At 63.2% G+C, this 114345-nt stretch carries 101 protein-coding genes and 3 tRNA genes (2 of these 104 cut by a window edge); 68 read left to right on the top strand and 36 right to left on the bottom strand.

Annotated features, from left to right (window positions below; genetic code table 11):
* From FHS03_RS09445 to FHS03_RS09425, 5 genes are all read right to left on the bottom strand, one after another.
* Positions 1-81 carry the 5' portion of a DUF2863 family protein gene (locus FHS03_RS09445; RefSeq protein ID WP_183440736.1) on the bottom strand. The gene continues 1185 nt to the left of window position 1, outside the view, so the window shows 81 of its 1266 coding nt (coding positions 1-81); it begins with the start codon at positions 79-81; its stop codon lies beyond the left edge, outside the window.
* Positions 82-223: 142 nt separating this feature from the next.
* Complete coding sequence (gene acnA, locus FHS03_RS09440) at positions 224-2932, bottom strand: aconitate hydratase AcnA (protein ID WP_183440735.1); 2709 nt, start codon at positions 2930-2932, stop codon at positions 224-226.
* Between the two features lie 88 nt (positions 2933-3020).
* Positions 3021-3548, bottom strand: coding sequence for a hypothetical protein (locus FHS03_RS09435; protein ID WP_183440733.1), 528 nt, complete (start codon positions 3546-3548; stop codon positions 3021-3023).
* Positions 3548-4555, bottom strand: coding sequence for an HpcH/HpaI aldolase/citrate lyase family protein (locus FHS03_RS09430; RefSeq protein WP_183440732.1), 1008 nt, complete (start codon positions 4553-4555; stop codon positions 3548-3550). Before FHS03_RS09430 ends, FHS03_RS09435 begins: the two co-directional genes overlap by 1 nt.
* Positions 4556-4690: 135 nt before the next feature.
* Positions 4691-5680: a malate dehydrogenase gene (locus tag FHS03_RS09425; RefSeq protein ID WP_050412196.1), complete on the bottom strand. Its 990-nt coding sequence runs from the start codon at positions 5678-5680 to the stop codon at positions 4691-4693.
* 281 nt (positions 5681-5961) lie between these two features.
* Between FHS03_RS09425 and FHS03_RS09420 the strand changes: the two genes are divergently transcribed.
* From FHS03_RS09420 to FHS03_RS09375, 10 genes are all read left to right on the top strand, one after another.
* On the top strand, positions 5962-6783 hold the full coding sequence (locus tag FHS03_RS09420; RefSeq protein ID WP_183440731.1) for a GntR family transcriptional regulator: 822 nt from the start codon (positions 5962-5964) through the stop codon (positions 6781-6783).
* 179 nt (positions 6784-6962) lie between these two features.
* Complete coding sequence (gene sdhC, locus FHS03_RS09415; protein ID WP_183440883.1) at positions 6963-7385, top strand: succinate dehydrogenase, cytochrome b556 subunit; 423 nt, start codon at positions 6963-6965, stop codon at positions 7383-7385.
* On the top strand, positions 7386-7751 hold the full coding sequence (gene sdhD, locus FHS03_RS09410) for a succinate dehydrogenase, hydrophobic membrane anchor protein (RefSeq protein WP_050412199.1): 366 nt from the start codon (positions 7386-7388) through the stop codon (positions 7749-7751).
* Between the two features lie 2 nt (positions 7752-7753).
* Positions 7754-9532 (top strand): succinate dehydrogenase flavoprotein subunit, encoded by a 1779-nt coding sequence (gene sdhA, locus FHS03_RS09405; RefSeq protein ID WP_183440729.1) that lies wholly within the window; start codon positions 7754-7756, stop codon positions 9530-9532.
* Positions 9533-9548: 16 nt separating this feature from the next.
* Positions 9549-10259 (top strand): succinate dehydrogenase iron-sulfur subunit, encoded by a 711-nt coding sequence (locus tag FHS03_RS09400; RefSeq protein WP_183440728.1) that lies wholly within the window; start codon positions 9549-9551, stop codon positions 10257-10259.
* A gap of 1 nt (position 10260) precedes the next feature.
* Positions 10261-10542: an FAD assembly factor SdhE gene (locus tag FHS03_RS09395; RefSeq protein WP_183440726.1), complete on the top strand. Its 282-nt coding sequence runs from the start codon at positions 10261-10263 to the stop codon at positions 10540-10542.
* A 66-nt stretch (positions 10543-10608) separates the two neighbouring features.
* Positions 10609-11910 carry a citrate synthase gene (gltA, locus tag FHS03_RS09390; protein ID WP_050412203.1) on the top strand — a complete coding sequence of 434 codons (1302 nt, stop codon included), beginning with the start codon at positions 10609-10611 and terminating at the stop codon, positions 11908-11910.
* A gap of 147 nt (positions 11911-12057) precedes the next feature.
* Positions 12058-12510, top strand: coding sequence for a hypothetical protein (locus FHS03_RS09385; RefSeq protein ID WP_183440725.1), 453 nt, complete (start codon positions 12058-12060; stop codon positions 12508-12510).
* A 5-nt stretch (positions 12511-12515) separates the two neighbouring features.
* On the top strand, positions 12516-13271 hold the full coding sequence (locus tag FHS03_RS09380; RefSeq protein ID WP_229426143.1) for a DUF1828 domain-containing protein: 756 nt from the start codon (positions 12516-12518) through the stop codon (positions 13269-13271).
* 81 nt (positions 13272-13352) lie between these two features.
* On the top strand, positions 13353-16682 hold the full coding sequence (locus FHS03_RS09375) for a S41 family peptidase (protein WP_221208089.1): 3330 nt from the start codon (positions 13353-13355) through the stop codon (positions 16680-16682).
* Positions 16683-16725: 43 nt separating this feature from the next.
* Here the strand turns inward: FHS03_RS09375 and FHS03_RS09370 are convergent, their stop codons facing one another.
* Positions 16726-17109, bottom strand: a complete 384-nt coding sequence (locus FHS03_RS09370; RefSeq protein WP_183440723.1) for a BlaI/MecI/CopY family transcriptional regulator — start codon at positions 17107-17109, stop codon at positions 16726-16728.
* Between the two features lie 209 nt (positions 17110-17318).
* On the bottom strand, positions 17319-18185 hold the full coding sequence (locus tag FHS03_RS09365) for an MBL fold metallo-hydrolase (protein ID WP_050412205.1): 867 nt from the start codon (positions 18183-18185) through the stop codon (positions 17319-17321).
* A 105-nt stretch (positions 18186-18290) separates the two neighbouring features.
* Here FHS03_RS09365 and FHS03_RS09360 point away from each other — a divergent pair, with 105 nt between their 5' ends.
* From FHS03_RS09360 to FHS03_RS09330, 7 genes are all read left to right on the top strand, one after another.
* Positions 18291-19196, top strand: coding sequence for a LysR family transcriptional regulator (locus FHS03_RS09360; protein ID WP_183440721.1), 906 nt, complete (start codon positions 18291-18293; stop codon positions 19194-19196).
* Positions 19197-19448: 252 nt separating this feature from the next.
* Positions 19449-22304 carry a 2-oxoglutarate dehydrogenase E1 component gene (locus FHS03_RS09355; RefSeq protein WP_183440720.1) on the top strand — a complete coding sequence of 952 codons (2856 nt, stop codon included), beginning with the start codon at positions 19449-19451 and terminating at the stop codon, positions 22302-22304.
* Positions 22305-22368: 64 nt separating this feature from the next.
* Complete coding sequence (gene odhB, locus FHS03_RS09350) at positions 22369-23625, top strand: 2-oxoglutarate dehydrogenase complex dihydrolipoyllysine-residue succinyltransferase (RefSeq protein WP_183440719.1); 1257 nt, start codon at positions 22369-22371, stop codon at positions 23623-23625.
* Positions 23626-23697: 72 nt separating this feature from the next.
* Entirely contained in the window at positions 23698-24033 is a 336-nt protein-coding gene (locus FHS03_RS09345; protein WP_183440718.1) for a PspC domain-containing protein, read from the top strand.
* 3 nt (positions 24034-24036) lie between these two features.
* The gene (gene lpdA / locus FHS03_RS09340) at positions 24037-25470 is read left to right on the top strand and encodes a dihydrolipoyl dehydrogenase (RefSeq protein WP_183440717.1); all 1434 of its coding nucleotides are present in this window, start codon (positions 24037-24039) and stop codon (positions 25468-25470) included.
* A gap of 70 nt (positions 25471-25540) precedes the next feature.
* Entirely contained in the window at positions 25541-26638 is a 1098-nt protein-coding gene (gene zapE, locus FHS03_RS09335) for a cell division protein ZapE (protein WP_183440716.1), read from the top strand.
* 29 nt (positions 26639-26667) lie between these two features.
* Positions 26668-27369 carry a hypothetical protein gene (locus tag FHS03_RS09330; protein WP_229426131.1) on the top strand — a complete coding sequence of 234 codons (702 nt, stop codon included), beginning with the start codon at positions 26668-26670 and terminating at the stop codon, positions 27367-27369.
* Positions 27370-27411: 42 nt separating this feature from the next.
* On the opposite strand, the gene FHS03_RS09325 is transcribed toward FHS03_RS09330, so the two are convergent.
* Positions 27412-28215, bottom strand: coding sequence for a PP2C family protein-serine/threonine phosphatase (locus FHS03_RS09325; protein WP_183440715.1), 804 nt, complete (start codon positions 28213-28215; stop codon positions 27412-27414).
* A 138-nt stretch (positions 28216-28353) separates the two neighbouring features.
* On the opposite strand from FHS03_RS09325, the gene FHS03_RS09320 reads away from it, so the two are divergent.
* The 9 genes from FHS03_RS09320 (at position 28354) to rlmD (ending at position 38169) form a co-directional block, all read left to right on the top strand.
* On the top strand, positions 28354-28554 hold the full coding sequence (locus tag FHS03_RS09320; RefSeq protein ID WP_050412214.1) for a YdcH family protein: 201 nt from the start codon (positions 28354-28356) through the stop codon (positions 28552-28554).
* A gap of 38 nt (positions 28555-28592) precedes the next feature.
* Positions 28593-30620: a DNA repair helicase YoaA gene (gene yoaA / locus FHS03_RS09315; RefSeq protein ID WP_183440714.1), complete on the top strand. Its 2028-nt coding sequence runs from the start codon at positions 28593-28595 to the stop codon at positions 30618-30620.
* Between the two features lie 291 nt (positions 30621-30911).
* Complete coding sequence (locus tag FHS03_RS09310; RefSeq protein ID WP_183440713.1) at positions 30912-31517, top strand: toll/interleukin-1 receptor domain-containing protein; 606 nt, start codon at positions 30912-30914, stop codon at positions 31515-31517.
* Between the two features lie 9 nt (positions 31518-31526).
* The gene (locus FHS03_RS09305) at positions 31527-33005 is read left to right on the top strand and encodes a tetratricopeptide repeat protein (protein ID WP_183440712.1); all 1479 of its coding nucleotides are present in this window, start codon (positions 31527-31529) and stop codon (positions 33003-33005) included.
* Positions 33006-33126: 121 nt separating this feature from the next.
* A complete protein-coding gene (gene surE, locus FHS03_RS09300; RefSeq protein WP_183440711.1) occupies positions 33127-33864 on the top strand; it encodes a 5'/3'-nucleotidase SurE in 738 nt (245 codons plus the stop codon).
* Positions 33861-34736 (top strand): protein-L-isoaspartate(D-aspartate) O-methyltransferase, encoded by an 876-nt coding sequence (locus FHS03_RS09295; RefSeq protein WP_183440710.1) that lies wholly within the window; start codon positions 33861-33863, stop codon positions 34734-34736. Before surE ends, FHS03_RS09295 begins: the two co-directional genes overlap by 4 nt.
* A gap of 14 nt (positions 34737-34750) precedes the next feature.
* A complete protein-coding gene (locus tag FHS03_RS09290) occupies positions 34751-35683 on the top strand; it encodes a peptidoglycan DD-metalloendopeptidase family protein (RefSeq protein WP_183440880.1) in 933 nt (310 codons plus the stop codon).
* Positions 35684-35691: 8 nt separating this feature from the next.
* Positions 35692-36702: an RNA polymerase sigma factor RpoS gene (gene rpoS / locus FHS03_RS09285; protein WP_050412220.1), complete on the top strand. Its 1011-nt coding sequence runs from the start codon at positions 35692-35694 to the stop codon at positions 36700-36702.
* Positions 36703-36825: 123 nt separating this feature from the next.
* A complete protein-coding gene (gene rlmD, locus FHS03_RS09280) occupies positions 36826-38169 on the top strand; it encodes a 23S rRNA (uracil(1939)-C(5))-methyltransferase RlmD (RefSeq protein ID WP_183440879.1) in 1344 nt (447 codons plus the stop codon).
* A 105-nt stretch (positions 38170-38274) separates the two neighbouring features.
* Here the strand turns inward: rlmD and FHS03_RS09275 are convergent, their stop codons facing one another.
* Positions 38275-38955, bottom strand: coding sequence for a Bax inhibitor-1/YccA family protein (locus FHS03_RS09275; RefSeq protein ID WP_050412222.1), 681 nt, complete (start codon positions 38953-38955; stop codon positions 38275-38277).
* A gap of 214 nt (positions 38956-39169) precedes the next feature.
* Between FHS03_RS09275 and ndk the strand changes: the two genes are divergently transcribed.
* The 16 genes from ndk to FHS03_RS09195 all read left to right on the top strand — a co-directional run bounded on the left by ndk (position 39170) and on the right by FHS03_RS09195 (position 55816).
* On the top strand, positions 39170-39595 hold the full coding sequence (ndk, locus tag FHS03_RS09270) for a nucleoside-diphosphate kinase (RefSeq protein ID WP_183440709.1): 426 nt from the start codon (positions 39170-39172) through the stop codon (positions 39593-39595).
* Positions 39596-39716: 121 nt separating this feature from the next.
* The gene (gene rlmN / locus FHS03_RS09265; RefSeq protein ID WP_183440878.1) at positions 39717-40889 is read left to right on the top strand and encodes a dual-specificity RNA methyltransferase RlmN; all 1173 of its coding nucleotides are present in this window, start codon (positions 39717-39719) and stop codon (positions 40887-40889) included.
* Positions 40889-41701: a type IV pilus biogenesis/stability protein PilW gene (gene pilW, locus FHS03_RS09260; RefSeq protein ID WP_183440708.1), complete on the top strand. Its 813-nt coding sequence runs from the start codon at positions 40889-40891 to the stop codon at positions 41699-41701. Before rlmN ends, pilW begins: the two co-directional genes overlap by 1 nt.
* 13 nt (positions 41702-41714) lie before the next feature.
* Positions 41715-42842: a helix-turn-helix domain-containing protein gene (locus FHS03_RS09255; protein ID WP_183440707.1), complete on the top strand. Its 1128-nt coding sequence runs from the start codon at positions 41715-41717 to the stop codon at positions 42840-42842.
* Between the two features lie 25 nt (positions 42843-42867).
* Positions 42868-44133, top strand: a complete 1266-nt coding sequence (ispG, locus tag FHS03_RS09250) for a flavodoxin-dependent (E)-4-hydroxy-3-methylbut-2-enyl-diphosphate synthase (RefSeq protein WP_183440706.1) — start codon at positions 42868-42870, stop codon at positions 44131-44133.
* A gap of 22 nt (positions 44134-44155) precedes the next feature.
* Positions 44156-45517 carry a histidine--tRNA ligase gene (gene hisS / locus FHS03_RS09245; RefSeq protein ID WP_183440705.1) on the top strand — a complete coding sequence of 454 codons (1362 nt, stop codon included), beginning with the start codon at positions 44156-44158 and terminating at the stop codon, positions 45515-45517.
* A 46-nt stretch (positions 45518-45563) separates the two neighbouring features.
* The gene (locus FHS03_RS09240; protein ID WP_176346949.1) at positions 45564-46214 is read left to right on the top strand and encodes a YfgM family protein; all 651 of its coding nucleotides are present in this window, start codon (positions 45564-45566) and stop codon (positions 46212-46214) included.
* Between the two features lie 54 nt (positions 46215-46268).
* Positions 46269-47411 (top strand): outer membrane protein assembly factor BamB, encoded by a 1143-nt coding sequence (gene bamB, locus FHS03_RS09235; RefSeq protein ID WP_183440704.1) that lies wholly within the window; start codon positions 46269-46271, stop codon positions 47409-47411.
* Between the two features lie 8 nt (positions 47412-47419).
* Positions 47420-48763, top strand: a complete 1344-nt coding sequence (der, locus tag FHS03_RS09230) for a ribosome biogenesis GTPase Der (protein WP_183440703.1) — start codon at positions 47420-47422, stop codon at positions 48761-48763.
* A 193-nt stretch (positions 48764-48956) separates the two neighbouring features.
* Positions 48957-49193 (top strand): RNA chaperone Hfq, encoded by a 237-nt coding sequence (gene hfq / locus FHS03_RS09225; protein WP_008450615.1) that lies wholly within the window; start codon positions 48957-48959, stop codon positions 49191-49193.
* 60 nt (positions 49194-49253) lie between these two features.
* The gene (gene hflX, locus FHS03_RS09220) at positions 49254-50399 is read left to right on the top strand and encodes a GTPase HflX (protein ID WP_183440702.1); all 1146 of its coding nucleotides are present in this window, start codon (positions 49254-49256) and stop codon (positions 50397-50399) included.
* A 3-nt stretch (positions 50400-50402) separates the two neighbouring features.
* Positions 50403-51695, top strand: a complete 1293-nt coding sequence (hflK, locus tag FHS03_RS09215; RefSeq protein WP_183440701.1) for an FtsH protease activity modulator HflK — start codon at positions 50403-50405, stop codon at positions 51693-51695.
* Positions 51695-52591 (top strand): protease modulator HflC, encoded by an 897-nt coding sequence (gene hflC / locus FHS03_RS09210; protein WP_183440700.1) that lies wholly within the window; start codon positions 51695-51697, stop codon positions 52589-52591. Before hflK ends, hflC begins: the two co-directional genes overlap by 1 nt.
* A gap of 171 nt (positions 52592-52762) precedes the next feature.
* Complete coding sequence (locus FHS03_RS09205) at positions 52763-53923, top strand: ATP phosphoribosyltransferase regulatory subunit (protein WP_183440699.1); 1161 nt, start codon at positions 52763-52765, stop codon at positions 53921-53923.
* Between the two features lie 4 nt (positions 53924-53927).
* Entirely contained in the window at positions 53928-55241 is a 1314-nt protein-coding gene (locus tag FHS03_RS09200) for an adenylosuccinate synthase (protein WP_183440698.1), read from the top strand.
* A 29-nt stretch (positions 55242-55270) separates the two neighbouring features.
* A complete protein-coding gene (locus FHS03_RS09195; protein WP_050412236.1) occupies positions 55271-55816 on the top strand; it encodes a phosphoribosyltransferase in 546 nt (181 codons plus the stop codon).
* Positions 55817-55879: 63 nt separating this feature from the next.
* Here the strand turns inward: FHS03_RS09195 and FHS03_RS09190 are convergent, their stop codons facing one another.
* From FHS03_RS09190 to czcI, 4 genes are all read right to left on the bottom strand, one after another.
* Positions 55880-59071, bottom strand: a complete 3192-nt coding sequence (locus FHS03_RS09190; RefSeq protein WP_183440697.1) for an efflux RND transporter permease subunit — start codon at positions 59069-59071, stop codon at positions 55880-55882.
* Between the two features lie 18 nt (positions 59072-59089).
* The gene (locus tag FHS03_RS09185) at positions 59090-60373 is read right to left on the bottom strand and encodes an efflux RND transporter periplasmic adaptor subunit (protein ID WP_183440696.1); all 1284 of its coding nucleotides are present in this window, start codon (positions 60371-60373) and stop codon (positions 59090-59092) included.
* A gap of 10 nt (positions 60374-60383) precedes the next feature.
* The gene (locus FHS03_RS09180) at positions 60384-61664 is read right to left on the bottom strand and encodes a TolC family protein (RefSeq protein WP_229426130.1); all 1281 of its coding nucleotides are present in this window, start codon (positions 61662-61664) and stop codon (positions 60384-60386) included.
* A 91-nt stretch (positions 61665-61755) separates the two neighbouring features.
* Positions 61756-62106 (bottom strand): cation efflux protein, CzcI family, encoded by a 351-nt coding sequence (gene czcI, locus FHS03_RS09175; RefSeq protein ID WP_183440695.1) that lies wholly within the window; start codon positions 62104-62106, stop codon positions 61756-61758.
* Positions 62107-62234: 128 nt separating this feature from the next.
* Between czcI and FHS03_RS09170 the strand changes: the two genes are divergently transcribed.
* From FHS03_RS09170 to FHS03_RS09155, 4 genes are all read left to right on the top strand, one after another.
* Positions 62235-62831, top strand: coding sequence for a MarC family protein (locus FHS03_RS09170; protein WP_050412240.1), 597 nt, complete (start codon positions 62235-62237; stop codon positions 62829-62831).
* 239 nt (positions 62832-63070) lie between these two features.
* Complete coding sequence (locus FHS03_RS09165; protein ID WP_371871638.1) at positions 63071-63685, top strand: NYN domain-containing protein; 615 nt, start codon at positions 63071-63073, stop codon at positions 63683-63685.
* An 88-nt stretch (positions 63686-63773) separates the two neighbouring features.
* Positions 63774-64061 (top strand): autorepressor SdpR family transcription factor, encoded by a 288-nt coding sequence (locus FHS03_RS09160; RefSeq protein WP_183440693.1) that lies wholly within the window; start codon positions 63774-63776, stop codon positions 64059-64061.
* Complete coding sequence (locus FHS03_RS09155) at positions 64058-64708, top strand: SdpI family protein (RefSeq protein WP_183440692.1); 651 nt, start codon at positions 64058-64060, stop codon at positions 64706-64708. Before FHS03_RS09160 ends, FHS03_RS09155 begins: the two co-directional genes overlap by 4 nt.
* A gap of 48 nt (positions 64709-64756) precedes the next feature.
* Here the strand turns inward: FHS03_RS09155 and uvrB are convergent, their stop codons facing one another.
* Positions 64757-66826: an excinuclease ABC subunit UvrB gene (gene uvrB / locus FHS03_RS09150; protein ID WP_229426129.1), complete on the bottom strand. Its 2070-nt coding sequence runs from the start codon at positions 66824-66826 to the stop codon at positions 64757-64759.
* Positions 66827-66936: 110 nt separating this feature from the next.
* On the opposite strand from uvrB, the gene FHS03_RS09145 reads away from it, so the two are divergent.
* The 4 genes from FHS03_RS09145 to FHS03_RS09130 all read left to right on the top strand — a co-directional run bounded on the left by FHS03_RS09145 (position 66937) and on the right by FHS03_RS09130 (position 69763).
* On the top strand, positions 66937-68139 hold the full coding sequence (locus tag FHS03_RS09145; RefSeq protein ID WP_183440690.1) for an amino acid aminotransferase: 1203 nt from the start codon (positions 66937-66939) through the stop codon (positions 68137-68139).
* 106 nt (positions 68140-68245) lie between these two features.
* Positions 68246-68321: transfer RNA gene (locus FHS03_RS09140), tRNA-Asn, on the top strand.
* 95 nt (positions 68322-68416) lie between these two features.
* Positions 68417-68662, top strand: a complete 246-nt coding sequence (locus tag FHS03_RS09135) for a hypothetical protein (RefSeq protein WP_183440689.1) — start codon at positions 68417-68419, stop codon at positions 68660-68662.
* 117 nt (positions 68663-68779) lie between these two features.
* A complete protein-coding gene (locus FHS03_RS09130) occupies positions 68780-69763 on the top strand; it encodes a DUF6896 domain-containing protein (RefSeq protein ID WP_183440688.1) in 984 nt (327 codons plus the stop codon).
* A gap of 155 nt (positions 69764-69918) precedes the next feature.
* On the opposite strand, the gene FHS03_RS09125 is transcribed toward FHS03_RS09130, so the two are convergent.
* On the bottom strand, positions 69919-70284 hold the full coding sequence (locus FHS03_RS09125) for a hypothetical protein (RefSeq protein WP_183440687.1): 366 nt from the start codon (positions 70282-70284) through the stop codon (positions 69919-69921).
* Between the two features lie 58 nt (positions 70285-70342).
* On the opposite strand from FHS03_RS09125, the gene FHS03_RS09120 reads away from it, so the two are divergent.
* On the top strand, positions 70343-71041 hold the full coding sequence (locus tag FHS03_RS09120; RefSeq protein WP_183440686.1) for a porin family protein: 699 nt from the start codon (positions 70343-70345) through the stop codon (positions 71039-71041).
* Between the two features lie 4 nt (positions 71042-71045).
* On the opposite strand, the gene FHS03_RS09115 is transcribed toward FHS03_RS09120, so the two are convergent.
* The 3 genes from FHS03_RS09115 to FHS03_RS09105 are packed head-to-tail and all read right to left on the bottom strand — an operon-like array spanning position 71046 to position 73688.
* Positions 71046-71768, bottom strand: coding sequence for a MipA/OmpV family protein (locus FHS03_RS09115; protein ID WP_183440685.1), 723 nt, complete (start codon positions 71766-71768; stop codon positions 71046-71048).
* Between the two features lies 1 nt (position 71769).
* On the bottom strand, positions 71770-72405 hold the full coding sequence (locus FHS03_RS09110) for a response regulator (RefSeq protein ID WP_183440684.1): 636 nt from the start codon (positions 72403-72405) through the stop codon (positions 71770-71772).
* Complete coding sequence (locus FHS03_RS09105; protein WP_183440683.1) at positions 72402-73688, bottom strand: sensor histidine kinase; 1287 nt, start codon at positions 73686-73688, stop codon at positions 72402-72404. The genes FHS03_RS09110 and FHS03_RS09105 overlap by 4 nt, the downstream gene beginning before the upstream one ends.
* A gap of 162 nt (positions 73689-73850) precedes the next feature.
* On the opposite strand from FHS03_RS09105, the gene FHS03_RS09100 reads away from it, so the two are divergent.
* Both FHS03_RS09100 and FHS03_RS09095 read left to right on the top strand, forming a co-directional pair.
* Entirely contained in the window at positions 73851-74579 is a 729-nt protein-coding gene (locus FHS03_RS09100; RefSeq protein ID WP_183440682.1) for a hypothetical protein, read from the top strand.
* A 228-nt stretch (positions 74580-74807) separates the two neighbouring features.
* Entirely contained in the window at positions 74808-75503 is a 696-nt protein-coding gene (locus FHS03_RS09095) for a DUF3334 family protein (RefSeq protein ID WP_183440681.1), read from the top strand.
* Between the two features lie 72 nt (positions 75504-75575).
* On the opposite strand, the gene FHS03_RS09090 is transcribed toward FHS03_RS09095, so the two are convergent.
* The 7 genes from FHS03_RS09090 to FHS03_RS09060 form a co-directional block, all read right to left on the bottom strand.
* On the bottom strand, positions 75576-77735 hold the full coding sequence (locus FHS03_RS09090; RefSeq protein ID WP_183440876.1) for a TonB-dependent receptor: 2160 nt from the start codon (positions 77733-77735) through the stop codon (positions 75576-75578).
* A 192-nt stretch (positions 77736-77927) separates the two neighbouring features.
* Positions 77928-78905 carry a siderophore ABC transporter substrate-binding protein gene (locus FHS03_RS09085; protein ID WP_183440680.1) on the bottom strand — a complete coding sequence of 326 codons (978 nt, stop codon included), beginning with the start codon at positions 78903-78905 and terminating at the stop codon, positions 77928-77930.
* A gap of 11 nt (positions 78906-78916) precedes the next feature.
* On the bottom strand, positions 78917-79678 hold the full coding sequence (locus FHS03_RS09080; protein ID WP_183440679.1) for an iron ABC transporter ATP-binding protein: 762 nt from the start codon (positions 79676-79678) through the stop codon (positions 78917-78919).
* The gene (locus FHS03_RS09075; RefSeq protein WP_183440678.1) at positions 79675-80625 is read right to left on the bottom strand and encodes an iron chelate uptake ABC transporter family permease subunit; all 951 of its coding nucleotides are present in this window, start codon (positions 80623-80625) and stop codon (positions 79675-79677) included. Before FHS03_RS09075 ends, FHS03_RS09080 begins: the two co-directional genes overlap by 4 nt.
* Positions 80622-81572 carry an ABC transporter permease gene (locus tag FHS03_RS09070; RefSeq protein ID WP_183440677.1) on the bottom strand — a complete coding sequence of 317 codons (951 nt, stop codon included), beginning with the start codon at positions 81570-81572 and terminating at the stop codon, positions 80622-80624. The genes FHS03_RS09075 and FHS03_RS09070 overlap by 4 nt, the downstream gene beginning before the upstream one ends.
* Entirely contained in the window at positions 81572-83440 is a 1869-nt protein-coding gene (locus FHS03_RS09065) for an ABC transporter ATP-binding protein (protein ID WP_183440676.1), read from the bottom strand. Before FHS03_RS09065 ends, FHS03_RS09070 begins: the two co-directional genes overlap by 1 nt.
* Positions 83434-85224, bottom strand: a complete 1791-nt coding sequence (locus FHS03_RS09060; protein WP_183440675.1) for an ABC transporter ATP-binding protein — start codon at positions 85222-85224, stop codon at positions 83434-83436. The genes FHS03_RS09065 and FHS03_RS09060 overlap by 7 nt, the downstream gene beginning before the upstream one ends.
* 241 nt (positions 85225-85465) lie before the next feature.
* Between FHS03_RS09060 and FHS03_RS09055 the strand changes: the two genes are divergently transcribed.
* The 5 genes from FHS03_RS09055 (at position 85466) to FHS03_RS09035 (ending at position 89894) form a co-directional block, all read left to right on the top strand.
* Positions 85466-86089, top strand: a complete 624-nt coding sequence (locus FHS03_RS09055; RefSeq protein WP_183440674.1) for a TetR/AcrR family transcriptional regulator — start codon at positions 85466-85468, stop codon at positions 86087-86089.
* A 75-nt stretch (positions 86090-86164) separates the two neighbouring features.
* The gene (locus FHS03_RS09050) at positions 86165-86539 is read left to right on the top strand and encodes a BlaI/MecI/CopY family transcriptional regulator (protein ID WP_221208087.1); all 375 of its coding nucleotides are present in this window, start codon (positions 86165-86167) and stop codon (positions 86537-86539) included.
* Positions 86536-87852 (top strand): M56 family metallopeptidase, encoded by a 1317-nt coding sequence (locus FHS03_RS09045; RefSeq protein WP_183440673.1) that lies wholly within the window; start codon positions 86536-86538, stop codon positions 87850-87852. The genes FHS03_RS09050 and FHS03_RS09045 overlap by 4 nt, the downstream gene beginning before the upstream one ends.
* A gap of 157 nt (positions 87853-88009) precedes the next feature.
* Complete coding sequence (locus FHS03_RS09040) at positions 88010-89098, top strand: sensor histidine kinase (RefSeq protein ID WP_183440672.1); 1089 nt, start codon at positions 88010-88012, stop codon at positions 89096-89098.
* Positions 89099-89108: 10 nt separating this feature from the next.
* The gene (locus tag FHS03_RS09035) at positions 89109-89894 is read left to right on the top strand and encodes a LytR/AlgR family response regulator transcription factor (protein ID WP_183440671.1); all 786 of its coding nucleotides are present in this window, start codon (positions 89109-89111) and stop codon (positions 89892-89894) included.
* Between the two features lie 17 nt (positions 89895-89911).
* Here FHS03_RS09035 and FHS03_RS09030 read toward each other — a convergent pair whose 3' ends face one another.
* From FHS03_RS09030 to FHS03_RS09010, 5 genes are read right to left on the bottom strand one after another with little or no spacing between them, the layout of a single operon-like run.
* Positions 89912-90961, bottom strand: coding sequence for a hypothetical protein (locus FHS03_RS09030; protein WP_183440670.1), 1050 nt, complete (start codon positions 90959-90961; stop codon positions 89912-89914).
* Complete coding sequence (locus FHS03_RS09025) at positions 90958-91698, bottom strand: outer membrane lipoprotein-sorting protein (RefSeq protein WP_183440669.1); 741 nt, start codon at positions 91696-91698, stop codon at positions 90958-90960. Before FHS03_RS09025 ends, FHS03_RS09030 begins: the two co-directional genes overlap by 4 nt.
* Positions 91691-92923 carry an ABC transporter permease gene (locus tag FHS03_RS09020; RefSeq protein ID WP_183440668.1) on the bottom strand — a complete coding sequence of 411 codons (1233 nt, stop codon included), beginning with the start codon at positions 92921-92923 and terminating at the stop codon, positions 91691-91693. Before FHS03_RS09020 ends, FHS03_RS09025 begins: the two co-directional genes overlap by 8 nt.
* Positions 92913-93614: an ABC transporter ATP-binding protein gene (locus FHS03_RS09015; protein ID WP_229426128.1), complete on the bottom strand. Its 702-nt coding sequence runs from the start codon at positions 93612-93614 to the stop codon at positions 92913-92915. The genes FHS03_RS09020 and FHS03_RS09015 overlap by 11 nt, the downstream gene beginning before the upstream one ends.
* Complete coding sequence (locus tag FHS03_RS09010) at positions 93611-94267, bottom strand: hypothetical protein (protein ID WP_183440667.1); 657 nt, start codon at positions 94265-94267, stop codon at positions 93611-93613. The genes FHS03_RS09015 and FHS03_RS09010 overlap by 4 nt, the downstream gene beginning before the upstream one ends.
* 198 nt (positions 94268-94465) lie before the next feature.
* Between FHS03_RS09010 and FHS03_RS09005 the strand changes: the two genes are divergently transcribed.
* A tRNA-Asn gene (locus FHS03_RS09005) sits at positions 94466-94541 on the top strand.
* A gap of 65 nt (positions 94542-94606) precedes the next feature.
* The gene (locus FHS03_RS09000; RefSeq protein WP_050406862.1) at positions 94607-94807 is read left to right on the top strand and encodes a hypothetical protein; all 201 of its coding nucleotides are present in this window, start codon (positions 94607-94609) and stop codon (positions 94805-94807) included.
* Between the two features lie 16 nt (positions 94808-94823).
* On the opposite strand, the gene FHS03_RS08995 is transcribed toward FHS03_RS09000, so the two are convergent.
* Positions 94824-95198, bottom strand: a complete 375-nt coding sequence (locus FHS03_RS08995; RefSeq protein WP_183440666.1) for a hypothetical protein — start codon at positions 95196-95198, stop codon at positions 94824-94826.
* 67 nt (positions 95199-95265) lie between these two features.
* A complete protein-coding gene (locus FHS03_RS08990) occupies positions 95266-96987 on the bottom strand; it encodes a vWA domain-containing protein (protein ID WP_183440665.1) in 1722 nt (573 codons plus the stop codon).
* 441 nt (positions 96988-97428) lie between these two features.
* Between FHS03_RS08990 and FHS03_RS08985 the strand changes: the two genes are divergently transcribed.
* The 4 genes from FHS03_RS08985 to FHS03_RS08970 all read left to right on the top strand — a co-directional run bounded on the left by FHS03_RS08985 (position 97429) and on the right by FHS03_RS08970 (position 105198).
* On the top strand, positions 97429-99621 hold the full coding sequence (locus FHS03_RS08985; protein WP_183440664.1) for a TonB-dependent receptor: 2193 nt from the start codon (positions 97429-97431) through the stop codon (positions 99619-99621).
* Positions 99622-99719: 98 nt separating this feature from the next.
* The gene (locus tag FHS03_RS08980) at positions 99720-101660 is read left to right on the top strand and encodes a DUF6351 family protein (RefSeq protein WP_183440663.1); all 1941 of its coding nucleotides are present in this window, start codon (positions 99720-99722) and stop codon (positions 101658-101660) included.
* A gap of 85 nt (positions 101661-101745) precedes the next feature.
* A tRNA-Asn gene (locus FHS03_RS08975) sits at positions 101746-101821 on the top strand.
* Between the two features lie 122 nt (positions 101822-101943).
* Positions 101944-105198 (top strand): DUF748 domain-containing protein, encoded by a 3255-nt coding sequence (locus tag FHS03_RS08970; protein WP_183440662.1) that lies wholly within the window; start codon positions 101944-101946, stop codon positions 105196-105198.
* 18 nt (positions 105199-105216) lie between these two features.
* Here the strand turns inward: FHS03_RS08970 and FHS03_RS08965 are convergent, their stop codons facing one another.
* Entirely contained in the window at positions 105217-106080 is an 864-nt protein-coding gene (locus FHS03_RS08965) for a DUF5694 domain-containing protein (RefSeq protein ID WP_183440661.1), read from the bottom strand.
* Positions 106081-106193: 113 nt separating this feature from the next.
* On the opposite strand from FHS03_RS08965, the gene FHS03_RS08960 reads away from it, so the two are divergent.
* A complete protein-coding gene (locus tag FHS03_RS08960) occupies positions 106194-106955 on the top strand; it encodes an alpha/beta fold hydrolase (protein WP_183440660.1) in 762 nt (253 codons plus the stop codon).
* On the opposite strand, the gene FHS03_RS08955 is transcribed toward FHS03_RS08960, so the two are convergent.
* Positions 106952-107251, bottom strand: a complete 300-nt coding sequence (locus FHS03_RS08955; protein ID WP_183440659.1) for a hypothetical protein — start codon at positions 107249-107251, stop codon at positions 106952-106954. The two genes, FHS03_RS08960 and FHS03_RS08955, sit on opposite strands and share 4 nt — an antisense overlap.
* 125 nt (positions 107252-107376) lie before the next feature.
* On the opposite strand from FHS03_RS08955, the gene FHS03_RS08950 reads away from it, so the two are divergent.
* The 3 genes from FHS03_RS08950 (at position 107377) to FHS03_RS08940 (ending at position 111244) form a co-directional block, all read left to right on the top strand.
* A complete protein-coding gene (locus FHS03_RS08950; protein WP_229426127.1) occupies positions 107377-108114 on the top strand; it encodes a M15 family metallopeptidase in 738 nt (245 codons plus the stop codon).
* Between the two features lie 84 nt (positions 108115-108198).
* Positions 108199-110592, top strand: a complete 2394-nt coding sequence (gene tssM, locus FHS03_RS08945) for a type VI secretion system membrane subunit TssM (protein WP_183440657.1) — start codon at positions 108199-108201, stop codon at positions 110590-110592.
* 22 nt (positions 110593-110614) lie between these two features.
* Positions 110615-111244, top strand: coding sequence for a tRNA-uridine aminocarboxypropyltransferase (locus tag FHS03_RS08940; RefSeq protein ID WP_183440656.1), 630 nt, complete (start codon positions 110615-110617; stop codon positions 111242-111244).
* A 10-nt stretch (positions 111245-111254) separates the two neighbouring features.
* Here FHS03_RS08940 and FHS03_RS08935 read toward each other — a convergent pair whose 3' ends face one another.
* Both FHS03_RS08935 and FHS03_RS08930 read right to left on the bottom strand, forming a co-directional pair.
* Complete coding sequence (locus FHS03_RS08935; protein WP_183440655.1) at positions 111255-114104, bottom strand: Hsp70 family protein; 2850 nt, start codon at positions 114102-114104, stop codon at positions 111255-111257.
* Positions 114101-114345, bottom strand: partial view of an Hsp70 family protein gene (locus FHS03_RS08930; RefSeq protein ID WP_183440654.1) — the 3' end only. 1609 nt of this gene lie beyond the right edge of the window; 245 of the gene's 1854 nt are visible here — the last part of the coding sequence; its start codon lies off the right edge, out of view; its stop codon occupies positions 114101-114103. The genes FHS03_RS08935 and FHS03_RS08930 overlap by 4 nt, the downstream gene beginning before the upstream one ends.

Raw genomic sequence — 114345 nt, 5'->3', positions numbered from 1 at the left:
GCCTACGGCCTGGGCGAGGGAGAGAAGGCGCTGGCTGTCGGCGGACAATTTATGAGGTGAATCTTTAGATGGTCGACGCATAGCGCTACAGGTTTTCTGTCAGTGTAAAAGTTCTTGTTACTCGTATTGTAGTGGATTCGGCAAGGATGGGCTGTGCAAATAAAAAACGCCGGGACCAGCCCGGCGTTTTGCGCGAAGCCGCCCATGCGGGCGGCCATGGCGATCAGGCAGCCAGCAGCTGGCGCAGCACGAACGGCAGGATGCCGCCATGCTTGTAGTAGTCGACTTCGATTGGGGTGTCGATACGCAGCAGCACAGGCACTTCCTGCTTGGAACCATCAGCGCGGTGGATCACCAGGGTGACTTTCTGCTGTGGTTTGATCTCGCCTTCCAGACCTTTCAGGTCATAGATTTCCTTGCCGGTGATGCCCAGCGAGTCGACGCTGTCGTTGCCGATGAATTGCAGCGGCAGCACGCCCATGCCCACCAGGTTGGAACGGTGGATGCGCTCGAAGGAGCGGCAGATCACGGCTTTCACGCCCAGCAGCTGGGTGCCTTTGGCCGCCCAGTCGCGCGAGGAGCCGGTGCCGTATTCTTCGCCGCCGAAGACCATGGTCGGCACGCCCGCAGCCACATACTTCATGGCGGCGTCGTAGATCGACAGCTGTTCGCCGGAAGGCTGGTGGATGGTGATGCCGCCTTCGACCGCGGAACCGTCGGCCTTGGCCGGGATCATCTTGTTCTTGATACGCACGTTGGCGAAGGTGCCGCGCATCATGATCTCGTGGTTGCCGCGGCGCGAGCCGTAGGAGTTGAAGTCGGCCTTCATCACGCCGTTCTCTTTCAGCCACTTGCCGGCTGGGCCGTCTTCCTTGATGGAACCGGCTGGGGAAATGTGGTCGGTGGTGATCGAATCGCCGAACACGCCCAGGGCGCGCGCGCCGCTGATGCCGGAAGCAGCCGCTTTCGGGGTCATGGCGAAGTCGTCGAAGAATGGCGGTTCGGCGATGTAGGTCGAATCCGGCCAGTTGTACACTTGGCCTTCGGTCGAGGACACGGCTTCCCACAGCTTGCCTGGCGCGCCTTTGACGTCGGCGTAGTTGTCCTTGAACACTTTGGAGTTCATGGCGAACTTCATCAGCTTGGCGATTTCCGCCGAGGTCGGCCAGATGTCGCCCAGGTAGACGTCCTTGCCGCCCTTGCCCTGGCCTACCGGCTCGGTCATCAGGTCGCGCGTCACATTGCCGGCGATGGCGTAGGCGACGACCAGCGGTGGCGAAGCCAGGAAGTTGGAGCGGATGTTCGGGTGGATGCGCGCTTCGAAGTTGCGGTTGCCCGACAGGACGGCGGCGGCCACGATGTCGTTGCCGGTGATGGCAGCGTTCAGTTCCGGGGTCAGGTCGCCGGCATTGCCGATGCAGGTGGTGCAGCCGTAAGCGGTCACGCCGAAGCCCAGTTTTTCCAGGTAAGGCAGCAGGCCGGCGGCGGTCAGGTACTCGGTCACGACGCGCGAGCCAGGGGCCAGCGAGGACTTGATGTGCGGAGCGACGGTCAGGCCGGCTTCCACGGCTTTCTTGGCCAGCAGGCCGGCGGCCAGCAGCACGCTCGGGTTCGAGGTGTTGGTGCAGGAGGTGATGGCGGCGATCAGCACGTCGCCGTTTTTCACGTTCACGCCATTGCTGGTGGTGTAGGTCTTGGTCAGGTCTTCAGGCTTTTTGTTGAAGCCGTTCTCGCCGGTCGGCTTGGAGAACAGTTCGGTGAAGGTCGACTTGACGTTGCCGATTTCGATGCGGTCTTGCGGACGTTTCGGGCCGGCCAGCGATGGCGCCACCGTGGACAGGTCCAGGTGCAGTTCGCGGGTGTAGTCGATTTCGCCTTTTTTCGGCACGCCGTACATGCCCTGGGCTTTGAAGTAGGAAGCGAAGGCGTCGATTTCGGCCTTGGTGCGGCCGGTGCCTTCGAAGTATTCGATGGTGGCGTCGTCGACCGGGAAGAAGCCCATGGTGGCGCCGTATTCCGGTGCCATATTGGCGATGGTGGCGCGGTCGGTCACGGTCAGGGACTCGGTGCCTTCGCCGAAGAACTCGACGAATTTGCCCACGACTTTTTCTTTACGCAGCATTTCGGTGATGGTCAGCACCAGGTCGGTCGCGGTGCAGCCTTCGCGCAGGGCGCCGGTCAGGTTCACGCCGATCACGTCCGGGGTCAGGAAGTACACGGGCTGGCCCAGCATGCCGGCTTCGGCCTCGATGCCGCCCACGCCCCAGCCGACAACGCCGATGCCGTTGATCATGGTGGTGTGGGAGTCGGTGCCCACCAGCGAGTCAGGGTAGTACACATTGGAGGCAGCGTGCACGCCGCGCGCCAGGTATTCCAGGTTGACCTGGTGGACGATGCCGAAGCCCGGAGGCACGACGCCGAAGGTGTCGAAGGCTTGCATGCCCCATTTCATGAACTGGTAGCGCTCGTTGTTGCGCGAGAATTCCAGCTTCATGTTCAGGTCCAGCGCTTTCGGTTCGCGGAAGTGGTCGATGGTCACGGAGTGGTCCACCACCAGGTCCACTGGCACCAGCGGTTCGATCTTCTTCGGGTTCACGCCCATTTTGGAGGCGACGTTACGCATCGCGGCCAGGTCGGCCAGCAGAGGAACGCCGGTGAAGTCCTGCAGCACCACGCGCGCCACCACGAACGGGATCTCGTCCGTACGCTCGGCGGTCGCGCCCCAGCTAGCCAGTTGTTTGACGTGTTCTTCCGTGACTTTCTTGCCGTCGCAGTTACGCAGGACGGATTCGAGCACTACGCGGATCGACACCGGCAGGCGGGAGACTTTGATGCCCAGGCTTTTTTCCAGTGCCGGCAGGGAGTAGAACTTACCCTTCTTGCTGCCAGAAATAGTGAAATCCTTGAGCGTATTCAGTGTGTTGCGGGACATGACCTCTCCTTCAGGTGGGTATCGTCTGTTATTAATGTTTCAGGGTATTGCAGCGCCCCCGAAGGGGCGTTTCCTCTTCCAGCTTGCCTTACGCAGCTGCGGCCGGAGTCTCCGCCGGCTTGTTCTGCTCAGGGCTCTTGCATTCGTTCGCCAGCTGGCGGCTCTGCTTCGAATCGAGCAGCATGCTCTTGGCCGGGATGCCGATCCAGACCAGGCCATACAGCTTGTTCTCGAAGCGCTGGGCGCCGGTGGTGGTGGCCACGCGCTTCAGGCGGTGCAGGCGTTTTTTCCAGCGCAGGGCGATGAAGTTCTCATCTTCGTTGTTCTGGTAGATGGTGACTTTGTTGCCCAGTTCGCAGGCGAATTCGGTGACGGCGGAACCGGTCACGCTAGGCTCGGCGGCTTCGTCCTCGCCATCGGCGGCGACAGCGGCGGTGGCGCCGGCAGCAGCGGCGGCTGCGGCCGCAGGCTTGGCGGCCTTAGCGGCCTTGCGTTTGGCGGGTTTCTTTTCCGCCTTGGCGGCCGGCTGGCCTTCGGCGTGGACGGCAGGGGCCAGGCACAGGGTGGCGGAACCGAGGGCGAGGCTGCAAGCCAGGAAGAGTTTGGAGATGGACATCAGTGTGTTTCCGTTGCTGGGTGTTCAGGGATGGCGTTCATCAGGGCGGCGACCGATTCGGGCAGCGGCAGGCCGGCCAGGCGCGCGCGCTGCAAAACCGTCCAATAATATCGGTAGCTGGCGCGGTCGTGCAAGCGGCCGTTCTGGGCAATCGGCCCCCAGGCGGCGCGCTCGGCCTCGTGCAGGATATTGGCCGCCTCGTTCACTTCGGAAGCGCGTGGCGTGAAGGCCTTGATCACGGGCTTGATCTGGTTCGGGTGGATGCTCCACATGCGCGTGTAGCCGAATTCGGCGGCGGCGCGCTGGGCGTCGGTGGCCACCACCGCGCTGTCCTTGATTTCGGTGGTCACATTATGCGAAGGCACCTTGCCGTGGGCGTGGCAGGCGGCCGCGATATCGAGCTTGGCGCGCACCACCAGCGGGTGGGCGAACTGGCCCGGCGTGCGCATGGCGTTGCCGGGAATGGCGCCGTAATGGGCCGAGACGAAATCCATGATGCCGAAGGACAGGCATTCGACCTGGGGCAGGGCGGCGATGGCGAAGACGTCGCGCAGCGCGCCGTGGGTCTCGATCAGCACGTGCACCGGCAGGTTGCTGCGGCCGGCCTTCAGGGCGTGCTTGTTGATGGTGGCGAGGGCCTTTTCCACGTCCTGCACGCCATCCGGCTTGGGCAGCACCAGGTAGGCCAGCTTGTGGGCGGCGGCGCCGACGATGATCTCCACGTCGCGCTCGAAATGCGCGCTGGCGGCGTCATGCACGCGGGCGCCGATGCGGCCGAAGCGGTTGGCCTCGTCGAGCAGCAGCTGGGCCACCAGATGGGCGTGTTCCTCTTCCTTGCCGGCGGCGGCGCCGTCCTCGCAATCGAAGGTGATGTCGAACAGGGGGCCAAGCTCTTGTTGCAGGGCCATCGACTTGCGCATCAGCTTCTCGGACCCTGCATAGTGGTCGCAGGCGGGAAGCAGCAGCGGTTGGCGTTTGCCCTGGAATAAAACCTCGGATGGGTGCATCTTGGCGTTCGTATTGGCAGAATCTGGGGTTGCAGAAAGCGCTAAGGCCGCACTGCTTTCGGCAGTGCGGCTTTTGCGGCGGATCGGTGGTTTAACCGGTTCCACTTCGTTGGGCGGATTGAACCGCTGCGCCTATTATGGCAGCAGGTGTTTCACGCCTTCGCGCTCTTCGGTCAGTTCCTTGAGCGTGATGTTGATGCGTTCTTGCGAGAAGGCGTCGATTTCCAGGCCTTGGACGATTTTGTATTCGCCGTTTTCGGTGGTCACCGGGAAGCCGAACATGGTGCCTTCAGGGATGCCGTAGGAGCCGTCCGATGGGATGCCCATGGTGGTCCACTTGCCGTTGGTGCCCAGTACCCAGTCGCGCACGTGGTCGATGGCGGCGTTGGCGGCCGAAGCGGCCGAGGACAGGCCGCGCGCTTCGATGATGGCGGCGCCGCGCTTGCCGACGGTCGGCAGGAAGGTGTCGCTGTTCCAGACCGCGTCGTTGATGGTTTCCTTGACCGACTTGCCGTCGATGGTGGCGAAACGGTAGTCAGCGTACATGGTCGGCGAGTGGTTGCCCCACACGCACAGTTTTTCGATCGAGGCGACCGGCTTGCCGACTTTGGCGGCGATTTGCGACAGGGCGCGGTTGTGGTCCAGGCGCAGCATGGCGGTGAAGTTCTTGGCCGGCAGGGAAGGGGCCGATTTCATCGCGATATAGGCGTTGGTGTTGGCTGGGTTGCCGACCACCAGTACTTTCACATTGCGCGAAGCGACGGCGTCCAGCGCCTTGCCTTGCACGGTGAAGATCTGGGCGTTGGCTTCCAGCAGGTCTTTACGCTCCATGCCTGGGCCGCGTGGGCGGGCGCCCACCAGCAGGGCCACGTCGGCGTCCTTGAAGGCGGTCATCGGATCGGCGTGGGCGGTCATGCCGGCCAGCAGCGGGAAGGCGCAGTCGTCGATTTCCATCATGACGCCCTTCAGCGCTTTCTGCGCTTTTTCGTCAGGGATTTCAAGCAGTTGCAGAATGACTGGCTGATCCTTGCCCAGCATGTCGCCGTTGGCGATGCGGAACAGCAGGGAATAGCCGATCTGGCCGGCGGCGCCGGTAACGGCAACACGCATTGGGGTTTTAGCCATGATGAATCTCCAAGTGGAATAAAAACGATCTGAAGCTGGACCTACGCTTGTAAAAATATAATGATACCAAATGCGCCGCACAAATTTGACGCACAAGGCATCAGGAACTATGCTTTTTCTGTACTGCGCAACGCCCTCGCGCGGGCAGCCGGAAACCGCATCGACGGCGAGTGTAGGCCCCGAATGCCCGTCTGTCAATCATATCTTATGTCTTATATAAGACAGATAACTTGTCGGGTTTTGCTGGACGAATAGCCCCTTTTGTGGTGAAATCTCGCCCTATGAATTCCGTCCCGCCCAACCAGACCAGTCCAGCCGCTGCCGCCAGCGCGCCGGCGACCCCGGCGCCGGGCGCGACCGCCTCATCCTCCGTTGCGCCGAGCGCTTCGCCCACCTTCTCCCCGCTGTACCAGCAGATCAAGGCCTTGATCACGCAAAGCCTGCAGTCGGGCGAATGGAAGCCGGGCGAGCTGATTCCCAGCGAAGTGGAGCTGGCCAACCGCTTCAAGGTCAGCCAGGGCACGGTGCGCAAGGCCATCGACGAACTGGCGGCCGAGAACCTGGTGGTGCGCAAGCAGGGCAAGGGCACCTTCGTCTCGACCCACCATGAAGCGCGCGCCCACTTCCGCTTCCTGCGCCTGATGCCCGACGAGGGCGTGCCGCACTACCCGGAAAGCAAATTCATCGAAGTGCGCCGCCTGCGCGCGCCGGCCGACGTGGCGCGCCTGCTCGACCTGAAGTCGGGCGACGCGGTCATCTATATCAAGCGCGTGCAATCGTTCGACGGCGTGCCCACCATCGTCGAGGAGCTGTGGCTGCCCGGCCTGCTGTTCAAGGGCTTGACGGCGGAACGGCTGAATGAATACAAGGGGCCGATGTACGGCCTGTTCGAATCCGAATTCGGCACCCGCATGATACGGGCGGCCGAGAAAATCCGCGCCGTGTGTGCCGCCGAAGCCGATGCTGCGCTGCTGCATACGGCCCCCGGCACGCCGCTGCTGTGCGCCGAACGCGTCTCGTTCACGTATGGCGACAAACCGGTGGAATTGCGCCGTGGCCTGTATCTGACGGAGCGTCATCATTATCAAAATGACCTCAATTAGATAATCTTGTTGAGTCGCTAAGAAATGGGGCGGCGCAACATAATTTTTGTTATATGTAACAATACATATTGGTGGGGAGGACGAAAATCGGCGAAAATCGCGGTCTTACCGCAGTTTTACTTTCGCTGCCTCGTCGCAGTATCGAAATAATTAGCACTAAGCCATAAGGGAGGTTAATGATGTCTGAAGCCGTAAGGGAAGCACCAAAAAAAGAACGGCCTGAGTTCCGTAATATCCACGTTACGCAACTGTCGAACTACCGCTTGCCTTTAGCCGGAGTTGTATCCATCTTGCACCGCATTAGCGGTTTCCTGATGTTTGCCCTGCTGCCTGTTGTCCTGTATCTGCTCGAGCAGAGCATCCGATCGGAACTTTCCTTTGCTTACTTCCAGGGCATCGCCTCGCACTGGTTCGTCAAGCTGGTGATCCTGGCCCTGGTCTGGGCGTATATGCAGCACTTCTGCGCCGGTGTGCGCCACCTGATCATGGACACCCACGTCGGCCTGGACAAGGATTCGGCGCGCAAGAGTGCCGCGACCGTGCTGGCCATCAGCCTGACCGTGACCGCCCTGGTGGCCCTGAAATTGTTTGGAGTGTTCTAAATGGCGAATAATAATATCGGCCCAAAACGCCTGGTCGTCGGCGCCCATTACGGCCTGAAAGACTGGCTGGCGCAGCGCGTAACCGCGATTCTGATGGTGGTGTATACCGCCGTGCTGCTGTTCTCTTTCCTTTCCGGCAGCAACTTCACCTATGAAGGCTGGGCAGGCCTGTTCGCCCAGCAGTGGTTCAAGCTGTTCAGCGCCGTGACGCTGTTCGGCCTGTTCTACCACGCCTGGGTTGGCATGCGTGACATCTGGATGGACTACGTTAAACCAGTCGGCGTCCGTCTGTTCCTGCAAATTGCCACCGTGCTGTGGTTGATCGCCTGCGCCGCATGGTCGGTGCAGATTCTGTGGAGTGTGTAATCGTGGCAGCAATCAAATCTGCAATCCCTACCCGCCGCTTTGACGCGGTGATCGTTGGCGCCGGCGGTTCCGGCATGCGCGCCTCCCTGCAACTGGCGGAAGCCGGCCTGAATGTGGCCGTGCTGTCCAAGGTCTTCCCGACCCGCTCCCACACCGTGGCGGCGCAGGGCGGCATCGGCGCCTCGCTGGGCAATATGTCGGAAGACAACTGGTTCTGGCATATGTTCGACACCGTCAAGGGCGGCGACTATCTGGGCGACCAGGACGCCATCGAATTCATGTGCCGCGAAGCGCCGAAAGTCGTGTACGAGCTGGAACACTTCGGCATGCCTTTCGACCGCAACCCGGACGGCACCATCTACCAGCGTCCGTTCGGCGGCCACACCGCCAACTTCGGCGAAAAAGCCGTGCAGCGCGCCTGCGCCGCGGCTGACCGTACCGGCCACGCCCTGCTGCACACCCTGTACCAGCGCAATGTGCGCGCCCGCACCCACTTCTTCGTCGAGTGGATGGCCCTGGACCTGATCCGCGACGCCGAAGGCGACGTGGTCGGCGTGGTGGCCCTGGAAATGGAAACCGGCGAGTGCATGATCCTGGAAGCGAAGACCACCATCTTCGCCACCGGCGGCGCCGGCCGTATCTTCGCGGCCTCGACCAACGCCTTCATCAACACCGGCGACGGCATGGGCATGGCGGCACGCGCCGGCCTGCCGCTGCAGGATATGGAGTTCTGGCAGTTCCACCCGACCGGCGTGTCCGGCGCGGGCGTGCTGATCACCGAAGGCGTGCGCGGCGAAGGCGGCATCCTGATCAACTCCAACGGCGAACGCTTCATGGAGCGCTATGCGCCGACCCTGAAGGATCTGGCGCCGCGCGACTTCGTTTCGCGCTCGATGGACCAGGAGATCAAGGAAGGCCGCGGCTGCGGTCCGAACAAGGACCACGTGCTGCTGGACCTGCGCCACATCGGCTCGGAAACCATCAAGAAGCGTCTGCCTTCGATCCTGGAAATCGGCCACAAGTTCGCCAACGTCGACGCCACCAAGGAACCGATTCCTGTGGTGCCGACCATCCACTACCAGATGGGCGGTATTCCGACCAATATCCATGGCCAAGTGGTGGCCCCGACCGCCGACGGCAGCCAGAAAGTGGTCAACGGCCTGTACGCGATCGGCGAATGCGCCTGCGTCTCGGTGCACGGCGCCAACCGCCTGGGCACCAACTCCCTGCTCGACCTGGTGGTCTTTGGTCGCGCGGCCGGCAACCACGTGGTGGCGCAGAACCTGAAGCAAAAAGAATTCAAGCCGATGCCGAAAGACGCCTCCGAGTTTGCGATGGGCCGTCTGAACAAGCTGGAAACCTCGACCGGCGGCGAGCGCGTGCAGAACGTGGCCAACGATATCCGCGCCACTATGCAGAAGTACTGCGGCGTGTTCCGTACCGACGAGCTGCTGACCCAGGGCTACGCCGAAATCATGAAGCTGGACGAGCGCCGCAAGCACGTGTCCTTCCAGGACAAGTCCAAGGTCTTCAACACCGCCCGCGTGGAAGCGCTGGAGCTGGACAATCTGATTGAAACTGCCAAGGCCACCATCACCTCGGCTGTAGCACGCAAGGAATCGCGCGGCGCCCACGCGCACAGCGATTACCCTCAGCGCGATGACGACAACTGGATGAAGCACACCCTCTGGTTCTCCGAAGGCAACCGCCTGGAATACAAGGCCGTTGTCACCAAGCCGCTGACGGTCGATACCTTCAAGCCGAAACCACGTACTTTCTAAGCAAGGGCCTTACAACATGGCACGTACTCTCAAATTCAAGATTTACCGCTACGATCCGGACAAGGATGCCAAGCCTTACATGCAAGACCTGACGGTCGAGCTGAAAGACACCGACAAGATGCTGCTCGACGCCCTGCAGCGCATCAAGTCCGACGTGGACGATTCGCTGGCCCTGCGCCGCTCCTGCCGTGAAGGCGTGTGCGGTTCGGACGCCATGAATATCAACGGCAAGAACGGTCTGGCCTGCACCACCAACCTGAACGAGTTGAGCGAGCCGATCGTGCTGCGCCCGCTGCCAGGCCTGCCGGTGATCCGCGACCTGATCGTCGACATGACCCAGTTCTTCAAGCAGTACGACTCGATCAAGCCGTTCCTGATCAACGAATCGATCCCGCCGGAGAAAGAGCGTCTGCAATCGCCGGAACAGCGCGAAGAGCTGGACGGTCTGTACGAGTGCATCCTGTGCGCCTGCTGCTCGACCTCCTGCCCGTCGTTCTGGTGGAACCCGGACAAGTTCGTCGGCCCGGCCGGCCTGCTGCAAGCCTACCGCTTCATCGCCGACAGCCGCGACGAAGCCACCGGCGCGCGTCTGGACAACCTGGAAGACCCGTACCGCCTGTTCCGCTGCCACTCGATCATGAACTGCGTGGACGTCTGCCCGAAAGGCCTGAATCCGAACAAGGCCATCGGCAAGATCAAGGAATTGATGGTCCGCCGCGCGATCTGATATGAGCGAAACGAACAAACATGCGCATCAGTCCGATCCGGCCAACCGCGCGCGCCTGCGCTGGCGCGCGCGCCGCGGTCTGCTGGAAAACGACCTGATACTGACGCGTTTTCTCGATGCGCATGAACTGGAATTGACCGACGAGGAAGTGGACGCGCTGACGCGGCTCCTCGACTTGTCGGACAATGCGCTGATGGATCTGGTGCTGGCTCGCAGCGAGCCTGAAGGCGAGATCGATCTGCCGCATGTGCGCGCACTGCTGCAACGGTTACGCCAGGCGTAGAAATACGCGGCGCCGGAAAGTTTGTGAGTTTTTTTTATTTCGCACCTCTCCAAGAAGGAAGAGTCCATGAATATCTCTGAAAATAAAGCCACCCTGTCGTTCTCGGACGGCAGCCCATCGATTGAATTTCCAATCTACAAAGGCACCGTAGGCCCGGACGTCATCGACATCCGCAAGCTGTACGGCGGCACCGGTAAATTCACCTATGACCCTGGCTTCATGTCCACCGCCTCGTGCAACTCGTCGATCACCTACATCGACGGCGACAAGGGCGAGCTGCAGTACCGCGGCTTCCCGATCGAGCAGCTGGCGGTGAATGCCGACTTCATGGAAACCTGCTACCTGCTGCTGAACGGCGAACTGCCGAACGCAGTGGACAAGAAGAAGTTCGTGGAAACCGTCACCAAGCACACCATGGTGCACGAGCAGATGCAATTCTTCTTCCGCGGCTTCCGCCGCGACGCGCACCCGATGTCCGTGCTGGTTGGCACCGTCGGCGCGCTGGCATCGTTCTACCACGACTCGCTGGACATCAATGACCCGCACCACCGCGAAGTGTCCGCGATCCGCCTGATCGCCAAGATGCCGACCCTGGTGGCGATGGCCTACAAATATTCGATCGGCCAGCCTTTCGTGTACCCGCGCAACGACCTGTCCTACAGCGCCAACTTCATGCGCATGATGTTCGGCAATCCATGCGAAGAGTACAAGGTCAACGACGTGCTGGTGCGCGCGCTGGACCGCATCCTGATCCTGCACGCGGACCACGAGCAGAACGCGTCCACCTCGACCGTGCGTCTGGCCGGCTCCTCGGGCGCCAACCCATTCGCCTGTATCGCTGCCGGCATCGCCTGCCTGTGGGGTCCTGCCCACGGCGGCGCGAACGAAGCCGCGCTGAACATGCTGAAAGAAATCGGCTCGGTCGACAAGATCCCTGAGTTCATCGCGAAAGTGAAAGACAAGAACTCCGGCGTCAAGCTGATGGGCTTCGGTCACCGCGTGTACAAGAACTTCGACCCGCGCGCCAAGCTGATGCGCGAAACCTGCCACGAAGTGCTGAACGAACTGGGCCTGCAGGACGACCCGCTGTTCAAGCTGGCCATGGAACTGGAAAAGATTGCACTGAACGACGAATACTTCGTTTCGCGCAAACTGTACCCGAACGTGGACTTCTACTCGGGCATCGTGCAGTCGGCCCTGGGCATCCCAGTCTCGCTGTTCACCGGCATCTTCGCCATGGCCCGCACCATCGGCTGGATCGCCCAGTGGAACGAGATGATCGCCGACCCGGAACAGAAGATCGGCCGTCCGCGCCAGCTGTTCGTCGGCTCCGCCGTGCGCGACGTACCGCCGCTGGCCAAGCGCTGATCCGCGCCTGCCGCCACTGAAAAGCGAGCCCTTGCGGCTCGCTTTTTTTATGACCCCAGGGTTTGGTATTACGCGGTGAGTATGCGAGAGTTTTTTGGGAATCCTTGTTTCATATACTGGTCTCTCCTGCATACCAAGGCGAAAACGATGAGAGAAATTGCCGAAGCAGAGGCCCGGGGCTTGCTCGCGCGCCGCACCGTATGCGAGTACGACGGCGGCTGGGATGTGGTGAAGGCGCAGCCCGATACCAAAGTGTTGACTGCGGGTCTGCTGGACGAGGACGGTATTGGCACACGGCTACAGCTTAAGTTATTGTTCCGGCGCAGCGTGAAGACAAAGATTCTGAAATACGTTTTCTCCGTATTCAAATGCACGCCCTATGGTGCGGAGCCGCTTTATCAGCTTGAGATAACTCAAAGTCCGAAACCCTTGAAGGATCAACATGAACGTTCGCATGAGCACTTTGGCGACGGGAGAGAATTAGGTCGTGCAGAATGGGATAAATGGGACTACGATCAAGTACTGGCGTACTTTTGCACCCAGGCCAATATCAGATTTCTTACTCCACCACCCCATCCTGAACATTTTGAGCTTAGGTGACGACGATGATCTGCTCGAAACTAGGTGAAGTGATCGGTATGTCGTGCCAGTCGCTGAACGACGACGGTAGCATCGCGATGATTGATACCCCCTTCCAATTCTGGGGTGGGGGGCAAATTCCTGTTTTTGTGGAAAGGGACGGTGCAAGCCTGCGCTTTTTTGATGACGGCGGTGTGATCCTGCATTTGCTGGGTCGAGGCATGCAGCTGGACAATCACCGCAAGACCCGATTTCTTAAAGGCTTGACCGAGCCGCATGGCGTTCTGCTGAACAAGCTGGGGGAGCTGGAAATCAAAGTGGCGGAGGATCAGGCGGCAGCGGCTTTTGCATCCTATATTTCATCCATGCTGGCAATTGTGCGATGGGAGCGGGAACAGGAGGGTGTCGCCAAGGATATTTCCCTGCTGCTGGATGAAGTTGCGCTCTGCCTGAGGGCGTGGAAGCAAAATGCCCGCTTCGAAGAGCAACCCAGTTATACCGGTATCTCCGGCCACGTCTATAAACTGGATTTCAAGCTTGACGACGATGCGGTAGTCGCCATCGCACCACATCCGACGACGCTCAACGCTGCCGCTAAAAAGCTGCTCGACATACGTGGCAGCGAAGAAAATGCCAATTTGCGCATCATCGTGGTCATTGATGACCGCCGCGATGCTGAGGCGGCCAGGCGCGAAGGGCGTATCTTTGACGCAGTGGGCAATGTGCTGATGATGTCGCGGCTGGAGCGTAACGCTGGCTTGGCGCGAGAGAAAAGCCAGTAAGCGCGGCGTAACAATTCGTGCAATTAGGTGTATATTGGGCAACGTTGAGGCTTTCCCATCTACACCTATTGCGAGGCGTACTTGAGCATTCTGTCGAAACTCTCCCTGGCGGCGGCTGCGCTGCTGCCGCTGGCTTCCCAGGCACTCCCGAATACCACCGATACCCGTTTGCTGACCGAGCCGGCAGTGTCGGTCAGCCATATCGCCTTTATCTATGCGGGCGATGTGTGGCTGGCCAATCCCGACGGCAGCGGCGTGCGGCGCCTGACTTCCGACGTCGGCGAAAAATCCAATCCCGTGTTTTCGCCGGACGGCAAGCTGCTGGCCTATAGTGCCACGCTGGATGGCAATACCGATGTCTATGTGCTGCCCGTGGGCGGCGGCGTGCCGCAGCGCCTGACCTGGCATCCGGGGCCGGATGTGGTGCAGTCCTTTACGCCGGACGGCAAGGCGGTGATGTTCACGTCGCCGCGCGCGGCCTTCAATAACCGCTACCGCAAGCTGTTCACGGTGCCCGTCACCGGCGGCGTGGAGGCGGAGCTGGAAATCCCGAACGCCGCGCGCGCAGCCTATTCGCCGGACGGCAAGTCCATCGTCTACAACCCGACCTCGCCCGCCTTCCTGCAGTGGAAGCGCTATCGCGGCGGCACCCATTCGGTGCTGTGGATCTTCAATCGCGCCAGCCAGGCGGTCGAGAAGATTCCGCAGCCGGCCTCGCGCGCCAACGACGTCGATCCGGTGTGGCTGGGCGATACCATCTACTTCCGCTCCGACCGCGACGGCGAATTCAATCTCTACGCCTACGATACCAAGACCAAGGCGGTGCGCGCGCTGACCCGCCACGCCGACTTCCCGGTGCTGAACGCCGCGGCGCAGGGCCGGCGCATCGTCTACGAGCAGGCCGGCTATCTGCATGCGCTCGATCTGGACGGCGGCGCGGCGCGCAAGCTGACCATCGGCGTGAGCAGCGATCTGGGCCTGTCGCGGCCGCGCTGGGTGCGCGGCGCAGGATATATCCGCGACGCCTCGATCTCGCCCTCGGGCGCGCGCGTCGCCTTCGAATTCCGCGGCGATATCGTCACCCTGCCGGCTGATAAGGGCGATGTGCGCCATCTGACGCAAAGCCCGGCCGTGCACGAGCGCAATCCTGCCTGGTCGCCTGACGGCCGTTCGCTGGCTTACTTCTCGGATGAATCGGGCGAGTATGCGCTGCATGTGCAGCCGCAGGACGGCAAAGGTCCGGTGCGCAAGTTCAAGCTGAACGGTGCCGGTTTCTACGAGCGCGCCAACTGGTCGCCGGACAGCAAGAAGATCGCCTTCATCGACAATGCCTGGAGCCTGTATGTGCTGGATCTGGCCAGCGGCGTGCAGAAGAAAATCGCCGCCGAGCCGATTTACGGCGTGACGAAATCGCTCAGCCCCGCCTGGGCGCCGGATTCGCGCTGGATCGCCTACACGCTGAATTCCCTGAGCTACACGCGCAGCGCCTACATCTACTCGTTGGAGCAGGATAAATCGTATGCCGTCACCGACGGCCTGTCCGACGTCGCCGATCCGGCCTTCGACCGCAGCGGGAAATACCTCTACTTCTTCGCCTCCACCAACGCCGGTCCCACCAACAACTGGTTCTCGCTGCAGAACGAGGATAACCGCGCCACCAGCAGCATCTGGCTGGCCGTGCTGCGCCAGGACCTGCCTTCGCCGCTGGTGAAGGAGAGCGACGAGGAGAAGGGCGCCGCCGCCAAGCCGAAAGACGCCAAGGACGAGGCTTCCAGTGAGAAGAAGGAGAGCGGCAAGGCGGATGAGAAGCCAGCCATCGATCCCGTCACCGGCCGCGACGATCCGAAAGTGAAGGTGGCGCCGGTGGCGCCCATGCGCATCGACTTCGACGGCATTTCCACCCGCATCATCGATTTGCCGGTGCCGGTCGCGCAACTGTCCAATCTGGAAGCGGGAACGGAAGGACAGGTCTTCTTCATGCGCGAAAACGAGGGCAAGAAATCCCTGCAGCGCTTCGACCTGAAAGACCGTAAGACGGAAACCGTGGTGGCGGAACTGGACGGCTACGGCATCAGCGCCGACGGCAAGAAAGTGATCTACCGCCAGAAGGACAACTGGGCCACCGGTTCGGCCACCGGCAAGACCCTGGCCGCCAGCGAAGGCAAGCTGCGCGTCGATGCGATCGAGGTGAAAGCCGATCCGCGCGCGGAGTGGAACCAGATCTACCGCGAAGCCTGGCGCATCAATCGCGACTACTTCTACGATCCGGGCATGCATGGCGTGAACTGGCGGCAGATGCACGATAAATACGCGCAGTTCCTGCCCGATCTGGCCACGCGCTCGGACTTGAACCGCGTGATCCAGTGGCTGCACAGCGAGCTTGGCGTCGGCCACCATCGCGGCGGCGGCGGCGACAGCTTCATCGAAAGCAAGCCGGTGCCGGGCGGGCTGCTGGGCGCCGACTACGAGGTGGCGAATGGGCATTACCGCTTCAGGAAAATCTACGGAGGCTTGAACTGGAACCCGAGCCTGCGATCGCCGCTGACCGAGCCGGGACTGAACGTGAAGGTAGGCGAATACCTGCTGGCGGTGGATGGCAAGCCGCTGGCGCCGCCCACCAATCTGTACGCACCGTTCGAGAACAGCGCCAACCGCGCCATCGACATCACGGTCGGCCCGAACGCCGACGGGAAGGACGCGCGTACCATCACCGTGGTGCCGGTCGCCAGCGAGGATGCGCTGCGCAACCGCGACTGGGTCGAAGGCAATATCCGCAAGGTGAACGCCGCCACCGGCGGACGCGTGGCCTATGTCTACGTGCCGAATACGACCACCCTGGGCCACACCTATTTCAAGCGCTACTTCTATCCGCAGTCGTATAAGGATGGCGTGATCATCGACGAGCGCTTCAACGGCGGCGGCAGCCTGGCCGACTATTACATCGAAATCCTGCAAAAGCAGGAAATCGCCTGGTGGACCATGCGCTACGGCGCCGATATGAAAACGCCGTCCGCCTCGATTCAGGGGCCGCGCGCCATGCTGATCGACGAAACGGCCGGTTCCGGCGGCGACCTGTTGCCGTGGATGTTCCGCAAGAATAAGATGGGGCCACTGATCGGCAAGCGCACCTGGGGCGGGCTGGTCGGCATCCTCGGCTTCCCTACGCTGCTCGACGGCGGCTTCATCACCGCGCCCAATCTGGCTTTCTGGACGCGCGAAAGCGGCTGGGGTGTGGAGAATGAAGGCGTGCCGCCCGATATCGAAGTCGAACAGACGCCGGCCGACGTGATTGCCGGACGCGATCCGCAGCTGGAAAAAGCGATTGAAGTGGTGAAGGCCGAGTTGGCGAAGAACCCGCCCAGCAAGCCGCCCCGTCCGCCGTTCCCGGACAAGAGCAAATTCATCCCTTGATGAACAAAGCGCGCCCAGGTGGCGCGCTTTTCATTTGCATGGGTTATTTGGGCGGATCCTCGTCCAGCAGCGCCTGGATCTCGGCGCGTTCGCGCGCGCTCACATGGCCGCCGCGCAAGGCGGCCAACACCAGCGCCTTGCCGGAGCCGGCGAAAGCCTTGTTGATCAGATCCTTGAGCAAGCCGGTCTGGATCGAATCCTGTTCCTGGACGGCGGAATAGACATGGGCGCGCTGGCTTTCATCGCGCGCCAGCAGTCCCTTCGTATGCATCACCTGCAGCAAGCGCAGCACGGTCGCGTAATTGATATCCGGCCGCGACTCCAGCGCCGCCTGATGCACCTGTTTCGCCGTCGCCGGCCCCAGCGCAAACAGCAGGCGCAGCATTTCCAGCTCGGACGGTGTGGGTTTTGGCAAAGTAGAAGACATACGAAAAGAAAAAAAGCCAAGCTCCCATCTAGAATAAAATATCTAGACAAGAAAGTCTACCGCCTTTGCGCCAAATCAAACAATGTCTAACCCTGGTGTCAGGCACCAGGGTTAGACATTACTTGAGAAATATCAAAGAATGTCCGACCTTGGTGCCTGACACCAGGGTGGGACATTTGCTGATTTAGATCAAAGGCTCAGCTGGTGGATTACCACTTGATCTCGCCTTTGGCGACTTTGGCGCTGGTTTGCAGGGCGCCGTCGAGGCCGACCGTGGGGTAGGCTTTTTTCATGGCGGCGACCAGTTCGATGGAGTTGGCGGCTTTCGGGGTCTCGGCTTCGAAGCGGCGCAGGTAGTCGGCGGTGTAGGCGATGCTGTCGGGCGTGAAGCTGCTGCCGACGGCGAAGTGGCCGGGCACGACCGTCACTGGTTTGAGGGCGGCGATGCCGTCCAGGGCGGCCAGCCATTGCTTGCGCGACTCGACCGTCTGGGTGTCGGCGGTCCAGACGTGCAGACCCTTGAACAGGACCACGCCGCCGGCCACGGCTTTCAGCGAGGGAATCCAGACATAGGTGCGGTCCGGGGTGGCGCCGTCCAGGCCTTTGATCTGCAGGGTTTCGCCTTCGAGCTTGATGGTGTCGCCTTGCAGCGCTTCCGGCATCACGATCGCTTGCGGGGCGTTGGCGCCCAGGATCGGACCCCAGTAGGCGACCTTGGCCTTGGCTTTCTTTTCCATGGCGGCGATGGTGCCGGCGGTGGCGACGATCTTCGCTTCGGGGAAGGCGGCTTTGATCACGTCCAGGCCGAAGTAGAAGTCAGGATCGCCGTGGCTGACGTAGACCGTGCTCAGCTTGCGGCCGCTGGCCTTGATCTTTTCCACCAGTTTTTGCGCTTCGCCGCGCGAGAATTGGGCGTCGATCAGCACGGCTTCCTTCTGGCCTTTGACCAGCACGGAGGCGACCGGGAAGATGGCGGCTTCGCCCGGGTTGAACACTTCCAGCTGCAGCGGGGCGGCGGCGGAGGCGGCCAGGGTTGTGGTGGCGAGAGCGGCGGCGGCCAGGGTTTGCTTGATCATGCTGTGTTTCCTTTCAAGAAGAATTTGGTATGCACGCAGTGTAGACCGGTCCATTCAAACGAAAAATGCTCTATATTGAAACGGTTTGTTGCATAAATCGATCATATGGATAAAATCGCCGCCGCCGAAGTCTTTGTCGCCATCGCCGAACGGGGCAGCATGGTGGCCGCCGCCGACGCGCTCGATATGTCGCGCGCCATGGTGACGCGCTACCTGGCCGAGATGGAGGAGTGGGCCGGCGCCCGTCTCCTGCACCGTACCACGCGCCGCCTGAGTCTGACGGCCGCCGGCGAGGTCACGCTGGCGCGCTGTCGCGATATGCTGACGCTGGCGGCCGCCATGTCCAGCTCGGCCGGCGAAGACCCCGATTCGCCCCATGGCCTGCTGCGCATGGCTTGCGCCCAGTTCCTGGCCCAGGGCGCGCTGGCTGGCGCCGTGCGCGCCTTCCTTGAGCGCTATCCGCGCACCAGCATCGACCTGCAGGTGGATAACCGCGCGGTCAACCTGGTCGAGCAGCGCATCGACCTGGCGATCCGCATCACCAATGCGCTGGAGCCGAGCATGATCGCGCGCCGCCTGGCCGATTGCGCCTCGGTGGTGTGCGCCGCGCCCTCTTATATAGAGCGGCATGGCCGGCCGCAAACGCCGTCCGAGCTGGCCACGCATAACTGCCTGACCTATAACTACTTCGGCAAAAGCCTGTGGCAATTCAGCCGGGACGGGGAGGGCGTGGCCGTGCCGGTGGGCGGCAACCTGTCCTCGAACGAGTCGATGGCCTTGCTGGCCGCCACCGCCCAGGGCGTGGGCATTTCGCTGCAGCCGCGCCAGGCCGCCGCGCCGCTGATTGCCGAGGGCCGGCTGGTATTGTTGTTGTCAGACTGGCAAGCACAAATGCTTGGCATCTATGGTATCTATACCTCGCGCCAGCATATGCCGGCCGCCTTGCGCGCCATGCTCGATTTTCTTGTTGAGTGGTTTCACCATGATCCTGAATGGCTGGACCACGCTTAATATTCAGATATCATTGGTAAAAAGGCAGGCTGACCAAATAAAAAACATCGCGTGGACGCGACTTTTTAATGTGACGGTGGTTGTTGGAATACAATTCCACGTGCTATGCTAAACGACCGTTTTTGGAAATTCTGAAAGCAACAGAGCCCTTCCCCCACAACTTGATGTGCAATCCGCTAACCGGTCAGGCCGTGTCGCGGAAGGTTAGACCAACCCGCTAATCTCGCGAAGCGCGAAGAAAGGTGAGCAATAATGATGCAACAACAGACGTCCAACTCCTACCTGTTCGGTGGGAATGCGCCTTACGTAGAGGAACTCTACGAAGCGTATCTCGCTAATCCAGGTTCCGTGCCAGATAACTGGCGCGCGTACTTCGACGCCATGCAGCACGTGCCGGCTGTCGATGGCTCCAACAAACCCGACGTCGCCCACGCTTCCGTGATCGCCTCCTTCGCCGAACGCGCGAAAGCCGGTCCGATCCGCACCGTGGTCGCCTCGGCCGACGCCGAAATGGGCCGCAAGCGCGTGGCCGCCACCCAGTTGATCGCCGCTTACCGCTACCTGGGTTCGCGCTGGGCCAATCTGGACCCGCTGCAGCGTCAGGAACGTCCATCGATCCCGGAACTGGACCCAGCCTTCTACGGCTTCACCGACGCCGATCTGGACACCGTCTTCAACATCAGCAACACCTACTTCGGTCCTGAAACCGCTTCGCTGCGCGACCTGACCAACTTCCTGCGCGACACCTATACCCGCTCCATCGGCGCGGAATATATGTACATCTCCGACCCGGCCGAAAAGCGCTGGCTGCAGGAGCGCCTGGAATCGATCCGCTCGACCCCGAACTTCACCGCCGAGAAGAAAAAGCACATCCTGGAGCGCCTGACCGCCGCTGAAGGCCTGGAGCGCTACCTCCACACCAAATACGTCGGCCAGAAACGCTTCTCGCTGGAAGGCGGCGAGACCTTCATCGCGTCGATCGACGAGATCATCCAGCGCGCCGGCGAAAAAGGCGTGCAGGAAATCGTGATCGGCATGGCCCACCGCGGCCGTCTGAACGTGCTGGTCAACACCCTGGGCAAAGCCCCGAAAGACCTGTTCGAAGAATTCGAAGGCAAGCATGGCGACGACCTGCCGGCCGGCGACGTGAAATACCACCAGGGTTTCTCGTCCGACATCTCCACCGCAGGCGGCCCGGTCCACCTGTCGCTGGCCTTCAACCCATCGCACCTGGAAATCGTCAACCCTGTGGTTGAAGGTTCGGTGAAAGCCCGCATGGACCGCCGCGGCGACGTGCATGGCGCGCAAGTGCTGCCGATCCTGGTGCACGGCGACGCCGCCTTCGCAGGCCAGGGCGTTGTGATGGAAACCCTGAATCTGGCGCAGACCCGCGGCTACGGCACGGGCGGCACGGTGCACATCGTGATCAACAACCAGATCGGTTTCACCACCTCCGACCCGCGCGACGCGCGCTCCACCATCTACTGCTCCGACGTCGTGAAGATGATCGAAGCGCCGGTGCTGCACGTGAACGCCGACGATCCTGAAGCCGTGGTGCTGGCATCGCAAATCGCGATGGACTACCGCCAGCAGTTCCAGAAGGATATCGTGGTCGATATCATCTGCTACCGCAAACTGGGCCACAACGAGCAGGACACCCCGGCGCTGACCCAGCCGCTGATGTACAAGAAGATCGCCAAGCACCCAGGCACCCGCAAGCTGTACGCGGACAAGCTGGCTGCCCAGGGCGTGATCGCTGCCGATGGCGGCGACGCCATGGTGGCCGCCTACCGCGACGCCATGGACGCCGGCAAGCACACCGTCGATCCAGTGATCTCGAACTTCAAGAACAAGTACGCCGTCGACTGGCTGCCGTTCCTGAACCGCAAATGGAGCGACGCCGCCGACACCGCCGTGCCGCTGACCGAACTGAAACGCCTGGCCGGCCGCATCACCACCGTGCCGGAAGAGTTCAAAGTCCACTCGCTGGTGGAAAAAGTGCTGGGCGACCGCGCAGCCATGGGCCGCGGCGAACTGAATCTGGACTGGGGCATGGGCGAGCACCTGGCTTACGCCTCGCTGGTATCGTCCGGCTACGCCGTGCGTCTGACCGGCCAGGATGCCGGCCGCGGCACCTTCGTGCACCGCCACGCCGTGCTGCACGACCAGAACCGCGAACGTTGGGACGCCGGCATCTACGTGCCGCTGCAGAACATCGCCGAGAACCAGGCGCCGTTCACCGTGATCGACTCCGTGCTGTCCGAAGAGGCGGTGCTGGGCTTCGAATACGGCTACTCGACCGCCGAGCCGAACACCCTGACCATCTGGGAAGCCCAGTTCGGCGACTTCGTCAACGGCGCCCAGGTGGTGATCGACCAGTTCATCAGTTCCGGCGAAGTGAAGTGGGGCCGCGCCTCCGGTCTGGTGATGATGCTGCCGCACGGTTACGAAGGCCAGGGTCCGGAGCACTCCTCCGCCCGTCCTGAGCGCTTCCTGCAGCTGTGCGCCGACAACAATATGCAAGTGGTGCAGCCGACCACCGCGTCGCAGATCTTCCACCTGCTGCGCCGCCAGATGGTGCGCCAGTTCCGCAAGCCGCTGGTCATCATGACCCCGAAATCGCTGCTGCGTAACAAGGACGCGGGTTCGCCGCTGTCCGAGCTGGCCAAGGGCGCCTTCCAGACCGTGATCGGTGAAGTCGATGAGAAGATCGACGCCAAGAAGGTCAAGCGCGTGATCGCCTGCTCCGGCAAGGTGTATTACGACCTGGCCAACGCCCGCAAGACCCGCGGCCAGACCGACACCGCCATCGTGCGTGTCGAGCAGCTGTATCCGTTCCCGCACAAGGCCTTCGCCGCCGAACTCAAAAAGTTCCCGAACCTGGCCGAAGTGGTGTGGGCGCAGGACGAGCCGCAGAACCAGGGTCCATGGTTCCAGATCCAGCACAACATCTTCGAGTCGATGGATGCGGGCCAGCGCCTGGCGTATGCCGGCCGTCCCGCTTCCGCGTCGCCTGCTGTCGGCTACTACGACAAGCACTACGCCCAGCAAAAAGACCTGCTGGAAACGGCGTTCTCGAAGCTGAAGGGCTTCATCCTCACCAAATAATAGGCAAGGCGCGCCGCGTCCATAAGACGCGGCGCCAGAAAAATACCAAGTTACGGAGTTATACATGGCACAAATCGAAGTTAAAGTTCCTCAACTGTCGGAATCCGTCGCGGAAGCGACCCTGCTGTCCTGGCACAAAAAAGTCGGCGAAGCAGTTGCGCGCGACGAAAACATGATCGACATCGAAACCGACAAGGTTGTTCTGGAACTGCCGGCCCCTAGCGCTGGCGTGGTTGTTCAGATCATCAAGAACGACGGCGCTACCGTGGTCGCTGGCGAAGTGATCGCCATCATCGATACCGAAGCCGCCGCCGGCGCCGCCCCGTCGGCTCCTGCCGCCGCCGCTGCCCCAGCTGCTGCTGCCGCACCTGCCGCCGCTGCCGCTACCGGTGGCAATAAAGGCGACGTGGCCATGCCGGCCGCCGCCAAGATCCTGTCCGAAGCCGGCCTGTCCGCTTCCGACGTTGCCGGTTCCGGCAAAGACGGCCGCGTGACCAAGGGCGACGCCCTGGCCGCCGCCGCCGCGCCGAAACCAGCCGCTCCAGCGCCGCTGGCACCAGCCGCCGCCAAACCAGCGCTGCAGAAAATCGCCGCGCCTGCCGGCAACCTGAGCCTGGGCGACCGTCCGGAAGAGCGCGTGCCGATGAGCCGTCTGCGCGCCCGTATCGCCGAGCGCCTGGTGGAATCGCAATCGACCAACGCCATCCTGACCACCTTCAACGAAGTGAATATGCAGCCAGTGATGGACCTGCGCACCAAGTACAAGGACAAGTTCGAGAAAGAACACGGCGTGAAGCTGGGCTTCATGTCCTTCTTCGTTAAAGCCGCTGTGGCCGCGCTGAAGAAATACCCGATCATCAACGCTTCGGTCGATGGCAACGATATCGTCTACCACGGCTACTTCGACATCGGTATCGCCGTCGGTTCGCCACGCGGCCTGGTGGTGCCGATCCTGCGCAACGCCGACCAGATGAGCATCGCCGACATCGAGAAGAAAATCGGCGAATTCGGCGCCAAGGCCAAGGAAGGCAAGCTGACCCTGGAAGACCTGACCGGCGGCACCTTCTCCATCTCGAACGGCGGCACCTTCGGCTCCATGCTGTCGACCCCGATCATCAACCCGCCGCAATCGGCGATCCTGGGCGTGCACGCGACCAAGGACCGCGCCGTGGTCGAAAACGGTCAGATCGTCATCCGTCCGATGAACTACCTGGCGATGTCCTACGACCACCGTATCATCGACGGCCGCGAAGCCGTGCTGGGCCTGGTGGCAATGAAAGAGGCGCTGGAAGATCCAGCCCGCCTGCTGCTGGACCTGTAATCGCGCGGTAAATCACCCCGGAGTCCGCGGCGCTTTGGCGCCGCGGCTCCTTTATTCTGGAAGAGAGGTTTCATGAGCGTCTCGGAAGAAATCAAGCGCCTGCACGAGCTGCATCAGGCTGGTGCGCTGAGCGACGAAGAATTTGCCCGCGCCAAGGAGCGCCTGTTGAACGGCGCTCCGCCGTCCAGCGCCGGTTCCGACCTGGCCGCGGAATTCAGCAATTTCCGCCGTTCGCGCGCGGACCGCTGGCTCGGTGGCGTGTGCGGCGGCTTGGGCCGCGCCTCGGGCGTCGAGTCCTGGATCTGGCGTCTGATCTTCGCGCTGTTTACCATCTCTTTTGGATTTGGCCTGGTGATTTACATCCTGTTGTGGATATTCGTCCCGGACGAAGAACTGATTGGAAAATAAGATATGAGCAATAAACAATTCGACGTAGTGGTGATCGGCGCCGGTCCTGGCGGCTATATCGCGGCCATCCGCGCAGCGCAGCTGGGCTTCTCGGTCGCCTGTATCGACGAGTGGAGCAATGCCAAGGGCGGTCCCGCCCCAGGCGGCACCTGCACCAACGTGGGCTGCATTCCATCCAAAGCCCTGCTGCAATCGTCGGAACACTACGAACACGCGGGCCACGCCTTTGCCGAACACGGCATCGACGTTGCCGGCCTGTCGCTGAACCTGGGCCAGATGATCAAGCGCAAGGACACCGTCGTGAAGCAGAACAACGACGGCATCCTGTTCCTGTTCAAGAAAAACAAGGTGACCTTCTTCCACGGCCGCGGCGCATTCGCCGGCGCCGCTGGCGCTGAAGGCTACCCGATCGCCATCTCCGCCCCAAGCAACGAAACCATCAACGCCAAGCAGGTGATCATTGCCACCGGCTCCAACGCGCGCGCCCTGCCAGGCACGCCGTTCGACGAGAAACTGATCCTGTCGAACACCGGCGCGCTGGCCATCGAATCCGTACCGGCCAACCTGGGCGTGATCGGCGCCGGCGTGATCGGCCTGGAAATGGGTTCCGTATGGCGCCGTCTGGGCTCCAAGGTGACCGTGCTGGAAGGTCTGCCGACCTTCCTCGGCGCCGTGGACGAGCAGATCGCCAAGGAAGCGCACAAGCTGTTCACCAAACAAGGCCTGTCCATCAACCTGGGCTGCAAGATCGGCGCCATCACCACCGGCGACAATAACGTCAAAGTGGAATACACCGACGCCAAAGGCGAAGCGCAAAGCGTCGTGTTCGACAAGCTGATCGTGTCGATCGGCCGCACCCCGAACACCAACGGCCTGGGCGCCGACGTGGCCGGCCTGGCGCTGGACGAGCGCGGCTTCGTTGCCGTGGACGACGACTGCAAAACCAATCTGCCAGGCGTGTGGGCGATCGGCGACGTGGTGCGCGGCCCGATGCTGGCGCACAAAGCCGAAGAAGAGGGCGTTGCCGTGGCCGAGCGCATGGCCGGCCAGCATGGCCACACCAACTTCAACACGATTCCTTGGGTGATCTACACCTCGCCGGAAATCGCCTGGGTTGGCCGCACCGAGCAGCAACTGAAAGCCGACGGCGTCGCCTACAAAGCCGGCACCTTCCCCTTCCTGGCGAACGGCCGCGCGCGCGCGCTGGGCGACACATCGGGCATGGTGAAATTCCTGGCCGACGCTGCCACCGACGAAATCCTGGGCGTGCACATCATCGGCCCAATGGCTTCCGAGCTGATTTCCGAAGCCGTGGTCGCCATGGAGTTCAAGGCATCGGCCGAAGACATCGCCCGCATCTGCCACGCCCACCCATCGCTGTCCGAAGCAACCAAGGAAGCCGCGCTGGCCGTCGATAAGCGCACCTTGAACTTCTAAGACCGCCTTATCGGCCGGAACGGGTTCACAAGACCTGTTCCGGCTTTTGTTGTTTTTGAAGCGAATCCGTATGAATGTCCTGGAGTTCTACCAGCACGCGCTGGAGCAGCGCGACTTCAAGGCCGACGAAGCGCAGCGCCGCGCCGTCGACCGCCTGCAGCAGTGCTATGACGAGTGGGTGGCCTACAAGGCGCAGCGCTCGAACAGCTTCAAGCGCCTGATCAACCGTCCCGACGTGCCGCGCGGCGTGTATATGTGGGGCGGGGTGGGGCGCGGCAAGTCCTTCCTCATGGATTCCTTCTACTCGGTGGTGCCGCTGGTGCGCAAGACGCGCCTGCACTTCCATGAGTTCATGCGCGCCGTGCACATGCAGCTCGATGAGCTGATCGGCGTGGAAGATCCGCTCAATGAAGTGGCGCGCCGCATCGCCAAGAAATACCGCCTGATCTGCTTCGACGAGTTCCATGTCTCCGACGTGGCCGACGCCATGATCCTGTATAACCTGATGAAGGCGCTGTACGACAATGGCGTCTCCTTCATCATGACGTCGAACTACCAGCCGGACACCCTGTATCCGGACGGCCTGCACCGCGACCGCATCCTGCCCACCATCGCCCTGCTCAAGGAGAAGATGGATGTGCTGAACGTGGACGCCGGCATCGACTACCGCGGCCGCGCGCTGGAACAGGTGCATGCCTACTACACCCCGCTCGGTGCCCAGACCGACGAGTCGCTGCGCGACGCCTACAGCCGCATCGCCGAGACTGCCGACGAAGACCCGCATATCCACGTGGAAGGCCGCGAGCTGCGCGCGCTGCGCCGCGCCGGCACCATCATCTGGTTCGACTTCGCCACCCTGTGCGGCGGGCCGCGTTCGCAGAACGATTACCTGGAGATCGCCAGCCGCTTCCATACCGTGATATTGTCCGGGGTGCCGATGATGTCGGCGGCCATGTCGTCGGAAGCGCGCCGCTTTACCTGGCTGATCGATGTGTTCTACGACCAGAAGGTGAAGCTGATCATGTCGGCCGAGGTCGAACCGGAGGAGCTGTACACCGCCGGCGTGCTGTCCAACGAATTCCATCGCACCGTGTCGCGCATCGTCGAGATGCAGTCGCGCGAATACATGGACAAGGAACAGCGCGGCGCCGCCGACGCGCTGGCCTGAAGTCCAAACCCAAGCGCAGGACAGAAACCATGCAAGTGAAAACACTGATACTCGCCGCCGTGCTGGCGGCGCCCGCCGCCCAGGCGCAGCAGATCGGCCAGGAGCCGCTCGGCGCGCCGGCCGTGCCGCCCACCCATTCGGTCGAGCAGGCCGACGCCAAGCTGGCCCAGGTCGCGCGCGAGCGCGCCGCGCTGGAAGCCGAATTCGCCGCCGGCGAGAAGGCGTGTTATGAGCGCTTCTTCGTCAACAACTGCCTGGACCAGGCCAAGGAAAAACGCCGCGCCGGCCTGGCCGCGCAGCGCGCCATCGAGGTCGAAGCCCAGCATTTCAAGCGCCAGCATGCCGTCGATGTGCGCGACCGCGATCTCGAAGAGCGCGCCAAGAAGGATGCGGCCGAGGAGGTGGCGCGCGCCGCCAAGCCGCCGGTCAAGCATACGGCGCCCGAAGACAAGCCGCTGCCGCGTCCCGCCGCCGTCTCGCTGGAGCAGCGCCAGGCCGCGCATGACGCCAAGCTGCAACAACTGCAAGCGCAGGATGCCGCCAAGGCCGGCGAGCGCGCCGCCAATGTGAAGCAGTACGAGAAGAAAAAGGCCGACTCCGAGAAGCGCCAGGCCGACATCGCCGCCAAGCGCGCCGAAAAGGCCGAGAAGCTGCGCAAGCGCCAGGAAGCCGAGGCCGAGAAAGCCGCCAAGGCCCAGGCCGGCGCGGCCGCTTCCCAGCCCAGGCAGTAAGTCGTAAGTCGTACGCAGCGCGCAGGGTGGCCGTGTTTCGGCTCAGACCGCCTTGCGCAGCTGTTCCACCGTATAGCCGGGCGCTTCCTTCGGCAGGGGCGCCAGCTTCAAGATCACCATCGAGCAATTATCGGCCGCGCCCTTGGCCCGTTCGCGCGCCTTATTGATCAGCATCTCGCTGGCCTCGCGCGGCGTCTTGCGCGCCAGCACCGTCGCCAATTCCACATCCGTAAAATATTGCCACAGCCCGTCCGAGCACAGCAGGAAGGCGTCGCCCGCCTGCAGGCATTCCTGCACGCCGACGGTGACGTAGGGCGGCTTCAGCCGGTTGCCCAGCAGATTGGCCAGCAGCCGCGCGCTGCGGTGGCGCCGCGCCGCTTCCAGCGGCAGCTTGTCGGCCTGCACCAGATGTTCGATATAGGCGGCGTCATTGCTGCGCCCGATGCATTGGCCGTTGGAAAAACGGTAGAGGCGGGAATCGCCCACATGCGCCCACACCGCCTGGCGCTGCGGCGTGAGCAGCAGCAGCTGCATGGTCGCCTGCGGTTCGGACTCGGCGCCCAGCGGATTGATCAGCAGAATTTCGTGGGTTTCCTGCGCAATATTGCGTAGCAGTTCAGACAGGCGCGGCAGGCTGGCCGTTTCGCCGGCGCGGTAATCGTCGAATAGATGCTTGCTGGTGTGCAGGACTTGCTCGGCGCCGAGCGCGCTGTCGCCGCCGTCGGCCAGCACCGCCAGCACATAGCCGGGCGCCTTGCTGGATGTGAAGAGGGCGCTGCGGTCATGTTGTTGCGGCCGGTTGCCGATGTGCTGGGCGGTGCCGGCCTCGATCTTGTATGCGCTCATAGCTGCCCGGAATCCTTGCCTGCTTCATTATGGGGTCCACCTGAGTTACACTATGCACCGGTAAGCAGTTTTGTTGCAAGCTAAGGTTGTTCTCCAAACGAAACTGTTGGTTAGACGAATGTTTCTAGAAGTTCAACCATGACGAACGAAGAAGAGATCCGGCGCCGGATCGTCGAACTCGATGTCGAGCACCGCGACCTGGATGCCGTTATCGAGATGCTGACCCTGGATGGCCACCATGACCAGTTGCAGTTGCGCCGCTTGAAAAAGCGCAAATTGCAGCTAAAAGACTATATCACCCTGCTGAAAATGCAATTGGTGCCCGACGTACCGGCTTGAGCGGCTCGCGCCGCGCGGCCGCTTTTCCCGCTTTTATTTTGACGCAAGAATCCCAGACGCCCGCTGCCGCGCCGGCCGCCGCCGACCCCGCCCTTGAGCCCGCGCTGCCGCCGGGCAAGCACGATGCCGAGATCGAACGCCTGTTTGGCGCCGGCGGCCCGCTTGGTCCGGCCGTGGGCGGCTTCCGGCCGCGCCGCGCCCAGACCGAGATGGCCAAGGCCATCGCCGACGCCATCGCCAAGCAGCAGACCTTGATCGCCGAGGCGGGCACGGGCACGGGCAAGACCTTCGCCTATCTGGTGCCGGCCCTGATGTGGGGCGGCAAGACCATCGTCTCGACCGGCACCAAGAACTTGCAGGACCAGCTCTTCCTGCGCGATATCCCGACCGTGCGCGCCGCCTTGCAGGCGCCCGTGTCGGTGGCCCTGCTCAAGGGGCGCGGCAATTACGTCTGCCACTACCACCTGGAACGCACGCAGCAGAACGGCCGCATGACCTCGCGCGACGATGTGGGTTACCTGCGCGAAATCTCGCGTTTCCTCAAGATGACGAGTTCGGGCGACAAGGCCGAGCTGACGCGCGTGCCGGAAAACGCCCTGATCTGGAACCTGGTCACGTCCACGCGCGAAAACTGCATGGGCGCCGAGTGCCAGTACTACCAGGATTGCTTCGTGATGAAGGCGCGCAAGGAAGCCCAGCAGGCCGACGTGGTGGTGGTCAACCACCACCTGTTCTTCGCCGACGTGGCGCTGAAAGACACCGGCGTGGCCGAACTGCTGCCCTCGGCCAACACCATCATCTTCGACGAAGCCCACCAGCTGCCCGATACCGCCACCCTGTTCTTCGGCGACACCTTCTCCACCTCGCACGTGCTGGAACTGTGCCGCGACGTGCTGGCCGAAGGCTTGTCGCATGCGCGCGACGGCGCCGACTGGGGCAAGGTGGTGACGGTGGTGGAGAAGGCCGCGCGCGATCTGCGCCTGACCTTCCCGCAAGACATCGTGCGCATGTCGCTGCCGCAGATCGCGCCATCGAGCGAATTCTTCCCGGCGCTGGAAACGCTGAAGGACGCGCTGGACGGCATGCTGGCCGTGCTCGACAAGCAGGCCGAGCGCGCCGAAACCATCGAACAATGCCGCGTGCGCGGCGTCGAGCTGGCGCAGAAGATGTCGGCCTGGAAATACGATCCCAAGGCGAAAGTCACGCCTGGCGAAGAAGCCGTGTACTGGGTGGAAGCGTTCGCCAGCTCGCTGCAGCTGCACAAGACCCCGCTGTCGATCGCGCCGATCTTCAACGGCCAGCGCGAAGGCGTGCCGCGCAGCTGGATTTTCACCTCGGCCACCTTGGCCGTGAAAAACGACTTCAAGCACTTCTCCCAGCAGATGGGGCTGGAAAACGAGGTGGCGCGCAGCTGGCCCAGCCCCTTCAATTATGCAGAGCAGGGCATCTTGTACGTGCCGAAAGATTTGCCAGATCCCAACTCCTTCGGCTACACCGATGCCGTGCTCGACTGCGCCTTGCCCATCATCGAAGCGGCTGGCGGACGCACCTTCCTGCTCTGCACCACCTTGCGCGCCGTGAAACGCGCCGCCGAGCGTCTGCGCGACGAATTCGAGCGGCGCGGCTGGAACTTCCCCCTGTTCGTGCAGGGCGACCGCGGCCGCACCGAGTTGCTCGACCAATTCCGCAAGGCCGGTAATGGCGTGCTGATCGGCAGCCAAAGCTTCTGGGAAGGCGTCGACGTGCGCGGCGAAGCCTTGAGCCTGGTCATCATCGACAAACTGCCCTTCGCCCCACCCGACGACCCGGTGTTGGCCGCCCGCATCGAGGTGATGGAAAAGCAGGGCCTGAACGGCTTCATGCACCACACCCTGCCCGAAGCCATCATCAATTTGAAGCAGGGCGCCGGCCGTCTGATCCGCGACGAAAGCGACCGTGGCGTGCTGATGCTGTGCGACCCGCGCGTCATCAGCAAGCCCTATGGTCGCCGCATCTGGCAAAGCCTGCCCCCCTTCAAGCGCACCCGCGAAGCCGCCGACGTCATCGCCTTCTTCCGCCCCGTTTGATCTTCCTCAACAAATGTCCACCCTGGTGTCAGGCACTGGGGTAGGACATTTGCTGATGTAGATCAAAGAATGTCCGCCTCTGGTGCCTCGGCGGCCCCGCCTGACACCAGGGTGGGACATTGTTTGATGCAAATCAAAAGGGGAGGGCGTGCCAGTGGATGGCGCGTTCTCGCCAGGACTTGGCGTGTTGCGGCGCGGCTGTCCTATGGCTGGGGTTTGCGCTGGCGCAAAGCGCTGGCGATGAGGCTTGTTAGAGTGGCTACGTAGAACGCCCTTTTTCAGGGGGATGCGATGACTATCCGCTACGGTTGTTTCTTCAGTTATGCGCACGGGCAGCATGCTTATATGAGCAAGTTCAAGAACGACTTGGCGGATGCGCTGCGCTGCTATCTGGAACCTCATTTCGATACCGAAAAGGAATTATTCGTCGATAGCGAGCAGCTGGGCGGCGGCGATGATCTGGACCGCAAGATCGCGCTGGCCCTGTGCGAGAGCGTGTGCATGATCGTGATCTATACGCCCAAATATGAGGCCCATCCCTACACCCGGCGCGAGTTCGCCGCCATGCAGCTGATCGAGGACGAGCGCCGCCACTGGTACCCACTGCCGAGCCACCTGATCATCCCCGTCATCATGACGCGCCACCCGCTCAGCCTGCCGCCCCAGATCAGCGAGCCGGGCATGTATGTGGATTTCTCGCGCTACACCCTGGCCACCGCCGACCTGAAAACCAATCCCGACTATCTACCCGATATCGAGAAGATCGTGCAGCGCGTGGTGGCCCATTACCACTATCTGAAGTACTGCATTCCACCGGAGCATGATTGCAGCCGTTTCGCGCTCCCCGCCATGCCCCCGGAATGGCGCGCCATTCCGCCTCCCCACTTTCCCCGCTAGAGGTCCGCCATGGAACGTTGCCGATTTTCCCTGCCGCCGTTGTCCACGCCCGGCGAGGTGAGCAGTTTTTATTCGCATCAGGAAGGCTGCGGCCGCAGCATGGCGCTGGCGAATCTGGCCGCGCTACTGGCGGGCGGCCAGCGCGCCGCCAGCCCGGTCCTGATGGTGGACTGGAACCTGGAAGCGCCGCGCCTGCACCATTATTTTCCCTTGCAGGATGACGGCCCCGGCGTGCTGGAGCTGTTCGAAGCTTGCCGCGCCGCCTTGCAGGGCCGCCAGGACGCGGGCCGCGATAGCGTCGTCGTGGCGCGCGAGGTGCTCGAGGCCGTGGGCTGGGAGCAGTATGTCTGCCGCGTCGACGAGAGCCGGCCCCTGTATCTGATGCGCGCCGGACGCCAGGACGCCAGCTATGCGCGCCGCCTGGTGGATATGCAGTGGGATGTGCTGTTCCATGCCTGTCCGGCCCTGTTCCGTTGTTTCGCCGCCAGCCTGGGCCGCCATTTCCGCCATGTGCTGGTCGACTCGTGCAGCGGCCGCGCCGATATGGCCGGGATTTGCACCACCCTGTTGCCAACCCGCCTGGTGCTGGCCTTCCCGCCCGGCCGCCAGCATCTCGATAGCCTGACGGCGCTGCTGCAGCGTGCCACCACCTACCGCCGCAGCCACGAGGATGAGCAGCGTCCGCTGCTGGTCTATCCGCTGCCGATCCGCGGCGGCAAGGACGATGCGGTCCCGCGCGCGCTGTGGCGGCGCGGCGACCCGGCGCGCGCCGTGCCGGACTACCAGCCGCTGTTCGAGCAGGCGCTGAGCGAAGCCTATGGCATTGCCGGCCTGTCGCTGGAAAGCTATTTCGACGCGGTGCAATTGCCGCCGTTGCGCGATGCGGGCGGCGCCGGGCCGGCGCTGAGCGCGGCCGGCGGCGACCATTTCTCGCTGGTGCGGGCGCTGGGCGTCTTGCGCGAGTGGCTCGGCGGCGGCCATGCGCCCTGGCAGTCGCGCGCTGAAATTCCGCTGCAGGAGGCGATCGCCGCCGCGCGTCTGAGCATGCGGGAAGGCGGGACCGCCCTGGGCCTGCCGCTGGCGCACAGCCTGGAGCGCCTGGGGGAGGTGTATTGCCAGGAAAATCGTCTATGGCAAGCTTTGCAATGTTTGCAGGAAAGCCGCACATTGCTGCTGCGTCTGCTGGGCGCGGAACATCCCGACACCCGGCGCTGCACGCGCAGCCTGGCCGCCCTGCTGCAGCGCCAGGGCCGGCCGGACGAGGCGCGCCACCTGCAGGATGCCATGGCGGCATGGTCCGCGATCCGCGATGAAAGCGTGGGCAGCGGGGGCGAGGAGGGCGAACGCCGCCATTGTGTACAGAAAGTGCAGCAGGAGCGGCGCGACTACCGTCTGAATTGCCTGGATGGCGCCGCCAGGCCGTGGGCCGGCGCCTTGCCGGACGCAGGCTTGCAGGAAGCTGCGGCCATGCACGCCAAAGTCGGCTGATTTGCGTCTGGCTTGATGCGCCCGGCGCCGGCGACCCCAGCCGGCACCGGGCGCAAATTTTATCGGTGGCGGCGCTTGCCAATTGCGCAAGCGGAGCGTTGCTTCGGGTAAAATCTGTCGTATGAGAATCCTTATCAGTAATGACGACGGCTACCTCGCTCCCGGCATCAATGCCCTGGCCGAGGCGCTGGCCCCGATTGCCGACATCGTGGTGGTGGCGCCCGAAAGCAACCGCTCCGGCGCGTCCAATTCGCTGTCGCTGGACCGTCCGCTATCGGTGCAGCAAGCCGCCAATGGTTTCTACTTCGTCAATGGCACACCGACCGATTGCGTCCACATCGCGCTGACCGGGATGGGCTTGCCGCGGCCCGACCTGGTCGTGTCCGGCATCAACAACGGCCCGAATATGGGCGACGACACCCTGTATTCCGGCACCGTGGCCGCCGCCACCGAAGGCTATCTGTTCGGCATTCCCGCCATCGCCTTCTCGCAAGGCGCCTGGGGCTGGGCGCATATCGAGGACGCCGCCCGCGTGGCGCGCGACATCGTCGAACGCCACGCTGCCACTCTGGCCGCGCCCTATCTGCTGAATGTGAACATCCCCAATTTGCCGTATGAGCAGATGGGACCGGCCACCGCCTGCCGCCTGGGGCGCCGCCACCAGGCCGAGCCGGTGATCAAGGCGCTCGATCCGCGCGGCCGCGATATTTACTGGATCGGCCCGCCCGGCGCCTGCAAGGATGCCGGCGAGGGCACCGATTTCCACGCCGTCCAGCAAGGACGCATCGCCCTGACGCCCTTGCAGATCGACCTGACCCACAAGACCCAGCTCGATGCGCTGGCAAAGGCTCTGGCATGAACGACAAGACCCGCACCTTCCCGCTGCCGCTGTCCTCCGTGGTGGATAAGTCCCAGAAGAAGCAGCCGGTCATGTCCAGTATCGCCACGCCGCAGACGGCGACCCAGAACGCCGCGCGCAGCGCCGCCCAGAATGCCGCCGCACCGGCGCCGCGTGCGCAGCCAGCGGCGCCGGCCCGGCCGCCAGGCTATGCCGCCGACCGCGCATCGGCGCCGGCCGCCGCGCCGCGCCAGAATCCGCTGGTGTCGGAAGCGGTGCGCCGCGCCATGGTGGCGCGCGTGGCCAAGCAGGGCGTCAAGGACCAGGCGGTGCTGGCCGCCATGGAAAGCGTGCCGCGCCATTTGTTCATGGATGAAGCGTTAGCGTCGCAGGCGTATATTGACGCCTCCCTGCCCATCGGCCACCACCAGACCATCTCCCAGCCCTATATCGTGGCGCGCATGATCGAGGTGATGCGCAATGGCGGCCAACTGCAGCGCGTGCTGGAAATCGGCACCGGCTGCGGTTACCAGGCGGCCGTTTTATCGTGTCTGGCGCAAGACGTGTATTCCATTGAGCGCATCAAACCGTTACATGAGCTGGCGAAGGCGAATCTGCGGCCGATGCGTGTACCAAATCTGCGCCTGCACTACGGAGATGGTATGCTTGGCCTGCCGCAAGCCGCGCCGTTTGACGGCATCATCCTCGCCGCCGCTGGTCTGGAAGTCCCTCAGGCCTTGCTGGACCAGCTCAGCATCGGCGGCCGTCTGGTCGCCCCCGTTGGCGGCCGCACCCAGCATCTGGAGCTCGTAAGCCGGATCGGCAAAGCCGAATGGCTGCGCCAGACGCTTGAGGATTGCCATTTTGTGCCCCTGCGGCCCGGTATCGTATAGAGATTTAAATGAGTATGACGAAAAATAGTTCCCTGCTGTTGTTGACCCTCTCGCTCGGTTTGCTGAGCGCCTGTACCTCGACCGTCCAGGCGCCGGTGGAAGAGCGCCTGCCGCCCCTGGCCGTAAGCAAGCCGCCCGCGCCGGAAGAAACCCCGAAAGACCGCGACGAGCGCGGCCTGTACACCGTGAAAAAAGGCGACACCCTGATCCGCATCGCCCTGGAACACGGCCAGAATTACCGCGACCTGGTGGCCTGGAACAATCTGGCCAATCCGAACGACATCAAGGTGGACCAGGTGCTGCGCGTGGCGCCGCCCGAGAACGGCGTGCAGACGTCGTCCGTGGCCATGCCGCCGGAAACCCGCACGCCACCCGCGCCGCCGCCGCCGAAGAAGAATGGCCCGAAGGGCGACAAGAAGCCGTATAGCGAATCCAGTCTGGCCGACCTGCAAAGGCCGGAGGGCGCCGAGCGCGAAGGCCGCGCCGAAAAGCCCGAGCGCGCCGAGAAGCCGGCCGAGAAACCGGTGCAACTGGCATCGACCCAGCCTTCGGCGGTCGCCCCCCTGAGCGCCGAGGATAAGGAATTGAGCTGGATGTGGCCTTCCGAAGGCCGCGTCGTCGCCCATTTCGACGAAGGCAAGAACAAAGGCATCGATATCGCGGGCCGCGCCGGCCAGCATGTGTTGGCTGCAGGCGCCGGTAAAGTGATGTATGCAGGCAGCGGCATCCGAGGTTATGGTAATCTCGTCATTGTGAAACACAGTAATAGCCTGCTATCGGCTTACGCGCACAACCGCAGCATCCTGGTTAAGGAAGGGCAGAGCGTGAACAAGGGGCAGACCATTGCTGAAATGGGGGATTCCGATACCGACACCGTCAAGCTGCACTTCGAGATAAGGCAGCAGGGCAAGCCGGTCGATCCGTCAAAGTTCCTGCCTAACCGCTAGATACGCCCATGACCCACTCGCCGCACGACCCGATGGATGAGGACTCGGCACCTGAAGAATTCAGGGACGAGCAAAGCGACGATCTCCCGATCGACGCCATCGAGGCCGAGGGCGAGCCGCCGGCCGAAGCCGGGGCCGTGCTGGAAACGGTCGACGAATTAAAGAAGGTGCTGGCGGCCGAGCTGTCGACCGACACCACCCAGCACTATCTGAACCAGATCGGCACCCGGCCGCTGCTTACCGCCCCGCAGGAAGTGCACTACGCGACCCTGGCCAAGCAGGGCGATTTCGCCGCGCGCCAGACCATGATCGAGCACAATCTGCGGCTGGTGGTGTCGATCGCCAAGCATTACATCAATCGCGGCGTGGTCCTGCTCGACATGATCGAGGAGGGCAATATCGGCTTGATGCGCGCCATCGACAAGTTCGAGCCGGAGCGCGGCTTCCGCTTTTCGACCTATGCGACGTGGTGGATACGCCAAAGCATCGAGCGCGCGATCATGAACCAGGCGCGCACGGTGCGCCTGCCGGTGCATATGGTGCGCGAGCTGAATCAGATCCTGCGCGGCAAATACCATCTGGAAGCCCAGCACCATAATGGCAAGGACGCCAGCGCCGAGGACATCGCCGACCTGGTGGGCCGGCCGGTGGAGGAGGTGCAAGATATCCTGGCCCTGTCCGAGCACGCCACCTCGCTCGACGCCCCGCTTGACAACGACCCCCAGTCCTCGTTGATGGACATGCTGCCCGGCGACGCCGAGGACAGCCCCGACGCGCGCGCCGAACACCACGAAATGACGGTGCTGGTGCGCGACTGGCTGACCAAATTGCCGGACAAGCAGCGCATCGTCATCATGCGCCGTTTCGGCCTGGATAACGACGATCCGGCCACGCTGGAAACCCTGGCCGAGGAAATGGGCGTCACGCGCGAACGCGTGCGCCAGATCCAGCAAGAGGCCCTGGTCAAACTCAAGCGCGCCATGGCCGCGCGCGGCGTGGTGCGCGACTCCCTGCTCTAAATCGGCCGCGGCCGGCCCTGGGCGGGCGGCTCTCTGCTATCATATTGCCCTTCCTGAAAGTCCCTGGCGTCTGTTCCGGCCCGGCCGGCGGCCTGCCTTATCTCCCAGTCAAATTTGAACGCTATGCAAGAGAACATCATCATCGACATCAAATCGCTCGACATGGACGCCCGCGGCGTCGGCCACATCGACAACGAAGACGGCACGCCGGGCAAGGTGGTGTTCGTGGAAGGCGCGCTGCCGGGCGAGCGCGTCAGCTATGAGGTCTTCCGCAAGAAGAAAAACTGGGAGGCGGCGCGCATGACCGTGCTGCACAAGGAATCGGCGATGCGCGTCAAGCCCAAGTGCGAGCATTTCGACTATTGCGGCGGCTGCTCGATGCAGCATCTGGAGCCGACGGCCCAGGTGGCGATCAAGCAGCGCGTGCTGGAAGATAACCTCTGGCACCTGAGCAAGGTCAAGCCCGAAACCATGATGCGCCCGATGTACGGCCCAACCTGGGGCTACCGCTACCGCGCCCGCCTGTCCTCGCGCTTCGTGGCCAAGAAGGGCACGGTGCTGGTCGGCTTCCACGAAAAGAAATCGGTCTTCGTGGCCGACATCCAGAGCTGCCAGATCCTGCCCAAGCACGTCTCGGACATGATGATGCCGCTGCGTGGCCTGATCCACTCCCTGTCCATCTTCGACAAAGTGCCGCAGATCGAATTGGCCATCGGCGAAGACCTGACCGTGCTGGTGATGCGCAATATGGAACCGCTGACGGCCGACGACGAGGCCAAGGTCAAAGCCTTCGCCGATCAATACCAGATCCAATGGTGGTTGCAGCCGAAAGGCCCGGACACCGCCCATCCCTTCTACCCGCTGGACAAGCAGCTGCACTACCTGCTGCCCGAATTCGGCGTGAAGATGCCCTTCAAGCCGGTCGACTTCACCCAGGTCAACCACCACATCAACCGCGTGCTGGTGGCCAAGGCCTTGCGCCTGCTCGAAGTGCAGCCGGAAGACCGCGTCGCCGACCTGTTCTGCGGCCTGGGCAACTTCACGCTGCCGCTGGCGACCCAGGCGCGCGAAGTGGTCGGCATTGAAGGCAGCACCGCGCTGACCGAGCGCGCCCTGTCGAACGCCAAGGCCAATGGCCTGGACGCCAAGACCACCTTCTACACGCGCAATCTGTTCGAAGTCACGAAGGACGATCTGATCGCCCTCGGCAAATTCGACCGCATGCTGATCGACCCGCCGCGCGACGGCGCGATGGCCCTGAGCCTGGCCCTGGCTGAGCTGAAAGAGAGCAACCCCGAGCTGCTGCCCAAGCGCATCGTGTATGTCTCCTGCAGCCCCTCGACCCTGGCGCGCGACGCCGGCGTGCTGGTGCACCGCGCCGGCTACGTCTTGAACAAGGCCGGCGTCGTGAATATGTTCCCCCACACCTCCCACGTCGAATCGATGGCCGTCTTCGACCTCGCCTGATACCGCAGAGCCCGTGTCCACCTTGGTGCCTGGCACCAAGGTGGACACGGGCTGGGCAATAAAAAAGCCGGCGTGGAGCCGGCTTTTTGCTTGAGGGCGGGGCGCTTAGTCGCGGCTGCCGCCCAGCCCCAGCAGGGCCAGCAGGTTGCTGAAGATGTTGTACACGTCGAGGTACAGATTAAGCGTGGCGCTGACGTAGTTGGTTTCGCCGCCGTTGACGATCTGTTGCACGTCGAACAGGATGTAGGCGGAGAAGATGGCGATCGCCAGCACGGAAATGGTGATCGACAGCGCGCCCATGCCCAGGAAGATATTGCCGATCGAGGCCAGGATCAGCACGATCACGCCGGCGAACAGCCATTTGCCCAGCATCGAGAAGTCGCGCTTGGTCACAGTGGCGTAGCTGGCCAGGGCGGCGAACACGGTGGCCGTGCCGCCGAAGGCGGTCATGATCAGCTGGGCGCCGTTGGAGTAGCCCAGGGTGCGCGTGAGCAGGGGCGTCAGCAGCAGGCCCATGAAGAAGGTGAAGCCCAACAGCAGGGCCACGCCGACGCCGCTATTCTTGTTCTTTTCGATACCATAGATGAAGCCGAAGGCCACGGCCATGAACAGGATGAAGCCCATGAAGCCGCGTGGAATCGGCACGCCGAAGGACACGCCGATCACCGCGCCCAGCACGGTCGGGATCATCGACAGGGCTAGCAGCCAGTAAGTGTTGCGCAGGACGCGGTGCTGGGCCAGTTGGCGGCTGCCAGACAGGTCATACGGTTGTTGCATTTGATTCATAAGTGCCTCCAGTGTTGGTTCACGATACTGCTTTGCCAAAAGCATAGCACGAGTGGCAAAAAATGCGAAAAATCGGCCCCGGCCCGCCTTGCCACCGAGAGTTAGCCGCCTGCCATGCCTTTTCCTCGGTATATGGGGTGTTCTATGGTAAAATCAAAGGTTGATCCAGCTATCAATTTTGTTTTAAACCTTTCTTTTTATTGGAGTTTTTTAAATGGCAATCGAACGCACCCTGTCGATCATCAAACCAGACGCAGTCGCCAAGAACGTAATCGGCCAGATCTACAGCCGTTTCGAAGGCGCCGGCCTGAAAGTGGTCGCAGCACGCATGGCCCAGCTGTCGCGCGCTGAAGCCGAAGGCTTCTACGCCGTGCACCGCGAGCGTCCATTCTTCAAGGATCTGGTCGACTTCATGATTTCCGGCCCTGTCATGATCCAGGTTCTGGAAGGCGAAGGCGCCATCCTGAAAAACCGCGACCTGATGGGCGCGACCGATCCGAAGAAAGCTGAAAAAGGCACCATCCGCGCCGATTTCGCTGACTCCATCGACGCCAACGCCGTTCACGGTTCGGACGCTGCCGAAACCGCCGCTGTGGAAATCGCTTACTACTTCCCAGCACTGAACGTGTACTCCCGTTAATTTTTGCTTCGGCAAAAATTAGCGTCGTACTGACGGTATAGAGTAGTATCTGTTTGCCTCCCGCACCGGTTCGCCCGGCACGGGAGGCAAGCGCATTTTAGAAATTGTAATGAGCAAGACTATGGAAACGACCCTCACCAATTTGCTGGACCTCGATCCCGCGCAACTGATCGCCTACTGTGCGGAGTTGGGTGAGAAGCCGTTCCGCGCCAAACAGCTGCAGCGTTGGATCCACCAGTTCGGTGCCGCCGACTTCGACAGCATGACCGACCTCGCCAAATCGCTGCGCGAGAAGCTGAAGACGCGCGCCCATATCGTGGCGCCGACCGTCATCAGCGATCACACCTCGACCGACGGCACGCGCAAGTGGCTGGTCGACGTGGGCAATGGCAATGCGGTGGAAACCGTGTTCATCCCGGAAGAAAACCGCGGCACCCTGTGCATCTCGACCCAGGCCGGCTGCGCCGTCAACTGCCGCTTCTGCTCGACCGGCAAGCAAGGCTTCAACCGCAACCTGAGCGTGGGCGAAATCATCGGCCAGCTGTGGATGGCCGAATTCGAACTGCGCAAGACCAAGGGCATCGAGCCGGGCCCGAAAGGCGAGCGCCAGATCACCAATGTGGTGATGATGGGCATGGGCGAACCGCTGCTCAATTACGAGCCGACCGCCACCGCGCTCAAGCTGATGCTGGACGATAACGCCTACGGCCTGTCGCGCCGCCGCGTGACCCTGTCCACCTCGGGCGTGGTGCCGATGATCGACAAGCTGGCGCAGGATGTGCCGGTGGCCCTGGCCGTCTCGCTGCACGCCTCGAACGACGAGCTGCGCAACGGCCTGGTGCCGCTGAATAAGAAATACCCGCTGGCCGAGCTGCTGTCGGCCTGCAAACGCTATCTGGAATTCGCGCCGCGCGACTTCATCACCTTCGAATACTGCATGCTGGACGGCTTCAACGATACCGACGAGCATGCGCGCGAGCTGGTGGCGCTGGTCAACCATCCGCAGTATGGCGTGAACTGCAAGTTCAACCTGATCCCGTTCAACCCCTTCCCGGAATCGGGCCTGACGCGCTCGAAGAATCCGCGCATCAAGGCCTTCTCCCAGATCCTGATGGACGCCGGCATCGTCACCACCATCCGCAAGACGCGCGGCGACGATATCGACGCCGCCTGCGGCCAGCTGGCCGGCGAGGTCAAGGACCGCACCCGCGTGCAGGAGCGGATGGAGAAGATGGCCGAATATCAGGAGAAATTCGGCGCCAATTTCGGCAAGATCGTGGAGATCCGTTCCTGATGACCGCCGCCGCCCCGCGCCGCTACGCCCGCCTGGCCGCCTTCGGCCTGGCCGGGCTGCTATGCGGCTGCGCGGCGGCGCCGGACAAGAATGTGAAGGCCGACCTGCCCACGGCTTCCGACCAGACTTCGGCGCAGAAGCGCGCCGAAATCCGCATGCAGCTGGCGGTCGGCTATTACGAGCAGGGCCAGTACGCGGTGGCGCTGGACGAGGTGAAGAAGGCCATCGTGGCCGCGCCGGACAGCGCCGACGCCTACGGCATGCGCGCCCTGATTTATATGGCCATGGGCGAGGTGGCCCTGGCCGGCGACAGCTTCCAGCATGCGCTCAAGCTGGCGCCGCACAATCCGGAAATCAGCAATAACTACGGCTCTTATCTGTGCCAGACCGGCCAGGTGGGCGAGTCGTTCAAGTACTTCGATGCGGCGCTGGGCAACCGCGCCTACCAGTCGCCGGCGACGGCGCTGAATAATGCGGGCGATTGCGCCCTGAAGCTGAAGGACTTTGCGCAGGCGGAGAAGTATCTGCTGCCGGCCTTGCAGCTGACGCCGGATCTGGCGATTACGAACATCAACCTGGCACGGGTGTATTACGAGCGCCGCGACTATCCGCGCGCCGGTTTTTTCATCACCCGGCTGGGCAAGGTAGCCAAGACGGACGGCCTGACGGCGGACGTATTGTGGCTGGCGATTAAAGTGCAGCATAAGCTGGGCGATACCGGCGCGGAGCAGGGCTGGGCGACGCAATTGCGCCGCCACCATTCCGCCTCGTCCGAATATGCTGCGTACCAACGTGGGGCGTTTGATGAGTGAGACAGGGGTACCAATGGATTCAGAGTGGCAGGATGAGCCGAAAGACCAGCCGAAAGACCAGCGCAATGCTCCTACGCCCGGAGCGCAACTGGCGGCACAGCGCGAGGCGCTGGGCCTGACGGTGGAACAGATCGCGGACCAGCTCAAGCTGGCGCCGCGCCAGGTGGCGGCCATCGAGAGCGGCGACTATGCCGCGCTGCCGAATATGGCCGTGACGCGCGGCTTCGTGCGCGCTTACGCCAAGGTGGTCCGGCTCGACGCCGCGCCGCTGGTGGCGATGATTGAAGTGCCGTCCGATACGGTGCATGAGCATGCGCAGCCGGTGCGGCGCGAAGCGATCGGCACGACCTTTACCGAGTCGCGTTTCCCGACGCTGACCGAGCGCCGCCAGTCGCGCATCGGCATGCTGGCCGCCGGCGGCACCGTGGTGGTGCTGGCGCTGGCCGTGGCCGGCGCCTGGAAAGCGGGCGTCATCCATCCGGCGATGTTCAGCCGTGGCGACAGCGCCGCGCCGGCCGCCGAGAGCGCATCGGCCGCCGCCAGCGCCGAGGTGCAGACGCCGCTCACCGTGACCAGCCCGAACGCCGACACCGCGCCGCTGCAATCGAATACCGTGCCGCTGGTATCGGTGCCGCCGCAAGGCGCCGCCACCACGGATGCGCCGCAAGCCGGCGTCAACGGTCCGGCCGCCGCCCCTGCCGCCAGTCCGGCGACGGTGACGCCTGTGGCCACCGTGCCAACCGCCGTTCCTGCGGCCGCCGCGGTGCCGCCAGCCGCTGCAGCCGTCAAACCGGCCGCGCAGCCGACCGCCGCCACGCCTGTCGCGACCGCGCCGGCTGCAATGCCTGCTCCTGTTGCAGCCACGCCAGCCACCGCCGCTCCAGCCACCGCCGCCGCTGCTGCGGGCGGCACCCTGGTGCTGAAGGTGAGCGTGGATTCGTGGGTGGAGATTCGCCGCCAGGGCGGTTCGCCGCTGATTTCGCGCCTGGTCAAGGCCGGCAGCACCGAGACTTTCGAGATCAAGGACCCAGCTCTGCTGATCGTCGGCAAACCGGATGGCGTGCAGGCGACCCTGCGCGGCGCGCCGCTGGAGCTGCCGCGCGTGGCCGGCGGTACAATCTCCCGCGTCAATATCAAGTAATCGTTTTTAGCCAGCAGATACAGCCATGTCTTCTATGAATACAGCCATTCCGTCGGGACCGAACGCGCGCCGCTCCAGTTGCGGCGTGCTGGTGGCGCACGGCGAGCGCAAGGTCTGGGTGGGTGGCGCCGCGCCGGTGGTGGTGCAGTCCATGACCAATACCGACACCGCCGACGCCGTGGCGACCGCGATCCAGATCAAGGAACTGGCGCGCGCCGGTTCGGAACTGGTGCGCCTGACGGTGGACCGTCCCGAGTCGGCCGCCGCCGTGCCCTATATCCGCGACCAGCTGGACAAGATGGGCGTCGACGTGCCCCTGGTCGGCGACTTCCATTACAACGGCCACACCTTGCTGACCGAATACCCGGACTGCGCCCAGGCGCTGTCCAAATACCGCATCAATCCTGGCAATGTGGGCAAGGGCGCCAAGCGCGACACCCAGTTCGCCCAGATGATCGAAGTGGCGATCAAGTACGACAAGCCGGTGCGCATCGGCGTGAACTGGGGTTCGCTGGATCAAGCCCTGCTGGCGCGCATCATGGACGAGAACGCGGCGCGCGCCAATCCCTGGACCGCCCAGGCCGTGATGTACGAAGCCCTGGTCACGTCCGCCATCGAAAACGCGGTGCGCGCCGAGGAACTGGGCATGGGCCGCGACAAGATCATCCTGTCCTGCAAGGTATCCGGCGTGCAGGATCTGATCGCCGTCTACCGCGAGCTGGCCAAGCGCTGCGACTACGCCCTGCATCTGGGCCTGACCGAGGCGGGCATGGGCAGCAAGGGCATCGTCGCCTCGACCGCCGCGCTGTCGGTGCTGCTGCAGGAAGGCATCGGCGACACCATCCGCATTTCGCTGACCCCGGAACCGGGCGGCGACCGCAGCAAGGAAGTCGTGGTGGGCCAGGAAATCCTGCAGACCATGGGCCTGCGCAAATTCACGCCGATGGTGATTGCCTGCCCGGGTTGCGGCCGCACCACCTCCACCGTGTTCCAGGAACTGGCGGACGATATCCAGACCTATCTGCGCGAGCAGATGCCGGAATGGAAAAAGACCTACCCGGGCGTGGAGGCGATGAACGTGGCCGTCATGGGCTGCATCGTCAACGGTCCCGGCGAATCGAAGCACGCCAATATCGGCATCAGCCTGCCCGGCACCGGCGAGTCGCCGGCCGCGCCGGTGTTCGTCGACGGCGAGAAGGTCGCCACCCTGCGCGGCGAGAATATCGTGCAGGAGTTCCAGACCATCGTGCTCGATTACGTGCGCAAGAATTACAGCAAACAAGCAGCTTAAAGAAACAAGCTTAGAGAATCCTATGTCCGAAAATAAAAAAGCCGAGAAAATCGTCGCCATCAAAGGCATGAATGACATTCTGCCGGCCGACGCCCATCTGTGGGAACTGTTCGAGAACACCGCCCAGTCCATCATGCAGAGCTATGGCTTCCAGCAGATCCGCACGCCGATCGTGGAAGAAACCCGCCTGTTCGCGCGCGCCATCGGCGCCGTGACCGACATCGTGGAAAAGGAGATGTACTCCTTCACCGATTCGATGAACGGCGACCAGCTCACCCTGCGTCCTGAAAACACCGCCGGCGTGGTGCGCGCCGTGCTGGAGCATAACCTCGTGTACGAAGGCCCGAAACGCTTGTGGTACAAGGGCCAGATGTTCCGCCACGAGAAGCCGCAGCGCGGCCGCTACCGCCAGTTCCACCAGTTCGGCGCCGAAGCCGTGGGCTTCACCGGCCCGGACATCGACGCGGAACTGATCATGCTGTGCCGCCGCCTGTGGGATGACCTGGGCCTGCAGAACATCCGCCTGGAGCTGAACTCCATCGGCGACGCCGAGGAGCGCGCGCGCCACCGCGTCGACCTGATCGCCTACCTGGAACAGCACGAGGAGATTCTCGACGCCGAAGCCAAGCGCCGCCTGCACAGCAATCCGCTGCGCATCCTGGACACCAAGAACCCTGCCATGCAGGACATGGTCAACCAGGCGCCCAAGCTGCTCGACTACCTGGGCGCGGAATCGCTGGCCCACTTCGAAGGCGTGCAGAAGATCCTCAAGGCGAACAACATTCCCTTCGTGATCAATACCCGCCTGGTGCGCGGCATCGACTACTACAACCGCACCGTGTTCGAATGGGTGACGGACGAACTGGGCGCGCAGGGCACGGTTTGCGCCGGCGGCCGCTACGACCCGCTGATCGAAATGTTCGGCGGCAAGCCGACGCCCGCCGTGGGCTTCGCCATGGGCATCGAGCGCCTGATCGAATTGATGAAGGCCGCCGGCGACATCGCCGAGCCTAGCCAGTGCGACGTCTACATGGTGCACCAGGGCGAGGAAGCCCAGATGCAATCGTTCGTGCTGGCCGAGCGCCTGCGCGACGCCGGGCTGGATGTGGTGCTGCACTGCGCCGCCGCCACCGGCCCTGGCAGCTTCAAATCGCAGATGAAGAAGGCCGACGCCAGCGGCGCCGCCTTCGCCGTCATCATGGGCGAGGACGAAGTGGCCAACAAGACCGCCAGCGTGAAAGCGCTGCGCGGCGAAGAGGGCGAGCAGCAGCAAGCCACCGTGCCTTTCGACGGCGTGGTGGACCATATCGTGGACCAGATCGCAGGCTGTGGAGACGACTGCGACCATGACCACGACCACGTGCATCACCACCGCTTTCACTGATCCGAGTAGCATTCCTTCAACCCGATAAAAGATAAGCAGACAGACAATGGCATACGATCTCGAAGAACAAGAACAGCTTGCTTCCCTCAAGGCTTGGTGGGCGAAGTACGGCAACCTGACGTCCTGGGTGGTGATCGCCGGCCTGGCCGCCTTCTCCGGCTGGAACGGCTGGAATTACTATCAGCGCAACCAGGCAGCGCAAGCCTCGACCCTGTACGATGAAATGCAGACGTCGGTGGGCAAGGACAACGCCAAGGTGCAGCGCGCCGCCGGCGACATCCAGAGCCGCTTCGGCGCCACCGCCTACGCGCAGATGAGCGCCCTGGTGGCCGCCAAGAGCGCCTTCGACGCCAACGATATGAAGGCTGCCAAGGCCCAGCTGCAATGGGTGATCGAGAAGGGCAATGAAGAGTACAAGGCCGTCGCCAAGCTGCGCCTGGCCGGCGTGCTGCTGGATGAAAAAGCCTATGACGAAGCGCTGAAAGTGCTGGCCGGCGACAGCTCGCCGCAGTTCAGCGGCGCCGTGGCCGACCGCAAGGGCGATATCCTGGTGGCCCAGAACAAGCTGGTGGAAGCCCGCGCCGCGTACAAGGCCGCGCTGGATGCGACCGACAAGAAAAACCCTGGCCGCCAGCTCATCGAGCTGAAGCTGGAAGCCATCGGCGGTAGCGTGCCGGAAGAGAAAGCCGCCGCCTAAGCGCCGCGCTCCCACGATCAGTACCCCATCTCCAGGATTGAGGTAGACATATTTATGCGTATCACCGGAAAAGTAATTGGCGTCAGCCTGCTGGCTCTGGCCTCGGGTTGCAGCTCCCTGAACCCTTTCGCCTCGGAAGAGAAAAACAAGCCGGCGTCGCTGGTTGAACTGAAGTCGCCGATGGCCGTGCGCACCGTCTGGAAGCATTCGGTCGGCAAGGCCGGCGCGGCGGTGTTCTCGCCCGCGCTGTCGGGCGCCAGCCTGTACCTGGCCGACGCCGACGGCGCCATCGAGCGCATCGACGTGGCCAGCGGCAAGCAGCAGTGGCGCATCAAGGCCGGCAGCGACCTGACGGCCGGCGTGGCCACCAATGGCAGCGTGGTGGTGGTGGGCGGCGTCAAGGGACAGGTGCTGGCTTTCGACGCCGACGGCAAAGCGCTGTGGAAGGCGCAAGCGAGCAGCGAAGTGCTGTCCAACCCGGTGGTGGGCGAGGATGTGGTGGTGGTGCGCACGGTGGACAACAAGATCACCGCCTATGAAGCCAAGACCGGCAAGCAGCGCTGGACGGTGCAGCGCACCACGCCGGCCCTGACCTTGCGCAATGCGCCGGGCATGGTGATCGCGGGCAGCAATGTCTACGTGGCCCAGCCGGGCGGCAAGCTGCTGGCGCTGACCCTGGCGGCCGGCCTGCCGCGCTTCGAGGTGGCCGTGGCCGAACCGCGCGGCGCCACCGAGCTGGAACGCGTGGCCGACATCGCCGGCACGCCGGTGGTGTACGAGCAGGATATCTGCGCCGTCACCTATCAGGGCCGCGTCGGTTGCTTCGACCTGAACACCGGTGTCGGCCGCTGGAACAAGGATACCTCGTCCGATGTGGGCGTGGCCGTGGACCAGCGCTTCGTCTTTGTCTCCGACGACAAGGGCGCCGTGATCGCTTACGGCCGCGAAGGCGGCCAAAGCGCATGGAAGAATGAAAAACTGGAGAACCGCCGTCTGTCCACGCCGCTGTCGTATGGCCGCGCCGTGGCGGTGGGCGATTTCCAAGGCTATGTCCACTTCCTGTCGCGGGAAGACGGGGCATTGATTGGCCGCGTCGCCACCGATGGCAGCCCGATTCGCTCGGTGCCGCTGGTGGCTGGCACGAATTTGATTTTCCAAACCCAAGCAGGAACAGTGACCGCTCTCGCGGTCGAGTAATATACAAAATGAAGCCGGTAATCGCACTCGTAGGTCGCCCGAACGTCGGGAAATCGACCTTATTCAATCGTCTGACCCGCTCGCGTGACGCGCTGGTGGCGGACTTGCCTGGTCTGACGCGTGACCGTCACTATGGCGAAGGCCGCGTCGGCGAACGTCCCTTCCTGGTCATCGATACCGGCGGTTTCGAGCCGGTCGCCAAGGATGGCATCATGTTCCAGATGGCCCTGCAGACCAAGCAGGCCGTGGCCGAAGCCGACGTGGTCATCTTCCTGGTCGATGGCCGTCAGGGCATGACCCCGCACGACAAGACCATCACCGACTTCCTGCGCAAGAGCGGCCGTCCGGTCATGCTGGTGGTGAACAAGGCCGAAGGCATGCGCTACACGGCCGTGGTCTCGGACTTCTATGAGCTGGGCCTGGGCGAACCGTACGCCATCTCGTCGGCCCATGGCGACGGCGTCAACGACCTGGTGCAGGAAGCGTTGGACATGGCCTTCGCATCGCGTCCGGCCGACGAGGAAGAGCTGCTGCCCGACGAGCGCGGCGTGAAGATTGCCCTGGTGGGCCGCCCGAACGTGGGCAAGTCCACCCTGATCAACACCCTGCTCGGCGAAGAGCGCGTGATCGCCTTCGACATGCCCGGCACCACGCGCGATTCGATCGAGATTCCGTTCGAGCGCGAAGGCAAGAACTACACCCTGATCGACACCGCCGGCATCCGCCGCCGCGGCAAGGTGTTCGAAGCGATCGAGAAGTTTTCGGTGGTGAAGACGCTGCAATCGATCTCGGAAGCGAACGTGGTGATCCTGATGCTGGACGCCCAGCAGGACATCTCCGAGCAGGACGCCCACATCGCCGGCTTCATCCTGGAATCGGGCCGCGCCCTGGTGCTGGCCGTGAACAAATGGGACGGCCTGCAAACCCACCAGCGCGACCAGGTCAAGATGGACATGGACCGCAAGCTCGATTTCCTCGGTTTCGCCAAGACCCACTTCATCTCGGCGCTAAAATCGACCGGCATCGGCCCGCTGATGAAATCCGTCGACGCGGCCTATGCGGCGGCCACCGCCAACCTGGGCACGCCGAAGCTGACCCGCGCCTTGCAGGAAGCGATCGAGAAGCAGGAGCCGAAGCGCAAGGGCGGCCTGCGTCCGAAGATGCGTTACGCCCACCAGGGCGGCATGAATCCGCCGGTCATCGTCATCCACGGCAATTCGCTGGATGCGGTGAGCGAGCCGTATAAGCGTTATCTGGAAAAGCATTTCCGCGAGACCTTCTCGCTGGTCGGCACCCCGCTGCGCATTGAGTTGCGTACTGGCAAAAATCCTTTCGATAAAAGAGAGAAATAAGCGCAAGCCATTTCCAACGTTGGAAATATTTTTGCTGAAGCGGATGTGCAATCTGCAAAAAACGGAAAAACAGGTTACAGTATCCTTGGAGCCGCCTTCTCTGCTATTTTTATTGCAGAGGAGTGGTGGGCTGGCACTTGAAATCAAGCGTTTCGCCTCCAATTCCAACACAACAACATAAAATGGAGCTGTTATGAGCAACAAAGGGCAATTATTACAAGACCCATTCCTGAACGCGCTGCGTAAAGAGCATGTTCCTGTTTCGATTTATCTGGTTAACGGCATTAAGCTGCAAGGCCATATTGAATCGTTCGACCAGTACGTCGTCCTGCTGCGCAATACCGTCACCCAAATGGTGTACAAGCACGCCATTTCGACCGTGGTGCCGGCGCGCGCCGTCAACCTGAATATCGAATCCGAGGCGGAGTAAGCGCGTTGACTTTAATGGCAACGCAGCTTCGCCTTTTAACTTCTTTTGCCTGACCGTCGTATGCGCGCAGCACTAGTCGGAGTCGATTTCGGTCAGGGCGATTTCGCCGCCAGTATCGAGGAATTGATGTTGCTCGCCCGTTCGGCGGGCGCGAACCCTGTCGCCACCGTGACGGGCAAGCGCTCCAGCCCGGACGCGGCGTATTTCGTCGGCAGCGGCAAGGCCGACGAAATCGGCCATGCCGTGCAGGATCAGAAGCTGGAAATCGTCATCTTCAACCACGCCCTGTCGCCGGCCCAGCAGCGTAATCTGGAAAAGCGCTTGAATGTGCGCGTGCTGGACCGCACCAGCCTGATTCTCGATATCTTCGCGCAGCGCGCGCAGAGCCACGAGGGCAAGCTGCAGGTCGAATTGGCCCAGCTGCAGCATTTGGCCACGCGCCTGATCCGCGGCTGGACCCACTTGGAACGGCAGAAGGGCGGTATCGGCCTGCGCGGTCCGGGCGAAACCCAGCTCGAGACCGACCGCCGGCTGATCGGCGAGCGCGTCAAAGCGCTGCGCGCCCGTCTGGCCAAGCTGCGCAAGCAGCACGAGACCCAGCGCCGCGCGCGAGGCCGCAACAATACTTTCTCGGTGTCCCTGGTCGGCTATACCAATGCCGGCAAGTCGACCCTGTTCAATGCCATGACCAAGGCCGGCGTATATGTCGCCGACCAGCTGTTCGCCACCCTGGACACGACCTCGCGCCGCGTCTATATGGGCGAGGAGGTGGGCACGGTGGTGGTGTCGGATACGGTGGGCTTCGTGCGCGAATTGCCGCACCAGCTGGTGGCGGCTTTCCGCGCCACGCTGGAGGAGACCATCCACGCCGACCTGCTGCTGCACGTGGTCGATGCCGCCAGCCCGGTGCGCATGGAACAGATCGAGCAGGTCAACCTGGTGCTCAAGGAAATCGGCGCCGATCACATCCCCCAGATCCTGGTGTGGAACAAGATCGACGCGGCCGGCCTGGAGCCTTCGGTTGAGCGTGATGAGTATGATAAGATTTCCCGCGTTTTCACCAGCGCGCGCACGGGCCAGGGCCTGGATCTGCTGCGCGGCGCGATCACCGAAGCGGCCAGGGATGCACAGGACAGGGCCGGCGCCCAAGAGGAGTATTCGGCGCCGGACAGTATTTCCACCTTCACCCATGTCGGATCACATTAAAACATGCCTCTTCCCCTCCTAAAAAGAATAGGCTTGAAGCTGTCGCTGAACGACCCTCGCTGGGGTTCGGGCGATAAGGACGGCAACAAGCATGCCCAAGAAGGCAAAAAGCCCGGTAACGAAGGCCCGCCGGATCTGGACCAGCTGTGGCGCGATTTCAATCAGCGCCTGAATGGCCTGTTCGGCCAGAAGAACCGGGGCAACGGCAGCAATGGCGGCGGCAGCGGTGGCAGCGGCGGCGAGATGAAGGGCGCCGGCGCCACCTTTGGCGCGGTCGGCGCGATCGCCGTCCTGGTCTGGCTGGCCAGCGGCGCGTTCATCGTCCAGGAGGGGCAGACCGGGGTCGTGACGACCTTCGGCAAATTCAGCCACACCACGCCGGCCGGTTTCAACTGGCGCTGGCCTTATCCCTTCCAGGCTGACGAAACGGTCAACGTATCCCAGGTGCGCACGGTGGAAGTGGGCTACCGCTCCAATGTGAAGAACAAGCAGGCGCGCGAATCGCTGATGTTGACCGATGACGAAAACATCATCGACATCCAGTTCGCCGTGCAGTTCAAGCTGAAAGACCCGGTGGCCTGGCTGTACAACAACCGCGACCCGGAAGACACGGTGCGCCAGGTGGCCGAGACCTCAATCCGCGAAATCGTCGGCAAGAGCAAGATGGACTTCGTGCTGTACGAGGGCCGCGAGAAGGTCGCGTTCGAAACCCAGCAGCTGATGCAGCAGATTCTGGACCGCTACGCCTCCGGCGTGCAGGTGACGAATGTGACCATGCAGGGCGTGCAGCCGCCGGAGCAGGTGCAAGCCGCCTTCGACGACGCCGTGAAAGCCAGCCAGGACCGCGAGCGCCAGAAGAACGAGGGCCAGGCTTACGCCAACGACATCGTGCCGAAGGCGCGCGGCGAGGCCTTCCGCCTGCTGCAGCAAGCCGAGGCTTACCGCGCGCAAGTGACGGAAAACGCTTCCGGTAACGCCGACCGCTTCAAGCAGGTGCTGGTCGAGTACCAGAAGGCGCCGGCCGTGACGCGCGACCGCATGTATCTGGACACCATGCAGCAGATCTTCTCCAGCACCAGCAAGGTGATGGTCGACTCCAAGGCCGGCAGCAATCTGCTGTACCTGCCGCTGGACAAGCTGATCTCCCAGGTCGCCGCCAGCGACGCCGCCGCGCGCGCCAATGCGACGCCGCCGCCGCCGACCGCCATCCTGCTGCCGGATAATCCGCCGCAGATGGACCTGAACCGCCGCGACAGCCGTTCGCGCGAATCGTCCCGTGACCGGGAGGGCCGTTAATGAATCGTATCGTCAGTACCCTGATCGCGGGCTTCGTGGCCCTGATGCTGCTCTCGTCCACCGTGTTCGTGGTGGACCAGCGTAAATACGCGATTGTGTTCGCTCTGGGTGAGGTCAAGCAGGTGATCAACCAGCCCGGCCTGCACTTCAAGCTGCCGCCGCCATTCCAGAATGTGCTGTATCTGGACAAGCGCATCATGACCATCGATTCGCCTGACGCTGACCGCTTCATCACGGCCGAGAAGATGAATATCCTGGTCGATGCCTTCGTCAAATGGCGCATCAACGATCCGCGTCTCTACTTCGTCAGCTTCAGCGGCGACGAGAGCCGCGCGCGCGACCGCATGTCGCAGATCATCAAGGCGGCCCTGAACGACGAGATCACCAAGCGCACCGTGCGCGAAGTGATCTCCGGCCAGCGCGGCAAGGTGATGGAAGCGATCCGCGCCAAGGTGATCGCCGAGGCCAAGCAGATCGGCGTCGAGATCATCGACGTGCGCCTGAAACGCGTCGACTATGTCGAGCAGATCAACAACTCCGTGTACGAGCGCATGAAGGCCGAGCGCGTGCGCGTGGCCAATGAGCTGCGTTCCACCGGCGGCGCCGAATCGGAGAAGGTCCGCGCCGACGCCGACAAGCAGCGCACCGTGATCCTGGCCGAAGCCTACCGCGAAGCCGAGAAGATCAAGGGTGAGGGCGACGCCAAGGCATCGCAGATTTACGCCGACGCTTTCGGCCGCAATCCGGAGTTCTACAAGTTCTACCGCAGCCTGGAAGCCTACCGCGCCTCGTTCAAGAACAAGGCCGACGTGATGCTGGTCGACCCGAACTCGGACTTCTTCAAGTACTTCAAGAACAGCGGCGCCTCCGGTGGCGGCGCGCCTGCCAAGAAGTAAAAGCTGAAGAAAAGACAAGCTGGGGCCGCGCGCCGCAAGGTGCGCGGCCCCAAGTTTTTTCCTGTTAGCTTATGATTTCGCGTAAAATACGCGGTTTGGCCCGCCGCTTATTGCGCTGCGGCGCCGCGTCGCCTTATCTATTTTTTTAATCAATCCCTATCCGGTTTTCCCATGCCGAATTGGCTATTGCCTGAACATATTGCCGACGTCCTGCCGTCAGAAGCGCGCAAGATTGAAGAGCTGCGCCGCCAGATGCTGGATAACTTCCGCCTCTACGGTTACGAGCTGGTCATGCCGCCGCTGCTGGAGTACGTGGAGTCCCTGCTGGCTGGCGCCGGCCAGGATACCGACCTGCGCACCTTCAAGCTGGTGGACCAGATCTCCGGCCGCATGCTCGGCCTGCGCGCCGACATGACGACCCAGGTCGCCCGCATCGACGCCCACCTGCTCAACCGCAACTCCGTCACCCGCCTGTGCTATGCCGGCTCGGTGCTGCACACCCGCCCGTCCGGCCTGCATGCCACGCGCGAACCGGTGCAGATCGGCGCCGAGATCTACGGCCACGCCGGCCTGGAAGCGGATGCCGAAATCCAGGAACTGGCCCTGGCCTCGCTGGCCCTGGCCGGTTTCACTGAAGTGCGCCTGGACCTGGCCCACGTCGGCGTGCTGCGCGCCATCCTGGAGCTCGACAAGGCGGCCGAAAAAGACCATATCACCATCGTTCAGCTGCTGCGCGCGAAAGACGTGCCCGGTCTGCGCGAACTGACGGCCCATTACGCCCCGACCACGCGCGACGCGCTGCTGGCCCTGCCGCACCTGTACGGCGACGTGGATGTGCTGAAGCGCGCCCGCGCCGAACTGCCCGACGTGCCGGCCATCGCCAAGGCGCTGGCCGAACTGGCGGCGCTGTCGGCGTCGGCCATCGGCCGTGCCGACGTGGCGATCGACCTGGCCGACCTGCGCGGCTATCAGTATGAGAGCGGCGCCATGTTCGCGCTGTACGTGCCGGGCTTGCCCAATGCGGTGGCGCGCGGCGGCCGCTACGATCACGTTGGCGAAGCTTTTGGCCGGGCCCGTCCCGCCACCGGCTTCTCGCTCGACCTGCGCGAGCTGGCGCGCCTGCTGCCAACGGCGGAGCGCAAGCATTCGATCCGCGCACCGTGGGGCAACGCCCCCGAATTGAAGGAAAAAATCGCCGAACTGCGCAAGTCCGGCGAAGTTGTGATCCAGTCCATGCCGGGTCACAGCAATGAACAGGACGAGTTCGAGTGCGACCGCGCGCTGGTGCTCGACGATAATGGTAGCAACTGGATTCTTAAAAACTTAGGTTAGTGTGATGTCAAAGAAAACTATGGCAAAGAACGTCGTCGTCATCGGGACCCAATGGGGCGATGAGGGTAAAGGCAAGATCGTCGATTGGCTGACCGAGCACGCGCAAGGCGTGGTGCGCTTCCAAGGCGGCCACAATGCCGGCCACACGCTGGTCATCGGCGGCGTGAAGACCGCGCTGCAGCTGATCCCTTCGGGCATCATGCGCCCAGGCGTGGCCTGCTACATCGGCAACGGCGTGGTGGTGTCCGTGCCGGACGTGCTGCGCGAGATCGACAAGCTGGAAGCGGTCGGCGTGGAAGTGTCCTCGCGCCTGAAGATTTCCGAGGCTTGCCCGGTCATCCTGCCTTACCATACCGCGCTGGATGCGGCCCGCGAAGCGGCCCGCGGCGCCGCCAAGATCGGCACCACCGGCAAGGGCATCGGCCCGGCCTATGAAGACAAGGTGGCGCGCCGCGCCATCCGTATCGCCGACCTGCTGAACGAAAAGCGTTTCGCCGAGAAGCTGGCGGAAAACCTGGACTACCACAACTACGTGCTGGAAAACTATCTGAAGGCGCCGAAGGTCGAGTACCAGAAAGTGCTGGACGACGCGCTGGCTTATGTGCCGCGCCTGCGCCCGATGGTGGCCGACGTGTCGAGCGCCCTGTACACCGTGCACAAGAACGGCGGCAGCCTGCTGTTCGAAGGCGCGCAAGGTTCGCTGCTGGACGTGGACCACGGCACCTATCCGTTCGTGACCTCCTCCAACTGCGTGGCCGGCAACGCCGCCGCCGGTTCGGGCGTGGGTCCGAACATGCTGCACTACATCCTTGGCATCACCAAGGCTTACACCACCCGCGTGGGTTCCGGCCCGTTCCCTTCGGAACTGCCGACCGATGCCGGCGTTGGCCACCACCTGTCGGCTGTGGGCCACGAATTCGGCACCGTGACGGGCCGTGCCCGCCGCTGCGGCTGGTTCGACGCCGCGCTGCTGCGCCGCTCGGTGCAGATCAACGGCGTGTCGGGCATGTGCCTGACCAAGCTGGATGTGCTGGACGGCCTGGAAACCCTGAAGATCTGCACCGGCTACACCATTGACGGCAAACAGGTCGATATCTTCCCGGTCGGCGCCGAAGACGCTGCGCGCTGCCAGCCGATCTACGAAGAAATGCCAGGCTGGAAAGACAGCACCGTCGGCGCCAAGTCGCTGGCCGCGCTGCCTGCCGCCGCGCGCGCTTACATCAAGCGCATCGAGGAACTGGTGGGCGTGCCGGTCGATATGGTTTCCACCGGTCCTGACCGCGAAGAAACCATCGTCCTGCGCCACCCATTCGAATAAAAGCAATTCGCACAACAAGAGGTATTTACATGAACACCCCTCAAACGAACGAAAAGCACCTGTGGGTGTCGTGGGATGAGTATCACCGCCTGATCGAGCGCCTGGCGCTCAAGGTCCATGAGTCGGGCTGGAAGTTCGACATGGTGCTGTGCCTGGCGCGCGGCGGCGTGCGTCCTGGCGACGTCTTCTCGCGTATTTTCGACGTGCCATTGGCCATCCTGTCGACCAGCTCCTACCGCGCCGAAGCCGGCACGGTGCAGGGCGACCTGGATATCGCCAAGTACATGACGATGACCAAAGGTCCGCTGTCCGGCAAGATCTTGCTGGTGGACGACCTGGCCGATTCCGGCGTGACCCTGACCAAGGTCATGAAGCATCTGAAGGAAAACTTCGAAGGCGTGACCGAAGTGCGTTCGGCCGTCATCTGGACCAAGGGCTGCTCCACCTTCAAGCCTGACTACCAGATGGAAGAACTGCCGCACAACCCATGGATCCACCAGCCGTTCGAGGACTACGACGGCCTGCGCCCGCACCAGCTGGCCGCATGGATCAAGAAAGGCGAAACCGCTGCCTGAGCGTAGCGGCAAACGCAAGCCATAAAAATGGCGGGAGGCGGTGAAGCCTCCCGCCATTTTCTTTTATGCCGCCGCGCGGCGGTGCGCCAGGCGGTAGAGCAGGGGCAGGACCAGCAGGGTCAGGGCGGTGGAGGACAGGATGCCGCCAATGACCACAGTGGCCAGCGGACGCTGCACCTCGGCCCCGGTGCCGGTTGCCAGCGCCATCGGCACGAAGCCCAGCGAGGCTACCAGCGCCGTCATCAGCACCGGCCGCAAGCGCGTCAGCGCGCCCTCGCGGATCGCCTGGTCCAGTCCCATACCTTGCTCGCGCAGGCTACGGATAAAGGACAGCAGCACCAGGCCATTCAGCACCGCCACGCCGGACAGCGCGATAAAGCCCACCGCCGCCGAAATCGAGAGCGGAATGCCGCGCAGGGCCAGGGCCGCGATGCCGCCGGTCAGCGCAAACGGGATGCCGCTAAATACCAGCAAGCCATCCTTCATGCTGCCGAACATGGCGAACAGCAGCACCAGCACCAGGGCCAGCGCGGCCGGCACCACGATCTGCAGGCGCTGGGCGGCCGATTGCAGCTGCTCGAACTGGCCGCCCCAGCTGGTCCAGTAGCCGGGTGGCAGGCTGACGTCGCGCTGCATGGCTTGCTGCGCCTCGGCCACGAAGGAGCCGATATCGCGGCCGCGCACATTGGCGCTGACCACGATGCGGCGCTTGCCGTCTTCGCGGCTGACCTGGTTCGGGCCGGGCGCCACCTCCAGCGTGGCTACCTCGCTCAGCGGAATATGGCTGATGCGCTCATCGGCTGCGCTGCCGTTGCTGTTGCCGCTACCACTGCCGCCGCTGCTGCCTGCCATGTTGCCGCCTTTCTGCAACGGCAGCGGAATCGGCAAGCGCGCCAGCGCTTCCGGATCGCTGCGCACTTCGTCGGCCAGGCGCACCACGATGTCGAAGCGGCGGTCGCCCTGGAACAGATTGCCCGCTTCCTTGCCGCCCAGCGCGATGGCGATGGCGTCCTGGATATCGCCCGTGTTCAGGCCGTAGCGCGCCGCCTTGGCGCGGTCGACGCGGATATTCAGCATCGGCAGGCCGGTGGTCTGCTCGACCTTGACCTCGGCCGCGCCGCGCACCTTCTGCAGCGCGGCGGCGATGCGCGCCGCCTGGGCGTCCAGCACCGCCATATCGTCGCCGAACAGCTTCACCGCCACATCGCTGCGCACGCCGGAAATCAGCTCGTTGAAGCGTAGCTGGATAGGTTGGGAGAACTCGTAGTTCTGGCCCGGCAGCTTCTCGGCCGCGGCCTGGATCGCCGCCAGCAATTCATCGCGCGTCTTGCGCGGCTTGGGCCATTGGTCCTGCGGCTTGAGCATGATGTAGCCGTCCGAGATATTCGGCGGCATCGGGTCGGAGGCGATTTCCGCCGTGCCGGTGCGGGCGAAGATGCGTTCGATCTCGGGGAACTGGCGTTTCAGCTCGCGCTCCAGCTGCATCTGCATGGCCACCGACTGCGTCAGGCTGGTGCCGGGAATGCGCAGTGCCTGCACGCTGAAATCGCCTTCGTTCAGGCTTGGCACGAACTCGCTGCCCATGCGGCTGGCCAGCAGGCCGGAAAGCAGCACCGTCACGGCGGCAAAGGCCAGCACCACCGGCTTGTTGGCCAGGGCCAGATCGAGCGCGCGCGCATACCAGCTGCGGGCCGCCAGCATGATGCGGTTTTCCTTCTCTTCCACCTTGTCGCCGATGAAGAGGGCGACGGCGGCCGGCACGAAGGTGATCGAGAGGATCATCGCGCCCAGCAGGGCGATGACGACGGTGATCGCCATCGGATGGAACATGCGGCCTTCCACGCCGGACAGGGCGAACATCGGCAGATACACGATCATGATGATGAGCTGCCCGAACAGCAGCGGACGGCGCGCCTCGCGGGCGGCGGCAAAGACTTCCTCGAAGCGTTCCTCGCGCGTCAGCTTGCGGCCCAGCGCCGCCTGGGCGTGGGCCAGGCGGCGCACGCAGTTCTCCACGATCACCACCGCGCCGTCGACAATGATGCCGAAGTCCAGCGCGCCGAGGCTGAGCAGGTTGGCGCTGACCTTGTAAGCCACCATGCCGCTGAAAGTGAACAGCATGGATAGCGGAATCACCATCGCCGTCACCACGGCGGCGCGGATATTGCCGAGGAAGATAAAGAGCACCGCGATCACCAGCACCGCGCCTTCCAGCAGATTCTTCTTGACGGTGGCGATGGCTTTGTCCACCAGGACCGTGCGGTCGTAGACGGTGGTGGCGCTGACGCCCTGCGGCAGGGTGCGCGCGATCTCGTCCATGCGCTTGGCGACGGCTTGCGATACGGCGCGGCTGTTCTGGCTGATTAGCATGAAGACCGTGCCGAGCACCGACTCGTGGCCGTTGGCGGTGGCGGCGCCGGTGCGCAGCTCGCGGCCGATGCGCGCTTCGCCGATATCACGGACGCGGATCGGCACGCCACGCACATTGGCGACCACGATGTCGCGGATATCGTCCAGCGTGGCGACCTGACCCGGCGCGCGCACCAGCAATTGCTCGCCACGGCGTTCGATATAGCCCGCGCCGGTATTGCCGTTATTGCGCTCCAGCGCCGTCACCACATCCTGCAGGCTGAGGCCATAGGAGGCCAGCTTGCCCGGATCGGGCGCCACCTGGTATTCCTTGGCATGGCCGCCGATGGAGTTGATCTCGGTCACGCCCGGCACATTGCGCAGCTGCGGCTTGATGATCCAGTCCTGGATTTCGCGCAGATCGCTCAGGGAGTAGGGCGTGCCGTCGGCTTTCCTGGCGCCGTCCTTGGCTTCCACCGTCCACAGATAGATTTCGCCCAGGCCGGTGGAGATCGGCCCCATGGCCGGGATCACGCCGGCCGGCAGGCGCGCGCGCGCCTCCTGCAGGCGTTCGTTGACCAGCTGGCGCGCGAAATACAGGTCAGTGCCGTCGCGGAAGGTGACGGTGATCTGCGACAGGCCGTAGCGCGACAGGGAGCGCGTCTGCTCCAGGCGCGGCAAGCCCGCCATCACCGCCTCCAGCGGCTGCGAGATGCGCTGCTCGGTTTCCAGCGGCGAGTAGCCGGGAGCGGCGGTGTTGATCTGCACCTGGACATTGGTGATGTCCGGCACGGCGTCGATCGGCAGGCGCTGATAGCTGTAAATGCCCAGGATGGACATGCCCAGCACCGCCAGCATCACCAGCCAGCGCTGGCCGATGGCGAAGCGGATAAGTTTTTCAAACATGGTCTTTTTCCCCTCGCATCAGTGGCTATGCTCGGCGCCGGCCTTGCCCTGCTGGGCCTTGACCACGAAGCTGTTGACGGCGGCGTATTGCGCGCCGGCTTTCAGGCCGCTGAGGATTTCCGTGCGCTTGCCGTCGCTGCGCCCGGTCGTCACCGGCTGCGCCAGGAAGCCCTGCGGCGTGCGGACGAAGACGGCAGCCTTGCCTTCCACCGTCTGCACCGCTTCGGCGGCGACGGTGATGGCGGCATCCGATGCCTTGGACGCGGCATCCACGCTGACGAACAGGCCGGGACGCCAGGCCAGGTCGGGATTGCGCAGCGACAGGCGGGCCATGGCGGTGCGCGTCTGCTCGCCCAGCAGGGAGCCGACGTGGATCACCGTGCCGCTCGCGCTGGCGTTGAGCGCCGTGGCTTTGACCGTGGCTTGCTGGCCGACGCGCAGCGCATCGAGGTCGGACGGCGACACCGCCACCTCGGCCCACACGGTGGAAAGGTCGGAGATGGTGAAGACGTTCGCATCCTCCTTCACCGCCTCGCCTTGCGAGATATGCTTTTCCAGCACCATGCCGTCGAATGGCGCGCGGATCTGGTAGGCCGACAGGCGCGAGGAAGTGGTGGCGCTGGCGTCAGCGCCGAGTGCGTCCAGCTTCTGCTGGGCGTTGCGCACGGCGATCTCCGCCTCGTTCATGGCTTGCTTGGCTTGCAGATAGTCGAGTTCGGGCGCGACCTTATCCTGCCACAGCTGCTTTTCGCGTTCGGCCGTGGTGCGCGCCAGGTTCAGGCGCTGGCGCGCCGACAGCAGCTCGCTGCGGCGTTCCGACAGGTCGGCGCTGGCGACAACGGCCAGCACCTGGCCCTTCTTCACATGCTGGCCCAGGTCGGCGCTGACGCTTTCCACCACGCCGGCGACGCGCGGCACCACATGGGCGGTGCGGTCGCCGTTGAAACGGATTTCGCCGGGCAGGGTAACGCTGCTGCCGATCAGGGCCGGGCCAGCAGCCTCCAACGTGATGCCGGCGGACTGGATCTGCTGGGCGCTGAATTCCACCAGCTCGGCGTGTTCCTGGCTTTCCGCGCCGGCCTTGGCCGCGCCTTTGGCGTCGGCCTCCTTGCCGTGTTCATGGCCGTGGTCTTCCTTGCCGCCTTCCTTGTGGTCGTCCTTATGTCCGGCTTCGGTGTGGGATGGTTCGCCGATGGCTTTGCCCGTGCCGCCCGGCAGCAGGATCAGTGCCGCCAGCAGCGCGCCAATGCCGGCAATGGCGCCGATGGCGATGGTTTGTTTGCGTGTCAGAGTATTTTTCATGATGATGCTTTCAATGTTCGGCGCCGAAGGAGGCATGGCCGAGCAGGCGTTCGATGGCGGCGGCGGCGCGGTGGCCGTCGGCGAGGGCGTTCAGATGCTGGGCGCGCACCTGCAGCAAGGTGCGCTGCGCGTCCAGCACGTCGATGAAGCCCAGCTTGCCGTATTCGAAGCCCTTGGTGGCGGCGTCGTAGGCGCTGATGGCGCCTGGCAGGATGTCGTTGCGCAGGGCGGCCACGGTTTCGCGCGCGGTGGACAGGTCGGCCACGGCTTGCGCCAGCTCGCTGTCCAGCTGCAGCGTGGCGGCGTTCAGCTCCGCCTCGGCTTTGTTGGCGCGCTGCGCCGACTCCAGCACATTCCCGCGATTGCGGTCGAACAGGGGCAGCGGCACCGAGAAGCCGAGCAAGGCCTGGTTGCGGCCCATTTCCTCGGCGCGCTTGACGCCCACGCTCAGCGTCACGTCCGGCGCGCGGTTGGCCAGGGCCAGTTGCGACTCGGCCTTGCGCTGTTCCAACGCGCGGCGCGCCACCTGCACATTGGGCGCGCCGTTGCGGCGCGCGGCCAGCATGGCGGCATCCGGAATCTCAGGCAGGGGATCGAGCCGGCCTTCGGCCTGCTCGAAGTCCGGCGCCGGCGCGGCCCAGATCGCTGCCAGGCGCTGGCGTGCCGTCGCCAGCGCGGCCGCGGCCTGCGACTGCTCCAGGCGCACGCCGGATTCGGCGACGCGGGCGCGCGTCTCTTCCACCGGCGAGACCTTGCCGGCGGCCACACGGCGCGCCGTGGTGTCGCTGGCGCGTTTGGCCAGTTGCAGCGCATCCTGGGCCAGGCGCAGGCGCTCCTGGGTGATCAGCACATCATAGAAGGCGCCGACCACCTGGGCATGCAGCTCGGTGCGCTGCGCATCGAAACCAGCGGCGGCGTAGTCGCGGCCATGCTCGGCGGCCGCCACGCGGGCGGCGCGCTTGCCGCCCAGTTCCAGCGGCTGGCTAAGCTGCCAGGTGGTTTCGCGCGTCTCGCGGCGGCGGTCCTGCAGGTCGAGCGACAAGGTGGGATTGGGGCGGGCGCCGGCCTGCAGCACGGCGCCGTCCTGGGCCAGCACTTCATGGCGGGCAGCGTTCAGCCCCGGATTGGCTTGCAGCGCGCGGTTGAGCGCCGTCTGCAGCGTCAGCGCGGCAAGGGGCGGCGAAGCCGGAACCACGGCCGCAATCGGGTCGGCCATGGCGGATGAAACGGGCAGGGCGAGCGCACCCAGAACGAGGGCGCGCCAGCCTGCGGATACAGCGTGGGAATACATCGAATTCTCCTGGAAAGGGATGGAATTCGACGAGACTGGTCTGTCTGGCTAAATTGTTGAAATGCTCAGGGAAGAGGCAAGTCTCGCCGCGTCAGGCGAGACGGCGCCAGTCGGGGCGCTTGGGCCCGTCGGCGATAAAGGAAGTGAACGGCGGCGCCTCTTGCGGCGGCCATGCCCCGCTGTCCGGCGACAGTACGGGTGTGGGAGCGGGCAGCAGCGACGCTTGCAGCGACAGGTGGCAGACGCCGCAATCGTCATGGATCTTGGTGGACTTTTTGATTTCGATCGGTTTTTCCGCGCCAGCCTTGTCTTTATGCTCATGCGCGTGATGGCCGAAGTGCTGGCTCTTGCCCGACTCGTGTCCGCAATAGGCGGCAGCCGCCGACCAGGCATACTGGAGCGGGAGGATGGCGAGCAGGAAAATGAGCACAAGTCGTTTCACGCCGGGGATTTTAGCATTATCTGCCGCCAAATACCCTTATCGGAAAACCGGATTTGCCGCCGCCCCATTGCGCAAGGTACCATATCGCAAACGGCTTGCATTTTCGCAGCCAATCCCCAAGGCTTTTCATGACTCAGAACTTCCTCCAGACTTTTATCCTGTTGCTGCTGGTGACAGACCCCTTTGGCAACGTGCCTTTATTCGCCGCCGCCATGTCCTCCGTGCCGCCGGCGCGCCGCCCGCGCGTCGTCATCCGCGAATGTCTGATCGCCAGCGCCGTGCTGCTGATCTTCATGTTCTTCGGCCGCCACTTCCTGAACGCGCTGTCGCTGTCCGAAGCCTCGCTGCGCATCGCCGGCAGCGTGATCCTGCTGCTGATCGCCATCCGCATGATCTTCCCGCATCCCGACGGCGTGCTGGGTCGCACCGAAGGCGGCGAACCCTTCATCGTACCGCTGGCGATTCCCGCCCTGGCCGGCCCTTCGGCCCTGGCCACCGTGCTGTTGTTCTCGCGCGAGAGCACCCATGAAGTGCTGGTGCATGTGGCCGCGCTGGGCGCGCTGCTGGTGGTCTGGCTGGCCGTCTTCCTCGGCGCCGAGCGCCTGCAGAAAGTCCTTGGCCCGCAAGTGATGACGGCGTTCGAGCGTTTGATGGGCCTGATCCTGGCCGCCATGTCGATCGAGATGCTGATGGGCGGCATCCGCGAATTCGTCAAAACCCTATAACTAGCTGTGTGAAATGGAGTTTGACGGAGAAAAACCGCAAGTTGACGGCCTCGCCGAAATCCACTAGCATATTTCCATATCTCCCCAAGCGCTTCGGCACTTGGGCGCGGAGGTCGAAGTATCTCCTGCATCCAACTTCCTCAAGCGTTTTGGCGCTTGGGTGCGGAGCCCCCGAAAGGGGGCTTCTGCATTTCCAGGGGGGGGCAAAAATGGTTGGCGGTGTAAAACCAAGGACAACCGTGTATGTCGATGCCTTCAATCTTTACTTTGGCTCTCTCAAAGGAACTCCGTATCGATGGTTGAATATTTTGGCAATGTGCCGAGCGTACCTGCCAGGTAATGATATTACTGCCATCAAATACTTCACAGCGAAGGTCAGTGCAAGGCCCAACGATCCCCAGCAGCCGGCACGGCAGCAAGCCTACCTGCGTGCGCTGGTGACGATTCCGTGTGTGGAGATCATCTATGGTCATTACTTATCGCATACGGTGCGTGCGCGTTTGGCTGTGCCGCCAGTATCTGGCCCGGCTACAGTTGAAGTTATTAAGACGGAGGAGAAGGGATCCGATGTCAACCTGGCGACGCACTTGATTCACGACGCTCACCTTAATCGTTTTGATATTGCCGTGGTGGTTTCGAATGATTCTGACCTTCTGACTCCAATCAAGTTGGCGCGGGCAGATCTTGGAAAGCTTGTGGGCATACTTAATCCGCAAAGGCATCCAAGTCGCGCTTTACTTCCGCACATTGACTTCCTGAAGCAGATCCGTGGCTCTGCGTTGGCTGCGTCGCAATTTCCTGCGCAATTGCTTGATGCTCGGGGGCGCGTCATACATAAACCGATAGGTTGGTAGCGGTTGTACTTCATCCTAGCCGCTTGACGCGGCAATTTTTTCATCCTATATTTCGAAATATATCTAATTAGATGGAATTCATAATTCGATGAACGCGAGCAACGACACTTTCAAAGCCTTGGCCGATCCGGCGCGGCGCGAGATTTTGCGCCTGCTGCGCCAGGGAGAGATGACGGCCGGCGAGCTGGCTGCGCATTTCGATGTGAGCCGGCCCACGATGTCGCACCACTTCGCGGTGCTGGCCGACGCCGACCTGATTTCGCGCCGGCGCGACGGCCAGACCATCTGGTATTCGCTGAACACCACGGTCCTGCAGGATATGCTGGCCTGGATGATGGAACTGACCGTGACCGAACCGAAAGGGAAGAAGGCATGAGCAAGCGCTATCTCGCAATCTGCTGTCTGTTGATCCTGGTATCCGCCGCGATTACGGCCTGCTGCTACCCGCAGCTGCCGGAGATCATTCCGAATCACTGGGGACTGGACGGCAAAGCCAATGGCTTCGGGCCGCGCTGGCAGGTGTGGCTGCTGGGGCCAGGCTTGATGGCCTTGCTGCTGGCGCTGGCCTTGGCGCTGCCGTTCCTGTCGCCGCGCAAATACGAGATGAAGCCATTCCAGGGCACGGCCGATTTCTTCGTCACCGCCATCATCGGCGCGATGGGCTATTTTCAGGCGGTGATGCTGCTGCAGGTGCGCGGCGTGGAGTTCGATATCGGGCGCGCCATCATGCCCGGCATGTTCCTGCTGCTGATCCTGATTGGCAACCCGCTGGGCAAGGTCAAGCGCAATTTCTACCTGGGCATCCGCACGCCATGGACCTTGGCCGACGAACGCGTATGGCATGCCACGCACCGCTTCTCGGCCCGCTTCATGGTGGCGACCGGCGTGCTTGGCCTGCTGGCGGCCTTGCTGAACGCGCCGTTGCCGCTGCAAGTGCTGCTGCTGGGGGCATGGGGCGTGGTACCCATCGCTTACTCCTTCATCTTCTACAAGCGCCTGCAGCAGGACGGCGCGCTGAAATAAAAAACGCGCCGCTGGAATGGCGGCGCGTTGCTGAGGAAGGCGGGCTGCTTAGATCACGTCGGCGCCCGGCGCACCGAAGAGCTGCTCCTTCAGATGGTGCAGCTGGTCGCGCACCTGGGCGGCTTTTTCGAACTCCAGGTTCTTGGCGTGGTCGATCATCTGCTTCTCCAGGCGTTTGATCTCCTTGCTGATCTGTTTCTCGCTCATGGCCTCGTACTTGGCCGTTTCCTGGGCCACGCCCAGCTCCTCGCGCGCCGCGCTTGGGCTGTAGACGCCATCGATCATGTCCTTGATCACCTTGTGCACGCCGCGCGGCACGATGCCGTTCGCTTCGTTGAAGGCGATCTGCTTGGCGCGGCGGCGTTCCGTCTCGCCGATGGCGCGTTCCATCGAGTCGGTCATATTGTCGGCATAGAGCAGGGCCACGCCGTTCAGGTTACGCGCCGCGCGGCCGATGGTCTGGATCAGCGAGCGCTCGGAGCGCAGGAAGCCTTCCTTGTCCGCGTCCAGGATCGCCACTAGCGACACTTCCGGCAAGTCCAGGCCTTCGCGCAGCAGGTTGATCCCCACCAGCACGTCGAAGGTGCCGATGCGCAGGTCGCGCAGGATTTCCACGCGCTCCACGGTTTCGATGTCGCTGTGCAGATAGCGCACCTTGATGCCGTGGTCGCCCAGGTACTCGGTCAACTGCTCGGCCATGCGCTTGGTCAGCGTCGTCACCAGCACGCGCTCGTTCTTGGCGACGCGGTCCTGGATCTCGGACATCAGATCGTCCACCTGGGTGCGTGCCGGACGCACGATCACCTGCGGGTCGACCAGGCCGGTCGGCCGCACCACCTGTTCCACCACCTGGTCGGCGTGCTTCTTCTCGTAATCGGCCGGCGTGGCGGAAACGAACACCGTCTGGCGCATCTTGCCCTCGAATTCCTCGAACTTGAGCGGACGGTTGTCCAGTGCCGAGGGCAGGCGGAAGCCGTAGTCCACCAGATTGGTTTTGCGCGAACGGTCGCCGTTGTACATGGCGCTCAACTGGCCGACCAGCACATGCGACTCGTCCAGGAACATCAGCGCATCCTTCGGCAGATAGTCGATCAGCGTCGGCGGCGGCTCGCCGGCCTTGGCGCCCGACAGGTGGCGCGAATAGTTCTCGATGCCCTTGGTGAAGCCGATTTCGGACATCATCTCCAGATCGAAGCGGGTGCGCTGCTCCAGGCGCTGTTCCTCGATCAGCTTGTTCTCCTTGCGGAAGAACTCCAGGCGTTCGCGCAGCTCGTCCTTGATGGTTTCGATGGCGCGCAGCACGGTGGAGCGCGGCGTCACATAGTGCGAGCCGGGATAAACGGTGAAGCGCGGGATCTTCTGGCGCACGCGGCCCGTCAGCGGGTCGAACAGCTGGATCGATTCCAGCTCGTCGTCGAACATCTCCAGGCGCACCGCCAGCTCGGCGTGTTCGGCCGGGAAGATGTCGATGGTGTCACCGCGCACGCGGAAGGTGCCGCGGCCAAAGTCCACCTCATTGCGCGTGTACTGCATCTGGATCAGGCGCGCGATCACGTCGCGCTGGCTGACTTTGTCGTTGGCGCGCAAGGTCAGGATCATCTGGTGGTATTCGTTGGGATTACCGATACCGTAAATCGCCGACACCGTGGCCACGATGACCACATCGCGCCGCTCCATCAGCGACTTGGTGCAGGACAGGCGCATCTGCTCGATATGCTCGTTGATCGAGGAATCCTTCTCGATGAACAGGTCACGCTGCGGCACATAAGCTTCCGGCTGATAGTAGTCGTAGTAGGACACGAAATACTCGACCGCGTTCTCTGGGAAGAACTCGCGGAATTCGCTGTAGAGCTGCGCGGCCAGCGTCTTGTTGGGGGCGAACACGATGGCTGGGCGGCCCATGCGCGCGATGACGTTGGCCATCGTATAGGTCTTGCCGGAGCCGGTCACGCCGAGCAGGGTCTGGTACGACAAACCGTCGCTGATGCCCTCGCACAGGCCTTCGATGGCGGTCGGCTGATCGCCGGCGGGAGGGAAGGGCTGGTGCAGCTTGAAGGGAGAATCGGGGAAGGTAATCACTGTCGGCTCTACAACGCCGGGAGTAGCTAGATCAGCCATTTAGTCGGGACCTTTGATAGAATATTGGTTTGCCGGACGCCCTGACCGGATTTTCTTCGGGCGATTGGCAAAATTTCTGCGAACCGCTTCCAATCGAATCCAATCTTATCATGACGAACCCTTCCGTTTTCAGTGCCATCGAAATGGCTCCGCGCGACCCGATTCTGGGCATCACCGAAGCCTTCAACGCAGACACCAACCCAGCCAAAATCAACCTGGGCGTCGGTGTCTATTATGACGACAACGGCAAAGTGCCGCTGCTGGCATGCGTGCAGAAAGCGGAACACCTTCTGATCGAACAGCCCACGCCGCGCACCTACCTGCCGATCGAAGGCCTGGCCGCGTACGACAAGGCGGTGCAGGAGCTGGTATTTGGGGCCGACAGCGCCGTAGTTCAAGAGCGCCGCGCCATTACTGTGCAGGCTATCGGCGGCACCGGCGCGCTGAAGCTGGGCGCCGACTTCCTGCAGCGTTTCTCGCCCGATTCCGAAGTCTTCATCAGCGACCCAAGCTGGGAAAACCACCGTGCCCTGTTCGAGAGCGCCGGCTTCAAGGTCAACAACTACGCCTACTACGACGCCAGCACCCATGGCGTGAACTTCGCCGCCATGCTGGCCGCGTTGAAAGCCATGCCGCGCGGTTCCATCGTCGTGCTGCACGCCTGCTGCCATAACCCGACCGGCGCTGACCTCAGCCAGTCGCAGTGGGACGAAGTGATCGCCGCCGCCGTGGCGGGCGGCCTGATTCCCTTCCTGGACATGGCTTACCAGGGCTTCGGCGCCGGCATCGCCGAAGACGGCGCCGTGGTGCGCCGCTTCGCCGCCACCGGCGTGCCGCTGCTGGTGTCGAACTCCTTCTCCAAATCGTTCTCGCTGTACGGCGAGCGCGTAGGCGCCCTGAGCGTGGTCGCATCCAGCGCCGACGAAGCTTCGCGCCTGCTGTCGCAGCTCAAGCGCGTGGTACGCACCAACTATTCCAACCCGCCTGTCCATGGCGGCAAAGTGGTGGCCACCGTGTTGTCCACGCCAGAGCTGCGCCAGATGTGGGAAGATGAGCTGGCCGGCATGCGCGTGCGCATCAAGGAAATGCGCGAGGCGTTCGTGACGAAATTGAAAGAGAAGGCGCCTGGCCGCGACTTCGACTTCGTGCGCGAGCAGGTCGGCATGTTCTCCTACTCGGGCCTGACGAAAGAGCAGGTGGGCAAGCTGCGCGAACAGTCGATCTACGCCGTGGACACGGGCCGCATCTGCGTGGCCGCGCTGAACTCGCGCAATATCGACATCGTGGTTGACGCCATCGCCAAGGTGCTCTAAAATCTTGGTTCTTCGCGCTGCAATAGCAACGCGAAAGGCAGCAAAAAGTACCGGAAAGAAAGAGTCTTGCGAGACTTGGATTGAAAGTATATACTGTTGCCTCTAATCCCTGATAGCTCAGTCGGTAGAGCGACGGACTGTTAATCCGCAGGTCCCTGGTTCGAGTCCAGGTCGGGGAGCCAGAATAAAGTGAAAAGCCCAGCCTTTATTGGTTGGGCTTTTTGCATTTCACGCCCCGTTCGCGGGGTGGTCCACTTCTTCATATCGAGCGATACCCATGGAAAGCAACGATCAGCGTTACCTGGTTCAGCAAAACAAAATCGGCGACAGCAGCAAGCCGCCCGTCTTCGCACGGGTGATGCGCAGCAAAGAGGGCGTGTTCGAAGGCGTTTCCTTCATCAAGAACAAGGAAAAAGCGACGGTGATGACGATCGCCCAAGCGCAGGAAGCCATTGCCTGGGCGGAAAAGAAGAAGGCTGGAGCGAAGGAATACGCGACAAAAATCATCTGCGTCGGCCAGTAATCGCATCAAAGACCGAACTCCCGGCGCTGTTGCTCCAAAAAGCTTAGGCGTTCGGAAGTGCGTTGGCGCAATTCGGTCAGTGACGATATGCAGGTATCTGCAAAAGGACTCGCTCGAATGGATAAGAATCTCGAACAGCTAATCATTGAATATCAAACTCGCGTACGAGAAGCGGTAGCTTTGATGTATCGGTCTGGAGTGGCAATGCCGTACAGTTCTTTCGCATGGATGAAATCTGATATTCCTATGCACGGCATTCTTGATGGTGGCGTCGAATACTTCAAACATGGTGCAGGTTGCCTGGTGCAATTGGAAACGGGAGAGATTGATTTCGATTTCGGGGACGACGGCGAGATTGACGGATTCGACCTTTGGAGACTGACTCGATTTATGGGGGGGCGTCTTCCTCGTTTCGGCTTTGCTAGTGCAGAGCAAATTGAGCAATCGTTCTCTGATGCGGTAGATTCAGGTAAATTAAACTCAGAAGGCGGTCTCTATTATTTAACAGATACCCCGCGCATGTTTGCTGTTGACATCGATTCCACCCGGCCGGGCGATATACTTCCCAGCAAAAATCACGATAAAGTTCTTACCTTATATGCCCACTACTTCGAGGCGGCCGATTTGATGCGTGAGAACTTTGAAAAGCTCGATGCGAAATGGAGGAAGGCAGGAAAGCTGAGCCGCAATGACGAAATTCAGAACAGGATTTACTTCTTCTCTTGGGTCGGATTTCTAGCGGTCACATGCGAAGGATTTAAAAATGCGAACATGCATCTTCTGCTTTCCAAAAACCGCCCGGAACGCTTCAAGGACTTGCTCCCTTTGTCGAACGCGTTAGGACGAATGATCAACACTCACTGGGATCCGCTTAGGGAGTTTAGAAACAACGTGTTCCACCTTCGCGAGAGTCCAGAGAAGATTCGTAAATTCTTTTCGAAAGAAGCAGACCGGCTTTCTTGGGCACTTGAATTGCACGATACTTTGAAGCGCTTCTTTACAGACTATCGGATTCAGTGCACAGTCCACTATGCCATGAATAGACGAAAAGGCGAGATAGACATCGAACGAGGTCGTACTCGGCACACCTTTCAAGCATAGCTGAGTTCTAAAAGGCATACTTGGGCGGCACCGATAAAAGTAAAGTCTGGAGGCATTTGCGAGTAAAGGCAGGGCATGAGCATCTCAAAGTGCATGACCTTTGGCATCAGTTTGCGTCGATCTTGGTCAACGCTGGCCCATACTATCCACAAGGCTCAGAAATCCTTGAGCACTCGGGTATGAAGAGGCGGAGCGATACGCGCACTTGTCGTTGAGGACGTTGGCGATGCACATGGAAAGCAACGATCAGCGTTACCTGGTTCAGCAAAACAAATCAGCGACAGCAGCAAGCCGCCCGTCTTCGCCAGGGTCATGCGCAGCAAAGAGGGCGTGTTCGAAGGTGTTTCCTTCATCAAGAACAAGGAAAAAGCGACGGTGATGACGATCGCCCAAGCCGAAGAGGCCATCACCTGGGCGGCAAAGAAAAAATCCGCAGCACACGAATACGCGACCAAAATCATCTGCGTCGGCCAATAGTGCGGCAGAAGGTAGGGCACGATACGCGTGAGTGAATGGGCCATGCGCCTCCCTATCTAAAGCGCCGCTTGTGCGGGCGGAAAGCCGCTTGTCGCCGTGACCATGCCGAAAGTCATCCTCGCGGTCCATGTCTTATGGCACATGCGCGGCCTGCTCTCGCTCCCTAAAATCGATGCACTGATCCAGCCCTTTCGGACGCTGGAATCAGCCTTCAATTTTTCAGGGAGTTCTATGTCCAGGCTATTGCACTTTTCCTTCACGGCCGCAGTCGCGCTGCTGTCTGCCACGGCGGCGGCGGAAGATTTTTACGCGGGCGCGACTGTTTCCAAAGGTGGCGAGCTGCGTTTCACCAATCCCATCAACCAGAAGTCCAGCAACGCCGATGCAAAGGCTTCGTTCAAGGTGTATGGCGGCTATGCGCTGAGCGAGTTGCTGGCGGTGGAAGCGGGCTACACCCACGGCGGCAGCACGCGCTTCGATAAGGCGGCCATCGGCATGACCGATGACGCCACCTTCAAGATGTCCAACTTCTACCTCGCGGGCCGCCTGAATCATCAATTCAATGATGAGTGGTCGGTGTTCGGCAAGGCCGGCGTGGCGCGCAGCCGCTTCAAAGCGAGCGGCAGTGGCGAGTCGGACAGCATCTCTTCCACCAAGCCTTTGGTGGGCGTAGGCATGGCCTACAACTTCACCAAGAACGCGGCGGCAACGGTGGAATATGAACACATCGGCGCCACGCGCAAGAATGGCATCAACATCAAGCAAAATAGATTGCAGCTGGGTGTGAGGTTCGGTTTTTAAGCCTTCAATAACTGTAGCGCAGCATCAGCGAGTTCGTCACCCCAGTGCGCTGGGCGGTGCGCGGACTCGCTGCGGCATCGCCTTGCAGGCGGCTGACCTGTACCGATGTCACCAGCGTGAACTTGCGGTTCAACTCCCAGCTCCAGCGCACATTCGCATAGCTGTCGTGCAGACCGCCGCCAGGGTGGTAACGGGCCGTGCCGAAATCGGACTGCATATAGGTGCGATCCACCAGATTCACACCGGCACTCAGGGCCAGAAAATGATGGGGTACGAGTGCGAATTGCGTGCCGGTTTGCAGGTTGAGCAGGACGCCGCTCCCCTCGCTGCTGGCCGGCGCATAGGCGTGGGCGTGCAGCGACAGCTCGCTTAGTGGATGGTAATCGACGAAGCCGCCGAACACGGGACGCAACCGGCTGCTGCCGCCATCTGCCCGGCGCGCGCCAAGATCGAGCGCAATCACCGGCCCGTATTGCAATAGCGGCTGTTTCGACATTCGCATGCCCAGCGACAGACCATTCAGAAACACGCCGTTATCCCAATCCACCGAAAACTGCGGCACCAGATACATCGAGCGCCTGGCGCTGCCCGGCTTGTCCGGTGCGTAGCCGAGCAGGGCGCCGACGGCAATGTCTTTCGATCCTTCTGGCAGCAGCCTGAAATCCGATTGGGCCCATGCGGGCAGGGCGGCGGCCAGAGCGCCAACAGCAATGAGGTACTTCACCATCTCAGATATGTCCCAATTCAAGTCCGCGCAGCACGGCGCGCACACGGTCGCGCACACCGAGCTTGGCGAGAATGCTGGACACATGGTTTTTGATTGTGCCTTCGCTCGGCCCCAAGGCCTGGCTGATTTCGGCATTGTTGAAGCCCGCCGCCATCAGCGCCAGGATCTCGGTTTCGCGGCTGGTCAGCGGCGTGGAGATATCGGGTGCGGGCACGGTATTTACCGGTTTCTCATAGGCGGCGCGGGTACGCTCGGTCAATGCCGGCCGGAATAGCGTGCCGCCAGCAGCGACGCTGCGTATGCCTTCGGCCAGGCGTTCCAGCGAAATATCCTTGAGCAGAAAGCCGCGCGCACCGGCACGCATGCCTTCGAAGAGGGCGTTGTCGTCGTCGAAGGTGGTGAGCAGGATGGTGGGCGGTAAACGCCCTTGTTCGCGCTGCAGCAGTTCGATGCCGCTGCAATTGGGCATGCGCACGTCGAGCAGCAGCACGTCGGCCTCGGTTTGCCCGATGAGCTGCGCCGCTTCCGCGCCATCGGCCGCTTCGGCGATGACGCGGATGTCGGGCGTCAGGTCGAGCAGGCCGCGGATGCCGCTGCGCACCAGCATCTGATCGTCCACCAGCAACACGCGGATCATGCTTGCACTCCCTTCATGGGCAGGGACAGTTCAAGCCAGAAGCCTTGCAGCGCGGCGCTGCCGGTGCGCAGCACGCCGCCATGCGCGGCCAGGCGCTCGCGCATGCCGCGCAGGCCGTTGCCTTCGGGCGCGTCGCCGCTGCCGTTGCCGTTGTCGGCGATATGCACCAGCAGCACATCCCCCTTTCCCCGTATCTCGATGCTGAGACGGCTCGCGCCGGCATGGCGCACGGCGTTGGTGACGGCTTCCTGCACGCAGCACAGCAGCGTGTGGGCGGCAGCAGGCGAGCAGGCGTCGGCCTGCGCGTCCATGCTCAATTCAATGGCCGGCGCGGGAATGCCGGCGCACAGCAGCTGCAAGGCCTGGCGCAGATGGATATCCTGCTCCTGCCTTTCCGCGCTGACGATGCCGCGCACCTCGGCCAGCAGCGAATGCGACAGCTCGCGTGCCGTGGCCAGGGCCGTTGCGGGTTTGTCGCCGGACTGGCGGCTGGCCAGGTCGAGATGCAGATTGAGCGCGGTCAGATGGTGGCCGACCGCGTCATGCAGGTTGCGCGCGATGCGCATGCGTTCGGAGGCGCGCACCGTATCGCCGAGCAGGGACTGGGTCGCGCGCAGCTGGGCGTGGGAGGCCGCCAGCTGCATGCGCCCCTGCAGTTCCTGGCGTGCCAGCCAGGCCAGGGCAAAGCCGAGCATGAGCAGGCAGCGTTCGGTGCTGAATATCGCCATCAGCGTGAGAAACCGTCCGTCGCCCAGCTCCTGGCTGGCGCTGGCGAGCATCAGCATATCGACGCCGACGCCCAGTAGAATCTGGATGGCCAGGCAGGCCAGTGCGCGGCGCAGCGGCAGCAAGGCGCCGAGCTGCACCGCCACCAGCAGATGAAAGGCGAGCGAATTGAGAGCGAGGGCGGCCAGCAATTGGGCGGCAAGGGCCAGATGCTTGAGAATCGGTGCGCATTTCAGCGCGGGACGGGTGCGCCACCACATCAGGCCAATAATGACGATGACCAGCAGGGCTTTCAGCGCCAGAAAAAGCTGGAAGCTCAGCTCCACCCGGTCACTGCCGGCGCGCAGCAGGGATGGCGCGGGCGTAAGGAAGGTGGCCAGATAACACGCCAGCAGGCCGGGTGGATTGATCATCTCGGTCCATTGCGCTCCGCCCGCCAGCGCCGCGCCCAGTTCGAGGGCGGCAAAGACGGCGGCGGTCAGCAGTCCGGTAGCGCGGTAGCGCCGGATGGTGGGAAGGGCCGGCTTGGCGGGGATTGCAATCGGTATGGCGGTCATCGGGCCTGTCATTTTGGTAAGTTTTGGCGGGGCCATTCTACGCGGTACGGGCATGCCGGCAAAGTGCCGGAAGTCATGCGCCCTGACTTCCGGCATATGCCGCGCCTGGCGCGCTGCGGTAGAATCGGCGCCCTACCAGTCTTTATGCCGGGGATAAGCTTGATGAGAATGCCGAAGTGGATGGCGCTGCCCTTATGTCTGCTGGCTTGCGCCGCAGCGGCGGAAGAGGTGACCAAAGTAGTGGTGGTGGCGGCGCGCGACGCCGAATGGCACAGCTACCGCCACGCCTACAAGGCGGCGCGCTCCTTCGAGCCTTTATTGAAAACCCGCCCTTTGATCCAGGCGCATATGCAGATCCGGCCCAACCAGCCGGAAGAGCCGATGGAAGGCTTGCAGCTGCAGTTAAGCGGCGAGAGCGTCAATCAGGATATCCCCGTCGACGCGCTGGGCCGCGCCACCTTGCCCATGCTGAAGCAGGCCTATGACGAAGACGCCGTGCTACGCCTGAACCGCCAGCGTGGTCATTACCATTTCAGCGGCCGCTATTCGATCCGCGAGCGCGAAGACGGCATATACAGCGGCGCCGATCTGCGTGCCGCTTGCGAACAGCTGCTGAGCGCGCAGCGCGACTCGGGCTACCGTCTGCGCCTGCTCGGCAAAAAATGCGTGGGCGTGAAATTCGTCTATCCCACCGATGGACCCACGCCGGACGTGGTGTACCGGGGCGCCGATGGCCAGCTGACGCCGCTTGCCACGGCGCTTGGCTATCCCTTTGAAAACCCCACCATGGGCACGTATCGCCTTGCCATTTACCGCTTTCCCGATTGGCCCGATACCGGCGAGGTGCTTGCGCACAGCAAGCCGCTGGCGGTGGGAACCGTGTACGAATAAGCCAGAAATAGCCGTCCCGCGTTGCGAAACGCAGTCCTTTTTGTTTTTTCTACGCAATTCGGGTGGACGGGCGGTTACCGCTTCGGTATTCTTTCAGTATCCAGTAATCCCTCAGCTAGCCGCGACCCGGCATGGAGAGATGAAGTTAGCTGCCTGTCAATACAGGCTGTTTTAGTTGTGTATTGCGCAAGCCGCTCCGGCGGGCCGCAATATTTACCGGGGTTGCAAATGAATATGGAAGACGAACGGGTGATTTACGGAACGGAAGACCTGCTGGCCAGCTTGTGCACATCGGTCACGCGGGTGCTGAATGTAGCGACACAAAGCAAAATCAATTACTCCGCGATGGTTCAGCGCATCACGAAGATCGGCCTGAAGCCCGATATCGGCTGCTTCGTGCTGTTCGACGGCGGCTTTACCGGCCTGGTGGTGCTGAACTTCGCCGCCGATACGGCGATGGAGATTTACGAACGCTATATGCTGCACATGGGCATGCCGAAGTCGGAGCTGGCCGGTTCCTATACCTCGGACGAAGTGGCCAACATCATGGGCGAGCTGATGAACCAGATCGTCGGCGATTTCACCGGCAAGGTGCGCCGCGAGCTGCAAACCAATATCACCCAGAACCAGCCGAAGATGCTGGTGCTGACCAAGCAGGTCATGCTGAACGTGGATACGCCGCTGGACCGTCCGGAAATGCGCCGCGTCTCCTTCTTCACCGAGAAGAACAATATCTTCTACCTGGAGCTGGCGATCGACCGCACCGAATTCATCAAGCTGCACGATTTCGAGGTCAACGAGATTGCTGACCCGGACGCGCTGCTCGATATGGAGCGCGCCAACAGCCAGAACGCCGCATCGGCCGCCCCGGCTTCGGCCATCGACGACGATGCCGACGAGCTGCTGAAATCGCTGGGCATGTAAGACCGCCCAGTACTCTAAAGCAAAAAAGGCCGCATGCGAATGCGGCCTTTGCTTTTCCACTTGGACTTGCGCTTAGAAGTCCATCGTGGCCGAGAGCTGAACGGTGCGCGGCGCGCCCAGGCCCAGGCTGGCCAGCAGCGGCATGCCCCAGTAAGCCTTGTTGGTCACGTTGTTGACGCTGGCGCGCAGCGTCAGCGGCTTGCCTGCCGCCTTGGTGACATAGCGCGCACCGAGATCAAACACGGTATGGCCGCCCGCCGCCATCGAGTTGTCGGCGCTGATGTATTGCTTCGACACGGAGGTGGCGTTGGCCGTCAGCGCCATGCCCTGCACGGTAGGCACATCCCATTCCGCACCGAGCTTGCCTTGCAGCTTGGGCAGGCCGGTGGCGATCTTACCCTCATTGACGCCGCCCGCGCTGCGCGTCAGCTTGGGGTCCACATAGGCGACGCCGCCCATCAGGCGCACATTGCGTAGCGGCGTGCCGAAGAAGCTCCACTCCACGCCGCGGTTGCGCTGTTCGCCGCCGAACGAGAAGATATTCGTCACGGGATCGGTATAGCTGCTGGGGCGCTTGATCTCATACAGGCTGGCCGTATGCGCGAATTCGCCCAGGTCGAGTTTCAGGCCGATCTCTTTTTGCTTGGTCTTGTACGGCGCGAAGATTTCACCCGCGTTGGCGGCCGTCATCGGCGCGGTGGCTCCCTGGCTCAAACCCTCGACGTAGTTGGCGTACAGCGAGATGCGCTTGGTGGCCTTGAACAGCAGGGCGGCCGCCGGCGTCACGGCGCTTTCATCGTAGCGCGAGGTGCGCGCGCCGGTCGCCACGCTGAAGGCGTCGCTGAGCACGCGCTGATGGCGCGCGCCCAGGGTCAGCTGCACCGTATCCTGCGCAAACGAGAGCGTGTCGGCCAGGCCCACGCTGCTCAGGCGTACCTTGGTCTTGGCGATATGCGGCAGGACCAGGACGGGGGCCGTATTCCACACCGGGTTGTAGATATTGGTGGTCCACTCCGCGCTCGGTACGCTGCGGCGGCCGTAGTCGTCCTGGTGATGCTGGTAGTGGGTGGCGTTCAGCGCCCATTGGTGGCTGATGCCGCCGGTTTTGAACTTGCCTTTCAGGCCCAGGTCCGCCGCCTTCTTCTCCACATCGAATCCCAGTTGGCCGATGATGGTGCGGTAGTAGCCCGCCGCGTTGAGCACCTGGCCGATCGAGGCGCCGTTGTATTTGTAATCGGTCTTGCTGGCGCCAAAGGCAGCATAGGCCTGCAGATTTTCGCTCAGATCAAAGTCGCCGCGCGCGATGATGCCTTTGTCCTTGGTTTCGACGAAAGACCAGTCGGGGTTGAGCAGGGTATCGGCTTTCGGCGGACGGGGAATCGCCACGCCAGGCGCCAGGCTGATGCCGCGCGTGACGCCGTCCACGCGGTCGGTGCTGGTGTACATATCGAGCGACAGGCGGCTACGCTCGCCGCGCCAGTCCAGGCCGAGGGAAGCCAGGTGGACTTTCTTGTCCTGCCGTTTGACGGCGCCTTCGCCGTCGCGGTAGGCGCCGTTGAAGCGCAGGCCGAACTGCTTGTTCTCGCCCCAGCGCCGGCCCACATCGAGGTGGCCGCCGAACTGGGCGTCGGACATATAGCTCGCCGTCACGCGCGTCAACGGCGTGTCGCCCGCGCGTTTGGGCACGAGGTTGACGGTGCCGCCCACCGAGCCGCCCGGCGGCATGCCGTTGAGCAGGGCCGACGGGCCTTTCAGGACTTCGACGCGCTCGAACATTTCCGGCGAGGTGCGGTAATAGGGCGCCATGCCGAACAGGCCGCCGACGGTCATATCGCTGGTGCCGGAACCGAAGCCGCGGATGGAGTAGTTCTCGCTCCAGGCACCGGTGACGCCATTGCTGAACACCGTCGGGTCGGTGGCGGCGATCACGTCGGCGATGTTTTGCGCCTGGCGGTCGGCGATGAATTTATCGGTATAGCTGATGGTGCTGAACGGCGTTTCCATGAAGTCCTTGTCGCCCAGCAGGCCGACGCGGCCGCCCGACGCCACCTGGCCGCCGGCATAGGCGTCGGTGGCGGAGATGGCTTGTCCCTGCACCGTCACCGTGGCCATGGTGGCCGCGTCCTGCGGCGCGCTCTTGCGCGTGCCAGCCGCGTCGCCGGCGGCCGCAGTCTGTGCCAGTGCCAGCGGGGCGGCGCCCACGGCCAGCCCCAGCAGCAGCGCGATGCGCATCGCGGCGCCCGGCTTGAGCGCAAAGGGCAGGGAGAGGTGCGCTGGCGGCTGTGCAGTGCTGGCGTAGCGTTGATGGGAACGGCGGTGGGTCATACGACTTCCTTTCAGTTGAGGCAGGGTTCGCGCCTGGCGAACCCTTTGATAAAATGAGAACTATTACGCTTTGCGATGAAAATGAGGACGGGCCGGCGTTCAGCCCTGGTAGCCCTTGAGCACATCGTCGACCACGATCTTCAGCGCGCTCAGGCAGGCGCCCGTGGTGTACCAGGCGTCGGCGTCGACAAAGACCACGCGGCCGTTTTTCCATGCCTTGGTCTGGCGCAGCAGCGGGTTGCTGACCTGGGCGGCGTCGATGACGGGACGGCGGTCCATCACGGCGGTGCGGTCCACCACGTAGAGGATGTCGGGATCGGCTTGCTGGATGAATTCGCTGGAGATGGGCTGGCCGTGCAGGCTGGTTTCCACGGCCGTGCTGGCCGGCTGCACGCCCAGGGCGTTGAACACGAAGCCATAGCGCGAGCGCACGCCGAAGGAACTGAAGGCGCCATTGTTATGCAGTACGATCAATGCCTTCTCGGGGCGGCCGGTGGTCGTGCGGCGCGCGGCCTGTACCTTGGCGTCGAGTTCGTCGGCCTTGGCGCGTGCCACGTCTTCCTTGCCGAAGATGCGGCCCAGGGTCAGCAGATGGTCTTTGACGACGTCGAAGTGGCCGCTCTGGCTGTTGCCAAAGTCCACGTCGAAATGCAGAGTGGGCGCGATCTCGCTCAATTCCTGGTAGTGGTTGGCCTGCAGCGGCGTAATCAGCACCAGATCGGGATGCAGGGCGTGCACGCGTTCCAGATTGGGCTGGACGATGGCGCCCAGATCCTGCACCTGCGCGTCGTCCTTGTACTTGGCCAGGAAATGCGGCACAAAGTCCTTCACCATGCCGGCGATCGGAACGCCGAGCTGGTCGAGGAAATCGGCCTCGTTCATTTCCAGGGCCGCCACGCGCTGCGGGCGTTGCTGGAGCGTGGTCGTGCCGAGCTTGTGCTTGACGGTGATCGGTTCGAAGCCGGGCGTGGCGGGTGTTGCCACCGCCGACGCGACAGGCTCGGATTTGCGGCCGCAGCCGTACAGGGCCGCCGAGGCGGCCAGCGCCAGGAGGAAGGTTCTACGCTCGATGCTCATGCTGGTATTTCCTATGGGTTGAAGTAGTTGCACACGCAGCCGCGTTCGCTGCGCACGATTTCGAAGTCCAGTTCATACAGTTCGCGCAACCGCTCCTCGGTCACGACTTCGTGCGCCGGGCCGCTGAAGCGGATCGCGCCACCTTTCAGCGCCACGATGTGGTCGGAATAGTTGGCGGCGAAGTTGATGTCGTGGATGACCAGGATCACGGTGCGCCCCTGCTCGTCGCACAGGCGGCGCAGGGCGCGCATGATCTGCACCGTGTGCTTCATGTCGAGGTTGTTGAGCGGCTCGTCCAGCAGCAACACCTCGGTTTCCTGGGCGATGGTCATGGCCAGGAAGGCCATTTGGCGCTGGCCGCCGCTCAATTCGTCGAGATAGGCGTGGCGCAGCGGCTCCAGCGCCAGGAAGCCGATAGCATCGTCGATGGCGCGGCGGTCGTCGGCCTTGAGCGTGCCGCGGCTGTGCGGAAAGCGGCCGAATGCGACCAGCTCTTCCACCGTCAGGCGCAGGTTGAAACCGGGCGACTGGCGCAGTGTCGCCACCTGGCGCGCATAGTCGGCGGTGCGGATCTCTAGTGCGCTGCGGCCCTTGATCAGGATGTCGCCGGCGCTCGGTTCCAGCAGGCGCGCCATGGCCATCAGCAGGGTCGATTTGCCCGCGCCGTTGGGACCGATCAGCGAACTGATACGTCCCGCAGGGAAGTGAACGTTGATATCCGAGAGAACGGTCTTGGCGCCGTAAGCCTTGTGCAGATTTCGGATGGTAATCATGTGCTGCTTCGTTTGCGTACCGTGAGCGCCAGGAAGTAGGCGCCGCAGACCAGGTTGACCAGGATGCTGACGGTGGTCTTGTAGTTGAACAGGTGCTCGACCAGGAGCTGTGCGGCGATGAAGATGCCGATGGCGACCGCGCAGCCCAGGGCCAAGGTGCTGCAATGCCTTCCGTTGCCCGCCAGCGCATAAGCGGTGTTGGCGACAAAAATGCCCATGAAGGCCGTCGGACCGATCAGGCTGGTGGACACCGCGACCAGGATGGCGATCAGGGCCAGGTAGCGCCGCGTATGGTGCGCATGGTCCACGCCCAGTGAAATGGCCTGCTCACGGCCCAGTGCCAGCACGTCGAGCACCGGCAGGGTCTTGCGGGCGGCGACGCAGACGGCGGCCAAGGCCAGCGCCGCCACCAGGAGGGACTCGGGCCGCGCCCGGTTGAAGGAGGCGTAGCTCAAGCCCTGGAACACGGCGAACTCGCCGGGCGCAATGCGCAGCTGGACGAATTGGGTGAAGCTGTCGATCACCATCGTCAGCACCAGGCCTAGCAGCAGCGGGCGATACAGGTCGCCGCCGCTGCCGCGCAGCAGCCAACGGTGCAAACCCCAGGAGTAGACCAGCATTAAGACAATGGAAACCAGGAAGTTGCCGCCCACGCCGAGCAGCGCCTGTCCCTGCGCGCCGAGCAGCAGAAGCAAGAGCGCTTGCCACAGCAGGTAGACCGCCTCGTACCCCATGATCGCCGGTGTCAGGATGCGGTTGCCGGCCAGGGTCTGGAAGGCAATCGCGGACAGGGCGACACAGACGCCGCCAATGACGATGGCCGCCAGCCGCAGCAGGCGCTTGGGAATGGTGTAATCGAAGTCCAGCCCCGCGCCCGCGAAGATGAAAACGGCGGCGAGCGCGGCGGCGGCCAGCCACACCGCCCACAAAGGGATAGCGCGCCTCATCGACCACCCCGCAGCAGCAGTACGAAGAACAGCACGCCGCCCACGCCGCCCGCCGTCAAGCCGATCGGCACTTCGAATGGGTAGAGCAGCAGGCGGCCCGCGATATCGCAGACCAGCAGCAGGGCCGCGCCGGAGAGGGCGATCAGGGGCAGGGTGCGGCCCAGGTTCTCGCCGTAGCGCCGTGCCACCAGATGGGGAACGACCAGGCCGACAAAGGGAATCGCGCCCACGGTGATGACGGTGGCGGCCACCGTCACGGACACCAGCAGCAGGCCCAGCGTCATGGTGGCGGCGTAGCTCAGTCCCAGGCTGGTGGCCATGTCTTCGCCCATGCCGAGCACGGTGAAGCGCTGGGCATACAAATAGGTCAGCGCGACGATGGGCAGCACGAGGTAGATGAGTTCATAGTGACCTTCGACAATCTTGGAGAAGTCGCCCAGCAGCCAGCCCTGCATACTTTGCAGCATGCCTTGGCGGTAGGCGTAAAACTCGGCAGCGGCGCTGAGCACGCTGCCGTACATCAGACCGATCACCGGCACCAGTACCGTGTTGCGGAAACGGATGCGGCGGATCAGGGCGATATACAGCAGGCTGGCCGCGAAACAGAAGACCAGGGCGAACAGCATGCGGCCCAGCGTGCTGCTGGCCATGGCGGGCGGTAGCGCCGTGAGCGAAACCAGGATGCCGAGCTTGGCCGCATCCAGGCCGCCCGAGGTGCCCGGCTCGACGAATTTATTGCGTACGATATGCTGCAGGATCACGCCGCAGACGGAGAGGCCGATGCCAGTCAGCACCAGCGCCGCCAGGCGCGGCAGGCGGCTGGCCGTCAGCGTCAGCCAGGCGTCGCCCGACAGCGAAATCAGCTGCGGCCACGCCAGTTGCCGGGCGCCGACCAGCAGCGAGGCGCCGCACAGCACGATGAACAGACCAAACAAGCGAATCGGCATCAGCAGTTTGCCTCGTCCGTCGCAGCTGCCGTCGTTGCTGGCGCCTCAGTCGCGGCCATCGCCACTGGCGTTGCCGCCGCCATGGCCGTTTTCGCCGCGCTTGCCGCCACGGCAGTTACTGGCGCGGCCGCGATGCGCCAGCCTTTGGCGGCTTGGCGCTGAGCCAGGAATTGCGCGTAAAGGCCTTGACTGGCGCGCAGTTGCGCCGGTGTGCCTTGTTCCACGACCCGGCCTTCATCAAGCACCACGATCTGGTCGGCCATGGCGACGGTGGAGAGCTGGTGGGCGATCACGATCAGGGTGCGCTGGCCGCGCAGCCGCGCCAGGGTGTCGGCGATGGCGGCCTGGTTTTCCGCGTCGAGCGCGGCGGTGGCTTCGTCCACCAGCAGGATGGGCGCGTCCTTGACCAGGGCACGGGCGATGGCGATGCGCTGGCGTTCGCCGCCCGAGAGGCGCGCGCCGCCTTCGCCCACCAGGGTCGCCATGCCTTGCGGCAGGCGTTCGATGATCTCGGCCACGCCAGCCTGGCGCGCTGCTGCCATGATCTCGTCATCGCTGGCATCGGGCTTGCCGACGCGGATATTGTCGGCAATGCTGCCCGCGAACAGGTAATTGTCCTGGAAAATCTGGCTGAGCTGTCCTGCCAATTGGGCGTGGGACATCTGCCGCACGTCGACGCCGCCCACCAGCACGCTGCCCTGGCTGACGTCGAAGAAGCGCGCGATCAGGCGCACCAGGGTGGTCTTGCCCGAACCCGATGCGCCGATCAGTGCCGTCATGCTGCCTGGCGCGATATGCAGACTGGCGCCGCACAGCACTTGCGGCGCGTCCGGCGCGTAGCGGAAGTGCACATCGCGCAATTCGACCGAGGCATCGCGCGGCGCTTGCGGCGCGGCGGTTTCCGGCAGCGCCTGGCCGGCGTAGATTTCTTCGATCGCTTCGAGCTGGCCGCGCGCGCCGCGCAGCACCTCGGCATAGCCGGCCACCTCCAGCAGCGGATCGATGAAGCGTCCCACCAGCAGCAGCGCGACGATGGCGCCGATCATCTCCGCGCCGGCCAGGGTGCCGCCCAGATTCTGGTTCATCCACAGCGTGGCGGCGATCAGCAGGGCCGCAAACACGGCTTGCACGGCCCAGACATTGCAGACCGCCGCCAGCGCCGATTGCCAGATCAGACGCGCGGCCGATTGGCGCTGGCGCTCGACGGCTTGTTCGAGGAAGCGCGTGCCGCCCCCCTCGCCATTGAAGGCGCGCAGCACCGACTGCGCCTGGGCGAATTCCACCATGCGCTGGCTGGCGTCGGCAAAGTGGGCGTGGTAGGTTTCATCGGCGCGGCGGGCGATCCGTCCCGTCAGCAGGAAGACGCCGGCCAGCAAGGGCAGGGCGGCCAATGCGATCAATCCCAGCGGCCAGTGCAGCGCGAACAGCGCCGCCACCATGACCAGGGGCGTGACCACGCCGCAGATCACAGGCGTGAAGACGTGGGCGGGCAGTTGGGCCACGGACATCATGCCCTGGGTGACGATGTGGCCAAGGCGGGCCGTGTTCTGCGCGGTGAACCAGCCCACCGGCAGGCGCGCGACGTGCTCGCCCAGGCGATGGCGTCCGCCCTGCAGCACGGCGACGCCGACGCGGATGCCGACCCGCTCCACCTGGCGCCGCCAGGCCCAGCAGATGGCCGTGCCGGTCAGCAGGGCGGCCAGCCAGGGCATGGCCCCGGCTGCGTCGCCTGCAAGCAGAAGCCCCAGCGCGGGCGCCAGGGTGGTGATGGTCAGGCCGCACAGCAGGCCATAGCTGACCGCCAGCCAGAGGTAGCGGCGCAGGATGGCCACGTCCTTGTCCAGCAATTGCATAAAGGTTTTCAGCATGATGCGCCCTCCAGCTCAGTCGATGTCGTGTAGCCGCCTTGGGTCCACAGCCGCGCGTAGCGGCCTTGCTGCGCCAGCAGTTGCGCATGGCTGCCTTGTTCGACGATGGCGCCGCCATCCAGCACGAGAATGCGGTCGGCCTGCATCACCGTGTCCAGCCGGTGCGCGATTACCAGCAGGGTACGTCCCTGGGCGAAGCGCGACAGGGCGTCCTGGATCGCCGCCTCGTTGCCCGCGTCGGCGGCGGCCGTGGCTTCGTCGAGCACCAGAATCGGCGGATCGAGCAGCACGGCGCGGGCGATGCTCACGCGCTGGCGCTCGCCGCCGGACAGTTCGGCATCTTCGCCCACCACCGAGTCGTAGCCGCGCGGCAGGGCCAGGATGCGTTCGTGGATATTGGCGGCGCGCGCCGCCGCTTCGATCTCCTGCTGGCTGGCGGCGGGACGGCCGAGGGCGATGTTGTCGCGCACGCTGGCATGGATCAGGCGCACTTCCTGCAGCACGAAGCCGATGCGCCGGTAGAGCTGCGTGCTCTCGATCTGGCGCAAGTCCGCGCCGCCGAGCGTGATGCGGCCTTCGCTGGGATCGAAGAAACGCAGCAGCAGGCGCGCCAGCGTCGACTTGCCGGCGCCGGAAGGACCGACGATGGCCGTCACTGTGCCGGGGGCGAGGGTAAAGCTGATGTCCTTCAGCGCTTGCTGGTCCGCGCCGTAGGCATAAGCCACATTCTCGAAACGCACTTCCTGCCCCTGGGGCAGCGCCTGCTGGCCGGGCGGTGGTCCTGCCAGCACCGGTGTTTCCAGCAGGGCCAGTACGCGCTGGGCGGCACCCGTGGCGCCCTGCAGATCATGCAGCAGCGTGTGCAGCAACAGCACGGGCGCGCAGATGCCTGGCGCCACCAGGACAAACGGCAGCACCTCGACCGGGGCGACCCAGCCCAGATGCGTGAACAGCGCGCCGAAAGCCAGCACCACGCCCAGCACCGTCACCGGCGCAACCAGGGCGTGGGCATGGGCCATGGCCGCCACCAGCGGGCGCGTGAAATCGACGAAGGACTGGGCGAATCCATCCACCGCCGCGCGGTAGCCTTCATGCGCCTGGCCGCTGGCGCCAAAGGCCTTGACCACGGGGATGCCGTTTACGAATTCGACCGTTGCGCTGTTCAAGCGTCCGAGGCGGCCGACAAATTCCTGCATATTCGCGCCGCTGGCTTTCATGGCCCGTTGCAGGAACAGGAAGAAGCCGGGGAAGGGCAGCAGGGCGGCGATGGCCATGCGCCAATCGAGGGCGAACAGGTAGATGGCCGAGATCAGGATGGCGCCCGCCGCCCGCCCCACCGCCGTGTAGAAGTGCGCGGTCAGGCTGTGCAGCGTGGCGATATCGTCCTGCATCGCCTGTTTGACCTCGCCCGAGGCGCGCTCGGTGAACCAGCCCAATGGCACCTGGGCCAGGCGTTGGGCTGCGGCCCGCCGCAGATGGTGGTTGAGGTGGCCGTCGGCCATATGGGCCAGCAACTCGCCGGCGGAGAGCAGGGCCATGCCCAACAGCATGCTCGCCACGCTGGCGATGACGGTTGGCCAGATGCTGGGCTGCGCGGCCTTGCCGCTGTCGGCCAGCAGGCTGGTCGCGATATGGGCGATGCCGGCCAGCGGCGCCAGCGCGAGCATGCTGCCCAGCGCTGCCAGGAGGGCGGCAGCGATCAAACGCCCGTGAATGGGCTGCAATACCCGGCGGATCGGACCGGGTTCCTTGGATTTGGCCGAAGCCGTGTCATGAGCGCTCATGATGGTATGCCCCTTATTTGAGGAATGGAAAGACGAATCATAATGAGAATCATTTACAAAATAAGAAACATTTTACCTTGCCGAACGACCATGACATCGTCTGAGTACGGGGCACAAGCGGGTGTTAAGATCGCGCCTCAAAAAATGCAACACGATTTAGTTTCATCATACTAAACTAATTAAAGTGAATGAACAAGACGGACGCTGTCCGCCCGCCGTCGCCACCGATCAAGGAACCAGCATGAATTCGCCACAACAGCCGCCGGCGCGCGGCCGCCCGCGCACCATCACCCGCGAACGCATCGTCGACGCGGGCATCGCGATCGGCCTGCCCAATATCACCTTCGTCGGTGTCGCCGCCGCACTTGGGGTCAGCCATATGGCGCTCTACAAGCATGTGGCCAGCCTGGAGGCGCTCAAGCATCTGGTGGCCGAAGAGATCTTCAGCCGCTGGCAGATCCCCCGCGCCAGCGCGGCGGAACGCTGCGATTTGAAGGATTACCTGATCGCCTTCACCGAGTCGGTTCGAGCGTTCGTCAAGGCCCACCCTGGGCTGACGCCATATGTGATCCGCCGCGTGGCCGCCACCCAGCCTATGCTGGACAAGATCGACGAGCACCAGAACCATATCGCCGCAGCCTACGGCGTGTCCAAGGAACAGGCGCGCTGGCTGCTGGCAACCGTGGCCTTCCACGGCATCGCCGTGGCCGACACCATGTATTCGGTGGCCGGCCGCGAACCCGTGATGGCGGCAGACCGCGCCGCCGAAGAGACTGAGATGGAGGCGGAATTCACTCAAGGCATGCGTGCGCTGATCGTCGGTGCGTTGGTTCTGCTGGCGCAGGACGCTTCTTCGGCTTTCTAAATTCATAAAACAATTTGACAACAATGATTACGTCTGTAATCATTCTTCCATCGATTACAACTGTAGATGATCGCCATGAAAGAGAAGATCGCCATCAGCGAAGCCGAATCGGTCGTCATGAAGGTGCTGTGGCAGCGCCACCCTTTGACGGCGGAGGAAATCGTCGCTGAGTTGCTGGGTCGCCAGGATTGGCAGGAATCGACCATCAAGACCCTGCTTAGCCGCCTGCTGAAGAAAGGCGCCATCCGCGCCGAGCAGGAAGGGCGGCGCTACCTGTACGCACCGGTGCTGCAGCAGGAAGCATGGCAGCTCTCAGAAAGCACCGGCATGCTGGAGCGCCTGTTCGATGGCCGCGTGGCGCCCCTGGTCGCGCACTTCAGCAAGCACCGCAAGCTTTCCAGCAAAGATATCGCGGAACTGAAGCGCCTGATCGATGAGATGGAGCCATGATGGCGGCGGCCCTGCATATCCTGCTCACACTGACGCTGGCTTTGAGCGCGGCGCTGCTGCTGGTATTCGTCCTGCGTCCCTTGCTGCGTCGCCAGGGCGGTGCGCCGCTGGCCTATGTCAGTTGGGGACTGGTGCCGTTGCTCTTGCTGGCTTGCCTGTTGCCGCATTCAGCCGGTGGTATGGCGATCGGACCGGTGCCGATGATCGATGCCGGCAGTGTCGCCGCGCATGCGGTGCAGTTGATCCACCATGCAGCAAGCGCCGCGCCGGAGATGGGCGGGGCATCTGTCTGGCTGCTTGGGCTTTGGCTGGGCGGCGTGCTGGCCATGGCTGCGCTGTTGTGCTGGCAACAGGCACGCTTTACGCGCAGCCTGGGGCGTTTGCGGCCAACGGCACAGGCGGGCGTCTATCTGGCCTGCAGCAGCACGGCGGGACCGGCGCTGATAGGCTTGCTGCATCCGCGCATCGTGCTGCCAGCGGACTTCGCTCAGCGCTATACGGCGCAAGAGCAGCAACTGATTCTGCTGCATGAGGATATGCATCGCCAGCGCGGCGACCTATATGCGAACGCTCTATGCGGCGTGCTGCAGACGATTTTTTGGTTTCACCCATTGATGCATCTGGCCGCAGCGCGCTTCCGTTTCGATCAGGAGCTGGCCTGCGATCACGCGGTATTGCATCGACACCCCCAGGCGCGGCGCAGCTATGCGCAAGCCATTTTGAAAACGCAGCTGGCGGCAAACGGCTTGCCGCTGGGCTGCAATTGGCAATCCCAGCATCCCTTGAAAGGACGTCTCATGAGCATGAACCAAAACGTACCGCATCGTTTCAGCCGTGTCGGCGCCCGTTGCCTGCTGGCGGCGCTGGCCCTGCCAGCCTGCTACAGCGCCTGGGCAGGCGCCGCCGCCATCGCGCCGCCGCCTGCCGCCACGTCCGCTGCCGTGGCGGTTCCCGCCGCCAAGGATGAGAGCAAGGAGGAGAAGATTTATCAACTGGAGGCGAAGTACAGTCTGGGCACTGGCGTTGAACGCTCCTTCCGCATGGCCGGCCTTGGCATCGGCGCACACGACAGCGGTTTTCGTATCGCACCGGGCGCGGACAAGGAGCCTTGCGAGTCGGAGTGGAGCGTATCCTTTGCCAGCGCTGAGACGGCAAGGCTGAGCGGTATCGTCCGCTGCCGTGGCGCGGTGGTGGCGCAGCCCGCCATCACGGTCAAGGTTGGACAGCCGGGCGCCATCGAATACCGGGGCGCGGACGCCGAAGCCAATTTCCGCCTGTCGGTGCTGGTGACGCGCATGCCGGCGGTGCAGTAAGCCTGGGAGGGCAACCGGCGCAGCTTGGATGAGGGCGCCGGTTTGAGTTCTCCTTACGACAGTTTCGCACCCGATTTGCCCGGTTTCGTCGCAACGGGGTTGCCAGACCGGCAAGCTCAAGCAACAATGCGGCTTCCGAACCGCAGCGAGTTGTCCCATGAACAGCACCACCGCCATCCCCGCCAAGCCAGGCCGCAGCCGCCTACGGCGCTTTCTTATCGATGGCTTCTACGTCGTGCTCTTCAACCTGGCCTGCGCGGTGCTGATCACATACACCTTCGGCCAGAGCAGCGATTTCTTCTACAACCTGTTAATCTCCAACTGCATTGGTCTGAGCATCTTCGCCTTGGTCGATTGCGTGCGCCTGCTGACCTGGGGCGACGGCCAGCGTCCCAGCCTGCCAAAATTTATCCTGCTGCTGGTGTGCGCCGTCCCCGTCGGGCAATTCCTGGGTTCGCGCCTGGCCGGCCTGCTGCTCGGCCTGAAGATCAATATGCACTACACCGTCAACTCGGGCCTGGCCGGCGGTCTGGTGTTCACCTTGCTGACCACCGTTGCGGTTTCGCTCTTCTTCTCCCACCGCGACCGCCTGGCGCAGGCGCGCGCCGAAGCGGCGCTGGAAAAGGCGCGTGCCGAAGCGGTCGAGCGCCAGGCTTTGCAAGCGCAATTGCAGCTGCTGCAGGCGCAGATCGAGCCGCATATGCTGTTCAACACCCTGGCCAATCTGCAAGGCCTGATCGCCATCGATCCGGCGCGCGCGCAGCAGATGCTGGATCAGCTGATACGCTATTTGCGCGCCACCTTGCTGTCCTCGCGCGCGCAAAGCACCACGCTGGAACAGGAATTCGCGCTGATGGACGCCTACCTCGGCCTGATGTCGGTGCGCATGGGCGAGCGCTTGAGCTATGCCTTCGAGCTGCCCGCTGAATTGCAGACAACACAGGTGCCGCCCATGCTGCTGCAGCCGCTGGTGGAAAATGCCATTGCCCACGGCCTGGAGCCGAAGATCGAGGGCGGCCATATCGCCGTCAGCGCCCGCATGCGGGACGGGTGCCTGGAGTTGAGCGTGGCCGATAGCGGCCTTGGCCCCGGCGCCGGTCCCGGCAAGAGCGGCACCAATGTGGGACTGTCGAACACGCGCGAACGCCTGCAAGCCCTATATGGCAATGCCGCCTCGCTGACGCTGGAGGCCGCCGCGCCGGCTGGCGCGCTTGCACGCATTCTTCTTCCCATCCATGCCATTTGATCGAACCAAGATGACGACAGCACTGATTGCAGAAGACGAGCCGATTTTGGCGGCAACCCTGGCCCAGGCTTTGCAACGCCTGTGGCCCGAACTGGAGGTCGTGGCGACCTGCCCGAATGGAGTGGCCGCGCTGGAACAGGCATTGGCCTTGCGTCCCGATGTGCTGTTCCTCGATATCAAGATGCCCGGCAAGAGCGGCCTGGAGGCGGCCGAGGAATTGAGCGAGCATTGGGACGACGTCAAGCCTTTCCCGCAAATCGTCTTCGTCACGGCCTACGATGAATACGCGCTGCAAGCCTTCGAGCGCGAAGCCGCCGATTACGTTTTGAAGCCGATCGGCGACGAGCGTTTGGCGCGCACCGTGGCGCGGCTGCGCCAGCGCTTGCAGGCGAAGCCGGCCAGCGGCGGCATGGACGAGCTGCTGGCCCAGTTGCGCGCGCTGACCGCCGCACCAGTCGCGCCGGCGGCCGAGCGTTTGAGTTTGATCCGTGCCGCCGTCGGCAACCAGGTGCGTCTGATTCCGATCAATGAGGTGGTGTTTTTCGAGGCGCTGGACAAGTATGTGAACGTGGTTACGGCCGATGGCGAGGCGCTGATCCGCACCAGTCTGAAGGAACTGCTGCCCCAGCTCGACAGCCAGCAGTTCTGGCAGGTCCATCGCGGCACCATCGTCAACTCGGCTTGCGTAGCCAGCTCGGTGCGCGATGAAAGCGGCAAGCTGACGCTGAACCTGCGCAACCGCGAGGAGAAGCTGCGCGTCAGCCCTCTCTATGCCCACCTGTTCCGCCAGATGTGATTCCGCCCCGGTAGCGATCAGAATCCCAGTTGGGCGCTGAACACGCCCAGGCTGCGCACCAGCGTGCCGGCAACGCCGCCGTAATGGCGCCAGCTGGCGTTGAGTTGCCAGCGGCCGTGCCGCCAGCCAGCCGCCACGCTGGCGATACGGCTGTCATTCTGCGGTTGCCACAGCACGTCGCCCGCCACTTCCAGTTCGCCCCCGCTGTGCGCGAGCCGCAGCAGCATATTGCGTTGCTGGCCTGGCGCCGCCGTGCGGTCCAGCCATGCCTCGCCAAGCAGGGAATATTTGCGCTCGGTGGTCCAGGTAAAACCAGCCAGCGCCTTGCCGCCACTATCCGACGGCTGCCAGCGCGGCGCTTGGCCGCGCGGCGTCAGCCAGGTGTCATGGCGCTGCTGCCACAAGGCCGAGCCATGCAGCTCGACGCCCTCGTTCAGCACATGGGAGAAGGACAGTCCCGCCTCCACGCCATTGCGGCGCGACAGGCGCAACACCGCGTATTCATCGCGTTTGCCGCGCTGGCGGTAGAGGCGCACGGCCAGCGCGCCATCGTCGCGCGGCTGGAGGGCGCGGCCATGGCCCGGATTGCTCAGCACCACGGTGATGGCGCGCTCGGCGTCGAAAGCTTCCCAGGCCAGCATGGGAACGCCGTCGAGGGCAGGGGCGTCGATGGCGCGCCGGTCCTCCTGCTGTATCACGTCGAGGGGACGGAAGGCATAACCCACATCCCAGCTCATGACCTTCTTGCCCGCCGTCAAAAAGCCGCCAGCGAACGGCCTTTCCAGCGTCAGTTCATTGATGCGCAGGGCGCCGCGTTCGCCGCTCGCATCGCGCATGCTGAACAGGCCGCGCAGCGCGTTCTGCGCCGGGGCGTCGAACTGCCAGCGCAGCTCGCCGGTATGCACGATACGGTTCTCATCCTCCATCCCGAGTGGATTGCCGGGCCGCGCGCTGCGCGCTTCCAGCTGCGTGCGCAGCGTACCGGCGATGCTGTTCTCGGCCAGAGCGGCAGCGGGCAGCAGCAAGCAGGCCGTCACGGCTAGGCGCGGGGTGCCGGCAAGCCTCATGGCTGAACGTCGCTGCGGCTCAGGTACATCGGATTGAACAGCTCATCGCCGAAGCTGCGCGTCTTGGTGTCGAGTGTGGTCACCCGCGTTTCGCGGTTGGTTTGCACCTCGTCGATCAGCACCATTTGCGTGACGCGCGGCTGGCCGTCGATGGTGCCCAGCTTGAAATGGGCCTGCTTGATCTTGCGGTTGGAGGTGGCATACAGGTCGGCATGCACCGGCCGGAAATCGCTCTTCGCCACCAGCAGCACGATGCGCTGGTAGCTCAGCGATTTACGCCGCGCCGCCAGTTCCAGTTCCAGGCAGGCGACGCCGTCCGCCTCCACCTCGCGCGCCACGCTGCCGTCGTAGTCGTCCGACCAGGTCATGTTGGCGATATCGCCGGTGGAGGCATCGCCCAGCAGCTTTTGCAGTGGCGTGATGCGGAAGGGGCGGGCGCTGCCGGGCAGGTACATCCAGAAATCGTCGCCCGACATCAGCACCTTCTGTCCCGTCTCGCCGGGGGAGCGGAACAGCACCAGCGATTTGCCGCCCGGACGTATCAGCACCTGGTAGCGCTTTTCCTTGGTTTCCTTGCCGTCCTTGAAGGTCTGCACCTGGGTTTCCACCTGCAGCGACGCGGCGGGCAGGCGGAAGGCGTCGGCCTTCTTCAAGATAGTCTCGATGCTGGCTGCACTGGCCGCGCCGCTTAGCGCAAGCAACAGGGCCAGGGCGGCCGATGGAATCGTCTTAGACATGGGCGAGCGCCTCCACAACGGTTTGATTGGAGGCCTTGCGGCTGACCAGCAGCGAGGCCAGGGCGGAGAGGAGGGCGACAGCGGTGGCAGCGCCCAGGTACATGGCCGGCGACACCGTCACCACCAGCGGATAGCCGCCCGTGCGGCCCGGTGGCGGCGGCATCTGTACGCCGAGGAAGAGCAGGGCGACGGCCAAGCCGCCCGCCAGGGCCATGCCCAGCACGGCGCCGACGCTGCCGAGCAGCATGCCTTCCAGCGTGAAGACGCGCATCACTTCGCGCGGCGTGGCGCCCATGGCGCGCAAGGTGCCGATTTCGCGGGTGCGTTCCAGCACGGCCATGGCCAGTGTGTTGGTGACCGAGAGCAGGACGATGACCAGCACGATCACGCCGAGGAAACCGAAGATGCGGTTATACAGATTCTTCACGCTTTGGTAGAACTGGGCCTGATTGAGCCAGGTGCGCACCGCCAGGCCGGCGCCGAGTTTCGCGCGCAAGATGGCCGCAGTGGCATCGCTGGCCTCGATCTCGTCCAGGTAGACGCTGAGCGAACTGACCTTGCGCGTATCGAGCAGGGTCTGGGCTGTGCCCAGGTCGACCATGGCCAGGCGCTTGTCGATATCGGTGATGCCGCTGCTGACGATGCCCGCCACCGTCACGTCGAGCGCATTGAGGCTGCCGCCCACGGTGGTGGACATGATGGTCAGCACGCTGCCCGGCTGCGCATTCAAGACCTTCGCCAAACCTTTGCCGAGCACAATGCCGGGACCTTTGGCGGCCGGATGGCCGTCCAGCAGTTCGCCCGAGATGCGCGTCATGAATGGACCTTTCACCAGAAACTCCTGGGTGGCGTCGACGCCGGTGCCGAGGAAGATTTCGGTCTTGTCGCCATTGCTGACCAGGCCGGAGAACTGCAGCCGGGGCAGCACGCGCTGCACCGCCGGTTCCGCAAGTAGGCGCTGGGTCAGGGCTGCCGGGTTTTGCAGGCCGTACTGCAGCGGAACGTCTTCGCTGCCGTCAAAATGGGCCGGCATGGCGACGATCAGGTGGCCGGTATCGCGCGCACTGGCCTCGGCCAGCGACTGGTAGGTGTAGAGGGCGAAGCCGCCGCCCAGCAAGGCTGCCGCGGTGCCGGTGGCCGTGATGGCCAGCGTCACCAGCGAGCGGCGGCGGTTGCGCATGGCGTTCTTCAAGGCCATGGACAGCCACTGGAATTTAGTGAGCATGAGCGCCTCCCGCCAGCACGCCGTCCTGCAGCACCAAGGCGCGATCGCAGTGGGGCAGCATGCGCTCATCATGCGTGGCGACCAGGAAGGTGGTGCCGTGTTCATGCGCCAGCTCCTGCATCAGGGCCACGATCTGGGCCGCGTTGAGCGCATCCAGATTGGCGGTCGGTTCATCGGCGATCACCAGCTTGGGACGCTTGACGATGGCGCGGGCGATGGCAACTCGCTGGCGCTGGCCGCCCGATAATTGGTCGGGGCGGTGGCCGCCGAAGCGCTCCAGTCCCACGCGTTGCAGCGCCTCGCCGACGCGCCGGCGCGCCTCGGCCGCCTGCACGCCCAGCAGGAAGAGTGGAAACTCCACATTGTCGCGGGCGCTCATCACCGGCACCAGGTTAAAGCTTTGGAACACAAAGCCGATGGCCTGACGGCGCAGGGCCGTTTTCTGCGCCTCGTTGGCCGAGCACAGGGGCTGACCATCGAACAGCAGTTCACCGCTGTCCGGATGGTCGAGCAGGCCGCACAGGTTCAGCAGGGTGCTCTTGCCGCTGCCGGATGGACCGGTGATGGCAGCGATTTCGCCGCGCACTACAGCCAGGTCCACGTCTTTCAGCGCCTGGATGGTGTTGCTGCCCAGAGTGAAGGACTTGCTGACATCGCGCAGCGACAGCAGCGGTTCGGCGTCGCGCATCATTGGCCCAGCTCCTTCAGGCGCGCCTCGGCGGCGGTGCTGTATTTGCCGGCCGGCGTGATGGCCGCCAACTGGCGCAGGTAGGCGATTTCGTCGGCGCCGCGCTTTTCATTGGCGGCGATGCTGGCTGCGGCATTCAACAGGCTGGCGCGTACTTGGGGCGAAGCCTGGCCGAAAACCTTGGAGTCGATGGCCGCCTGTACGGCGCGCTTGCCGCCCGCGCCACGGTTCATGAAGCCGGGCAGGGAGAGCAGGGTGTTGGCGGCCACCAGGCGGATTTCGATGCTTTCGGGCGTGCCGTTGAATAGCGCTTCGTCATGTTCGGGCGTGAGCTGGGCCAGCGCTTTTTCGATGGCGTTGGCGCCTTTTTCGGCGTACTTCAGCTTATCCCAGGGCATCATGGCATCGCGGCCCTTCATGGCGGTGGCGGCCCCTTCGTAGGCGGCTAGCAGCGGATGGGATGGATTGGCGGCAGCCAGCGCGGAGAAGGCAGCGATGGCCGCATCACTCGCCTTGCTGTCGCCTCCTGCGGCAGCCTTGAACTGTTGGCGCGCCTGGGCGAAGCCGTCCGGTGCCACTTCCTGCGGTGCGGCGCCGGCGGAGATGGCAGCTGCTGCCAGCATGGTGGCGACGAGGGTTTTCAGGGTATATTCCATTACCAAGCTCCTTGTGGTTGGCTGATCGATGTGGCAAGACTATCGATGGCCGGAGCCGGCATCCACGCGGATGCGACGAAACAGGTTTATTGGGCGGCGAAACAAGGATGGGACGGCGCCATCCAGCGCCGTTTCGCGAAAAAAAGCACAAAACTGTCTCGACATTTGAAAAAGGGCTGTATATAATGCGGCCTCTTTTCCCTGATAGCTCAGTCGGTAGAGCGACGGACTGTTAATCCGCAGGTCCCTGGTTCGAGTCCAGGTCGGGGAGCCAGAATACTGAAAAGCCCAGCCTCACGGTTGGGCTTTTTGCATTGAGCTTGTTGATGGGAGTGGAGCATGGCGAAGAAAAAGGAAGAACTCGATCCGGAAACCCTGGAACTGATCCAGTGGTGCATCGAGGTCGAAGGCTGGCTGGTCAAGGGCGGTGCGACCGTGGAGCAGGCGCAGGACCATATTGAAGAGCAGATCGAGTGGTTCACTGATCTGTTCTACGACGGCTTGACGCCGGAAGAGGCGGCGAAAGAAGCCTTGGCTTGATTGGTGCGCCGGGGCTTTACATGTATTGATGCGCTGCCAGCGCAATCAGGCCGCCCATGGTGGTGAGCTGCATGCCGATGACCCACTTGATGAAATAATCCAGCTTGGCCTCAAGCCGGTCAATGCGCTGCGTGGTCCGCTCGTCGACCTCCTTGAGCTCCCTGCTGATTTTTTCATAGAGTAATTGCTGGGACTCATGAAATTCGAGCCGCAGCTTGTCGGCCGTGTGTTCGATTTCGGCATGTAAGGACGCAAAGCCAGCGTCCATGTGCTGCCTGAGCAGGGCGATGTCGCAGTGCAAATCCACCACGGCTTTCTCCAATACAGTAATGCGCGCCTCGTGTTTATCATACTGCGAACTTGGACTTGATTCGTTGCTATGAAGTTCCATGGCGTGCTCCTGGTTGAGCGAGAGAAGGGCGGCGTGGCCGCCCCTTGGCCGAGATGAGTGCAGGTGTTTAGCCGGCGCCGCCTGCCGGTTTCGCGGCTTGATGGCCGTGGATCTGCTTCACCTCGATGGCTTTGTCGGTGGTGTAGAGCGCTGTCACGCTGACTTCGCCCGGCGCGCTGATTTCGAGGATGCCGATGGTGAGCACATCGACGGCGGAACCGAACAGCAGCTCGGTGATGCGGCAGCAATCGTCCATCGTCGCCGAGTGCGGCGGCAGCACGACGGTATCCTCGGCGCGCGGCAGGCCTACTTTCGGCTCGCGGCCCAGCGGCGCGCCTGCCAGCACCACGGGGATGAAGCGCTTGCGCAGCGTCATCGGCTGGTCCGTGTGGTTGTGGATGGTGATCTGGGTTGCATAATGGCCGGGGCGCACCGGCGTGCAGCAGCATTCGGGATGCTTGTGCTGCGTGCCGCAGACGAATTTGACCGAGTACACCGTCACCTTCGGCCGGCAGGGCGGCACGGTGATCTTCACCGTTTTGGCGGCGGCGACGGCGCCGTCCACCACCACGTCCAGCGTGCCGTTGACGACTTTCTCTTCCTCGGCGCAGGCGATACCGTGGAATTTCACCCTGAATTCCAGCATATGCTCGCGCTCCCCGGCCAGCGGGCCATAACCTCCGGCCGGGTCGATCGAGACGACGAAGGGCGCGATGCTGGCGCTGGGCACCAGCTTCAGATTGGCGATGGAGGACACCGCACCGGTCACCATATCGATGATGGTTTTGACGATGGTGTCGGGCTTGATGCCGCTGACGAAGGCGCCGCCGGTGGCTGCTGCAACGCGCGTGCCTTGGCCGGCCGAGCCGCCTGGCGCGCCGCAAGACCCGGTGTAGTCGCTGGAGAGTGGCGCGGGATCGTCGTCCAATCCCGGCGTGGCGGTGGAAATGGCCAGCACCGCGATTCCCTGTCCGCTCAGTGCGGCGGTGGCGCTGGCCTCGGTGATGGCGCTGGCCAGGCCTGAGATCGCGGTGCAGATCGGATCATGGCCTGGCGCATCGCCGATCCAGACGATGATGCGTCTGGCGCCGGCGCGCCAGCCGATGCTGCCGCCGGGTGCCTGCGCCAGCTGCTCCAGCGCGAGGAACTGGCCTTCGGCCGTATCGCCGCCGCCGCTGGCCGACCAGGCGCCGATGGCTGCCGTGACGGCGGGCGCCGCATTGGTGGGGTTGAGCTGGTGGCTGAAAGGCGAGGGCGCCTTGGGCGGAAAGTCGCGGTAATTGCCGACGCCGAACATCAGGTCCATGCCCAAACCGCTCAAGGCGGTCAGCACATTATTGGCGCCGGCCTGCACGGCGGCCAGCACCGGCCCCATGGAACCGGTGGTGTCGGCCAGGAAGTAGATGTCGGCTTTCGCCACGCCGGCGTTTTTCGGCACCGTGACGGTGATGGTCTCGTCCAGCGTGTCGTCGGGGTTCAGCGTCAGCACATTGCTGGCCGGATCGATCGTGATCATCCCCAGCGCGGCGGCGTCGATCTCCACCCGGCGCGTGGCATCGACCATGGGCTCCAGCGCGGAATGGCGTTCGCGTTCCTTGCCATCCTCCGCCAGCAGGATGCGCCAGGATGGACCGTTCGGATCGTCCGGCGAGACAGCGCTGAAATCGTACAGGGTTTCGCCGCTATCGGGATCGCTGATTTCGGCGGCGTGGACGATCCGCAGCCGGTCCATGCCATGCTTTTTTTGCATCAGGGTGAGGGCGCGTTGCGCCAGGGCGTTCGATTTCATTTCGGGGGCCTCGGAGAATGAAAAAAGGGGGGACTTTCATCATAGGACTACCCTTTTTTGCCCCGGCTGCGCTAGATCAAAAGCGGCTTTGCCTGGACCGCTTGCGCATGTTTTTTTGCTATTGTTTTGCGCTGCGTCACGCCGCGAAGCCTTGAAAATAGTGTTGTTGGCCCGGCTTGGCGCGTATATAATGCGCCCGACTTTTTCCCTGACGGCCCAGCCGGTAGAGCGATGGAGCGCGTTTTGCGTTCTCGCTTCGAGTCGTGGTCGGGGAGCCAGAATATTTTGGGGGCTGCGTTGATCGACGCAGCCCTTTGTTTTTCGGCGCAAGAAGAAAAAGAAAACACCGAATCCCCCGCGCATCGAGGATGCTGCCGTGATGAGGACAGGAGACAGCCGTTGTATACCTTCGCAGAATTTATTTCAAACTAAGGAAAGCAAATGATGAAACTGTCCAAGATGCACAAGCGTCTGCTGGCCGTAGGCGCTTTGATGCCGATGGCCGCGATGGCGCAGGAAGCCGCCCAGCCAGCCAAAGGCCAGCTGGAAACGGTGACCGTGACTGCCCAGCGCCGCGCCGAGAATATCCGCGATGTGCCGGTTTCGGTGTCGATGCTGAAAGACGAGAAGCTCGACGTGATCGTCTCCAGCGGCCAGGATATCCGGGTACTCGCAGGCAAAACCCCGAGCCTGAACGTTGAATCCTCCAACGGCCGCACCTTCCCCCGCTTCTACATCCGCGGCTATGGCAACACCGATTTCAGCGTGTTCGCTTCCCAGCCAGTTTCCCTGATTTATGACGACGTAGTGCAAGAGAACCCGATTCTGAAAGGTTTCCCTATGTTCGACATGGCCGGCGTTGAAGTGCTGCGCGGCCCGCAAGGAACCCTGTTCGGCCGCAACACCCCGGCCGGCGTGGTGAAGTTCGAATCGGCCAAGCCGCACCTGAAAGGCATCGACGGCTACTACAACGTCTCCTACGCCACCCACGCCACCACCAATGTGGAAGGCGCGGTCAACGTGCCGCTGTCGAAAGAATGGGCGATGCGCGTTTCCACCCTGCGCCAGCACCGCGACGGCTACGTGGACAACACCTTCACCGGCAAGAAGGACGAGCTGGAAGGCTATAACGAGCATGCCGAACGCGTACAGTTCCTGTACCAGCCGGGCGGCTCCTTCAACGCCCTGTTCAATCTGCACCAGCGCAGCACCGGCGGCAGCGCGCGCCTGTTCCGCGCCAATATGATCAAGAAGGGCACCAACGAAGTCGTGGACGGCTTCAATCCCAACGAGATCCACACCAATGGCCAGAACTTCCAGAACCTGAACACCAAGGGCGCGAACGTGCGTCTGAGCTGGGATCTGGGCCCGGTCAAGCTGTTCTCGATCACCGGCTATGAAACCGTGGGCAACTACGTGAGCCGCGGCGACATCGACGGCGGCACCCCGACCGGTACCGGCTTCATTCCTTTCCAGGTTGAGACCGCGGGCGGCATCAGCGATATGAAGCAGTACAGCCAGGAATTCCGCGTTGAATCGAAAAACGCAGGTCCGCTGAACTGGCAGACCGGCCTCTATTACTTCAATGAAGACGCAAGCGGCTTTACCAACAACTTCAACAGCGATACCGGCGTGCAGTTCTCGCACCTGTCCAGCCGCCAGAAGAACACCGCCTGGGCGGCCTTCGGTTCGCTGAACTATGCCTTCTCCGACGCCTTCACCGTGCGCGGCGGCCTGCGCTACACCAAGGACAAGAAGGACTTCAACACCATCAAGCGTGAAAACGTGGTGCAGATCGGCCCTGATTCCTTCGGCGAGAGCAAGAACAAGGCGAACTGGGATCTGAGCGCCAACTACACCGTGAACAAGGACGTGAGCGTGTACGCCCGCGTGGCAACCGGCTTCCGCGCGCCAAGTATCGCGGCCGCTTCGGCCAATGCGCCGATCACCGTGGCTGACGCGGAAACCATCACCTCGATCGAAGCTGGCGTGAAGGCTGACCTGTTCAACCGCCGCGCACGCGTTTCCATGAGCGTGTACGACTACGACGTGAAGAACCAGCAGCTGACCGTGGTTGGCGGTAACACCAACGTGACCCGTCTGATCAACGCCGCCAAGACCAAGGGCCGTGGCGTGGAGATGGACTTCGAAGGCTTCATCACCAACGACTTCAAGGTATCGACCAGCGCTTCGTACAACTACACCCAGCTGCGCGATCCTTCGCTGTCCGTGCAGACCTGCCGCCAGTGCACCGTGACCGATCCGCTGAACGCGGCCGGCCGCGCCATCATCGACGGCAACGCACTGCCGCAAGCGCCGAAGTGGATCATCAACGCCAGCGCGCGTTACAACTTCCCTCTGGCCGAAGGCAATCTGTTCATCCTGACCGACTGGTCCTACCGCAGCAAGATCAACTTCTTCCTGTATGAGTCGAAGGAATTCACCGGCAAGGCCATGACCGAAGGCGGCCTGCGCGTGGGCTACAACTGGCAAGGTGGCAAATATGAAGTGGCTGCATTCGGCCGCAACATCACCAACACCCAGCGCATCACCGGCGGTATCGACTTCAACAACCTGACCGGCTTCATCAACGAGCCGCGTCAATGGGGCGTGCAGTTCAAGGGCAGCTTCTAAAAGCGACTCTTGACTGATCAAGGAACGGCTCCGCGAGCAATCGCGGGGCCGTTTTTATTTGGGCTATATGGGCTACACTGGCGGCGGGAGGATGAACGATGAAACCATGGTTTGTTTTGCTGGCTGTTCTTGCCTGCGCGGTGGGCGGCCATGCGGGTGCGCAGCAGCAGCCTTTCATTTGCCGTTCGGTGGAGTCCGGCCTGGGTCAGCCCCTGGTGGACAACCAGGATGGCGTCGGCCATCCGGTGCGCGATGCTGACGACAAGTTGGTTGGCTACAGCCGCAATTGCGCGATCAACGCGCAGGTGCGCTACTTCTATTACAACGGCAGCACTTTCAAGGCTTATGATCCGGCGGGCGAGCCGCCATCCGATTTGAAAAGCACGAACTGGAAAGGCACCAGCGTGCCTTTCGTGGTGCGGGTGGAGGCGGGCAGCATCAACCGTTTTCTCTATACCATCGCCATGCTGGCGCCGCAGCCAGGTGGGCCGGGCGAATGGAATAATAAGCTGGTGTACTGGCTGCGCGGCGGCGTCGGCATCGGCCATCAGCAGGGGACGGCCATGTGGTTCAAGGAGGCGCTGGGCAGCGCCGAACGGCGCATGATGCCGCGCCTGCTGGCCCAGGGCTATGCGGTGGTGACTTCCTCCGGCAACGAAACCGGGGTTCACTACAATATGCGCTTGGCCGGGGAAACGGCGGCGCTGACCAAGCAGTATTTCGTGCACACTTACGGCGCGCCGCGCTACACCGTCGGCATCGGCGGATCGGGCGGCGGCGTGCAGCAGTATCTGTTCGCGCAAAACCAGCCAGGCTTGCTGGATGCGGGGATACCGATCCAATCCTATCCGGACATGATTACCCAGACCATTCCCGTGTCGGACTGTCCTTTGCTGGGCCAGTATTTCAGGGAGGAGGCGGCGCGCGATCCGGCTTCGCCCTGGGCGCAGTGGAGCCGCCAGGCCTGGATCGAAGGTATGAACGCCAGCGACAGCGCGCGCAATCCGCTCACGGGCGGCACGGGTTCCACCGAGTGCATCACTGGCTGGCGCATGGCCATGCCGAATGTGCTCAATCCGCAGTACAAAGATCCGCGCTTTGATCTGGCGGTCAAGGCCTATGGCTATTCCGACAGCGCCTTCGCCGGCGTCAAATGGACGCACTGGAACGACCTGTCCGACCTCTACGGCGTGGACAGCCGAGGCTTCGCCCCCATCACCATCGACAACGTTGGCGTGCAGTATGGCCTGGAGGCGCTGGCGAAAGGCCGGATCGGCACGGACGAATTCTTGCGCATCAATGCCTGCGCCGGCAGCTGGAAGGACCAGGCCGATTTCGTGCAGTGGGACGCCAGCGGCGATCCTTTCGATGCGCGCAATATGCAGCGTAGCTCCAGCTGCCGTGATCCAGCCGGCACGCCGTCGCCGCGGCGCCAGGGTGATGTGCAGGCCATACGCAAGGCTTACGCCTCCGGCGAAGTCTTCACCGGCCGCCGCCTCGGCATTCCGATGATCGATCTGCGACCTTATCTGGAGCCGGAATTGAATATGCACAACGCGCGCCAGGCCTTCTCGGTCAGGGCTCGGCTGGAGGCGGGTGCGTCGTCCGAAGCAGCGCGCCAGGTTGTCTGGTTCACCGGTTCCGAAGCGGTGCTGGCCGATGCGGCGATGGAGGCTTTGGGTGTGTTGGACCGTTATCTGTCGGATGGCAAGCCGCCGCCCGGCTTCACTGACAAATGCCTGGATGGCGGCGGCGCGCCGATTGCCGCCGGCGCCGGGGTGTGGGACGGTATCTTGAACAAGAAGGCGGCGGGCGCCTGTACCCGGGCCTTCCCGCTGTTCAGCAGCCCGCGCATGGTGGCTGGCGATTCCATCAAGGGCGATATCTTCATATGCGCGCTGAAACCGGTCGCCAAGGCGCTGGAGGACGGTACCTATCCCTCCGCGCTGGAATTCACACTGCCGCAGCGCGCGTGGTTGGCGCGCATCTTCCCGCAGGGCGTGTGCGATTATCGGCAGGAGGGTGTGGGGCGGCCCTGAGTCTGGCGAAAATGAAAAGATTTCAGCCGATGTTTCAAAAAATTGTTTGCAGACTGCGGCGAGCCGTATATAATGCGGCCTCTTTTCCCTGATAGCTCAGTCGGTAGAGCGACGGACTGTTAATCCGCAGGTCCCTGGTTCGAGTCCAGGTCGGGGAGCCAGAATACAAAAGGGGGTTACGAGTGATCGTAACCCCCTTTTTCTTTTGCCAACTATTCAGAAGCTAGCAGCTTAGGTATATTCGTAATAATCCTGCTACTTCTGCTGATAAGTTCCGACTGCGATGAAAAACAAATGGCTGAAGCGCGCGCTGCGCGCCGTTCTTGTTCTTGCCGGTCTGGTGCTGCTGTATGCGGCGCTGGGCTTTCTGGCTTTGCCGGCCCTGATCAAATCGCAGGCGCAGCAAAAGGCGGCCGATATCCTGCATCGCCAGCTCACCATTGAAAAGGTCGAACTCAATCCCTTTACGCTGGCGCTGACGGTGCATGGCTTGAAGATGATGGAGCCGCAGGGCGACGCTGTTTTCGCCAGCTTCGACCGGTTGGCCGTGGACCTGTCCGGCCAGTCCCTGCTGCGCCTTGCGCCCGTGGTGCAGGAAGTCCGTCTGAGCAAGCCCTATGTGCATCTGGTGCGCAAGGATGCCAACCATTACAGCATCGACGACATCATTGAGCTGATCGCCAGCCAGCCGCCTTCGCCGGAACCGGCGCGCTTCTCGGTCAACAATATCCAGATCGAGGAGGGCGGCATCGCCTTCGAGGATAAGCCGGCCGGCAGCAGTCATAAGATCGAAGGCCTGAAACTGGGCATTCCATTCGTCTCGTCCATGCCGACCGACGTGCAGCTGTTTGTGGAGCCGCTGTTCAGCGCCGTCGTCAATGGCGCGCCGCTGCACCTGAACGGCAAGCTGCGTCCCTTCGCCGACACCAAGGAAGTGGTGTTTGAGCTGAAGCTGGATAATCTGGACGTACCGCGCTATCTGGCCTATTTGCCGACCAAGCTGGCCTTCCGCATGCCAAGCGGCCGTCTTGATGCGCAACTGCACGCCAGCTTCCGCCAGCCGAAAGAGGGCGGCCCTGCGCTGGTGCTGGGCGGCGAAGCGAAAGCGCAATCGGTGGAGCTGACCCAGGCCGACGGCAAGCCCGCGCTGAAAGCCAAGGAGTTGGTGGCCAAGCTGGGCAAGATCGATGTATTCGGCGGCCGTTTCGACTTCGAGAGCCTGATCGTGGACGGGCTGGAAGCGAATGTGGTCAGCGACGGCAAGGGCCAGCTGAATGTGGCGCGCATGTTCGCGCCGGAGCAGCCGCAGCCCCTTGCGCCGGCATCCACCAAAGTACCTGCCAAGGCCGAGAAAAATTCGTCCGGTTCGCACTACGCGCTGAAAACGCTGGAGTTCCGCAACACCACGCTGCGCTATACCCACGAAGCGCCGCATGAGCCGATGCGTGTGGCCGTGGACAAGTTCGCGCTGGCGCTGCGCGACATCGCTGTCGAAACCGGCAAGCAGACTGTCAGCATCGGCGAAATCGTATCCGACAGCGCCGGGATTGACGTCAACTTCGACAAGCCCCGCGCCGCTGCTCCCGCGCCGCAGCCAAAAAGTGCTGCACCGAAGGACGAAGGTTCCTACGTGCTGACGATTGCCCGTCTCGGCATCGACAACTGGACCACGCGCCTGGTGGACAATGCCCACGCCAAGCCGCTGCAAATTGCCGTCGCGCCGCTGTCCCTCGATCTGCAGGATATTTCCACCGCGCCCGGCTCGCGCATCAAAGTGGACCTGAAAACCACCGTGAACAACGATGGCCGCCTGGCCCTGAACGGCAGCTTCGTGCTGGCGCCGTTCAGTACCGAACTGGCGGTGGAAGTGAAGGATCTTGGCATCCTGCCGCTGCAGCCCTATGTCACCGATTACGTGAACCTGCGCCTGGTGCATGCCGACGTGTCCACCAAGGGCAAGCTGCTGCTGGAAACCGGCAGCGACGGCGCCATGAAGGGCGGCTTCAAGGGCGATGCCAGCGTGACCAACCTGGCCACTGTCGACAAGGCCAGCTCCAACGACTTCCTGCGCTGGAAAGCGCTGACCTTCGGCGGCGTGGACGTGCGCCTGCAGCCGTTTGCCTTGAATATCGACAAGGTCGGCCTGAGCGACTTCTTTGCGCGCATCATCATCGATCCTTCCGGCCGCATCAACGTGCAGGACATCATGCGCGACAAGGACGGTGAAGCCAAAAGCCTGACCGAGGCCGATCCGTCCTCGCACACGAAAGCCAAGGCTAATGCGCCCAAGACGCCGGCCGTGGCCGAGGCCAAGCCGGTGCGGAAGGAAGCCGCGCAACCGCTGCCGCCTGTGCGCGTCGGCAAGCTGGTGCTATCGGGCGGGCGGGTGCGCTTCACCGATAACTTCATCAAGCCAAACTACACGGCCAATCTGAATGATCTGGGCGGCACGGTGTCGGGCCTGTCGTCGGATGCGAACAGCAGCGCCAATGTCGATCTGCGCGGTGTGGTGAACAATGCGCCGCTGGTTATCGGCGGCCGCGTCAACCCGCTTAAGCGCGACCTGTCGTTGGACGTGAAGGCCGAGGTGCGCGGCATCGAACTGGCTTCGCTGTCGGCCTATTCGGACAAGTATGTGGGCTATGGCATCGAGAAGGGCAAGATGTCCTTCGAGGTGGGCTACAACATCGAAAACCGCCAGCTCAAATCCAGCAACCGCCTGATCCTGGAGCAGCTGACCTTCGGCCGCGAAAACAGCAATCCCGATGTGACCAAGCTGCCGGTCGGCCTGGCCGTGGCGCTGCTGAGCGACCGTAATGGCGTGATCGACATCAATGTGCCGATCGGTGGTTCGATCGACGATCCCGAATTCTCCATCGGCGGCATCATCCTGAAGATCATCGGCAACGCCATCGTGAAAACGGTGACGGCGCCGTTCACCTTGATCAGTTCCCTGTTCGGTGGCGGCAGCGCCGAAGAGCTGTCCATGCTGGCCTTCGATCCGGGCCGCGCCCAGATCCCGGCGGCGGGCGAGGAGAAGCTCAAGCCGCTGGCGCGCGCCCTGGGCGAACGTCCCGGCCTGAAGCTGGAAATTACTGGCCGCTACGATCCAGCGATGGATATGGAAGCGCTCAAGCTGCTGTCCATTGATCGCAAGCTGCGCGCCTTGAAAGCCAAGGATATGCAGGCGCGCGGCGAAGTTTTGCCGGACAGCGTGACGGTGAAGGCGGAAGAGCGCCTGGCCCTGCTGACGCGCGCCTATAAGGAAGAGAAGTTTGACAAGCCGCGCAACGCGCTCGGCCTGCAAAAGTCGCTGCCGCAGGCAGAGATGGAAAGACTGATGCTGTCCCATACCAAGGTCGAGGAAGAGGATTTGGTCGCACTGGGCAACCGCCGCGCGCAGGCGGCCAAGGATTGGCTGACCAAGACCGGCCAGGTGCCGGCCGAACGCCTCTTCATCGTCGCCGCCAAGGCGGTGCAGAAAGACGCGGGCGGCGAGAAAGCCCAGTCCACCCGCGTTGATTTTTCGCTGCGCTGACGGAGCGCTTAACTGCGCTCAATTGCGCTTGGCGTTTGCCGCCTCGCGCAGCAGCGGCATGGGATCGACGTCGGTGAAGGCGCCCGACTGCACCGCAAATTCGCGCAGCAAGGGAATGTGGCCCGAGCCATAAATCACCAGGATGCGATCCTTCGGACTGTCGGCAAGCTTCACCAGATTGCCGAAAATTTTCAGGTTGCGGCCATACCAGCTGGCGACCCAGTTGGCGCCAGGTTTCGCTTCTTCATTGCCCAGCATCGCATAATCGAAGTAGCGGCGGTGGCGGGCCGCCAGCTTTTCCGAGGCATTGTTCTCAATCAGCCAGCTGGCTACCGGCGTGGTCTTCATCAACGCGTCGTTGAGCGGGGAGGTCGCCGTCATGGCGGCCAGCCGCTCTCCCATGCCGTTCGCCTTGGCCCAAACCTGATAATCCAGATCGCTCATCTGCCCCGGTGGCATCTTGTTCCAGTCCACCGCGTACATCGTCGGCAGCTTATTGGCGGCGGCGATGCGCATGCCAAATTGATCCATTTCGTTCCGGCTCAGGGTGTAGCCGCCCGAGAGCATGCCGGTGTAGCGCTGATGCAGCTCGGCCTGTTTTTCGGTCGCCAGTTCAACCGCGATCTTGGTCGGCTTGAAGCGGACCAGCGCCGCCACCACGTCGGCGATTTCAGCCTGGCGCTCGGGTGTCAGGACGTCGGGCACGGTGGTGGTGATGACGTCGCGGTTATGGTTGGCCAGATGCGGCGAGCCGACGAACATGATGGCGGGGCGCTCGGCTTCCGTCCTGTCGCGCAGCAGTTTGATCTCCTGGCCTTGGGCCAGCGCGCTTGCGCACAGCGCGGCAATGCCGATCAGGTAACTATTAAAACGGTATGGCATGTTTCGGACTCCTCGTTCTTGTTGGGATATTCGAAAGACCGATTATAGGGCTGTGGTTTCAAAATGCTATGATCAATCATCGTTGGCTTCATCTAATCTTAAGGAGTGGAAGCATGCCGGTGTTGAAGCTGGGTGGCGGGCTTGATCTGAGTTATGAAATGATCGATGGCGAGGCGGGCAAGCCCTGCCTGGTTTTCCTGCATGAGGGGTTGGGCAGCATCGCATTGTGGAAGGGATTCCCGCAGCGCTTATGCCAGGCCACCGGCTGTTCGGGCCTGGTTTATGAGCGCGAAGGCTATGGACGGTCCAGCGCCTTGCGCCGGGTGCGCAGCATCCATTATCTGCATGACTATGCGTTGGCCGAACTGCCGCAGGTGCTAGAGCGCCTGATGCCGGGCCGCGAATATATCGTGATAGGCCATTCTGACGGCGGCAGCATCGCGCTGATACATGCGGCCGGCAATCCTTCCGGTCTGCGTGGTGTCATCACCGAAGCGGCTCACGTCTTTGTTGAGGACCTTACGGTGCAAGGCGTGCGTGCCGCGAAGGAGTCCTTCAATCCAGGTCTGTTGATGGCGCTGGAGCGTTATCACGGCGAGAAGGCGGAACAGATTTACATGGCCTGGGCCGACACCTGGCTGCTGCCGGGCTTCAAACATTGGAATATCGAGTATCTGCTGCCATCCATCGCCGTTCCCACCTTGGTTGTGCAGGGAACGGAAGACCAGTATGGCACCGAAGCCCAGGTGGATGCGATTGCCGGCGCCGTGCCGGGAGCGCGCAAGCTGATGCTGGAAAACTGCGGCCACAGTCCACATCTGGAACAGCCGGAGACGTTACTGGAATCGATACGCGGCTTCCTGCGCGAGCTTTAGTCGCGCTGCCTTTCCTTTGGCTGCCTGGCCGCGCCGCGGCTAAGGGACTGCAGCGGCGCATCCACGATCGCCCTGGCCTTGCGCTGCATATCGCTGGCCGCGATCTCCGCCTGCCTTTCGCGCTCATCTTGCGGAAAGGCGCTGCCCTCATCCTGACTGTTATCACGATAATCGGCGATGATGGCGCTGAGAAGCCAGATCAGCACCGCAACCGTGGCGCCGGCAAGCGTGAGCGCGGCCAGGCGTTGAGAATCTCCCGGCATGCTTTGTGGCGTAGCTTGATTCGGCTGCTCCAAAATACACCTCCATTTTGATCCAGCGTTGAACGGAGAAATCCGCGCCGCCTACCATGAAGCATCTGCGCAGCGCACACGATGCAGTGTGTGGTCTGAGCCGCAGCCCTGTTTTGATGGAGCGCACCATGGTTCCCGTTTTGCTTTTTCTGTCCTTCTTCTGCGTGTGCTTTGTGGCGTGGATGCTGATGTTCCCGCACAACCGGACGGCGCTTGCCGATGTGGCGGGCCGTCTGCGCATCCGTCTTCCCGTCGGCCGGCATGCTTTGCTGGTCGCGGGACTGATGCTTGCGGTTTGCCTGCCGCCTTTGCTGGCGCTGACGGCGGGCGGACGCGTTACGCTGCCCGGCTTTGAGGAGCAGGGAAGAAGCGTCAACATTCAGATCGAGGCCTTGTTGAAAGGCGAGCAGCTGGTGCCGCCGCAGCCACTGCCGCCCGCCATGTTCACCACGGCCGAGGTGGAACTGGTGCGACCCCAGCTCGCGGGAGCAAGCCGCAACTGGCAGTTGCTGGATGCGGAGTTTGCGCAACGCCTGCTGCTGGTGTTCCGCATCATGCGCGAAAAGCATGGCTATGAAATGGTGCTGCTGGAAGGCTACCGCAGTCCTGAGCGCCAGAATCAATTGGCGGCAGCTGGTCCGCATGTGACCAATGCGCGCGCCTTCCAGAGCTATCACCAATATGGTTTGGCTTCCGACTGCGCCTTTCTGCGCGAAGGCAAGTTGCTGATCTCCGAAAAAGATCCATGGGCCATGCGCGGCTATCAGCTGTATGGCGAAACGGCCGAAGCGCTGGGCCTGACCTGGGGCGGGCGTTGGACCATGATGGATTTCGGCCACGTCGAATTGCGCCGCGCGCGCCGCTGAACTTGCTTTTGCGCAAGGATGTGCATGGTGATTGCTGGCACTATGGATCGGGTCTGCCAACCATTGCTCATAAGGCGGCCTGCCATGATGCGACGAATCTGGACCTTCCTAAGCGACTCGCGCCACCTGACTATCATTGGCTTTATAGCCATGGCGGCGTTCTGTTATCTTGGTGCTGAACTGCTGGAGCTGGCCCTGATCTGGGCCATCGCCGCCACGCTGGCCGGGGTGGTTCTGTATTGGCTGGTGCGCTGGCTGCGGCGCTGGCTGGCGATGCGCAAGGTGGCGCAGCTGGAGCAGGCCATCGAGCAGGATGCGGCCGCGCCGGATGCCGTCGCGCCGGACAACAGCGCGGCCGGCGCCCTGCGCAATGGCTTGCTGCATGCGATCCATATCATCAAGACTTCGCGCATCGGCGTTGCTACCGGCGCCAAGGCCTTGTACGAGTTGCCTTGGTATCTGGTGATTGGCAATCCGGGAGCGGGCAAGAGCAGCGCCATTGCTCGCTCCGGCCTGCAGTTCCCGATGGCCGAAGGTGGCGCGTTTACCACGGCGGGCGGCACGCGCAATTGCGATTGGTTCTTCAGCACTGACGGTATTTTGCTCGATACGGCCGGACGCTATGCGGCGGGCGAGGAAGACCGCCAGGAGTGGCTGGGCTTTCTCGACCTGCTCAAGAAGTACCGCAAACGCGCGCCCGTCAACGGCGTGCTGCTGGCCGTCAGCATCGCCGAGTTGCGCGGCGACGACCCGGAAGCGGTACAACGCCTGGCGCGCAATCTGCGCCGCCGCGTGCAGGACCTGATCGAGCGGCTGGAAGTATTCGCACCGATCTATGTGGTGTTCACCAAGGCAGACCTGATCGCGGGATTCACACAGTTCTTTGCGCAGTCCGAATCCGGCGATAGGGCGCGGATCTGGGGCGCCACCATGCCGTATAAGCGCAAATCCGCCAGCCAGGACATCCTGCCATTCTTCGACCAGGCTTTCGATGAGTTGCACGAAGGCTTGAAGGAGCTCAGCGTCAGCAGCATGGCGCAGCAGCGGCCCGGTTGCCGCGCACCTGGCGTGTTCGGCTTCCCGCACGAGTTCTCGGCGTTGCGCGCGCCGCTGCGGGCTTTTCTCGGCGCGCTGTTTGAGGATAACCGCTTCCAGTTCAAGCCTGTTTTCCGTGGCTTCTACTTTACCAGCGCTTTGCAGGAGGGCGCGCCAGACAGCTTTTTGGCGCGGCAGATCGCCGGCCGTTTCCGCCTGTCGCTGCCGGCTTCGCAGCAAGCTGCGGAAAGCCGCTCCTGCGGTTACTTCATGCTGGACCTGTTCCGCAAGGTGGTCTTCGCAGACCGTTATCTGGTGACGCAATATGCCAGCCGCAACAAGATCCGTCTGCGCTATGGCGTCTTCCTGGCGTCGGCGGTTGTACTGGGCGCCGCGCTGGCGGGATGGAGCTGGGCATATATGGCGAACCGCCAATTGGCCGCGAATGTCAAGGCCGACCTGGAGAAAGTGCTTCAGCTACAAGCGCGCAGCCCGGAACTGCAGGCGCGTATGGAAGCGCTGGAGATATTGCAGGATCGGATAGAACAGCTCACGCACTATCGCCAAAAGCGCCCATGGCCGCTGCGTTTTGGCCTGTATCAGGGCGATACGCTGGAACACAAGCTGCGCGGCGAATACTACGCCGGCATGCGCGAGATTCTGCTCAAGCCTGTTGCCGGCAGCCTGGAGGCGCAGCTGAATGAATACAATGCGCGCGCGACGACGGAAGGCGGCACGGCGAAGGCCGAAGACGTCTATAACGCGCTAAAGGCTTATCTGATGCTGTCAGAACGCGTGCGTGCGGAGCCTGGGCATTTGAACGATCAGGCCAGCCGCCATTGGCGCGGCTGGCTGGAGGCCAATCGGAGCACAATGACGAGCGAAAAGCTGGTGCGCATGGCCGAACATCTGATGAGCTTCTACCTGGCGCAAGCCGCCGACCCGGCTTGGCCGCAAATCGAGCAGAAGCTGGTGCTGGTCGATACCACACGCGAAAACCTGCTCCGCGTGGCGCGCGGCATGCCCGCGCGTGACCGCATTTACGCCGAAATCCGCGCGCGTGCCGCAACCCGTTTCCCCTCGATGACGGTGGTGCGCATGGTGGGAGATCAGGATCGCGCCCTGGTTGCCGGTAGCCATGCGGTTTCCGGTGCCTTTACCCGCGAAGCCTGGGAGAAGTATGTGCTGGGTGCGATCCGCGACGCCTCCAACGGTGCGCAAAGCAGTACCGACTGGGTGCTGAAGACGGCGCGCAAGGATGATCTGACCCTGGATGGCAGCCCCGAACAAATTCAGAAGGCTTTGACGGAGCTGTATCTGGCCGAAAAGGCTGCCGCCTGGGGCGAAATGCCGCTGCATCAGTGGCTGCATGCGGTGGTCAAGGAGCAGGCGGCGCTCAGCCACCTTGATGAGCTGCTGGGAGTTGCACCACCGGCGCAGTAGGCGCAGCGGCTACAATGCGGGCATGAAGACGAAACGTGCCATGTGCCCGGCCTGCCTGCGGCCGCAAACGGGCTGCATTTGCCGCTGGATCGCGCCGGTGGAAAGCGCGGTCGAGCTGCTGATTTTGCAGCATCCGATGGAAGTGGCGAACGCCAAGGGCAGTGCGCGGCTGCTGCATCTCTGCCTGCCGAACAGCCGCCTGGAAACAGGAGAGCAGTTCGAGGAGGCGCAACTGGCCGAATGGCTGGATGGGGGCAAGCGGCCGGTGTTGCTGTATCCCGAAACGCCGGGCGATGCCTCGCTCGGCATTCCCGCCGCGCCATCGTTGGATCGCGGCTGGCTGGAAGCGCCGGACAAGCTGCTGCTGGTCGTGCTGGATGCGACCTGGCGCAAGAGCCGCAAGATGCTGTATCTGAACCCGCTCTTGCAGCGCTTGCCGCGCCTGGCGCTGCAAGCGACGCCGCCTTCGCATTACCTGATCCGCAAGGCGCATGCGCCGGACCAGCTCTCCACGCTGGAAGCCAGCGCCTGGGCGCTGGCTCAGTTGGAGAATGCGCCGCAGCGCTATGACGCCTTGATCGCCGCCTTCGACGGCTTCGTGGCCCAGCAGCAGGCGCAGGCCGCCAGCGGCGCGCGCCAGCGTGGCGCTTAGGCCAGCAGCGTTAAGCCAGCAGCTTTAGGCCGGGCGGCAAAGCCTCGCCCAGCATCCGCTTCTCGCTGGCCTGGTCCAGCTGCACCACTTCACGCACCATGGCCGGCCATCCCGGCGGCGCGCCCGCAGCGGACAGGCGGCGCAGGATTTCGGCGCGCAGCTCATCGCTGATGTCGCGCAGGCGGTCGCCGGTCATGCGCGCCAGATGGGCGGCGGCAAAGCCGGCCGGTTCCACCTTGCGCCAGTCCAGCGCCAGGATGGTGTGCAGCCATTCTTCCACCGTGGCGGTGGGGGCGGCGTCGTGGGCGCTGCCGTGGAAGGGCTGGCGCGCGCCGACCCGGCCCAAGGCCCATAGATAGCGGGTGTAGACGGCATCCGTTTTGGCGTCGGCCTTGGTTTCTGGCGCGGGCAGTTGCTGCACCATCCAGTTGCCGATTTCCGCCTTGTAGGCCGAGGGGATGCGCTCCAGCGATGCGCCCAGGCGCAGCATGTCCTCTTCGCTGCCGTTGACCAGGGTGATGGGGCGGCGGCCGCGCTCATGCTCGTCGGCCTGCAGATTGAAGGCGAAATCGTCCAGCAGGCGTAGCTGCGCCTCGGCATTCAGGCCGCCGCAGACGCGCCGCCACAAGGTCCACCATTCGGCGCAGACCTGGCTGTCCTTATGGAACTGCACGCCGGTCTCGAACAAGGCCCACAGCTGCTCGATGCGCCATTCGTCCAGCGTATAGCCGAAGCCGGGACGCAGACAGTAGCCGCTCAGGTTGAGCCAGACGCGTTCATGTTCGGCCGAGCGACGGCGGCCCTTGGCGCGTTGCAGCAGGGCGTCGAACAGGCGGCGCAGCAGCGGCGTTTCCCAGCGTTCGCGGCTGCCCAGCAGGTTTTCCAGCGCGGTGCGCAGCTGGCGCACTTCTTTGCTGTCTACCTGCTGCGCGCGACTGCCGAAGATGCGTTCGATTTTTTCCAGTGCTTCGTCGAAGCGGGGCGGTGATGGAATGTCGCCATCGGCGCCGCCGGCCGCGTCGTCGCAGGCCTCGTCGCTGGTGTTGTCGTTCGCCTGCTGGCGCAGCTGAAACTCCAGCAGCCAGCGCTGCGTCGGTTCGCTGGCGGCGCAATGCACTTCCAGCGTGCCGACTTCGCTCAGCGACGCCTCCAGCTGCACCGGGATTTCCTTGCGCGCGGCGACATCGCCGCTGTCGCGCAGCACGGTGGAAATGGGCGGCAGGCGCACGAAATCGGCCGAGTCGAGTTCCGCCAGTTCGCCCGCTTGCGGCGCGCGCCCCGCGTCGGCGGTGACGGAAACGATGTGGAAGCGCACCGGCCGTCCCAGGCGCAACGCAAAGTTGCGTTCCGTCAGACGCACCTCGCGTCCCGGCTCCGTACCGCGCGGCAGGATGCAGATGGCGCGCTGGGTCTGGCGCACGTCGGCCGGGCCGCGTTCGCCGTCCAGCAGCAGGTAGTAGCTGCGCGGCGAGCCGCCGCCGATGGATGGCGCCTGGCCCTGGCGCGCCAGCGCGTAAGCCACGCCGCCGCGCGCCACCGCCACGTCGGGATCTTGATTGTGCAGCACGCGCAGCGGCGCGCCGCGCCACGCGCCCAGCACCTCGGCCAGGCGCTGCGCCAACGCCTCGGCGCGGAATACGCCGCCGTTCAGTAGCAAGGTATCGGGGATGGGCAGGCGGCCGTCGTCCGGCAGGCCAAGCGCTTCGCGCGCCGCCGCCGCATGCTGCTGCAGGAAGCTGACCAGGTGACGCGTGATGGCGGGATCGCTGGCATATGGCAGGCCGAATTCCACGATGCCGCCGCGCGCGCGCTTGGCCGCTTCGCGTTCGCTGTTGAGCGGGAAGAAGCCATCGACCACGATGCGCTGCAATTCCTCGCGTTCCAGCGTGATCGAGCGGCTGCCGCCGATCAGGCGCGAGCCGCTGCCCAGCAGCGTGATCGTGGCCTGCGGCGGCGCATCGGCCGCCAGCAGCTCTTCCTTGGCCACGCGGCAGCGCTGCGTCAGCTGCGCCAGGCGCGCGGCGGACAGCTTGCCGTCGCCCGTACCCAGGCGCTGCTCGGCCAGGTGGGCCAGGGCCAGGTCCATATTGTCGCCACCGAGGATCAGGTGGTTGCCGACGCCGATGCGGGTCAGCTTGGGTTCATTGTTTTCCAGTTCAACTTTGATCAGGCTGAAATCGGTGGTGCCGCCGCCCACGTCGGCTACCAGCACCAGCCGCGTTTGCGCCAGCTCGGCGGCCAGCGTGGCGCGGTGGCGGTACAGCCAGTCGTAGAAAGCGGCTTGCGGTTCCTCCACCAGGCGCAGCGAAGGCAGGCCGGCCATGCGCGCCGCCTCCAGCGTCAAGGCGCGGGCACCTTCGTCGAACGATGCGGGAATGGTGAGAACGATTTGCTGGCGTTCCAGCGGATGCTTGGGGAAACGGGCATTCCAGGCCGAACGCAGATGGCCTAGATAACTGGCGCTGGCCGCCACCGGCGACACCTTGGCCACGTCGGCCTCCGCGCCCCAAGGCAGGATCGGCGCCATGCGGTCGACACCCGGATGCGAGAGCCAGCTTTTGGCGCTGGCCACCATGCGGCCCGGCACTTGTGCGCCCAGCGTGCGGGCCAGGCGGCCCACTGCCACGCGCTCCAGCCCCGCCGCGTCGTACGGCGGCCAGGGCAACTGCAATTCGCCCGCCGCCAGCTCGCCTTCGGCCGGATGGTAGCGCGCCGAAGGCAGCAGGGCGGCGCCGGCCACTTCGCCAGGCGCCACCAATTGCTCGATCTCGAACAGCTCAACCTTGCCCGAGCCTGGCGCCGCGTAAGCCAGCACCGTGTTGGTGGTGCCGAGGTCGATGCTGACGAGATATTGTGTCATTGTCCTTCGGCCGTGGCGCGCACGTCGAATTCCACCTTCCAGCGTTGGCCGTCCTGCGCCACCGCCAGCAGTTCCAGCGTGCCCGCTTCGCTGGCGTAGGCATGCAGGCGTACCTGCACCACATCGCCAGCCACACGGCCCTCGGGCGAGAGCGTGGCCTGGATCTCGTTCAGCTCCACCAGTTCGTCCGGACCCCAGAAATCGAGCACCGTGCCAATCTGGTCCTGGCGGCGCACGGAAG

The sequence above is a fragment of the Pseudoduganella violacea genome (genome assembly GCF_014191875.1).
Classification (GTDB): domain Bacteria; phylum Pseudomonadota; class Gammaproteobacteria; order Burkholderiales; family Burkholderiaceae_D; genus Rugamonas; species Rugamonas violacea_A.
This window is presented reverse-complemented; position numbering and strand designations above follow the sequence as displayed.

Bases quoted from the DNA above. Each gene is read 5' to 3' on its own strand.
- FHS03_RS09205 (WP_183440699.1), top strand. From the start codon at position 52,763: ATGCCGAATTGGCTATTGCCTGAACATATTGCCGACGTCCTGCCGTCA.
- bamB (WP_183440704.1), top strand. From the start codon at position 46,269: ATGCGTATCACCGGAAAAGTAATTGGCGTCAGCCTGCTGGCTCTGGCC.
- FHS03_RS08960 (WP_183440660.1), top strand. From the start codon at position 106,194: ATGCCGGTGTTGAAGCTGGGTGGCGGGCTTGATCTGAGTTATGAAATG.
- FHS03_RS09330 (WP_229426131.1), top strand. From the start codon at position 26,668: ATGCAAGTGAAAACACTGATACTCGCCGCCGTGCTGGCGGCGCCCGCC.
- FHS03_RS08980 (WP_183440663.1), top strand. From the start codon at position 99,720: ATGAAACCATGGTTTGTTTTGCTGGCTGTTCTTGCCTGCGCGGTGGGC.
- FHS03_RS09105 (WP_183440683.1), bottom strand. From the start codon at position 73,688: ATGACCGCCATACCGATTGCAATCCCCGCCAAGCCGGCCCTTCCCACC.
- FHS03_RS09200 (WP_183440698.1), top strand. From the start codon at position 53,928: ATGTCAAAGAAAACTATGGCAAAGAACGTCGTCGTCATCGGGACCCAA.
- FHS03_RS08985 (WP_183440664.1), top strand. From the start codon at position 97,429: ATGATGAAACTGTCCAAGATGCACAAGCGTCTGCTGGCCGTAGGCGCT.
- hflC (WP_183440700.1), top strand. From the start codon at position 51,695: ATGAATCGTATCGTCAGTACCCTGATCGCGGGCTTCGTGGCCCTGATG.
- hflX (WP_183440702.1), top strand. From the start codon at position 49,254: ATGCGCGCAGCACTAGTCGGAGTCGATTTCGGTCAGGGCGATTTCGCC.
- sdhC (WP_183440883.1), top strand. From the start codon at position 6,963: ATGTCTGAAGCCGTAAGGGAAGCACCAAAAAAAGAACGGCCTGAGTTC.
- FHS03_RS09115 (WP_183440685.1), bottom strand. From the start codon at position 71,768: ATGGTGAAGTACCTCATTGCTGTTGGCGCTCTGGCCGCCGCCCTGCCC.
- hisS (WP_183440705.1), top strand. From the start codon at position 44,156: ATGTCCGAAAATAAAAAAGCCGAGAAAATCGTCGCCATCAAAGGCATG.
- FHS03_RS09080 (WP_183440679.1), bottom strand. From the start codon at position 79,678: ATGATTACCATCCGAAATCTGCACAAGGCTTACGGCGCCAAGACCGTT.
- sdhD (WP_050412199.1), top strand. From the start codon at position 7,386: ATGGCGAATAATAATATCGGCCCAAAACGCCTGGTCGTCGGCGCCCAT.
- FHS03_RS09090 (WP_183440876.1), bottom strand. From the start codon at position 77,735: ATGCGCATCGCGCTGCTGCTGGGGCTGGCCGTGGGCGCCGCCCCGCTG.
- zapE (WP_183440716.1), top strand. From the start codon at position 25,541: ATGAATGTCCTGGAGTTCTACCAGCACGCGCTGGAGCAGCGCGACTTC.
- FHS03_RS08995 (WP_183440666.1), bottom strand. From the start codon at position 95,198: ATGGAACTTCATAGCAACGAATCAAGTCCAAGTTCGCAGTATGATAAA.
- FHS03_RS09160 (WP_183440693.1), top strand. From the start codon at position 63,774: ATGAACGCGAGCAACGACACTTTCAAAGCCTTGGCCGATCCGGCGCGG.
- FHS03_RS09110 (WP_183440684.1), bottom strand. From the start codon at position 72,405: ATGATCCGCGTGTTGCTGGTGGACGATCAGATGCTGGTGCGCAGCGGC.
- FHS03_RS09145 (WP_183440690.1), top strand. From the start codon at position 66,937: ATGACGAACCCTTCCGTTTTCAGTGCCATCGAAATGGCTCCGCGCGAC.
- FHS03_RS09430 (WP_183440732.1), bottom strand. From the start codon at position 4,555: ATGCACCCATCCGAGGTTTTATTCCAGGGCAAACGCCAACCGCTGCTG.
- ispG (WP_183440706.1), top strand. From the start codon at position 42,868: ATGTCTTCTATGAATACAGCCATTCCGTCGGGACCGAACGCGCGCCGC.
- FHS03_RS09010 (WP_183440667.1), bottom strand. From the start codon at position 94,267: ATGGAATATACCCTGAAAACCCTCGTCGCCACCATGCTGGCAGCAGCT.
- FHS03_RS08990 (WP_183440665.1), bottom strand. From the start codon at position 96,987: ATGAAATCGAACGCCCTGGCGCAACGCGCCCTCACCCTGATGCAAAAA.
- FHS03_RS09435 (WP_183440733.1), bottom strand. From the start codon at position 3,548: ATGTCCATCTCCAAACTCTTCCTGGCTTGCAGCCTCGCCCTCGGTTCC.
- FHS03_RS09240 (WP_176346949.1), top strand. From the start codon at position 45,564: ATGGCATACGATCTCGAAGAACAAGAACAGCTTGCTTCCCTCAAGGCT.
- FHS03_RS08935 (WP_183440655.1), bottom strand. From the start codon at position 114,104: ATGACACAATATCTCGTCAGCATCGACCTCGGCACCACCAACACGGTG.
- FHS03_RS09255 (WP_183440707.1), top strand. From the start codon at position 41,715: ATGGATTCAGAGTGGCAGGATGAGCCGAAAGACCAGCCGAAAGACCAG.
- pilW (WP_183440708.1), top strand. From the start codon at position 40,889: ATGACCGCCGCCGCCCCGCGCCGCTACGCCCGCCTGGCCGCCTTCGGC.
- FHS03_RS09045 (WP_183440673.1), top strand. From the start codon at position 86,536: ATGATGGCGGCGGCCCTGCATATCCTGCTCACACTGACGCTGGCTTTG.
- FHS03_RS09030 (WP_183440670.1), bottom strand. From the start codon at position 90,961: ATGAGGCTTGCCGGCACCCCGCGCCTAGCCGTGACGGCCTGCTTGCTG.
- FHS03_RS09040 (WP_183440672.1), top strand. From the start codon at position 88,010: ATGAACAGCACCACCGCCATCCCCGCCAAGCCAGGCCGCAGCCGCCTA.
- FHS03_RS09345 (WP_183440718.1), top strand. From the start codon at position 23,698: ATGAGCGTCTCGGAAGAAATCAAGCGCCTGCACGAGCTGCATCAGGCT.
- FHS03_RS09015 (WP_229426128.1), bottom strand. From the start codon at position 93,614: ATGATGCGCGACGCCGAACCGCTGCTGTCGCTGCGCGATGTCAGCAAG.
- surE (WP_183440711.1), top strand. From the start codon at position 33,127: ATGAGAATCCTTATCAGTAATGACGACGGCTACCTCGCTCCCGGCATC.
- FHS03_RS09055 (WP_183440674.1), top strand. From the start codon at position 85,466: ATGAATTCGCCACAACAGCCGCCGGCGCGCGGCCGCCCGCGCACCATC.
- FHS03_RS09290 (WP_183440880.1), top strand. From the start codon at position 34,751: ATGACGAAAAATAGTTCCCTGCTGTTGTTGACCCTCTCGCTCGGTTTG.
- FHS03_RS08970 (WP_183440662.1), top strand. From the start codon at position 101,944: ATGAAAAACAAATGGCTGAAGCGCGCGCTGCGCGCCGTTCTTGTTCTT.
- FHS03_RS09395 (WP_183440726.1), top strand. From the start codon at position 10,261: ATGAGCGAAACGAACAAACATGCGCATCAGTCCGATCCGGCCAACCGC.
- FHS03_RS09130 (WP_183440688.1), top strand. From the start codon at position 68,780: ATGGATAAGAATCTCGAACAGCTAATCATTGAATATCAAACTCGCGTA.
- FHS03_RS09060 (WP_183440675.1), bottom strand. From the start codon at position 85,224: ATGAGCGCTCATGACACGGCTTCGGCCAAATCCAAGGAACCCGGTCCG.
- rlmN (WP_183440878.1), top strand. From the start codon at position 39,717: ATGGAAACGACCCTCACCAATTTGCTGGACCTCGATCCCGCGCAACTG.
- FHS03_RS09000 (WP_050406862.1), top strand. From the start codon at position 94,607: ATGGCGAAGAAAAAGGAAGAACTCGATCCGGAAACCCTGGAACTGATC.
- FHS03_RS09170 (WP_050412240.1), top strand. From the start codon at position 62,235: ATGACTCAGAACTTCCTCCAGACTTTTATCCTGTTGCTGCTGGTGACA.
- FHS03_RS09365 (WP_050412205.1), bottom strand. From the start codon at position 18,185: ATGATCAAGCAAACCCTGGCCGCCGCCGCTCTCGCCACCACAACCCTG.
- FHS03_RS09070 (WP_183440677.1), bottom strand. From the start codon at position 81,572: ATGCCGATTCGCTTGTTTGGTCTGTTCATCGTGCTGTGCGGCGCCTCG.
- hflK (WP_183440701.1), top strand. From the start codon at position 50,403: ATGCCTCTTCCCCTCCTAAAAAGAATAGGCTTGAAGCTGTCGCTGAAC.
- FHS03_RS09135 (WP_183440689.1), top strand. From the start codon at position 68,417: ATGGAAAGCAACGATCAGCGTTACCTGGTTCAGCAAAACAAAATCGGC.
- FHS03_RS09355 (WP_183440720.1), top strand. From the start codon at position 19,449: ATGATGCAACAACAGACGTCCAACTCCTACCTGTTCGGTGGGAATGCG.
- FHS03_RS09125 (WP_183440687.1), bottom strand. From the start codon at position 70,284: ATGGCCCATTCACTCACGCGTATCGTGCCCTACCTTCTGCCGCACTAT.
- FHS03_RS09325 (WP_183440715.1), bottom strand. From the start codon at position 28,215: ATGAGCGCATACAAGATCGAGGCCGGCACCGCCCAGCACATCGGCAAC.
- FHS03_RS09380 (WP_229426143.1), top strand. From the start codon at position 12,516: ATGATCTGCTCGAAACTAGGTGAAGTGATCGGTATGTCGTGCCAGTCG.
- FHS03_RS09195 (WP_050412236.1), top strand. From the start codon at position 55,271: ATGAACACCCCTCAAACGAACGAAAAGCACCTGTGGGTGTCGTGGGAT.
- uvrB (WP_229426129.1), bottom strand. From the start codon at position 66,826: ATGGCTGATCTAGCTACTCCCGGCGTTGTAGAGCCGACAGTGATTACC.
- FHS03_RS09370 (WP_183440723.1), bottom strand. From the start codon at position 17,109: ATGTCTTCTACTTTGCCAAAACCCACACCGTCCGAGCTGGAAATGCTG.
- FHS03_RS09400 (WP_183440728.1), top strand. From the start codon at position 9,549: ATGGCACGTACTCTCAAATTCAAGATTTACCGCTACGATCCGGACAAG.
- FHS03_RS09295 (WP_183440710.1), top strand. From the start codon at position 33,861: ATGAACGACAAGACCCGCACCTTCCCGCTGCCGCTGTCCTCCGTGGTG.
- FHS03_RS09120 (WP_183440686.1), top strand. From the start codon at position 70,343: ATGCCGAAAGTCATCCTCGCGGTCCATGTCTTATGGCACATGCGCGGC.
- tssM (WP_183440657.1), top strand. From the start codon at position 108,199: ATGATGCGACGAATCTGGACCTTCCTAAGCGACTCGCGCCACCTGACT.
- FHS03_RS09025 (WP_183440669.1), bottom strand. From the start codon at position 91,698: ATGTCTAAGACGATTCCATCGGCCGCCCTGGCCCTGTTGCTTGCGCTA.
- FHS03_RS09155 (WP_183440692.1), top strand. From the start codon at position 64,058: ATGAGCAAGCGCTATCTCGCAATCTGCTGTCTGTTGATCCTGGTATCC.
- FHS03_RS09050 (WP_221208087.1), top strand. From the start codon at position 86,165: ATGAAAGAGAAGATCGCCATCAGCGAAGCCGAATCGGTCGTCATGAAG.
- FHS03_RS09320 (WP_050412214.1), top strand. From the start codon at position 28,354: ATGACGAACGAAGAAGAGATCCGGCGCCGGATCGTCGAACTCGATGTC.
- FHS03_RS08950 (WP_229426127.1), top strand. From the start codon at position 107,377: ATGGTTCCCGTTTTGCTTTTTCTGTCCTTCTTCTGCGTGTGCTTTGTG.
- FHS03_RS09275 (WP_050412222.1), bottom strand. From the start codon at position 38,955: ATGAATCAAATGCAACAACCGTATGACCTGTCTGGCAGCCGCCAACTG.
- FHS03_RS09075 (WP_183440678.1), bottom strand. From the start codon at position 80,625: ATGAGGCGCGCTATCCCTTTGTGGGCGGTGTGGCTGGCCGCCGCCGCG.
- FHS03_RS09180 (WP_229426130.1), bottom strand. From the start codon at position 61,664: ATGTATTCCCACGCTGTATCCGCAGGCTGGCGCGCCCTCGTTCTGGGT.
- FHS03_RS09095 (WP_183440681.1), top strand. From the start codon at position 74,808: ATGAATATGGAAGACGAACGGGTGATTTACGGAACGGAAGACCTGCTG.
- FHS03_RS09035 (WP_183440671.1), top strand. From the start codon at position 89,109: ATGACGACAGCACTGATTGCAGAAGACGAGCCGATTTTGGCGGCAACC.
- FHS03_RS08965 (WP_183440661.1), bottom strand. From the start codon at position 106,080: ATGCCATACCGTTTTAATAGTTACCTGATCGGCATTGCCGCGCTGTGC.
- FHS03_RS09360 (WP_183440721.1), top strand. From the start codon at position 18,291: ATGGATAAAATCGCCGCCGCCGAAGTCTTTGTCGCCATCGCCGAACGG.
- hfq (WP_008450615.1), top strand. From the start codon at position 48,957: ATGAGCAACAAAGGGCAATTATTACAAGACCCATTCCTGAACGCGCTG.
- lpdA (WP_183440717.1), top strand. From the start codon at position 24,037: ATGAGCAATAAACAATTCGACGTAGTGGTGATCGGCGCCGGTCCTGGC.
- ndk (WP_183440709.1), top strand. From the start codon at position 39,170: ATGGCAATCGAACGCACCCTGTCGATCATCAAACCAGACGCAGTCGCC.
- der (WP_183440703.1), top strand. From the start codon at position 47,420: ATGAAGCCGGTAATCGCACTCGTAGGTCGCCCGAACGTCGGGAAATCG.
- FHS03_RS09420 (WP_183440731.1), top strand. From the start codon at position 5,962: ATGAATTCCGTCCCGCCCAACCAGACCAGTCCAGCCGCTGCCGCCAGC.
- FHS03_RS09100 (WP_183440682.1), top strand. From the start codon at position 73,851: ATGAGAATGCCGAAGTGGATGGCGCTGCCCTTATGTCTGCTGGCTTGC.
- FHS03_RS09310 (WP_183440713.1), top strand. From the start codon at position 30,912: ATGACTATCCGCTACGGTTGTTTCTTCAGTTATGCGCACGGGCAGCAT.
- gltA (WP_050412203.1), top strand. From the start codon at position 10,609: ATGAATATCTCTGAAAATAAAGCCACCCTGTCGTTCTCGGACGGCAGC.
- FHS03_RS09425 (WP_050412196.1), bottom strand. From the start codon at position 5,680: ATGGCTAAAACCCCAATGCGTGTTGCCGTTACCGGCGCCGCCGGCCAG.
- rpoS (WP_050412220.1), top strand. From the start codon at position 35,692: ATGACCCACTCGCCGCACGACCCGATGGATGAGGACTCGGCACCTGAA.
- FHS03_RS09085 (WP_183440680.1), bottom strand. From the start codon at position 78,905: ATGAGCATCGAGCGTAGAACCTTCCTCCTGGCGCTGGCCGCCTCGGCG.
- FHS03_RS09305 (WP_183440712.1), top strand. From the start codon at position 31,527: ATGGAACGTTGCCGATTTTCCCTGCCGCCGTTGTCCACGCCCGGCGAG.
- FHS03_RS09185 (WP_183440696.1), bottom strand. From the start codon at position 60,373: ATGAAAAATACTCTGACACGCAAACAAACCATCGCCATCGGCGCCATT.
- FHS03_RS09190 (WP_183440697.1), bottom strand. From the start codon at position 59,071: ATGTTTGAAAAACTTATCCGCTTCGCCATCGGCCAGCGCTGGCTGGTG.
- FHS03_RS09020 (WP_183440668.1), bottom strand. From the start codon at position 92,923: ATGCTCACTAAATTCCAGTGGCTGTCCATGGCCTTGAAGAACGCCATG.
- FHS03_RS09065 (WP_183440676.1), bottom strand. From the start codon at position 83,440: ATGCTGAAAACCTTTATGCAATTGCTGGACAAGGACGTGGCCATCCTG.
- FHS03_RS09385 (WP_183440725.1), top strand. From the start codon at position 12,058: ATGAGAGAAATTGCCGAAGCAGAGGCCCGGGGCTTGCTCGCGCGCCGC.
- FHS03_RS08940 (WP_183440656.1), top strand. From the start codon at position 110,615: ATGAAGACGAAACGTGCCATGTGCCCGGCCTGCCTGCGGCCGCAAACG.
- rlmD (WP_183440879.1), top strand. From the start codon at position 36,826: ATGCAAGAGAACATCATCATCGACATCAAATCGCTCGACATGGACGCC.
- acnA (WP_183440735.1), bottom strand. From the start codon at position 2,932: ATGTCCCGCAACACACTGAATACGCTCAAGGATTTCACTATTTCTGGC.
- odhB (WP_183440719.1), top strand. From the start codon at position 22,369: ATGGCACAAATCGAAGTTAAAGTTCCTCAACTGTCGGAATCCGTCGCG.